Origin of the sequence: Bradyrhizobium japonicum USDA 6 (genome assembly GCF_000284375.1) — a bacterium.
In the GTDB taxonomy this organism is placed as follows: Bacteria; Pseudomonadota; Alphaproteobacteria; order Rhizobiales; family Xanthobacteraceae; genus Bradyrhizobium; species Bradyrhizobium japonicum.
On record NC_017249.1, the window covers coordinates 1,590,001 to 1,700,648 of the forward strand.

General features: G+C 63.4%; 116 protein-coding genes and 1 pseudogene (1 of these 117 running past the window's edge). 75 read left to right on the top strand and 42 right to left on the bottom strand.

The window, feature by feature from the left end:
- On the top strand, positions 1-114 hold the 3' portion of the coding sequence (locus tag BJ6T_RS46975) for a hypothetical protein (protein ID WP_155256731.1). The gene continues 63 nt to the left of window position 1, outside the view; the window shows 114 of its 177 coding nt (coding positions 64-177); its start codon lies beyond the left edge, outside the window; the stop codon is at positions 112-114.
- 296 nt (positions 115-410) lie between these two features.
- Complete coding sequence (locus BJ6T_RS07390) at positions 411-998, top strand: hypothetical protein (protein ID WP_014491679.1); 588 nt, start codon at positions 411-413, stop codon at positions 996-998.
- A 259-nt stretch (positions 999-1,257) separates the two neighbouring features.
- Here the strand turns inward: BJ6T_RS07390 and BJ6T_RS07395 are convergent, their stop codons facing one another.
- Both BJ6T_RS07395 and BJ6T_RS07400 read right to left on the bottom strand, forming a co-directional pair.
- Positions 1,258-2,349, bottom strand: coding sequence for a TRAP transporter substrate-binding protein (locus BJ6T_RS07395; RefSeq protein ID WP_014491680.1), 1,092 nt, complete (start codon positions 2,347-2,349; stop codon positions 1,258-1,260).
- 345 nt (positions 2,350-2,694) lie between these two features.
- A complete protein-coding gene (locus BJ6T_RS07400; RefSeq protein ID WP_028169953.1) occupies positions 2,695-3,786 on the bottom strand; it encodes a TRAP transporter substrate-binding protein in 1,092 nt (363 codons plus the stop codon).
- A gap of 300 nt (positions 3,787-4,086) precedes the next feature.
- Between BJ6T_RS07400 and BJ6T_RS07405 the strand changes: the two genes are divergently transcribed.
- The gene (locus BJ6T_RS07405) at positions 4,087-5,172 is read left to right on the top strand and encodes an NAD-dependent epimerase/dehydratase family protein (protein ID WP_014491682.1); all 1,086 of its coding nucleotides are present in this window, start codon (positions 4,087-4,089) and stop codon (positions 5,170-5,172) included.
- A 187-nt stretch (positions 5,173-5,359) separates the two neighbouring features.
- On the opposite strand, the gene BJ6T_RS07410 is transcribed toward BJ6T_RS07405, so the two are convergent.
- Positions 5,360-5,740, bottom strand: a complete 381-nt coding sequence (locus BJ6T_RS07410) for a hypothetical protein (protein ID WP_014491683.1) — start codon at positions 5,738-5,740, stop codon at positions 5,360-5,362.
- 94 nt (positions 5,741-5,834) lie between these two features.
- Here BJ6T_RS07410 and BJ6T_RS46980 point away from each other — a divergent pair, with 94 nt between their 5' ends.
- A complete protein-coding gene (locus tag BJ6T_RS46980; protein ID WP_162177117.1) occupies positions 5,835-5,993 on the top strand; it encodes a hypothetical protein in 159 nt (52 codons plus the stop codon).
- Positions 5,994-6,450: 457 nt separating this feature from the next.
- On the opposite strand, the gene BJ6T_RS07420 is transcribed toward BJ6T_RS46980, so the two are convergent.
- The 5 genes from BJ6T_RS07420 to BJ6T_RS07440 all read right to left on the bottom strand — a co-directional run bounded on the left by BJ6T_RS07420 (position 6,451) and on the right by BJ6T_RS07440 (position 11,952).
- A complete protein-coding gene (locus BJ6T_RS07420) occupies positions 6,451-7,758 on the bottom strand; it encodes an NAD(P)H-dependent oxidoreductase (RefSeq protein ID WP_014491685.1) in 1,308 nt (435 codons plus the stop codon).
- A 162-nt stretch (positions 7,759-7,920) separates the two neighbouring features.
- Positions 7,921-8,721 (bottom strand): phytanoyl-CoA dioxygenase family protein, encoded by an 801-nt coding sequence (locus BJ6T_RS07425; protein ID WP_014491686.1) that lies wholly within the window; start codon positions 8,719-8,721, stop codon positions 7,921-7,923.
- 154 nt (positions 8,722-8,875) lie between these two features.
- Positions 8,876-9,553: a GntR family transcriptional regulator gene (locus BJ6T_RS07430; protein WP_014491687.1), complete on the bottom strand. Its 678-nt coding sequence runs from the start codon at positions 9,551-9,553 to the stop codon at positions 8,876-8,878.
- A gap of 196 nt (positions 9,554-9,749) precedes the next feature.
- Positions 9,750-11,006 carry a M20/M25/M40 family metallo-hydrolase gene (locus BJ6T_RS07435; protein ID WP_014491688.1) on the bottom strand — a complete coding sequence of 419 codons (1,257 nt, stop codon included), beginning with the start codon at positions 11,004-11,006 and terminating at the stop codon, positions 9,750-9,752.
- An 88-nt stretch (positions 11,007-11,094) separates the two neighbouring features.
- The gene (locus BJ6T_RS07440; protein ID WP_014491689.1) at positions 11,095-11,952 is read right to left on the bottom strand and encodes a sigma-70 family RNA polymerase sigma factor; all 858 of its coding nucleotides are present in this window, start codon (positions 11,950-11,952) and stop codon (positions 11,095-11,097) included.
- A 99-nt stretch (positions 11,953-12,051) separates the two neighbouring features.
- Between BJ6T_RS07440 and BJ6T_RS07445 the strand changes: the two genes are divergently transcribed.
- Positions 12,052-12,507: a carboxymuconolactone decarboxylase family protein gene (locus BJ6T_RS07445; protein WP_028169951.1), complete on the top strand. Its 456-nt coding sequence runs from the start codon at positions 12,052-12,054 to the stop codon at positions 12,505-12,507.
- 169 nt (positions 12,508-12,676) lie between these two features.
- Here the strand turns inward: BJ6T_RS07445 and BJ6T_RS07450 are convergent, their stop codons facing one another.
- Complete coding sequence (locus BJ6T_RS07450) at positions 12,677-13,489, bottom strand: alpha/beta fold hydrolase (RefSeq protein ID WP_014491691.1); 813 nt, start codon at positions 13,487-13,489, stop codon at positions 12,677-12,679.
- A 2-nt stretch (positions 13,490-13,491) separates the two neighbouring features.
- Positions 13,492-14,310 carry an alpha/beta fold hydrolase gene (locus tag BJ6T_RS07455; protein WP_014491692.1) on the bottom strand — a complete coding sequence of 273 codons (819 nt, stop codon included), beginning with the start codon at positions 14,308-14,310 and terminating at the stop codon, positions 13,492-13,494.
- Between the two features lie 140 nt (positions 14,311-14,450).
- On the opposite strand from BJ6T_RS07455, the gene BJ6T_RS07460 reads away from it, so the two are divergent.
- Entirely contained in the window at positions 14,451-14,993 is a 543-nt protein-coding gene (locus BJ6T_RS07460; protein WP_014491693.1) for a methylated-DNA--[protein]-cysteine S-methyltransferase, read from the top strand.
- A 151-nt stretch (positions 14,994-15,144) separates the two neighbouring features.
- On the opposite strand, the gene BJ6T_RS07465 is transcribed toward BJ6T_RS07460, so the two are convergent.
- A complete protein-coding gene (locus BJ6T_RS07465) occupies positions 15,145-16,689 on the bottom strand; it encodes an acyl-CoA synthetase (protein WP_014491694.1) in 1,545 nt (514 codons plus the stop codon).
- A gap of 203 nt (positions 16,690-16,892) precedes the next feature.
- Positions 16,893-18,065 carry an acetyl-CoA C-acetyltransferase gene (locus BJ6T_RS07470; RefSeq protein WP_014491695.1) on the bottom strand — a complete coding sequence of 391 codons (1,173 nt, stop codon included), beginning with the start codon at positions 18,063-18,065 and terminating at the stop codon, positions 16,893-16,895.
- 237 nt (positions 18,066-18,302) lie between these two features.
- On the opposite strand from BJ6T_RS07470, the gene BJ6T_RS07475 reads away from it, so the two are divergent.
- From BJ6T_RS07475 to BJ6T_RS07510, 8 genes are all read left to right on the top strand, one after another.
- The gene (locus BJ6T_RS07475; protein ID WP_014491696.1) at positions 18,303-18,881 is read left to right on the top strand and encodes a TetR family transcriptional regulator; all 579 of its coding nucleotides are present in this window, start codon (positions 18,303-18,305) and stop codon (positions 18,879-18,881) included.
- 67 nt (positions 18,882-18,948) lie between these two features.
- The gene (locus tag BJ6T_RS07480) at positions 18,949-19,707 is read left to right on the top strand and encodes an SDR family NAD(P)-dependent oxidoreductase (RefSeq protein WP_014491697.1); all 759 of its coding nucleotides are present in this window, start codon (positions 18,949-18,951) and stop codon (positions 19,705-19,707) included.
- A gap of 194 nt (positions 19,708-19,901) precedes the next feature.
- Positions 19,902-20,708 (top strand): enoyl-CoA hydratase/isomerase family protein, encoded by an 807-nt coding sequence (locus BJ6T_RS07485; RefSeq protein WP_014491698.1) that lies wholly within the window; start codon positions 19,902-19,904, stop codon positions 20,706-20,708.
- Between the two features lie 44 nt (positions 20,709-20,752).
- Positions 20,753-22,624, top strand: a complete 1,872-nt coding sequence (locus BJ6T_RS07490) for an AMP-binding protein (RefSeq protein ID WP_014491699.1) — start codon at positions 20,753-20,755, stop codon at positions 22,622-22,624.
- 158 nt (positions 22,625-22,782) lie between these two features.
- Entirely contained in the window at positions 22,783-23,910 is a 1,128-nt protein-coding gene (locus tag BJ6T_RS07495) for an acyl-CoA dehydrogenase family protein (RefSeq protein WP_014491700.1), read from the top strand.
- Between the two features lie 116 nt (positions 23,911-24,026).
- Positions 24,027-25,268: an acyl-CoA dehydrogenase gene (locus BJ6T_RS07500; RefSeq protein WP_014491701.1), complete on the top strand. Its 1,242-nt coding sequence runs from the start codon at positions 24,027-24,029 to the stop codon at positions 25,266-25,268.
- Between the two features lie 128 nt (positions 25,269-25,396).
- Positions 25,397-26,641 (top strand): acyl-CoA dehydrogenase, encoded by a 1,245-nt coding sequence (locus BJ6T_RS07505; RefSeq protein ID WP_014491702.1) that lies wholly within the window; start codon positions 25,397-25,399, stop codon positions 26,639-26,641.
- 133 nt (positions 26,642-26,774) lie between these two features.
- Positions 26,775-27,473: a nitroreductase gene (locus tag BJ6T_RS07510; protein ID WP_014491703.1), complete on the top strand. Its 699-nt coding sequence runs from the start codon at positions 26,775-26,777 to the stop codon at positions 27,471-27,473.
- A 97-nt stretch (positions 27,474-27,570) separates the two neighbouring features.
- On the opposite strand, the gene BJ6T_RS07515 is transcribed toward BJ6T_RS07510, so the two are convergent.
- Together BJ6T_RS07515 and BJ6T_RS07520 are read right to left on the bottom strand one after the other, a co-directional pair.
- Positions 27,571-28,119 (bottom strand): sigma-70 family RNA polymerase sigma factor, encoded by a 549-nt coding sequence (locus BJ6T_RS07515; protein WP_014491704.1) that lies wholly within the window; start codon positions 28,117-28,119, stop codon positions 27,571-27,573.
- Entirely contained in the window at positions 28,119-28,352 is a 234-nt protein-coding gene (locus BJ6T_RS07520; protein WP_014491705.1) for a NepR family anti-sigma factor, read from the bottom strand. The genes BJ6T_RS07515 and BJ6T_RS07520 overlap by 1 nt, the downstream gene beginning before the upstream one ends.
- Positions 28,353-28,573: 221 nt before the next feature.
- Between BJ6T_RS07520 and BJ6T_RS07525 the strand changes: the two genes are divergently transcribed.
- Complete coding sequence (locus BJ6T_RS07525) at positions 28,574-29,380, top strand: response regulator (RefSeq protein WP_014491706.1); 807 nt, start codon at positions 28,574-28,576, stop codon at positions 29,378-29,380.
- An 81-nt stretch (positions 29,381-29,461) separates the two neighbouring features.
- On the opposite strand, the gene BJ6T_RS07530 is transcribed toward BJ6T_RS07525, so the two are convergent.
- On the bottom strand, positions 29,462-30,316 hold the full coding sequence (locus BJ6T_RS07530; protein ID WP_014491707.1) for an energy transducer TonB family protein: 855 nt from the start codon (positions 30,314-30,316) through the stop codon (positions 29,462-29,464).
- 11 nt (positions 30,317-30,327) lie between these two features.
- Positions 30,328-30,501 carry a hypothetical protein gene (locus BJ6T_RS46985; RefSeq protein WP_161170718.1) on the bottom strand — a complete coding sequence of 58 codons (174 nt, stop codon included), beginning with the start codon at positions 30,499-30,501 and terminating at the stop codon, positions 30,328-30,330.
- Between BJ6T_RS46985 and BJ6T_RS07535 the strand changes: the two genes are divergently transcribed.
- The 4 genes from BJ6T_RS07535 to BJ6T_RS45280 all read left to right on the top strand — a co-directional run bounded on the left by BJ6T_RS07535 (position 30,500) and on the right by BJ6T_RS45280 (position 35,903).
- A complete protein-coding gene (locus BJ6T_RS07535; RefSeq protein ID WP_014491708.1) occupies positions 30,500-31,114 on the top strand; it encodes a nuclear transport factor 2 family protein in 615 nt (204 codons plus the stop codon). The genes BJ6T_RS46985 and BJ6T_RS07535 overlap by 2 nt on opposite strands.
- A gap of 284 nt (positions 31,115-31,398) precedes the next feature.
- Positions 31,399-35,028: a hypothetical protein gene (locus tag BJ6T_RS07540; RefSeq protein WP_014491709.1), complete on the top strand. Its 3,630-nt coding sequence runs from the start codon at positions 31,399-31,401 to the stop codon at positions 35,026-35,028.
- A 207-nt stretch (positions 35,029-35,235) separates the two neighbouring features.
- Complete coding sequence (locus tag BJ6T_RS49565) at positions 35,236-35,565, top strand: Arm DNA-binding domain-containing protein (protein WP_014491710.1); 330 nt, start codon at positions 35,236-35,238, stop codon at positions 35,563-35,565.
- 104 nt (positions 35,566-35,669) lie between these two features.
- A complete protein-coding gene (locus BJ6T_RS45280; protein ID WP_141379150.1) occupies positions 35,670-35,903 on the top strand; it encodes a hypothetical protein in 234 nt (77 codons plus the stop codon).
- A 134-nt stretch (positions 35,904-36,037) separates the two neighbouring features.
- On the opposite strand, the gene BJ6T_RS07550 is transcribed toward BJ6T_RS45280, so the two are convergent.
- A complete protein-coding gene (locus tag BJ6T_RS07550) occupies positions 36,038-36,274 on the bottom strand; it encodes a hypothetical protein (RefSeq protein WP_014491711.1) in 237 nt (78 codons plus the stop codon).
- A gap of 258 nt (positions 36,275-36,532) precedes the next feature.
- On the opposite strand from BJ6T_RS07550, the gene BJ6T_RS07555 reads away from it, so the two are divergent.
- Positions 36,533-37,825 (top strand): c-type cytochrome, encoded by a 1,293-nt coding sequence (locus tag BJ6T_RS07555; RefSeq protein WP_014491712.1) that lies wholly within the window; start codon positions 36,533-36,535, stop codon positions 37,823-37,825.
- Between the two features lie 4 nt (positions 37,826-37,829).
- On the opposite strand, the gene BJ6T_RS07560 is transcribed toward BJ6T_RS07555, so the two are convergent.
- Complete coding sequence (locus BJ6T_RS07560) at positions 37,830-39,800, bottom strand: 4Fe-4S binding protein (protein WP_014491713.1); 1,971 nt, start codon at positions 39,798-39,800, stop codon at positions 37,830-37,832.
- A gap of 196 nt (positions 39,801-39,996) precedes the next feature.
- On the opposite strand from BJ6T_RS07560, the gene BJ6T_RS07565 reads away from it, so the two are divergent.
- The 10 genes from BJ6T_RS07565 (at position 39,997) to BJ6T_RS07610 (ending at position 49,162) form a co-directional block, all read left to right on the top strand.
- Positions 39,997-40,704, top strand: a complete 708-nt coding sequence (locus BJ6T_RS07565) for a biotin/lipoate--protein ligase family protein (protein WP_014491714.1) — start codon at positions 39,997-39,999, stop codon at positions 40,702-40,704.
- A complete protein-coding gene (locus BJ6T_RS07570; RefSeq protein WP_014491715.1) occupies positions 40,701-41,240 on the top strand; it encodes a DUF6505 family protein in 540 nt (179 codons plus the stop codon). The genes BJ6T_RS07565 and BJ6T_RS07570 overlap by 4 nt, the downstream gene beginning before the upstream one ends.
- A complete protein-coding gene (locus BJ6T_RS07575) occupies positions 41,237-42,244 on the top strand; it encodes a DUF6352 family protein (RefSeq protein ID WP_014491716.1) in 1,008 nt (335 codons plus the stop codon). The genes BJ6T_RS07570 and BJ6T_RS07575 overlap by 4 nt, the downstream gene beginning before the upstream one ends.
- On the top strand, positions 42,241-42,759 hold the full coding sequence (locus BJ6T_RS07580) for a DUF3305 domain-containing protein (RefSeq protein WP_014491717.1): 519 nt from the start codon (positions 42,241-42,243) through the stop codon (positions 42,757-42,759). The genes BJ6T_RS07575 and BJ6T_RS07580 overlap by 4 nt, the downstream gene beginning before the upstream one ends.
- The gene (locus BJ6T_RS07585) at positions 42,756-43,388 is read left to right on the top strand and encodes a DUF3306 domain-containing protein (protein ID WP_014491718.1); all 633 of its coding nucleotides are present in this window, start codon (positions 42,756-42,758) and stop codon (positions 43,386-43,388) included. Before BJ6T_RS07580 ends, BJ6T_RS07585 begins: the two co-directional genes overlap by 4 nt.
- A 125-nt stretch (positions 43,389-43,513) precedes the next feature.
- Positions 43,514-44,293 carry a Cro/CI family transcriptional regulator gene (locus BJ6T_RS07590; protein WP_014491719.1) on the top strand — a complete coding sequence of 260 codons (780 nt, stop codon included), beginning with the start codon at positions 43,514-43,516 and terminating at the stop codon, positions 44,291-44,293.
- Positions 44,294-44,322: 29 nt separating this feature from the next.
- Positions 44,323-44,547, top strand: a complete 225-nt coding sequence (locus tag BJ6T_RS07595) for a twin-arginine translocation signal domain-containing protein (RefSeq protein WP_014491720.1) — start codon at positions 44,323-44,325, stop codon at positions 44,545-44,547.
- Between the two features lie 14 nt (positions 44,548-44,561).
- Complete coding sequence (locus BJ6T_RS46990; protein WP_014491721.1) at positions 44,562-47,507, top strand: formate dehydrogenase subunit alpha; 2,946 nt, start codon at positions 44,562-44,564, stop codon at positions 47,505-47,507.
- 12 nt (positions 47,508-47,519) lie between these two features.
- Entirely contained in the window at positions 47,520-48,116 is a 597-nt protein-coding gene (gene fdh3B / locus BJ6T_RS07605; protein WP_014491722.1) for a formate dehydrogenase FDH3 subunit beta, read from the top strand.
- Between the two features lie 41 nt (positions 48,117-48,157).
- Positions 48,158-49,162: a formate dehydrogenase subunit gamma gene (locus tag BJ6T_RS07610; RefSeq protein ID WP_014491723.1), complete on the top strand. Its 1,005-nt coding sequence runs from the start codon at positions 48,158-48,160 to the stop codon at positions 49,160-49,162.
- Between the two features lie 68 nt (positions 49,163-49,230).
- On the opposite strand, the gene BJ6T_RS49095 is transcribed toward BJ6T_RS07610, so the two are convergent.
- Complete coding sequence (locus tag BJ6T_RS49095) at positions 49,231-49,353, bottom strand: hypothetical protein (RefSeq protein ID WP_259197470.1); 123 nt, start codon at positions 49,351-49,353, stop codon at positions 49,231-49,233.
- Positions 49,354-49,538: 185 nt separating this feature from the next.
- On the opposite strand from BJ6T_RS49095, the gene BJ6T_RS07615 reads away from it, so the two are divergent.
- Together BJ6T_RS07615 and BJ6T_RS07620 are read left to right on the top strand one after the other, a co-directional pair.
- Complete coding sequence (locus BJ6T_RS07615) at positions 49,539-50,000, top strand: thioesterase family protein (protein WP_014491724.1); 462 nt, start codon at positions 49,539-49,541, stop codon at positions 49,998-50,000.
- A 93-nt stretch (positions 50,001-50,093) separates the two neighbouring features.
- Positions 50,094-50,261 (top strand): annotated as a pseudogene (locus BJ6T_RS07620) (TenA family protein); the annotation flags it as partial.
- Positions 50,262-50,278: 17 nt separating this feature from the next.
- Here BJ6T_RS07620 and BJ6T_RS07625 read toward each other — a convergent pair.
- The 8 genes from BJ6T_RS07625 to BJ6T_RS07655 all read right to left on the bottom strand — a co-directional run bounded on the left by BJ6T_RS07625 (position 50,279) and on the right by BJ6T_RS07655 (position 58,388).
- Entirely contained in the window at positions 50,279-50,992 is a 714-nt protein-coding gene (locus BJ6T_RS07625; protein WP_014491726.1) for a class II aldolase/adducin family protein, read from the bottom strand.
- Positions 50,989-51,318, bottom strand: coding sequence for a hypothetical protein (locus BJ6T_RS49880; protein ID WP_240537953.1), 330 nt, complete (start codon positions 51,316-51,318; stop codon positions 50,989-50,991). Before BJ6T_RS49880 ends, BJ6T_RS07625 begins: the two co-directional genes overlap by 4 nt.
- On the bottom strand, positions 51,276-52,403 hold the full coding sequence (locus BJ6T_RS07630; RefSeq protein WP_014491728.1) for an acetate and sugar kinases/Hsc70/actin family protein: 1,128 nt from the start codon (positions 52,401-52,403) through the stop codon (positions 51,276-51,278). Before BJ6T_RS07630 ends, BJ6T_RS49880 begins: the two co-directional genes overlap by 43 nt.
- Before the next feature lie 6 nt (positions 52,404-52,409).
- A complete protein-coding gene (locus tag BJ6T_RS07635) occupies positions 52,410-53,417 on the bottom strand; it encodes an ABC transporter permease (RefSeq protein ID WP_014491729.1) in 1,008 nt (335 codons plus the stop codon).
- A complete protein-coding gene (locus BJ6T_RS07640) occupies positions 53,414-54,418 on the bottom strand; it encodes an ABC transporter permease (RefSeq protein WP_014491730.1) in 1,005 nt (334 codons plus the stop codon). The genes BJ6T_RS07635 and BJ6T_RS07640 overlap by 4 nt, the downstream gene beginning before the upstream one ends.
- Positions 54,411-55,895 carry a sugar ABC transporter ATP-binding protein gene (locus tag BJ6T_RS07645; protein ID WP_014491731.1) on the bottom strand — a complete coding sequence of 495 codons (1,485 nt, stop codon included), beginning with the start codon at positions 55,893-55,895 and terminating at the stop codon, positions 54,411-54,413. The genes BJ6T_RS07640 and BJ6T_RS07645 overlap by 8 nt, the downstream gene beginning before the upstream one ends.
- A gap of 112 nt (positions 55,896-56,007) precedes the next feature.
- Complete coding sequence (locus BJ6T_RS07650; protein WP_014491732.1) at positions 56,008-57,009, bottom strand: autoinducer 2 ABC transporter substrate-binding protein; 1,002 nt, start codon at positions 57,007-57,009, stop codon at positions 56,008-56,010.
- A gap of 449 nt (positions 57,010-57,458) precedes the next feature.
- Positions 57,459-58,388 carry a LysR family transcriptional regulator gene (locus tag BJ6T_RS07655; protein ID WP_014491733.1) on the bottom strand — a complete coding sequence of 310 codons (930 nt, stop codon included), beginning with the start codon at positions 58,386-58,388 and terminating at the stop codon, positions 57,459-57,461.
- Positions 58,389-58,565: 177 nt separating this feature from the next.
- Between BJ6T_RS07655 and BJ6T_RS07660 the strand changes: the two genes are divergently transcribed.
- From BJ6T_RS07660 to BJ6T_RS07705, 10 genes are read left to right on the top strand one after another with little or no spacing between them, the layout of a single operon-like run.
- Positions 58,566-59,447, top strand: coding sequence for an HpcH/HpaI aldolase/citrate lyase family protein (locus tag BJ6T_RS07660; protein ID WP_225894966.1), 882 nt, complete (start codon positions 58,566-58,568; stop codon positions 59,445-59,447).
- Positions 59,448-59,469: 22 nt separating this feature from the next.
- Positions 59,470-60,663: a CaiB/BaiF CoA transferase family protein gene (locus BJ6T_RS07665; RefSeq protein WP_043900343.1), complete on the top strand. Its 1,194-nt coding sequence runs from the start codon at positions 59,470-59,472 to the stop codon at positions 60,661-60,663.
- Complete coding sequence (locus tag BJ6T_RS07670; protein WP_014491736.1) at positions 60,660-61,601, top strand: allantoinase PuuE; 942 nt, start codon at positions 60,660-60,662, stop codon at positions 61,599-61,601. Before BJ6T_RS07665 ends, BJ6T_RS07670 begins: the two co-directional genes overlap by 4 nt.
- The gene (locus tag BJ6T_RS07675; RefSeq protein ID WP_014491737.1) at positions 61,598-62,317 is read left to right on the top strand and encodes a cysteine hydrolase family protein; all 720 of its coding nucleotides are present in this window, start codon (positions 61,598-61,600) and stop codon (positions 62,315-62,317) included. Before BJ6T_RS07670 ends, BJ6T_RS07675 begins: the two co-directional genes overlap by 4 nt.
- Positions 62,314-63,558: an ABC transporter substrate-binding protein gene (locus tag BJ6T_RS07680; RefSeq protein ID WP_014491738.1), complete on the top strand. Its 1,245-nt coding sequence runs from the start codon at positions 62,314-62,316 to the stop codon at positions 63,556-63,558. The genes BJ6T_RS07675 and BJ6T_RS07680 overlap by 4 nt, the downstream gene beginning before the upstream one ends.
- Before the next feature lie 52 nt (positions 63,559-63,610).
- Complete coding sequence (locus tag BJ6T_RS07685; RefSeq protein WP_014491739.1) at positions 63,611-64,498, top strand: branched-chain amino acid ABC transporter permease; 888 nt, start codon at positions 63,611-63,613, stop codon at positions 64,496-64,498.
- Entirely contained in the window at positions 64,495-65,376 is an 882-nt protein-coding gene (locus BJ6T_RS07690; protein ID WP_014491740.1) for a branched-chain amino acid ABC transporter permease, read from the top strand. Before BJ6T_RS07685 ends, BJ6T_RS07690 begins: the two co-directional genes overlap by 4 nt.
- Complete coding sequence (locus BJ6T_RS07695) at positions 65,373-66,119, top strand: ABC transporter ATP-binding protein (RefSeq protein WP_014491741.1); 747 nt, start codon at positions 65,373-65,375, stop codon at positions 66,117-66,119. The genes BJ6T_RS07690 and BJ6T_RS07695 overlap by 4 nt, the downstream gene beginning before the upstream one ends.
- Positions 66,119-66,829, top strand: coding sequence for an ABC transporter ATP-binding protein (locus BJ6T_RS07700; protein ID WP_014491742.1), 711 nt, complete (start codon positions 66,119-66,121; stop codon positions 66,827-66,829). The genes BJ6T_RS07695 and BJ6T_RS07700 overlap by 1 nt, the downstream gene beginning before the upstream one ends.
- A gap of 41 nt (positions 66,830-66,870) precedes the next feature.
- Positions 66,871-67,629 carry an SDR family NAD(P)-dependent oxidoreductase gene (locus BJ6T_RS07705; protein WP_014491743.1) on the top strand — a complete coding sequence of 253 codons (759 nt, stop codon included), beginning with the start codon at positions 66,871-66,873 and terminating at the stop codon, positions 67,627-67,629.
- A 20-nt stretch (positions 67,630-67,649) separates the two neighbouring features.
- Here BJ6T_RS07705 and BJ6T_RS47920 read toward each other — a convergent pair whose 3' ends face one another.
- On the bottom strand, positions 67,650-68,051 hold the full coding sequence (locus tag BJ6T_RS47920; protein ID WP_174770132.1) for a hypothetical protein: 402 nt from the start codon (positions 68,049-68,051) through the stop codon (positions 67,650-67,652).
- A 387-nt stretch (positions 68,052-68,438) separates the two neighbouring features.
- A complete protein-coding gene (locus BJ6T_RS07715) occupies positions 68,439-68,714 on the bottom strand; it encodes a hypothetical protein (protein WP_028169944.1) in 276 nt (91 codons plus the stop codon).
- A gap of 709 nt (positions 68,715-69,423) precedes the next feature.
- Here BJ6T_RS07715 and BJ6T_RS07720 point away from each other — a divergent pair.
- Positions 69,424-71,211 (top strand): PHA/PHB synthase family protein, encoded by a 1,788-nt coding sequence (locus BJ6T_RS07720; RefSeq protein WP_028169943.1) that lies wholly within the window; start codon positions 69,424-69,426, stop codon positions 71,209-71,211.
- Between the two features lie 149 nt (positions 71,212-71,360).
- Entirely contained in the window at positions 71,361-71,819 is a 459-nt protein-coding gene (locus BJ6T_RS07725) for a hypothetical protein (protein ID WP_141379144.1), read from the top strand.
- Between the two features lie 13 nt (positions 71,820-71,832).
- Here BJ6T_RS07725 and BJ6T_RS07730 read toward each other — a convergent pair whose 3' ends face one another.
- Complete coding sequence (locus BJ6T_RS07730; protein ID WP_141379142.1) at positions 71,833-72,333, bottom strand: glutathione S-transferase C-terminal domain-containing protein; 501 nt, start codon at positions 72,331-72,333, stop codon at positions 71,833-71,835.
- A gap of 934 nt (positions 72,334-73,267) precedes the next feature.
- Between BJ6T_RS07730 and BJ6T_RS07735 the strand changes: the two genes are divergently transcribed.
- From BJ6T_RS07735 to BJ6T_RS07750, 4 genes are all read left to right on the top strand, one after another.
- On the top strand, positions 73,268-73,690 hold the full coding sequence (locus BJ6T_RS07735; RefSeq protein ID WP_028169942.1) for a hypothetical protein: 423 nt from the start codon (positions 73,268-73,270) through the stop codon (positions 73,688-73,690).
- Positions 73,691-73,826: 136 nt separating this feature from the next.
- Positions 73,827-75,704, top strand: a complete 1,878-nt coding sequence (gene htpG, locus BJ6T_RS07740) for a molecular chaperone HtpG (RefSeq protein WP_014491749.1) — start codon at positions 73,827-73,829, stop codon at positions 75,702-75,704.
- A gap of 127 nt (positions 75,705-75,831) precedes the next feature.
- Entirely contained in the window at positions 75,832-76,110 is a 279-nt protein-coding gene (locus BJ6T_RS07745; protein ID WP_014491750.1) for a DUF3551 domain-containing protein, read from the top strand.
- Between the two features lie 26 nt (positions 76,111-76,136).
- A complete protein-coding gene (locus tag BJ6T_RS07750; protein ID WP_014491751.1) occupies positions 76,137-76,406 on the top strand; it encodes a DUF3551 domain-containing protein in 270 nt (89 codons plus the stop codon).
- Positions 76,407-76,450: 44 nt separating this feature from the next.
- Here the strand turns inward: BJ6T_RS07750 and BJ6T_RS07755 are convergent, their stop codons facing one another.
- Positions 76,451-77,146 carry an SGNH/GDSL hydrolase family protein gene (locus BJ6T_RS07755; protein WP_014491752.1) on the bottom strand — a complete coding sequence of 232 codons (696 nt, stop codon included), beginning with the start codon at positions 77,144-77,146 and terminating at the stop codon, positions 76,451-76,453.
- Between the two features lie 285 nt (positions 77,147-77,431).
- Here BJ6T_RS07755 and BJ6T_RS07760 point away from each other — a divergent pair, with 285 nt between their 5' ends.
- From BJ6T_RS07760 to BJ6T_RS07780, 5 genes are all read left to right on the top strand, one after another.
- On the top strand, positions 77,432-79,246 hold the full coding sequence (locus tag BJ6T_RS07760; RefSeq protein WP_014491753.1) for a long-chain-acyl-CoA synthetase: 1,815 nt from the start codon (positions 77,432-77,434) through the stop codon (positions 79,244-79,246).
- A gap of 148 nt (positions 79,247-79,394) precedes the next feature.
- Complete coding sequence (locus tag BJ6T_RS07765; protein ID WP_014491754.1) at positions 79,395-79,640, top strand: acyl carrier protein; 246 nt, start codon at positions 79,395-79,397, stop codon at positions 79,638-79,640.
- Positions 79,627-81,009, top strand: a complete 1,383-nt coding sequence (locus BJ6T_RS07770; protein ID WP_014491755.1) for a class I adenylate-forming enzyme family protein — start codon at positions 79,627-79,629, stop codon at positions 81,007-81,009. The genes BJ6T_RS07765 and BJ6T_RS07770 overlap by 14 nt, the downstream gene beginning before the upstream one ends.
- Positions 81,002-81,724, top strand: coding sequence for an SDR family NAD(P)-dependent oxidoreductase (locus tag BJ6T_RS07775; protein ID WP_014491756.1), 723 nt, complete (start codon positions 81,002-81,004; stop codon positions 81,722-81,724). The genes BJ6T_RS07770 and BJ6T_RS07775 overlap by 8 nt, the downstream gene beginning before the upstream one ends.
- Positions 81,725-81,850: 126 nt before the next feature.
- Positions 81,851-82,060: a hypothetical protein gene (locus BJ6T_RS07780; RefSeq protein ID WP_014491757.1), complete on the top strand. Its 210-nt coding sequence runs from the start codon at positions 81,851-81,853 to the stop codon at positions 82,058-82,060.
- A gap of 4 nt (positions 82,061-82,064) precedes the next feature.
- On the opposite strand, the gene BJ6T_RS07785 is transcribed toward BJ6T_RS07780, so the two are convergent.
- Positions 82,065-82,451, bottom strand: coding sequence for a hypothetical protein (locus BJ6T_RS07785; protein ID WP_014491758.1), 387 nt, complete (start codon positions 82,449-82,451; stop codon positions 82,065-82,067).
- 222 nt (positions 82,452-82,673) lie between these two features.
- Between BJ6T_RS07785 and BJ6T_RS07790 the strand changes: the two genes are divergently transcribed.
- Positions 82,674-83,819, top strand: coding sequence for a DUF3095 domain-containing protein (locus tag BJ6T_RS07790; protein WP_014491759.1), 1,146 nt, complete (start codon positions 82,674-82,676; stop codon positions 83,817-83,819).
- A 188-nt stretch (positions 83,820-84,007) separates the two neighbouring features.
- Here the strand turns inward: BJ6T_RS07790 and BJ6T_RS07795 are convergent, their stop codons facing one another.
- From BJ6T_RS07795 to BJ6T_RS07805, 3 genes are all read right to left on the bottom strand, one after another.
- Complete coding sequence (locus BJ6T_RS07795; protein ID WP_014491761.1) at positions 84,008-84,442, bottom strand: DUF2147 domain-containing protein; 435 nt, start codon at positions 84,440-84,442, stop codon at positions 84,008-84,010.
- A gap of 108 nt (positions 84,443-84,550) precedes the next feature.
- The gene (locus tag BJ6T_RS07800) at positions 84,551-85,936 is read right to left on the bottom strand and encodes an MATE family efflux transporter (RefSeq protein ID WP_014491762.1); all 1,386 of its coding nucleotides are present in this window, start codon (positions 85,934-85,936) and stop codon (positions 84,551-84,553) included.
- Between the two features lie 82 nt (positions 85,937-86,018).
- Positions 86,019-86,546: a GNAT family N-acetyltransferase gene (locus BJ6T_RS07805; protein WP_014491763.1), complete on the bottom strand. Its 528-nt coding sequence runs from the start codon at positions 86,544-86,546 to the stop codon at positions 86,019-86,021.
- A gap of 244 nt (positions 86,547-86,790) precedes the next feature.
- Between BJ6T_RS07805 and BJ6T_RS07810 the strand changes: the two genes are divergently transcribed.
- The 12 genes from BJ6T_RS07810 to BJ6T_RS07865 all read left to right on the top strand — a co-directional run bounded on the left by BJ6T_RS07810 (position 86,791) and on the right by BJ6T_RS07865 (position 95,677).
- On the top strand, positions 86,791-87,387 hold the full coding sequence (locus BJ6T_RS07810; protein WP_014491764.1) for a superoxide dismutase: 597 nt from the start codon (positions 86,791-86,793) through the stop codon (positions 87,385-87,387).
- A 268-nt stretch (positions 87,388-87,655) separates the two neighbouring features.
- The gene (locus tag BJ6T_RS07815) at positions 87,656-88,267 is read left to right on the top strand and encodes a permease (protein WP_028169940.1); all 612 of its coding nucleotides are present in this window, start codon (positions 87,656-87,658) and stop codon (positions 88,265-88,267) included.
- The gene (locus tag BJ6T_RS07820; RefSeq protein WP_014491766.1) at positions 88,264-88,764 is read left to right on the top strand and encodes a hypothetical protein; all 501 of its coding nucleotides are present in this window, start codon (positions 88,264-88,266) and stop codon (positions 88,762-88,764) included. The genes BJ6T_RS07815 and BJ6T_RS07820 overlap by 4 nt, the downstream gene beginning before the upstream one ends.
- A 44-nt stretch (positions 88,765-88,808) precedes the next feature.
- Positions 88,809-89,045, top strand: a complete 237-nt coding sequence (locus BJ6T_RS07825) for a hypothetical protein (RefSeq protein ID WP_014491767.1) — start codon at positions 88,809-88,811, stop codon at positions 89,043-89,045.
- Positions 89,046-89,047: 2 nt separating this feature from the next.
- Positions 89,048-89,803, top strand: coding sequence for a metal ABC transporter ATP-binding protein (locus tag BJ6T_RS07830; RefSeq protein WP_014491768.1), 756 nt, complete (start codon positions 89,048-89,050; stop codon positions 89,801-89,803).
- A 6-nt stretch (positions 89,804-89,809) separates the two neighbouring features.
- Complete coding sequence (locus BJ6T_RS07835; RefSeq protein WP_014491769.1) at positions 89,810-90,679, top strand: metal ABC transporter permease; 870 nt, start codon at positions 89,810-89,812, stop codon at positions 90,677-90,679.
- Between the two features lie 2 nt (positions 90,680-90,681).
- Positions 90,682-91,545 carry a metal ABC transporter solute-binding protein, Zn/Mn family gene (locus BJ6T_RS07840; protein ID WP_014491770.1) on the top strand — a complete coding sequence of 288 codons (864 nt, stop codon included), beginning with the start codon at positions 90,682-90,684 and terminating at the stop codon, positions 91,543-91,545.
- A 54-nt stretch (positions 91,546-91,599) separates the two neighbouring features.
- Entirely contained in the window at positions 91,600-92,643 is a 1,044-nt protein-coding gene (locus BJ6T_RS07845; protein ID WP_014491771.1) for a CobW family GTP-binding protein, read from the top strand.
- Positions 92,643-93,662 carry a WD40 repeat domain-containing protein gene (locus BJ6T_RS07850; protein ID WP_028169939.1) on the top strand — a complete coding sequence of 340 codons (1,020 nt, stop codon included), beginning with the start codon at positions 92,643-92,645 and terminating at the stop codon, positions 93,660-93,662. The genes BJ6T_RS07845 and BJ6T_RS07850 overlap by 1 nt, the downstream gene beginning before the upstream one ends.
- Positions 93,663-93,692: 30 nt before the next feature.
- On the top strand, positions 93,693-94,409 hold the full coding sequence (locus BJ6T_RS07855) for an MgtC/SapB family protein (protein ID WP_014491773.1): 717 nt from the start codon (positions 93,693-93,695) through the stop codon (positions 94,407-94,409).
- Between the two features lie 101 nt (positions 94,410-94,510).
- On the top strand, positions 94,511-94,843 hold the full coding sequence (locus BJ6T_RS46995) for a hypothetical protein (RefSeq protein WP_014491774.1): 333 nt from the start codon (positions 94,511-94,513) through the stop codon (positions 94,841-94,843).
- A gap of 93 nt (positions 94,844-94,936) precedes the next feature.
- A complete protein-coding gene (locus tag BJ6T_RS07865; protein WP_014491775.1) occupies positions 94,937-95,677 on the top strand; it encodes an acetoacetate decarboxylase in 741 nt (246 codons plus the stop codon).
- 63 nt (positions 95,678-95,740) lie between these two features.
- Here BJ6T_RS07865 and BJ6T_RS07870 read toward each other — a convergent pair whose 3' ends face one another.
- From BJ6T_RS07870 to BJ6T_RS07890, 5 genes are all read right to left on the bottom strand, one after another.
- Positions 95,741-97,183 carry a homospermidine synthase gene (locus BJ6T_RS07870; RefSeq protein ID WP_014491776.1) on the bottom strand — a complete coding sequence of 481 codons (1,443 nt, stop codon included), beginning with the start codon at positions 97,181-97,183 and terminating at the stop codon, positions 95,741-95,743.
- A 45-nt stretch (positions 97,184-97,228) separates the two neighbouring features.
- Complete coding sequence (locus BJ6T_RS07875; protein ID WP_014491777.1) at positions 97,229-97,618, bottom strand: RidA family protein; 390 nt, start codon at positions 97,616-97,618, stop codon at positions 97,229-97,231.
- 135 nt (positions 97,619-97,753) lie between these two features.
- Positions 97,754-98,341: a GNAT family N-acetyltransferase gene (locus tag BJ6T_RS07880; RefSeq protein WP_014491778.1), complete on the bottom strand. Its 588-nt coding sequence runs from the start codon at positions 98,339-98,341 to the stop codon at positions 97,754-97,756.
- Positions 98,342-98,486: 145 nt separating this feature from the next.
- The gene (locus tag BJ6T_RS07885) at positions 98,487-99,629 is read right to left on the bottom strand and encodes a type III PLP-dependent enzyme (protein WP_014491779.1); all 1,143 of its coding nucleotides are present in this window, start codon (positions 99,627-99,629) and stop codon (positions 98,487-98,489) included.
- 671 nt (positions 99,630-100,300) lie between these two features.
- Positions 100,301-100,555 carry a hypothetical protein gene (locus BJ6T_RS07890; protein ID WP_014491780.1) on the bottom strand — a complete coding sequence of 85 codons (255 nt, stop codon included), beginning with the start codon at positions 100,553-100,555 and terminating at the stop codon, positions 100,301-100,303.
- A 137-nt stretch (positions 100,556-100,692) separates the two neighbouring features.
- Here BJ6T_RS07890 and BJ6T_RS07895 point away from each other — a divergent pair, with 137 nt between their 5' ends.
- The 3 genes from BJ6T_RS07895 to BJ6T_RS07905 are packed head-to-tail and all read left to right on the top strand — an operon-like array spanning position 100,693 to position 104,548.
- Positions 100,693-102,774, top strand: coding sequence for a M3 family metallopeptidase (locus tag BJ6T_RS07895; RefSeq protein ID WP_014491781.1), 2,082 nt, complete (start codon positions 100,693-100,695; stop codon positions 102,772-102,774).
- Positions 102,774-103,412, top strand: coding sequence for a DUF1007 family protein (locus BJ6T_RS07900; protein WP_014491782.1), 639 nt, complete (start codon positions 102,774-102,776; stop codon positions 103,410-103,412). Before BJ6T_RS07895 ends, BJ6T_RS07900 begins: the two co-directional genes overlap by 1 nt.
- Positions 103,403-104,548 carry a nickel/cobalt transporter gene (locus tag BJ6T_RS07905; RefSeq protein WP_028169938.1) on the top strand — a complete coding sequence of 382 codons (1,146 nt, stop codon included), beginning with the start codon at positions 103,403-103,405 and terminating at the stop codon, positions 104,546-104,548. The genes BJ6T_RS07900 and BJ6T_RS07905 overlap by 10 nt, the downstream gene beginning before the upstream one ends.
- Positions 104,549-104,587: 39 nt before the next feature.
- Here the strand turns inward: BJ6T_RS07905 and BJ6T_RS07910 are convergent, their stop codons facing one another.
- Positions 104,588-104,986 carry an MAPEG family protein gene (locus BJ6T_RS07910; protein WP_014491784.1) on the bottom strand — a complete coding sequence of 133 codons (399 nt, stop codon included), beginning with the start codon at positions 104,984-104,986 and terminating at the stop codon, positions 104,588-104,590.
- Positions 104,987-105,070: 84 nt separating this feature from the next.
- Here BJ6T_RS07910 and hemH point away from each other — a divergent pair, with 84 nt between their 5' ends.
- From hemH to BJ6T_RS07935, 5 genes are all read left to right on the top strand, one after another.
- Positions 105,071-106,108, top strand: a complete 1,038-nt coding sequence (gene hemH, locus BJ6T_RS07915; RefSeq protein WP_014491785.1) for a ferrochelatase — start codon at positions 105,071-105,073, stop codon at positions 106,106-106,108.
- 11 nt (positions 106,109-106,119) lie between these two features.
- Positions 106,120-107,097, top strand: coding sequence for an ABC transporter substrate-binding protein (locus BJ6T_RS07920; protein ID WP_014491786.1), 978 nt, complete (start codon positions 106,120-106,122; stop codon positions 107,095-107,097).
- A gap of 185 nt (positions 107,098-107,282) precedes the next feature.
- Positions 107,283-107,732 (top strand): hypothetical protein, encoded by a 450-nt coding sequence (locus tag BJ6T_RS07925; RefSeq protein WP_014491787.1) that lies wholly within the window; start codon positions 107,283-107,285, stop codon positions 107,730-107,732.
- Between the two features lie 195 nt (positions 107,733-107,927).
- Positions 107,928-108,932, top strand: a complete 1,005-nt coding sequence (locus BJ6T_RS07930; protein ID WP_014491788.1) for an SPFH domain-containing protein — start codon at positions 107,928-107,930, stop codon at positions 108,930-108,932.
- 114 nt (positions 108,933-109,046) lie between these two features.
- Positions 109,047-109,490: an NfeD family protein gene (locus BJ6T_RS07935; protein ID WP_014491789.1), complete on the top strand. Its 444-nt coding sequence runs from the start codon at positions 109,047-109,049 to the stop codon at positions 109,488-109,490.
- Between the two features lie 109 nt (positions 109,491-109,599).
- Here BJ6T_RS07935 and BJ6T_RS07940 read toward each other — a convergent pair whose 3' ends face one another.
- Positions 109,600-109,938, bottom strand: a complete 339-nt coding sequence (locus tag BJ6T_RS07940; RefSeq protein WP_028169937.1) for a winged helix-turn-helix transcriptional regulator — start codon at positions 109,936-109,938, stop codon at positions 109,600-109,602.
- Between the two features lie 72 nt (positions 109,939-110,010).
- Here BJ6T_RS07940 and BJ6T_RS07945 point away from each other — a divergent pair, with 72 nt between their 5' ends.
- Positions 110,011-110,565, top strand: a complete 555-nt coding sequence (locus BJ6T_RS07945) for a carboxymuconolactone decarboxylase family protein (RefSeq protein ID WP_014491791.1) — start codon at positions 110,011-110,013, stop codon at positions 110,563-110,565.
- Positions 110,566-110,648 lie beyond the last annotated feature (83 nt).

The window sequence follows — 110,648 nt, forward strand, 5'->3', positions numbered from 1 at the left end:
CTTCGTGCGGTGCGTCTTCCATTCGTCGGCCGACAGCAGATCCTCGCCGCTTTCGATGGTGAGCGCGCCCTCGCGCACCTTCGTCATCAGCGCATTTTTCTGCTGGTACAGTGATCAGTCGCAGGTCGTGATTTCAGGTGATTCCTGACACCAGGCTGAACGCCACCGCGCCGCAAGTGGCAGCCGCCTCGCGAGGCGGCAAGCAGATGGATTGCATGCAGAACAATGTTTGGTGATCGCAGGACCCACCACAGGGTTGTGATCATTCAGCCATGATCGGCCCTTAGCAGACGCAAGCGGAGTTCATCCGCAGTTCATTCCAGGCTCCCTAGTTTTTCCCTCGTCGAGACCTTCGATCGCCAAGACCTTCCGCTGACAACACCAACCATCCCCTTCAGGAGGAGACTCCCATGCCAGCATTGCTTCGTCCCGCCCTCACCGCGTTCGGCGTCGCGTGCCTTCTGTCCGCCGCATCGCTTGCCTCCTCCGGCGCCGCGTTCGCGCAAGCCAAGCAGGCCGCGCCGGCTCCGCAGGCCGCGCCCGCGCAGGCACCTACCCTCAAGCAGATCGCGCTGACCGACAAGCAGCTCGACGGTGTGCTCTCCGCGCAGAAGGACATGGATGCGATCACGGAAAAGCTGCCGGAGAACACCGCGCCCGACCAGAAGGTGATCGGCCAGCTCGACGGCGTCGCCAAGAAGAACGGCTTTGCCGGCTACGACGATTACAACAACGTCGTCGACAACATCAGCCTCGTGCTCGGCGGCTTCGATCCCGCGACCAAGAAATATGTCGGCACCGAAGCCGTCATCAAGGCGCAGATCGCGCAGGTCCAGGCCGACAAGAAGATGCCCGCCAAGGACAAGAAGGAGGCGCTCGACGAGCTCAACGAAGCGCTGAAGACGCCGGCGCCGCAGGTCGAGAACAAGGCCAATATCGATCTGGTCGGCAAGTACTACGACAAGCTGGTTGCCGCGCTGGGTGACGATCAGAACTGAGCGCTATCGCGGCAAGCGCCCGCCACACCCACCGCTGTCATGCCCCGGCTTGACCGGGGCATCCAGTACGCCGCGGCCGATGTGGTGAGAGCGTGCTCTCCAATATGGGCCTCTGGAATACTGAATCGCCCGGTCAAGCCGGGCGATGACAGCTTCGGTGTGGTTCGGGCTCCCGCCTCACCACGCTCTTGATGCCGAAACAAAAAGCCCCGGAGACATCTCCGGGGCTTTTGTCGTTTTCAGACGCCGTGAAGCGTCGTCACGTCCGCGTCCGCATCCGCATCATGAAGCTGTCATAGCTGAGCTCGGCGACCTGCATCCACGCCAGCGACTCGTTCCTGAACGCCGACAGGCTCGTGTACATCTTGTTGAAGTGCGGGTTGGTCTTGCTGAGATCGGCGTAGATCTCGTTGGCGGCGTTGTAGCAGGCCTCCAGCACTTCCTGCGGGAACGGCTTCAGGATCGCACCGGCCACCAGCAGACGCTTCAGCGCCGGCGGGTTGACGTAGTCGTACTTGCCGGTGACCCAGGTGAAGGTGTCGCGCGACGCCATCTCGATCACGGATTGATAGTGCTTCGGCAGCGCGTTCCATTTGTCGCGATTTATGACGTTGTGGCCTTGGCCGGTGCCTTCCCACCAGCCCGGATAGTAATAGTATTTTGCGACCTTCACGAAGCCGAGCTTCTCGTCGTCATACGGCCCGACCCATTCGGCAGCGTCGATCGTGCCTTTCTCCAGCGCCGGGTAGATGTCGCCGCCTGCGATCTGCTGCGGCACGCCGCCGACCTTGGCGATGATTGTGCCGGCGAAGCCGCCGACGCGGAATTTCAATCCCTTGAAATCCTCCATCGACTTGATCTCCTTCCGGAACCAGCCGCCCATCTGGGCGCCGGTCGAACCGGTTGGAATGCCGAGCGCGTTGTATTCCTTCAGCAGGTCGTTCAGCATCTCGGTACCGCCGCCGAACAGCAGCCAGGAAATATGCGCCCGCGTGTTCAGTCCGAACGGCAGCGAGGTGCCGAACGTGAACGCGGGGTTCTTGCCCCAGTAGTAATAGAGCGCCGTGTTGCCCATCTCGACCGTGCCGTTCGAGACAGCGTCGAGCACCTGCAGTCCCGGGACGATCTCGCCGGACGCGAACGGCTGGATCTGGAATTTGTTGTCGGTGGCGTCAGCGACGCGCTTGCAGAAATATTCGCAGCCGCCGTAGAGCGTATCGAGCGCCTTGGGCCAGCTCGCGGCGAGCCGCCATCTCACTTCCGGCGAAGATTGCGCGATGGCCGGCGCAGCAACCGCTGTGCTTGCCGCCAGGCCAACGCCTGTCACTTTCAGGAATTCACGACGTTTCATGCGTATCCCTCCGTTGTGCCGATTGCTCGACTAAGGGAACGATCTTCGTGTCGTCTTTTGCTTCGCCGAGAACCGAACTTGTCTTGGGTGCAAACTTGTCTTGGGTGAAGGTGTGAGTGTGTCCGACGGCCCTTCAGGGCTCTTTGTGGATCCCGTACGTTGCGGTTCCGTCCATCAGGATGACTGGTCGCTTCGCGATAATCAAGCGGCGTCGGAACGCTCGCAGTTGCGAAGTCGATTGGGACAACCAGGCTTGGTCCGAAACAGGAACCAAAGCACGTAAAACCCCGGAGATGGCAGCATCTCCGGGGGCTCCGTCTTTAGTCGTGTGAGCCGCTCAGCGCCTCACGTCTTGGTCCGCATCCGCGCCATGAAGCTGTCGTAGCTCAGCTCGGCCACCTGCGTCCAAGGCAACGAGTCATTCTTGAACGCCGTCATGCTCGCATGCATCTTGCCGAAATGTGGATTGGTCTTGGACAAGTCCGCATAGATCTCGTTGGCGGCGTTGTAGCAGGCCTCGAGCACCTCCTGCGGGAAGCCCTTGAGGATCGCACCGTTCACGATCAGCCGCTTCAGCGCCGGAGCATTCAGCGCATCGTACTTGCCGGTGATCCAGGTGAAAGTGTCGCGTGACGCCGCGTCGATCGCTGCCTGGTAGTGCTTGGGCAGCGCGTTCCACTTCTCGATGTTCATGATGTTGTGGCCCTGGCTCGTGCCTTCCCACCAGCCGGGATAGTAGTAGTACTTCGCGACCTTGGCGAAGCCGAGCTTCTCGTCGTCATAGGGACCGACCCACTCGGCCGCGTCGATGGTGCCCTTCTCCAGCGCCGGATAGATGTCGCCGCCGGCGAGCTGCTGCGGTACGCAGCCGAGCTTGGCGAGGATCGTGCCGGCGAAGCCGCCGATGCGCATCTTCAGGCCCTTGAGGTCGTCGAGCGTCTTGATCTCCTTCCTGAACCAGCCGCCCATCTGCGCGCCGGTCGATCCGGTCGGGATGCCGTAGACGTTGTGCTCCTTCAGGAGATCATTGACGAGATCCTGTCCGCCGCCCCACAACAGCCAGGAAATCTGCTGGCGCGTGTTCAATCCGAACGGAAGGGCGGTTGCGAACGTGAATGCGGGGTTCTTGCCCCAATAGTAATAAAGCGCGGTATTGCCGATCTCGACCGTGCCGTTCGACACGGCGTCGAGCACCTGAAGGCCCGGGACGATCTCGCCCGCCGCAAAAGGCTGGATCTGGAACTTGTTGTCGGTAATGTCGGCGACCTGCTTGCAGAAATATTCGCAGCCGCCATAGAGCGTATCGAGGGCTTTCGGCCAGCTCGTGGCGTAGCGCCACCTGACCTCGGGCGACGACTGCGCGATCGCGGGCGCAGCCACTGCTGTGCTCGCGGCCAGGCCGACGCCTGTCACCTTCAGAAAATCACGACGTTTCATGCGCATCCCTTCCATTGCGTCGATGCATCGACCAGGGAACGATCTTGCTGTCGTCTTGTCTTCGTCGAGGATCGACGTTCTCTTGTTGAGATTTGTTTGAGCGTTTCCGAATGGCCCTGATAGGCTCTTGTTGCTGGAAGCCGAGCGTTGCGGTTCCGTCAGCAAGGATGACCGTTCGTCCTGCGATAATCAAGCCTCATGCCCTCATCGCAGCCGCGAATGCTGGCCTGACGCAAGTCGGGACGGCCTGCGCCCTGCTACTTCTTGAGGCAAAGAACAAGCAGCAAGGGAGGCTCGCGCATGACGGGCAAGAAGGTCGCGGTCGCCGGGGCGACCGGCCTCGTCGGTAATGCGGTGTTGCGACACTTCGGCACAGCCGAGCCTTGCGAGGTCGTCGCGCTGTCCCGCCGCAAGCCGCGCAACCTCTACGGCGCCCGGCACGTACCCGTCGACCTCACCAGCGAAGCGGATTGCCGCCGAGCCGCGGCCGAGCTCAACGGCGCCACGCACCTGATCTACGCCGCGCTCTACGAGGCGCCGCAGCTCGTCGACGGTTGGCGCGATCCGCAGCAGATCAGGACCAACGATCTGATGCTGCGCAATCTGATGGGCGCGCTCGAGCCGGTCGCGCCTGAACTCAGGCATGTCGCCCTGTTGCAGGGCACCAAGGCTTACGGCGTCCATGTTCGACCTTTGACCGTGCCGGCGCGCGAAGGCCGCTCCGAGATGTATGAGCAGCCCAATTTCTATTGGGCGCAGGAAAATTTCCTGCGCGAGCTCCAGAAGGGCAAAGCCTGGCACTGGAGCATTTTGCGCCCGGTCCTGATCGTCGGCCTCGCCATGGGGGGCGCCATGGATCTGATCCCACCGCTCGGCGTCTATGCCGCGATGCTGCGCGAGCAGGGCAGGCCGCTCGACTTTCCCGGTGGCGCCGCGCGGGTGGCGCAGGCCGTCGACGTCGATCTCCTCGCGCGCGCGATCGCCTGGTCGGGCGAGGCCAAGGCGGCACAGAACGAAGCCTTCAACGTCACCAATGGCGATGTCTTCACCTGGGAAAACATCTGGCCCGCGGTGGCCGACGCGCTGGAGATGAAGCCCGGCAAGCCGGTCCCGCTATCGCTGGCCAAGGAGTTTCCAAATTGGGTCTCTTCTTGGGACGCGTTGCGACGCAAGCATGACCTCGTGTCGCCGGACCTCGCCGACTTCGTCGGCCTGTCGTTCCAGTACGCCGACTACAGCATGCGCTATGGCCAGACCGAGTCCGGTCCGCCCTCGATCGTCTCGACGGTCAAGATCAACCGCGCAGGGTTCACCGAGATGATGGACACGGAGGACATGTTCCGGAAGTGGTTCAAGCAAGCCAAAGAGAGCCGGCTGCTTCCATAGAGATCGCTCCTACGAAGGCAGCGCGCTTCCTCTCCCGCTTGCAGGGCCGGAGGTCGGGGCCGTTCCCACATCCAGTCGTGCACCCACCGCGTGACCTGGATGCTGATTTCGGCGAGAGCCACAAGCCGGCACGAAACAGGCGGCCCCTTTGGGGCCGCCTGAGCTGTTTAACGTCAGAGCAGATGACCTACTGGCAGAGATGCAGGAGGCCGTCGCTACCCTTGAAATAGGTGCCGGGCCGGCAGACGATGCCGTTGCGGGCAGCATACGTACTCCAGCTGCCTTGCCAGCCCATCTCGCCGTACGACATGCCGCCGGGCGACATGGCGTAGGAATTGCCCCAGCTGCCGACAGTCGCGCTCGGCGCCACCGGCTGGCGATATGCCGTTCGCCGAGTTGATGGCCGATATCGATAGTCGGGGGTGGTCCCCGTTCCAAGACCCGTGCAGCTGGCGAATTCAGCTTGACATGCGTCCGGATTGGAATTGTACCACTGCGCCTGTGCAGCAGAGCTGGACAGGGCAGATGCCACAACAACGATCGCACCAACAATTTTCAGATTTATCATGGATTGCTCCTTACGGTTGGACCGTGGTGCAAGATGCCACGTGTGTCAGTATCCGGGTTTTTTTGCGCGCAAAGCATCAAATCGACGTGACCCGTTGGGCGAGCACGAACAGAACGAGCATCCCGGTGTCATCCTTCGCGACCACTATCCTGACACTGCTCGGCCTGACCATTGGCTTCTCGGGGTTATCAATCGCTATGACCAGCGCAAGAATTTCGAGGAGGCCGAAGCCAACGCCATCGTGCGCGAATAGGACGCAACCTGCTGCGATCATAAGTCCGCACATGGGCGGACATAGTGCGGACTGCGACCGATGCCGGCTTCTGATCGCGACGCCGAACTCATGGTTCAACGTTCACCGCTTTGGCATAGCTACACTTCATCTATAATTCTCTTCCGTGGATCAGCTACAGGAGGCAAGAATGAAGCGATCAATTGCCTTGTCAGCGTCGCTAATTATTGGCTTCTCAGTTGGAAGCAATGCAGGCGCGAGTGCTGCAACTTACTGCCAACGCGTTGGCTATCCCGCCAATTGTGTCGTTCGGACCGGCGTCATGGTCGCGCCAACCCGTGATGTTCGCGGAATGCCACCATCAATTGATGCGGGCCCGAGCGGCGTTATAAGGCAGGACCTGTTCGCAAGGAATAATCCGAACAATTTGCGATCGGATTGGCCCAGTCCACCCGCCCAACCGGGGCAGTTCTAGACGTTATTTCGCGAACGCCGTCTCCATCGCCTTTCTTGTCCCGATCGTGTCGTTGTTGGCGTCGAATTCGACATCGTTCCAGCGCACGATCTCGCCATGGGCGACGTCGTGCTTCAGCTTCAGGCGATGTGCGAGACCGATCGGCAGGGCGCCTGCCTTCAGGCTCGCGGCCGCCGGCACCAGCTTGCCCCACACGGTGTAGCCGCCTTCGCCGTCCAGCATCTCTCCGGCGCGCAAGTTCCGCTTGGCCACGGCGGCGACGTCGCCGCGGAAGCCGTAGGGTTGGCCGGTCGGCTCGCCTCGCAGCGCCGCCGACAGGATCGAGATGTTCAGCTCGAGCCCGATCAGATGGTACGGCTTGTACATCGCCGCGAAGCGTCCGCTGCCGTCGGTCTTCAGGCCGTATTGCCTGAAGCAATCGGCGGCATAATCGTTCGGCGCCTCCAGCACGACATAGACGCCCCAGCGCAGATCGCGAAACACCGGCCGGCCGTCGCGCTCGAGTGACGACACCACCTCCACTACGCCCGACCGCTCCAGCACGCCGCCCTTGTCGCTGGGGCGCATGACATGCGGCAAGTCGTCGACGCCACAGGGTGGAAACAGCAAGCCGCTCGCGGGCACGTCGAGCCCGCAGGCATTGGCGATGGCGGCCATCTCGATCGCCGATTTGGTGCCGTCGAGGAAGGAGTTGAACATCTGCGGGTTCATGCCGGCCGACTGCGCTTCGCCCGCGGTGAGACCATAGTGCTGCCAGACGCCGTCAGGCGTCACGTCGTGATAGGCCGGCAGATACTTTGTCCCTTTGCCGGCTGCGACCACGCGAAAACCGGTGGCGCGTGCCCAGTCGACCATCTCGGCTGTCAGCGCCGGTTGGTCGCCATAGGCGAGCGAATAGACCACGCCCGCCTTGCGCGCTTCCTCGGCGAGCAGCGGGCCCGCCAGCACGTCGGCCTCGACATTGACCATCACGATATGCTTGCCCGCCGCGATCGCCGCGCGCGCGTGCCTGATGCCGACGGCGGGATTGCCGGTCGCTTCAACGACGACATCCATCGCGCCGCCGGCAATGGCGCGCGCGCCATCATCGGTGAAGACGGTGGCCGCGATCCGCTCGGCGCTCCAGCCCACGGTGCGGCACGCCTCACGGGCACGGTCGCGATCGATATCGACGATGATGGGCACCTCCAGCCCCGGCGTGTGCGGCACCTGCGCCAGAAACATCGAGCCGAACTTGCCGGCGCCGATCAGCGCGACACGGACAGGCTTGCCGGCGGACGCGCGAGCCTGGAGGAGGCGGAAGAGGTTCATGGGGGATGTATCCTGAGCAATGATCGTGTCCCGGACGCGGTGCAGCGTGAAACGCTGCTCCGCAGAGCCGGGACCCAGAGAGAAACTATCCGTGTGGCATGGGCCCCGGCTCAGCAGCGCATCACTGACGTGCTGCGCTGCGACCGGGGCACGAGACCTGTCTTACTCCGCCGCCTGTCGCGGTGCCCGTGCCAGCCGCACCAGGGCATCATCGTCCACCGTCTTGATCGGCGCAAAATCGCGGTGCGCGATGTACTCGGGCCTTGTCGGCGTGCGGATGTAGTTCGAGACCGCGTTCAGCGTCAGGTACACGATCTTGCGCGGGTAGGGCGTGATGTTGCCGCTAGAGCCATGCACGAGATTGCCGTGGAACATCAGCATGCCGCCCGGTTTGCCGGTCGGCGCCACGATGCCGCCCTGCTTGACCAGCCGCGTCACGGTCTCTTCGTCCAGCGTCCACAGTGGATAGGAGGTCGTCGCAAGGTCATGGGACGCCTGGAGATCGCCGGCATTCTGGCTCTGCGGCACCAGCATCAGGGGGCCGTTGATCGGCATCACCTCGTCGAGGAAGATCGCGATGTTCATTGCGCGCGGCTCCGGCATGCCGTCGTCGCGCTTCCAGGTGCCGTAATCCTGGTGCCACTGCCAGACGTCGCCGGTGAAGGCCGATTTCGCGTTGATCTTGAACTGGTGCATGTAGACCGGCTCGCCGAACAATTGCTCGACCGGCTCGATCATGCGCGGATGCGCGCCCAGAATGCCGAAGGCCTCGTTGTAGAGATGCGCGGCAAAGGCCGTGCGCGGCGCGCCGCTCTTCTCGCGCCAGACCTCGGGCCGGTTGGCGTCATAGATGCCGACAGCCTCGCGCGCGAGCAAGTCGACCTCCTCCTGGCTGAACAATTCGGGGAGGAACAGCCAGCCCTCGCGATGGAAGAACTCCAATTGTGCCTCGGACAGTTTCATGGGTCGTCCTCCTGTTTTGTTTGTTGTTGTCATTCCGGGGCGCGCGAAGCGCGAGCCCGGAATCCATTTCTCCGCCATCTCTGAGGCCCGATGGGTTCTCTGATGCGCAATTGCGCATCAAAGCTCGACGCTGCGCGCCGCCCCGGAATGACAGCTACGCCGCCGCCTCGTCCGTCGCCTTCAATCTCTCCTCAGTCATCCGTCCCGCCGTCTGCGCATGGGCCAGCGCCGCGCGCTCGGCAGCTTTCGCGTCACCTGCGAGGATGTGTTTTGCGATGTCGGCATGCTCGGCCCACGCGCTGCCGCGATAATCGAGCTCGGAGAGCACCGTCGCCATCGAGCGGCGCATATGCGGCCATTGCGGCGCGATCGTCTCCTCGATCACGGGATTGCCCGCGAGCTGATAGATCGCGCGGTGAAAATCGACGTCGAGCACGATCAGCTCGGCGAGCGAAGTCTTGCGGTCGATGCGGCGTCCGGCGGCGAGGGCCGCGTCCAGCCGCGCGCGTCCCGCCGCGTCACTTGCGGCGCGCTGAGCGGCGAGCCGGGCGGCCAGCGCATCGATGGCGCCGCGCACCTCGTAAAGCTGGCGGATGCGCGAGGGGTCGAGCTGGGTGACTTCAAAGCCGCGCCGGCCGCTCTCGGCGACGAGCCCCTGCCGGTGCAACAAATGCAGCGCATGCGACACCGGCTGGCGCGACACGCCGAGCTTGTCGGCGAGTTCGTTCTGCCGGATGCGCTGACCGGGCTGAAGCGTGCGGTCGGAGATCGCCTCCAGGATCCGCGCATAGACCTGGTCGATCAGGTTCGGGAGCGGGTCGAGAGGAATCACGCCGGCAACTCCGAGATACTAAATGGGAATACGGAATTCCGTATTCGAAAGTACTGCGAGAGGGGGAGAACGTCAAGATCGGCTTCGTGGTCCCCTCAAGCCGTCATTTTAGAGTGCGCTAAGCTATTGATATCACTAGGTCTGCCTACTGTGCATGGGGTTGTTTTCGCCAAACTGGCTTGGCTGGCCCCGGCGCTTATTTCTTCTTGCCCTGCTCGATCAATATCCGGCTCATCAAATAGAGCCGCGGCACGATCGAGTTGGTGTCGATGAATTCGTCGCGGGCGTGATAGCCGAAGCCGGCGAGGCCAAAGCTCTCGACCACGACCGCCTTGCCGCTGCGGTTGGCATAGCCGGCATCGGTGGCGCCGCCGGTCATCTCGGCGATGTCGAGCTTGCGGTCGATCTCGGCATAGATCGCCTGCCCCTCCTGCGCGAGCGCGCGGCCGCGATCGCTGGCGACGAAGGGCGGGCGGCCCGCCGTGATCGTCACCGTGGTTTCGGTGTCGGGCACGAACTTGTCCTTCACCTTCGCGTCGAGCGCCGCCTGCAATTTGGCGATGCCATCGGGGATGGTGAGGCGGATGTCGGCGCCGGCCTCGGCCCTTTCCGGAATCTGGTTGCGCACCGTGCCGGCCTGCGCCGTGGTCCAGTTGAGCTGCGTGCCCGGGATCGACTTGGCGACGTCCTTCGTCTGCTGCAATTGGTGCGCGAGCTCGATCAGCGCGTTGCGGCCGAGATCGGGCGCGGCGCCGGCATGCGAGGCGCGGCCCTTCACCTCCATCTTCGCCGTGGCAGTGCCGCTCGCGCCCAGCAGCAGCCCGTCATTCTTGGCGATCGGCGCAGCCACCGTCGGTTCGCAGGAGAGCACGACGTCGTGCTGGTCGGCGAGCTCGGCGATGATCTCGCCCGACCCGATCGAGCCGACCTCTTCATCCGGATTGAAGGACACGGTGAGCCTGGCATAATCCTGCCAGCCGGCGTCCTTCAGGATCTTGAGCGCATGCAGGACCACGGCGATGCCGCCCTTGTCGTCGGCGATGCCGGGGCCGTAGATGCGGTTGCCGTCGACACGGTAGGGCTCGCTTCCGAGAATGCCGCGCTGATAGACCGTGTCCATATGCGCGATCAGCATCAGCTTTCGCGACCCGGTGCTCTGGAAGGTGGCGATCACCATGTCGGCGCCCGTACCCGCGGTGGTCTTGCGCCGCTCGATGGTGGCGCCCAGCGCCTTCAGGCGCGCTTCGGTGAAGTCGGCCATCTTCTTCAGGCCCTCGGCATCGTCGCTGCCGCTCTCGATCATCACCATGTCGTGCAGGGTCTCGATCAGCGGCGCCTTCTCCTGCTCGGCCGCGGCCTTGAGCTTCTCGCCGGCGGCCGCAAGCGCGATCGTGCTGCCGGCGGCGAGGCCGAGCAGGGACAAGGCGAGCAGGGGAATGAAGCGGGCTGTCATGGAAGCGTCCTTTCGCGTCTTGAGCGCTGGCACCGCGCGCGATTGCGCCGAAAGCCTAGCATCCGGAAAGACGCGATGCCATGTCCCGCTAGCGCTCCAGCACCTCGACCTCCATCGTCGCGATCCGGTCAGCATCGGCGAGCGCCTCGATCCCGGCAATGCGGTCGCCGTTGAACGTCACGCGCAGCGCGATGCGCAGATGTCCGCCGAGAATGACGGCGACGCCGATCTCGCCATCGACCAGCGCCGTCCGTGCCGCCTGCGCACGACCCTTGTAGAGCTGTGCGACCGCATCCGCGCCGCGGATCTCCGGCAGCGTGCCGAGCCGCACCGCAGCCTGGTCGGCTCGGAACACGACGTCGGGATCGAGCAGGGCCAGCAGGCCCTCGAAATTGCCCTCGCGCGAAGCTTTGAGGAAGGCATCGACGATCGCGCGCTGGTGCGAGACGTCCGTCTCGGGGACCGGCGCACCCTGGACGCGCCGCCGCGCACGGCTGGCCAGCTGCCGCGAGGCGTCGACCGAGCGTCCCACGATCGGCGCGATCTCCTCGAACGGGACTGCGAACATGTCGTGCAGCACGAAGGCCAGCCGCTCCGCCGGCTGCAATGTCTCGAGCACGACGAGGAGGGCCGCGCCGACGGAATCGGCCATCTCCGCCTCGCGCTCCCGCGTCTCGTCGACCGGTTCGGGCACATGCGGGCCCATCGGGTCCTCGCGGCGCGATTTGCGCGCGCGTAGCATGTCGAGGCAGATGCGCGCGACCACGGTGGTCAGCCAGCCGCGCAGGTTCGCGACATCGGACGTGTCGTAGCGGCTGACCCGCAGCCAGGCCTCCTGCACGGCATCGTCGACCTCGGCGCTGGAGCCCAGCATCCGGTAGGCGACCGCGCGCAGATGGTCCCTGCTGGCCTCGAACTGGTGGCTGAGAAAATTTTCTTCGCTCATCGGTCACATTCCCTCGTCGCGATCCGTCATCCCCATGACGAAGCCAATCCGGCCGATGTGACCGGAACCGTCGAAATTTTCAAACGGAGACGAAAGATGATGCACGCCCGCATGAACCACCCCGTCATGGTCCTTCCCGAGGCCATGAATGTCCTTCAGTCCCTCGGCAATTTGACCAAGCAGGGTCTGCCGGAAAAGCTCCTGGAACTGGTGCACCTGCGCGCCAGCCAGATCAATGGCTGCAGCGTCTGCGTCGACATGCATCCGAAGATCGCCCGCCGGGCTGGCGAGACCGACGAGCGCCTGTTTGCCGTGTCGGCCTGGCGCGATGCGCCCTATTTCAGCGACGCCGAACGCGCCGCGCTGGCGCTGACCGAGGCCGTCACGCGCCTTGCCGATCGCGAGGACCCGGTGTCCGATGCGATCTGGAACGAGGCCGCCAAGCATTTTGACGAACGCGAGCTCGCAACCCTGATCCTCTCGATCGCGACCATCAACGTCTGGAACCGGCTGAACGCCACGATCAAGATGCCGGTCGGTGTTTGGAAGGTGTGAGTTTCTGTGCCCTCTCCCCTTGCGGGAGAGGGCAGCGCCGTTGGAAGATTCGAACTCTCCTGGGTGAGGGGTATTTCTCCGCAGATTCATTTGCAGATGTGATGCTCCTCCCACATCCGCCTTCGCCTGAAGGCTTCGGCGGACAAGAGGGGAGAAGGAAGAAAGAAAGCTACTCCGCCAGGAACCTGTTCACCACCTCACCGAACTCAAGCGGCGCCTGCTCGAACATCCAGTGGCCGGCATTCTCGATCACCGCCGTCTTGCTGCCGGCGATGTGCGCGGCCAGCACGCGCCACATCACCGAGAGGCTGCCGGTGGTCGCACCGCCGCCGATCAGCAGCGTCGGCGTCCTGATCGCCTGCGCATCCGCGAGCGTGTAGGGCCGGCGCTGCTCGTTGATCTGGCCGAGGAAGGTGAGCGTGTTGTCGCGCAGCTGTTGCTTCGCCGCCGCCGGCACGCGCCGCCAGGAGCCGTCGCCTTCGATGCCCTCGTAGAAATTCTGCAGTGCGCCGTCGAGATCGCCGGCGCGGATCATCTCGACCGAGCGTATCGTCTTCGCAGCGAGCGGCGGATGCGCCGGCGTACCGTCAGGCACCGGCAGGCTCGCGTCGAGATCACCGCCCGGCTCGGCCAGCACCAGCTTGCGCAGCAGGTCAGGCCGCGCTTGCGCGACGCGGAACGCGATGTGGCCGCCGCGCGAATGGCCCATCAGGTCGACCGGGCCGGGTTTGACCTGCTCGATGAAGGCGATCGTGTCCGCGACGTGCTGCGCCATCTTGTAGTCGTCGCCGACGGCGTCCCAATGCTCGGGAAAGAAGTGCCGCAGGCTGACCGAGATCACGCGATGGGACTTCGAAAGCGGGCCGAGCACTGAATACCAGGTGCGGAAATCACCTAACGTGCCATGCACGCAGACCAGCGGCGGGCCCTCGCCGACTTCGAGATAGGCCATGTCGTAACCGTTGACGCGAAAGCTCTGCATGATCAGCTCGCCAGGAAATCCAGAACCAGTTCGGAGTATTTTTGCGGCGCCTGCTCGAACATCGGATGGGTCGCGTTCGGGATGATCGCCATCTTGGAATAGGGCACGTGCGCGGCCAGCGCATGCAGCACCTTCGGCAGCAGGCCCTTGGTCCGTGCGCCCAGGATGAACAGCGTCGGCATCCTGATCGATTCCGCATCCCCCTTCGAGAACGGCGGCCGGTTGTCGCGGACCTGGCCGATCAGGGTATAGGCGTTGTCGCGCAGATTCTGCTTCACCATCGCAGGAAGCCGCGGCCAGGTGCCGGCGCCCTCCAGCGTGTCCACAAAGACGGCAAGGCCACCGTCGACATCGCCGGCCGCGATCTTCTCGGCCGAGGCCGTGAACCGCGCCAACAGCGGCGAGGGGCCACCGACGTAATCGGGATCGAGGCTCGCATCGAGCTCGCCGCCGGGTTCGGCCAGGACCAGCCGCCGCAACAGGTCAGGGCGCGCCTGTGCCACGCGAAAGCAGATGTGTCCGCCGCGGGAATGGCCCATCAAATCGACCGGGCCGACGTCGAGCTTCTCGATGAAGGCGATGACGTCCTGGACATGCTGGGCGATCGAATAGGTGTCGCCGACGCCGTCCCAGCGGTCGGGGAAGAAATGCCGCAAGCTGACGGCGATCACCCGATGCCGCTGCGTCAGCGGCTCGAGCACACAGCCCCAGACGCGGAAGTCATTGAGCGAACCATGCACGCAGACCAGCGGCGGCCGGCCCCGGTCTTCGCCCACGTCGAGATAGGGCATGTCGTATCCGTTGACGTGGAGGCTTTGCATTCGGGGCTCGCGGGAGGGGGGCAGGAACTCCTGTGCAAGATTCCCGGAAACCGGGTGGATCGCAACTATTTCCAAGCCTAGATGTAGGCGGAGACCACAATGGGGGCATGCGACGGGGACGCAAGCTCAGGAACCAAGCCATGACCGACCAGCATTTTGCCCTGTTCGACACCAGCATCGGCCTTTGCGCCATCGCCTGGAGCCCGCGCGGCATCAACGGCACGCAACTGCCCATGGGCGGCGAGGACAAGATCCGCACCCGCATCAGCCAGCGCCACGCTGACGCCAGCGAGGCCGAGCCGACCGCCGAGGTGCGAGAGGCGATCGATCGCATCACAAAACTGCTCGCGGGCGAGCCGGACGATCTCACCGACATCCCGCTCGACCTCGAGGGCGTGCCCGAGTTCAACCGCGGCGTCTACGAGATCGCCCGCGCCATCCCGCCGGGCAAGACCATCACCTATGGCGATATCGCCAAGCAGCTCGGCGGCGTGCAGCTGTCCCGCGACGTCGGCCAGGCCCTCGGCCGCAACCCGTGCCCGATCGTCGTGCCCTGCCATCGCGTGCTGGCGGCCGGCAACAAGCCCGGCGGCTTCTCGGCGAATGGCGGCGTGGTGACGAAGTTGAAGATGCTCGAGATCGAAGGCGCGCTGGTGAACCACACGCCGAGTTTGTTTGATTGACGTACAAGGTCTCTTGCCCCGGACGCAGTGCGGCACGAAGTGCTGCACTGCTGAGCCGGAGCCCAGCCCGTTAGCTTAGGCGTTTGGAGAGATGGGTCCCGGCTCTGCGGCGCACCGCTACGCGCTGCACCGCGTCCGGGACACAAGACCGCTAGATCTTCGCCGCCGTCTTCGGCCAGTACCGGTCGCGCAGATGCCGCTTTACCAGCTTGCCCGTCGGCGTGCGCGGCAGCTCGGCTTCGAAATCGATCGAGCGCGGGCATTTGATCGCCGAAAGACGTGTCTTGCAGTAGGCGATCAGGTCTGCCTCCAGAGCCTTGCCGGCGCGGCTCATGTCGTGCGGCTGCACCACCGCCTTCACCTCTTCGCCCATCTCCTCGTTCGGCACGCCGAACACGGCGACGTCGGCGATCTCGGGGTGGGTGATGAGAACGTCCTCGGTCTCCTGCGGGTAGATGTTCACCCCGCCCGAGATGATCATGTAGGACTTGCGGTCGGTGAGGAACAGGAAGCCGTCCTTGTCGAGATAGCCGACGTCGCCGAGCGTCGACCATCCCTTGGCGTTGTAGGCCTTCTTCGTCTTCTCAGGATCGTTGTGATAGGTGAAAACCGGCGCATCGGCGAAATAGACCGTGCCGATCTCGCCCGTCGGCTGCTCCTCGTCGTTCTCGTCCAGGATCTTGATCTTGCCGACCACGGCGCGGCCGACGCTGCCGCGATGCTCCAGCCATTGCTGCGAATTGCAGACGGTGACGCCGTTGCCTTCGGAGCCGGCGTAATACTCGATCAGGATCGGTCCCCACCATTCGATCATCTTGGCTTTGACGTCGACGGGGCAGGGGGCAGCGGCGTGGATCGCGCCCTTCAGCGTCGAGACGTTGTACTTGGCGCGGACCTCGTCCGGCAGCTTCAGCATGCGCACGAACATGGTCGGCACCAGCTGTGACTGGGTGACCTTGTATTTTTCGACCAGCTTGAGAAAATCCTCGGCGTCAAAGTGTTCCATGATGATGGAGGTGCCGCCGAGCACGATCGCCATCATGTTGAAGCGCAGCGGGGCCGCGTGATAGAGCGGCGCCGGCGAGAGATAGGTGCTCTCCGCATTCATGCCGCACATGTCGGCGCAGAGCACGCGCAGGAAGGCGTTCGGCACGTCGATCTTGTTGCCCTCGAACGCTTTCTTGATGCCCTTCGGACGGCCGGTGGTGCCCGACGAATACAGCATGTCGTAGCCGGCGACTTCGTCCGCGATCGGCGTTGTCGGCTGTGCGGACGCTTCCTTGTCGTAGGAGCGGAAGCCGGACTGGGGCTCGTCGACCATGTAGAAGATCGGCTCGCCCGCGGTCCCCTTGATCAGGGCCTTGATCTGGTCGGCGCATTTCGGCGTGGTGATCACGACCTTGGCGCCGCAATCGCCGATGATGTAGTCGATCTCGTCCTGCTTCAGATAGCGGCTGATGGCGGTGTAATAGAGCCCGCTGCGTTGCGCCGCCCAGCAGATCTCCATGAACGCGAGACGGTTTTCCATCAAGAGCGCGATGTGGTCGCCGGCCTTCAGGCCGAGCGAGCGGAACAGGTTCGCGCCCTGGTTCGAGAGCTCGTCGAGCTCGCGATAGGTGATCGCCTTGCCGGTCCCGGCCATCTGGTAGGCGATCTTGTCGGGCGTCGTGCTGGCGTAGATGGAGGGATGGGTCATCGCGGATATCTCGCAACAGAGAAGGTGTCGTCCCGGCCTGGTGCGCAATTGAGCACGGGAGCCGGGACCCATAACCACCGTTCCAAATTGTTGAAACGCGATGTCGCCCCAGCTCGCCCTAACCACAAATTCCCGTGGTTATGGGTCCCGGCGTTTGCCGGGACGACACCTTTAATGTGGCTGCGACTTACCGACGTCTCGGCTTACAGCCGCTCCACGATCGTCACGTTGGCCATGCCGCCGCCTTCGCACATGGTCTGCAGGCCATAGCGCTTACCGCGCTGGTGCAGGGCGTGGACCAGCGTCGTCATCAGCTTGGTGCCGGAGCCGCCGAGCGGATGGCCGAGCGCGATGGCGCCGCCGTTGACGTTGAGGCGGGACGGATCGGCGCCGGTGGTCTTGAGCCAGCCGGTCGGCACCGAGGCGAAGGCCTCGTTGACTTCGAACAGATCGATGTCGTCGACCTTCATGCCGGCCTTCTCCAGTGCGCGCTTGGTGGCGTGCAGCGGAGCATCGAGCATGATGACGGGATCGCCGCCGGTCATGGTCATGTGATGGATTCGCGCCAGCGGCGTGAGGCCGAGCTGCTTGAGGCCGCGCTCGTTCACCACCATCACGCCGGAAGCGCCGTCGCAGATCTGGCTGGCGCTGGCCGCGGTGAGCTTGCCGTTCTCGGCGATCAGCTTGACGCCCTTGATGCCGTCGAGCGTGGCGTCGAAGCGGATGCCCTCGTCGATGTGGTGGGTGTCTTTGCTGCCGTCGGCGCGGGTGATCTCGAGCGGCACGATCTCCTTCTTGAAGTGGCCGGCTTGCGTCGCCGCGATCGCGCGCTGATGACTGTTGAAGGAGTATTCGTCGAGATCATCCTTCGACAGCCCGTACTTCTCCGCCATCATCTCCGCGCCGGTGAACTGGCTGAACACGATGTTCGGATACTTCGCCTCGATGCCCGGGCTCTTGTAGTTGCCAAAGCCGTTCTTGGCCGGAAGCTGCGAGGACAGGCCCATCGGCACGCGCGTCATCGATTCCACGCCGGCGGCGATCACCACGTCCATCGTGCCGGACATCACGGCTTGCGCCGCGAAGTGCAGCGCCTGCTGCGAGGAGCCGCACTGGCGGTCTATCGAGGTGCCCGGAACGCTCTCCGGCAGCTTCGAGGCCATGATCGCGTTGCGCGCGACGTTGTTGGACTGCTCACCGACCTGCATGACGCAGCCCATGATCACGTCCTCGACCAGGGCGGGATCGACCTTGGTGCGATCGACCAGCTCGTCCAGCACCTTGGCGGCGAGATCGGCCGGATGCCAGCCGGCGAGGCGGCCCCCCTTGCGCCCGCCCGCGGTACGCGCAGCGGCGACGATGTAAGCCTCGGCCATGTCGGTCTCTCCCTGGATTGTTCTCTATCGAGTTGGATTGTCGGCGCGGATTTAATGGGCGCGATATCGTTTAGTCAATCGATCAATTAACTCTTGTGATGAGGCGCTGCTTCGGCTTATCTGCGGCCGCTTCAACCGGCGAGACCAGGGAACTCCGTGACTACCAGCGTACCGAACAGGCTCCCGAGCGGAAAGAATTCCACGGCAGAGAAATTGCTCGTGGCCGCGAGCGAGCTGATGATCGAACGCTCCTCGATCGAGATCTCGCTCTCCGACATCGCCCAGAAGTCGGGCGCCAATGCCGCGCTGGTCAAATATCATTTCGGCAACAAGGACGGCCTCTTGCTGGCGCTGCTCGCGCGCGATGCCGCGACCGAGATGTCCAACCTGGAATATCTGCTGGCGCAACCGATCACATCGACGGCGAAGCTGAAGCTGCACATCGCCGGCATCATCCGCGCCTATTACCGGTTCCCCTACATGAACCGGCTGATCCACTACCTGCTGCATGAGACCAATGCGGGCTCTGCCGACGAAGTCTCAAAGTTCTTCGTCGCGCCGCTGCTTGATTTCCATCGCCGCCTGCTCGCTGAGGGCATCAGCCGCGGCGAGTTCCGCGCCACCGATCCAGTGCTGTTCTACACCAGCCTGATCGGCGCCTGCGATCACCTGTTCTTCGGCCGGCACGCGATGTCTCGCGCGACCGGCGTCGGTCCGGTCACCGATGACGTCTGCCGGCAATACATCAAGCACATGGAAACGCTGATCTGCGGCGGCATCCTCACGCAAGCCGGGGAAGCGGCCGCGGCCGGATAATCCGGCCATCACTCTCAAGTCTAGAGAAGAAACGCCCAAGGAAAAGGCAGAGGAAAGGTAGCTTACGATGGAGTTGAAAGACGTAGCCGTTCTCATCACCGGCGGTGGTTCGGGCCTCGGTGAGGCCACCGCCCGCGCCATGGCGGCCAAGGGCGCCAGGATCGGCGTGATCGACCAGAACAAGGACAACGCCGAGAAAGTCGCCGCCGAGGTGAAGGGCGTAGCCCTCCATGCCGACGTCACCAGCGAAGAGCAGATCAAGGCGGCGATCGCGAAGGCGGAAGCCGCGCACGGCGTCGCCCGCGTACTGATGAACTGCGCTGGCATCGGCGGCTCGCAGCGCATCGTCGGCCGCGACGGCGTCTATCCGCTCGAAAAGTTCGCGCGCATCATCAACGTCAACCTGATCGGCACCTTCAACTGCCTGCGCCTGTTCGCCGAGCGCCTCGTCACGATCGAGCCGGTCGGCGAAGAGCGCGGCGTCATCATCAACACGGCTTCGGTGGCCGCCTATGAAGGTCAGATCGGCCAGATCGCCTATTCGGCCTCGAAGGGCGGCGTCGTCGGCCTGACCCTGCCGGCCGCGCGCGACCTCGCCAGCCAGAAGATCCGCGTCAACACCATCGCGCCCGGCCTGTTCTTCACGCCGTTGCTGATGGGTCTGAACGAGGAAGCCCGCAAGAGCCTGGGCGCCCAGGTGCCGCATCCCTCGCGCCTCGGCGATGCCAAGGAATACGGCGCGCTCGCGGTGCATATCGTCGAGAACGCGATGCTCAACGGCGAGACCATCCGTCTCGACGGCGCCATCCGTATGGCTCCGCGGTAGTAGAGGCGTACTCCGCTGCCGTCCTTCTCCCCTGGTGGGAGCAGGTGGCGCGAAGCGCCGGATGAGGGGTTCTCTCCGCGGAGACAGACCCCTCACCCAAGCGAACTCTGGGCTCACAGCGATCATGCCCTCTCCCACAAGGGGAGAGGGCGCAGCAATCGGCACCGCGATCGGCGGCAAGCAGGAGCGCTCCCATGTCCCAACCGCTGCTGATCGAGCACAACGACGGCGTCGACACGGTGACGCTCAATCGTCCTGAAAGCCTCAACGCGCTCGATCCCGCGCTGATCGAGGCGCTCAACGTCTATTTCCAGGGCCTCCAGCGCAACCGCGACACGCGCGTCGTCGTGCTGCGCGGCGCCGGCAAGAATTTTTGCGCCGGCCTCGACCTCAAGGCGGCGATGGCCCGCCGTGTCGGGCAGCAGGAACTACCCGGCGTCACCGAGACGCTCGACTCGCAGCGCCGCATCGCCGACATCGTGATGCTGATGCGGCGTTGTCCGCAGCCGATCATCTCGCTGGTGCAGGGCGCGGCGGCCGGCGGCGGGTTCGCGCTGGCACTTGCCTCCGATATCCGCATCGCGACAAAGTCGGCGCGGATGAACTGTGCCTTCATCAAGCTTGGCCTTGGCGGCTGCGATATCGGTACCAGCTACTTTCTGCCGCGGCTCGTCGGCGTCTCCGTCGCATCCGAATTGATCCTCACCGGGCGCTTCATCGGCGCGGAGCGTGCGCTCGCGGTCGGGCTCGTCTCGGAAGTCGTCGACGAAGACAAACTCGACGAAGCCGCTGAACCTTACGTCGATGCGATGATGACGGCCTCGCCCGTGGGGCTGCGCCTGTCAAAAGAATGTCTCAACATGAGCGTCGATGCGGGGGCGCTGGAATCCGTGATCGCGATGGAGGACCGCAACCAGGTCTTGTGCAGCCGCTCCGAGGAATTTTCGGAAGGCGTCAGGGCCTTCCTTGAGAAGCGAAAGCCTGTCTATATCAGGCGCTGAAACGAGAACGATCCGCAAAGGACGATAATTCCGGGAGACGCAAAATGAGTGGAAGCGCGGCGGCCGTGATGACGAAGCCCGCCTTTCGCAAGGTGGAGTGGCTGGCGCGCGACATCGACGTCGAGCGCCGCGGCGACGGCACGGTGGTGCTGAAGTCGCGCATTCCGCTGCAAGCCTACGAGACGCATCTTCCGGCCTCGCTGGCGAAATGGGCGAGGCAAGCGCCTGAGCGCATCTGGCTCGCGCAGCGCTGTGGAGCGAACCGCGAATGGCGCAAGGTCTCCTACGGCGAGGCCAAGCGTACCGTGGATGCGCTGACGCAGGCGCTGCTCAATCTCAGGCTCGACGGACGCCCGGTGACCATTCTCTCCGGCAACTCGATCGAGCATGCGCTGATGACGCAGGCCGCGATGCAGGCGCGCTCGCCGGCGGCCCCGGTGTCGCCGGCCTACTCCCTGATGAGCCATGATCACGTCAAGCTGAAATATCTGTTCGACCTGATCAAGCCGGCCGTGGTGATGGTGCAGGACGGCCCGACCTTCGAGAAGGCGCTGAACGCACTCGACCTCACCGGAGCCACCGTCGTTCACGTTGCGCGTCCCTGCGACGGCATCACGAGCGTCAGCTTTGCCGAGCTCGCGGCGACGTCCGTGACCGCCGATGTCGAAGCATCGATCGCGAAGATCACGCCGCAGACCGTGGGCAAACTGTTGTTCACCTCCGGCTCGACCGGCATGCCCAAGGCGGTCATCAACACGCAAGAGATGATGTGCGCCAATGCGGCGATGATGATGCAGGTGCGGCCGCGCGATCCCAGCGGTCCGATCTCGACCATGCTGGACTGGATGCCATGGAACCACACCATGGGCGGTAACGCGGCGTTTCACCCGGTGCTGGTCGATGGTGGCACGCTCTATATCGATGACGGCCGGCCGATGCCGGGCCAGTTCGAGGAGACGCTGCGGAATCTGCGCGAGATCTCACCGACCTATTACGCCAATGTGCCGGCCGGCTATGCCGCGCTCGCGGCGGCCATGGAGAAGGACGATGCGCTGTGCCGCTCGTTCTTCAAGAACCTCTCGATCATGGCCTATGGCGGCGCGCGCCTGCCCGACGATCTCTATGAGCGCATGCAGGCCCTCGCCGTGAAGACGACCGGCGAGCGCATCGTGTTCTACACCGGCTGGGGCTCGACCGAGACGGCGCCGACCTCGACCGGCACCTATTGGGACACCGAGCGCGTCGGCCTGATTGGCCTGCCGTTCCCCGGCGTCGAATTGAAGATGGTGCCGTGCGACTCGAAATACGAATTGCGCCTGCGCGGCGTCAACGTCACGCCCGGCTATTTTGGTCAGCCAGACCTGACGAAGAAGATGTTCGACGAAGAAGGTTTCTACTGCATCGGCGATGCCGGCATCTTCGTCGACGATGCCGATCCGGTGAAGGGCATCATCTTTGCTGGGCGTGTCGTCGAAGACTTCAAGCTCACCACTGGTACCTTCGTGCATGTCGGGTCGCTCCGCACCGATGCGATTGCCGCGGCGACGCCCGTTGTGCATGACGCGTTGGTTGCGGGACAGGATCAATGCTCGATCGGTCTGCTGGCCTGGCCCAATCTGCATGCGTGTCGCCAGCTGGCCGGCAATCCCGATCTGAGCTTCGAGGACGCCGTGAAGCATCCTGAGGTGATCGCCTGCTTCAGACGCGGCCTCGAAGCACACAATGCGGAATGTGGCGGCGCCAGCAGCCGCGCTATCGCGCGCGCAATGCTGATGGCCGAGCCGCCCTCCATCGACGGCAATGAGCTCACCGACAAGGGCTACATCAACCAGCGCGCCGGCCTGGAACGCCGCGCGGCGTTGGTGCAGCGACTTTATGCCGACAAGCCGGATCAGGACGTGATCGTGCTGCGATGAATGCGCAACTCTCTCAACTCGTCATTCCGGGATGGCCCGAAGGGCCAGGCCCGGAATCCATAACCCCTTCTGGTGGATATGGATTCCGGGCTCGCGCTCCGCGCGCCCCGGAATGACGGCGCAGATAAATGACAACGAATAAGCAGAGGTAGCCCGCCATGAACTTCGATTTCTCCGACGACCAGAAACAGCTCCGCGACCAGGCGCGCAAGTTCCTCGCCGAGAAGTGCTCGCCCAAGGCGGTCCGCGTCGTGCTCGACGGCAAGACTCCTTACGACAAGGACCTGTGGAAGGGCCTCGCCGAGATGGGTTTTCTCGGCGTCGCAATCCCCGAGGAGTTCGGCGGCGCTGGCGCGGGCCATCTCGAGCTCTGCGTGATCGCGGAAGAGATGGGCCGGGCCAATGCGCCTGTGCCGTTTTCCTCGACGGTGTATCTTGCCGCCGAAGCGCTGTTGATCGCGGGCAGTGACGCACAGAAGAAGAAATGGCTGCCGGCGATCGCCTCGGGCGAGGCGATCGGCACGCTGGCGCTGTTCGAGGGCAAGGGCAATCCGTCGCCGAAGAACGTCAAGCTCATCGCCGCGAACGGCGTGCTCAACGGCGTCAAGAAGCCGGTCGCCGATGGTGCGATCGCCGACTTCGCTGTCGTCGCCGCGCGCACCGGATCGAGCGGTCGCGACGGCGACATCTCGCTGTTCCTCGTCGACCTCAAGACCGGTGGCGTCGAGGTGAAAAACCTCACCAATCTCGATCCGACCCGCGGGCAGGCCGAGATCACCTTCAAAGACTGCAAGGCGGAGCCGCTCGGCGCTGCCGGCGAGGGCTGGAGCATTTTGACCCAGGTGCTCGACCGCGCCGCGGTGCTGTGCGCGTTCGAGCAGGTCGGCGGCTCCGACCGCGCGCTGGAGATGGGCCGCGACTACGCGCTCGACCGCATCGCCTTCGGCCGCCAGATCGGCTCGTTCCAGGCGGTCAAGCACATGCTCGCGGACATGTATGTGTCGGCGACGCTGGCGCGCTCCAACAGCTATTACGGCGCCTGGGCGCTCTCGACCAACGCGGCCGAGCTGCCGGAAGCCGCAGCCGCCGCGCGCATCAGCGCGACGCAGGCGTTCCAGCACTGCGCCAAGAACAACATCCAGGTTCACGGCGGCATGGGTTTCACCTGGGAGTTCGACTGCCACATGTACTACCGCCGCGCCAACGCCATGGCGCTGGGGCTCGGCAGCCTGTCCTACTGGGAAGACCAGTTGATCGACCGCATGCGCAAGAAGAACGCGGCGTAACAGATGATTTGTAGGATGGGTAGAGCGTAGCGAAACCCATCATGACGCGGGTGGTCTAACAGATGGGTTTCGCTTCGCTCTACCCATCCTACGACGCCGGCCAGGGATGAGAGACCATGAACTTCGACGACACCCCGCAGGAAGCCGAATTCCGCGCCACAGCCCGCGCCTGGATCGGTGCGAACGCGCCGAAGCAATACGAGGAGGAGCTGCGCAAATCCTCGCTCGGCCGCACCCAGCTCAAGAACGCCAATATTCTCGAGGTCGCCAAGGCCTGGCAGAAGAAGAAAGCCGATGCCGGCTGGGCCTGCCTGCACTGGCCGAAGGAGTATGGCGGCCGCGGCTCGTCGCCGATCGAACGCGTGATCTGGCAGCAGGAAGAGGGGCCGTTCGGCCAGCTCTCCCGCATGTTCATCATCGGCCACGGCATGTGCGGGCCGACCATGATGGCGTTCGCGCGCGAGGAGCATAAGCGTACCTATCTGCCGCCGCTCGCCTCCGGCGAAAAGGTCTGGTGCCAGCTGTTCTCCGAGCCGGCCGGCGGCTCGGACGTCGCGGGCCTGCGCACGCGCGCGGAGAAAGACGGCGACGACTGGGTGATCAACGGCCAGAAGATCTGGACGTCGGGGGCGCATTATTCCGACTACGGCATCCTGCTCACCCGCACCGATCCGACCGTGCCCAAGCACAAGGGCCTCACCATGTTCTTCCTGGACATGAAGAGCCCCGGCGTCGAGGTGCGGCCGATCAAGCAGGCGAGCGGCGCCTCCGACTTCAACGAGGTCTATTTCACCAATGTCCGCATTCCCGATCATCAGCGCCTCGGCGAGGTCGGTGACGGCTGGAACGTCTCGCTGACCACGCTGATGAACGAGCGCAGCGCGATCGGCGCGGCCGTCTCGACCGGCTTCCCGGAGCTGTTCGAACATTGCTCCAGCCTGATGCTCGATGACGGCCCGGCGATCGAGGACCGCGCGGTGCGCTCGAAGCTCGCGAACTGGGCGGTGAAGGCGAGCGGGCTGAAGTACACCAGCATGCGCGCGATCTCGGCGCTGTCGAAGGGCGAGCGCCCGGGTCCGGAGAATTCCATCGGCAAGCTGGTGGCGGGCTCGATGATCCAGGACGTCGCGACCTACGCGCTGGATCTGCAAGGTGCGAGCGGCGTCGTCAGCGGCGAGGATGGCGAGCTCGCCGGCCGTTTCCAGGCGATGCTCTTGCGCGCGCCCGGCACGCGCGTCGAAGGCGGTACCGACGAGATCATGCGCAACATCATCGCCGAGCGGGTGCTGGGCCTGCCCGGCGACATCCGTGTCGACAAGGACGTGCCGTTCAACAAGATCCCGACGAAGGGAAGATGAGTCCGTGTCCCGGACGCGTAGCGCTGCTTCGCAGAGCCGGGACCCCGAAGACTACGATGGGCCCCGGCTCTGCAGCGCACCGCTTCGCGCTGCGCAGCGTCCGGGGCACGAAAGAGGAGAGCTCGAAGATGAATTTCGATGACACCCCGCAGGAAGCCGCGTTCCGCGAGACCGCGCGCAAATGGGTCGACGCAAATGCGCCGAAGGAGTTGCATGCCGAGCTGTCCAAATCCTCGCTCGGCCGCATCCGGCTTGCGAAGCACGACATCGTCGATGTCGGCAAGGCCTGGCAGAAGAAGAAGTTCGAGGGCAATTGGGCCTGCCTGCACTGGCCGAAGGAATATGGCGGCCGCGACGCCACACCGATCGAGAAGGTGATCTGGCAGCAGGAAGAGGGCGTCTACGGCAAGCTGACGCAACCGTTCCAGATCGGCGAGGGCATGTGCGGCCCGACCGTGATGGCTTTTGGCAGCGAGGATGCCAAGCGCCGCCATCTGCCGAAGCTCGCCTCCGGCGAGGAGATCTGGTGCCAGCTGTTCTCCGAACCGTCCGCCGGCTCAGACGTCGCGGGGCTGCGGACGCGCGCGGAGAAGAAGGGCGACAGTTGGGTCGTCAACGGCCAGAAGATCTGGACCTCGGGCGCGCATTATTCCGACTTCGGCCTCCTGATCGCGCGGACCGATCCGAATGTGCCCAAGCACAAGGGCCTCACCATGTTCTTCCTGGACATGAAGAGCCCGGGCGTCGAGGTCCGCCCGATCAAGCAGGCCAACGGCATGCAGGAGTTCAACGAGGTCTATTTCACCGACGTGGTGATATCAGACAGCCAGCGCCTCGGCGCCGTCGGCGAGGGCTGGAGCGTGTCGCTGACGACGCTGATGAACGAGCGGATGTCGATCGGCTCGCGGCTTGCGACCGGCGTCCCCGAAATGTTCGAGTTCTGCTCCAATCTGATGCTCGAGGACGGGCTCGCCATCGACGATCCCGCCGTGCGCTCGAAGCTCGCGAGCTGGGCGGTGAAGTCGAGCGGGCTGAAATACACCAGCTATCGCGCGATCTCGGCGCTCTCGAAAGGCGATCGGCCGGGGCCGGAGAATTCGATCGGCAAGCTCGTCTCGGGCATGATGCTCCAGGACATCGCGACCTACGCCATGGACCTCCAGGGCGCGGCCGGCGTTCTCACCGGCGCCGACGAAGAGACGGTGCAGGGCCAGTTCCAGCAGATGCTGCTGTCCTCGCCGTCGATGCGCATTGCCGGAGGCACCGACGAGATCTTGCGCAACATCATCGCCGAGCGCGTGCTGGGATTGCCGGGCGACATTCGTGTCGACAAGGACGTGCCGTATAACAGGATCCCGACCAAGGGGCGGTAATCCAGCCTCTCGATATATCGCGTAGGGCGGGCAAAGCGAAGCGTGCCCACCATATGCAGGTGCGCCGGGGAGAGTCTGTCGGTGGGCGCAGCGCTCCGCGCCTTTGCCCACCCTACGAAGGGCGAGCTAATTTATGGACGCTAAAGTCAACCAGAACGACCGCATCGGCGTGCTCGAGGAGCTCCTCAACGAGCGCTACTCCGTCCGCGCCTTCTTGGCCAAGGAGGTCGACCGCGCGACCATTGAGCATGTGCTGGCCACCGCGCAACGCACCGCGTCCTGGTGCAACAGCCAGCCCTGGCAGGTCATCATCGCCAGCGGCGCGGCCAAGGAGCGCTTCCGCCAGGCGATCTACCAGGAGGCGTCGGGCGGATTGGGTGACGATTACGACTTCACCCCGCCGCGCGAATATGTCGGCGTCTATCTCGAGCGCCGTCGCGAGAGCGGTTTTCAGCTCTACAACACGCTCGGCATCGCGCGCGGCGACAGGAGCGCCTACGCAAAACAGGCGCTGGAGAACTACAATTTCTTCGGCGCGCCGCATGTCGCGATCATCCACACCAACGAGCCGCTCGGCATCTACGGTGCGATCGATTGCGGCGCCTATGTCTCGAACTTCATGCTGGCCGCCCAGGCGCTCGGGCTCGGCACGATTCCGCAGGCGGCACTGGCGCGTCACTCCGGGCTGATCCGCCGCCACTTCAATCTGCCCGACGATCGCCGCGTGGTCTGCGGCATCTCGTTCGGCTATGCCGACGACGCCCACAAGGTCAACAGCTACCGCACCTCGCGCGCGAGCGTTGTCGACACCGCCACGTTCGCGGACGAGTGATCCCGTCTCGCGTCCGCCATCCGGTTGTCACACACGCGCAAAGGCGGCCGCAGACACGGCCGCCTTCACATTCGTCGCGGTCCGATTGACGCGGCCGTTATCCGCCGCTGCCGCCGATCACGGCGCGCACGGTCTCGTCCGGCCCGAAGTCCTCGGCGCCATCGACATAAAGCAGCGCAGCGAGCTTCGAGCGCGCGCGATTGACGCGGCTCTTGATCGTGCCGACTGCACAGCCGCAGATCGAAGCTGCGTCCTCATAGGAGAAGCCGGAGGCGCCGACCAGGATCAAGGCCTCGCGCTGGTCCTGCGGAAGCTTCTCGAGCGCGCCGCGGAACTCCTCGAACTCGAGATGCGCGTTCTGCGACGGCTGCGTCTTCAGCGTCTTGGCATAGTTGCCCTCGGCATCCTCCACCTCCCGCCGCCGCTTGCGATAGTCGGAGCGGAACAGGTTGCGAAGGATCGTGAACAGCCACGCCGGCAGATTTGAGCCGGGCTGGAACGAGTCGATGTTGGCGAGCGCACGCAGAAGCGTTTCCTGCACCAGATCGTCGGCGCGATCCGCATTGCCGCTCAGCGAGATCGCGAACGCGCGCAGACTGGGCACGGCCGCGAGGATGTCGTCACGTAGGGAGTCCGTGAGAGGCATTAATCCCTCCCATTGTTATTGTCGTTGGAGCCCCCGTCCGTTCCCACTTGGGATGCGCCTCCCGGCGCATCAAGCTTCTTGATCAGTTCCGCGAACCGGTCCGGGACCCCCTGCCGCACCACGTCATCGTACATGGCGCGCAACTGGTGCCCGATCCGGGACTGAATCTCCGGAGTGAGGCCTCCCTTGCCGGGGGTCGTGCTTTTGCTGGCTTGAGACTTGAGATCTTTCATGACCTGTTCCACGTTTCCCCGAGTTAAGTAACTGTAAAATCGAGAAGTTCTCTCAACCGGGAGCCGTTCCCTGGATAGGCACAATTCCAGGTTCGACAAAAAGTTCCCAGATAAGCGGAACTTTTCTTGGTGTGAGGCGTAGTCAGCCCAGCAGGGGAACCCGGGCCTCCCCGCTTGTTGCGTGGTTCGTCAAGGTCGGCCCGAAGATGAATGGAGTGGGGATGTCCCGTTCGCAGCTTGTTGCTGAACACTTGCCGTTGTTGCGCCGGTACGCGCGCGCCCTGACGGGCAGCCAGGCCTCCGGTGACGCCTATGTCGCAGCCATGTTGGAAGCGATGCTCGGAGATCCGTCCGTGCTCGACGAGAGCCATGGTCCGCGCGCCGGCCTGTTCCGGCTGTTCACCCAGATCTGGAATTCGGTCTCCGTCAACGATGATGCCGAGGTGACGACCTTGCCGATGCCGCCGGAGCGGCGGCTGTCGAACATCACGCCGCTGCCGCGGCAGGCGTTCCTGCTGCTCTCGCTCGAAGGATTCTCGGAAGAAGAAGTCGGCTACATCCTCGGCACCGACGTCGCCGAGACGCGGCGGCTTGCCGATGCCGCGGGACGCGAGATGGCGGCCGAGATCGCGACCGACGTGCTGATCATCGAGGACGAGACCTTCATCGCCATGGACCTCGAGAGCCTGGTGAAGAATCTCGGTCACAATGTCGTTGGTGTCGCGCGCACCCATGCCGATGCGGTGGCGCTGGCCAAGAACAAGCGGCCGGGCCTCATCCTCGCCGACATCCAGCTTGCTGACGGTTCGTCGGGTTTGGACGCCGTCAATGAGCTGCTCCGCACCTTCGAGGTGCCGGTGGTGTTCATCACCGCCTATCCGGAGCGCTTCCTGACCGGCGAGCGCCCGGAGCCGGCGTTCCTGATCTCAAAGCCGTTCCAGCCCGCGATGGTGTCGGCGGTGGCGAGCCAGGCGCTGTTCTTCCAGCGCAACTCACGCAACCGCGCGCCGAAAGCGCCGGCGGCGTAAGCAAGCCTCTATCAGACAAGAGGACGGCGCGTCGCGAGGCGCGCCGTTTTTGCATGTGGCAGAGAATTGTTCTGCTCTGCTTCAGCAGCCGCGGCAGATGCTGCGAAGCATGGAGTTCAGCTTGGTATCGTCTGGCCCGGGGGACTTCGCATTCAGCCTGGCCTGGTCCTCGATCCAGGATTTGAGCAATTTTTCTCGTTCCGGCGACGGCCCTGGGTTTAGCCGCGTCCCGTCGAAGCTCACGAGGACGGTCACTCTCTGCAGGTCGTCCTTCGCCTCAGCGGGCGGTTTCGGGAATGGCACGGATCGCTCGACCATGGCGAGCGTTGCGGCATCTAGCGGCGCGAAGCCTGTGCTTTCTACCAGCACGTTCGAGATCAACTTGCCTGAACGATCGACCACGAACGTGACGCCGGTATCGCCCCTCTGACCGATCGCCTCCGGAGGAAATGCCCTGTGGCGCCAGACGTGTTGGGTGACCGTCTTGCGCCAGGCGGCCATGGGATCGGCCTCCGTGGAGGCGGGATCCGGCCTGCTCAGCACGACCCCTAAGGGCGGCACCTGAAATTGACGGCCGCCGAAGACAATCTGCACCGTGAAAGGAAACGAGTCCTCCTTGAGCTCCGAAGGTGGCGCCGGAAACGGTTCGGCGCGGGCGATGATCGCGAGCGCGGCATCGTCGAGCGACCGCGAGCCGGCGCTTTCAGCCAACGCCCGCGAGATCAACCTGCCGGACCGATCGATGACGAATGTGACCCTGGCTTCGCCGGTTTGCCCCAGTGCTTCAGCCGGAAATTGCCTGTAGCTCGCTATGTGGGCCGACAGCCTCGCCTTCCAGGCAGTCGCGCGTTCGGTTTGCACATCTGTCTGTGCGTGTATGGGGAAAACCGCCAACCATCCGAGAAGCGCGGCCAACAAGGGGAATTTCATCTGCATCGGTGCGGATACTAATCGCGGTCAGGTTGATTGCAAGGCTCGCTGCTCGTATCGCGTTTCTCAAGCTGTGGGCTATTCGAACGGCTGCCAAGCATCGGGCGCTTGACGCCAACCTCATTGCCCCGTTGATATTTCGGGCCGATGACATTCATCGCAGCCTCAAGCTGCCGGGAGAGACGTACCATGGACCAGCAACTCCTCGATCGCCTTACCATCCGCGACCTCGTCGAGAACTGGGCGGTGTGGCGCGACGCTGGCGACTGGGAGCGCTTTGCCACGGTCTGGCACGACGAGGGCTGGATGTCCGCCACCTGGTTTCAGGGGCCGGCGCGGGATTTCATGCGGGTCAGTCAGGAGGGGTTTGCCAAGGGCGTGCGCATCCTGCATTTCCTCGGCGGCACCAGCATCGATCTCGCAGGCGCGCGGGCCATCGCGCAGACCAAGATGACGATCTCGCAGCGTGCCACGGTGCACGACGTGCTCTGCGACGTCGTCTGTACCGGGCGCTTCTACGATTTCCTGGAGAAGCGGCATGACCAATCAGGTATTGGCAAATGGGGCATCGTCCGCCGCCAGCCGATCTACGAGAAGGACCGGATCGACCCGGTCGATCCCGCCGCAACGCTTCAACTCGACCAAAAAACGCTCGCCGCACTGCCCGAAGGCTACCGTCACCTCGCCTACATGCAGGAGCTGATCGGCTACAAGGTCAAGCGCGACATGCCGGGCCTGATCGGCACTGAAGTCGAGAGGCTCTATGGCGAGGGTCGGGACTGGCTCGCGGGGAAGCCGAAGTAAATCCCGGACAATGTTTGACGCGCCATGATCCGCTTCTGACGCGGATGTCTCGCGCAAATCTTGAATGCGCGTGGTCGCCGCAATTTTCGTCACGCTGCTGATAAATTCATCCAGCAATATTCACGCGCATACGCCTCACGGTTTTGTCACTGATCAACAGCGTGGCGAAAAATATGCGCGGCTTGACAGGCATTTTCAGCCGTCGCAGTTTTAAGTTGAAATGGTCGTCGAATGATTTTGCTTTGCTCGTTTGATTTTCCAGGCACCAAACGCGGAGCATTCATATGACGGCTATTCCTCCCGCCAGTGGCGTTACGCTCCACGACGGCGACACGATGGATGTCAGTGGCGGCGCCTCCGTCGATAGCACGACGATTTTTGCTGGCGGCTTGCAGACGGTCGGCGGATCTTTCGCGACGAGCACGGCAACCCACACTGTCATTTATGGCGGAGAACAGGACGTCGTCTTTGACGGCGTCGCCAGCTATACGACCATCTACCAGGGCGGCATCCAGCGCGTCACTGGCCAGTATATCCATGAAGGTCCAACCCCGGGCGCAGCCGATCACACCACGATCAATGGTGGCGGCGAGCAGGACGTCGACACGGGAAGCGCAACGGCGACGACTGTCAATTCCGGCGGCCTCCAGAACGTGACGAATGGTGGCAGCGCCAGCGGCACCATCGTCAATTCCGGCGGTGTTCTCAAGGTTTCGGGTGAAACGGTCGAAACGGCGCCCGTGTATCCGGAGCCGGTCATCCGAAGCGTGGCGACCGCTGCAACCATCAACTACCAGGGCGAATTCGCCGTCACTGGCGGCGGGACGGCAGTGAACGCCGTCGTCAACGGCGGCGTCATGACTGTCTCGGGATCGATACCCGATCCGTTCGCCAACGTCCCCGGCCAGCCGGCCGTCGACGCCAGCATGGCGACCGGCACCATCGTTGAAGGTTTTGGAACATTGACGGTGTCGGACGGAGCGGTCGTATCGGGCACGATACTCCAGAACTTCGGCACGTTGAACGTTGATGCAGGCGGCACGGCAACCGGCACGACCATCAATTACGGAACGATGGTGCTGTCCGCCGGCGCGACGGCGACCAACACGACCGTCAATCAGTATGGCGGCCTCATTGTGCTTGGCAACGCCGATTTTTCGGGGGCAGTCTTTAACGCCGGCAGCACCTTGCAGATCGGCGATGGCACGATTGAAAACGGATTTGTTGTCGCGAGCAGTGTGACGCTGGCCGTCCTGGACGGCGGTGTCGCCAAAAACACTGTTGTTTCCGCAGGCGCAACGCTCATCGCTGAAGCTGGCGCGACGCTGTCCAATACGACGTTCCAGAGCGGCGCAACGTTTGTAGCCGATTATGGCTACACGGAAAACGGCTTCACCGTATCGGACGGCGTATTGTTCAAAGTGTTCGGCACGGCCACCAACACGACGATATCAGCGGGTGGCAAGGAAATCCTGGGCAACTTCGACTTGGGAGCCACCGCCAGCAACACCGTTATCAATGGCGGCGAACAGGATGTCGGCCTTAGCTCCACCGCCAGCTACACCACGATCAACATGGGCGGCATTCAACGTGTCGCCGGCATCTATCTGCACGATGCGCCGGGGCCGGGCCGGGCCGATCACACCATCGTCAACAATGGTGCCGAGCAGGACGTCGATACCGGCATCGTGACGTCAACCACCGTCAATGCCGGCGGCGTCCAGAATCTCACCAATGGGGGCTTTGCCAGCGGCACCATCGTTCACTCGGGCGGCGTCATCAATGCTTCGGGAGAGACGCTCTATCATTCTCCTGGGGCCCCATACAGCACCGTCATCAGAAGCGAAGTCGATTTTGCGGTTGTCGACAGCGGCGCCGAACTGCACCTGTTCGGGGCGGGGATCGCCAAGAAAGCCACCATCAATGGTGGTGTGATGACGGTTTCGGGATCCGTTGCAGACCCCACGAACGACCCAAGCGTACCGGCGGTCGATGCCAGTGCGGCGAGCGGGACGATCCTCAATTCAGGAAGCATCTCCGTCTCGGACGGTGGCATCGTCACCTCCACGACTCTGAGCGGCGGCACGCTTGACGTGCTCGATCACGGCACCGCGAACGCTTCGACAATTTATCACGGCGCCACAGAATTCGTCGAAGCGGGTGGCATTGTCGGCGCGACCACGATTGCCGGCGGCATGCTTGATCTCAAGGCGGGTGCGATTTCCGACGACGCGATCACCTTCTCCGGCCAAGGCGTACTCAAGATCGAGCAGAAGCTGGTTTCGGGCCAATCGACCTTTGCGAGCCAGCTCAAGGGCATTGTGCTCGGCGACCAGATCGACCTGTCCGGGCTGTCCTATACAAGCGGCGCAACGGTGACTGTATCCGGCTCTAAGCTCACGGTCAGCAACGGTGCGGCCAGCGAGACCTTCACACTGGCGGATACGTCGGTCACGCGCTTTGGCATCGCGAAAGACAGCTCTGGCGGCATTCTGCTGACAGCCGCAGCCCTGCCGACCATCGCTGGAGCCGTGTCGGGACAAACGACCAGCAACGGAGCTGCGATCAATCCATTCGCGAGCGTAACGATCACAGATCCAAACGCAGCAGCAACGGACAGTCTGATCATCACGCTCGCGGGTGCCGCCGGCATCCTGTCCGGAGCAGGATTGATCTCGCTCGGAAACGGAACCTACGAGCTGACGGCTACCACCGCCGCCAACCTGACCGCCGAGTTGCACGCCCTCACCTTTGTCGCCTCGCCGCACGGAGATGGAAGCGCAACGACCACCTTCACCCTGAGCGACACGAGCAGCGTCGGCGTGACCGTCAGCGACGCCCATACGTCCGTCACAGACACGCATCAAGCCGGGAGCACGGCGATCGACGGCCCGGCATCCGGTTATGCGGTCATTCAGGGCACGACGGGCAACGACATCATCCACGCCTACGGCATGTTCAATACCATCCACGGCAATGGCGGGAGCGACACGATCTACGCCGGATCATACGGTACGGTTGATGTGTCGAGCGGCGACAGCACCGTCTATCTGGAGGGGATCGTCAACCACGTAACCGGCGGCAACGGCAACACCGCGGTGACGGGATCGACGGGCGCCACGACGATCGCGCTCGGCGACGGCAACGACATCATTAATGCCGGCGGATATGGGAGCGTCATCACGCTGGGTAACGGCAACGATGTTGTCCATCCCGGTGACGGCGCGAGCCAAACGACGGCCGGCAACGGCGACGACCGCGTGACGCTTTCTGGATATGGCAACACGGTCGTGCTTGGCAATGGCAACGATGTCGTCACGGGCGGAGATGGCGCCAACAGTGTCACTCTCGGCGATGGCAACAACACCGTGAATCTCGGCGGGACGGGAAACCAGATCACCGTCGGCTCGGGAACGAACACGATCATGGCCGGCAGCGGATCCGACAACGTCGTTGCAGGCGCGGGCCACGACACGATCACGCTTGGCGGCGCTGCCAATCACGTGGTGCTCAACGGGTCCCAGGCAAATGTGACAAACCAGATTGGCCAGGACGTCATTACGGTCAATGGCGGATCAGACCAGTTTAACTTTGTCGGGTTTGGCAATCAGGCCATCATCAATGGCCCGGCCCACGTCAACATCATCGATCACGGCACGGGTCTGACAGTCTCGATCAACTCCAGCAGCCAGGTCGATACGATTTCCGGATTTGGAAATGACACGCTCGGCGTCGTCGCTCTTGCGAACGGCATAGGTGATTACCACTCCGTCGCCGACATCATGGGCGCGCTCAGGAGCGATGGACATGGCGGGGCCCTGCTTGCGCTGGGGAGCGGTCCTGACGCAGGGTCTATCGACTTCGTCGATACCGCAGTCAGTCAATTGCACGCATCGAATTTCATGATCGTGTAGCGCGGAAGATGGCGGCGGACCCAAAAGCTTGGGAAAATTCCCCCGGACAAAAGTAAGGCGCGACTGGCATCACCACGTCCGTGGCGGGCTTCCGCGCGCGTCCCCCATCGTGCGCTGCTGTTGTAAACTATGCTAGAATCGTTTCGTTGAAAGTTCGCTGCTGCTCACGAGTGTTCGCCGCAATCCGTGTTGAATGGTGGGGCGGAAATGGGCAAAAGGCGGCTGCACAAGCTCTCGGCTCGGGAAGCCGAGACTATCGTTGAGCCCGGCCGTCACAGCGACGGCGGTGGGCTTTACCTTGCGATTGAGACGGGTACGCACGCGCGGCGCCAATGGGTTTTTCTCTACCGTGTGCGTGACACCGGGAAGCGTAGAGAATTTAGGCTGGGCTGGGCTGGGCTGGGCTCGGCCAAAGGCAAAGGCAGGGGTGGCATCTCACTCGCCGACGCTCGTCTCAAGGCGGCAGAGGCGCGCAAGCAACTAGCCGAAGGCAAGGAGCCGGGGGGCGGAGCGGCGCGCCAAAATAGTGGCGGCTAGCAACTCCAATCAACGATTAGAGAGGTGTGAAGCAGCACACATCGGGACTTTGCATGAGACGCTAATCAGGCCTCCGGCTCCCGCATGAGCCAACGGAGGTTCCCATGAGGCGTTTGATCGTTTCCGGACTGATTGCCGTCACGTCGTTCGCCGTTGCAGCAACCATGCTGCATTCAAACACATGGCCGACAAACACATGGCCGACCACCGGGACTGTCGGAGCGGCACGGACGCCCGTGGCACAGGAGTCTCGAAGCGGGGTGCTGGCGAGCAAACTTCCGGTCCAGGATTTCGATGATCGATCGCTGGTGTTTCCGCGCGAGACAAAGCCGCAATAGCCGCAACTGCCGGCTCTCCTTGCGACGCTGACTTGTTGCGCAAGGGAGGGGACGCAAGGGAGGCGGCCTTGGGCTCGTCCGCGGACGAGTTGCATGCGCTTCGATCGACTGAAGCGACAGGAACCCTTGACCCGTCAAGGGCCCATATCGGGTCTCATGCCGGTGAGATCGCCGAGCAGTCCCAGGGCCCGGAGCTCTGCATCGTGCTGATCGATTTCTAGTATCGCCAGCAGCAGGGCTAGCACGACCGTGACGTAAATGAGTAGCGGTGAAGCTTTTGCGCTCGCCGGATCATCGGCCGGCGAAAGCAAAGCGCGGAGCGTTCGCAGGTGCGAAATCATCAGCAGATACGCTTTGGATCGTATTTGCATGACGGGGCCCTCGCCGCCTCAATGCAATCTAGGACCGGCGCGACACCGTTCAAGCTGGCATGTCGTCGCGTATCCTGGAATTGGGGCGGATGGGGTGATCCTCCAAGGGTCCGCAAGGACAGGGCCCGCCCGGCCTGCAAGCCGCGCCGGATGGATCGACCAGGACCGTCGTTGCACCCGACAAATGATGCGATTGTCCCGGCGGCGAGTTCAGGCAAAATGGATGCTGTCCTTGTTCGGCGCTGTCCTGAAACGCTGATGAAGTTCCTCATACGTCTCGCGCTGCTCTCGTTCGTCGCGTCGCCACTTGCCGTCGCCCAAGTGGCACTCGCCCAATTGCTGGGGCACGGTGGACCGGTGCGGGCGATCGCTGTTTCAGCCGATGGAAAGACCCTGCTGTCCGGCGGTTTCGACACCACCGCCATCCGATGGTCGCTCGCAAGCGATTCGGCCGAGCAGGTGTTTCGGTTTCATTCGGATGCGGTTAACGCGGTGGGCTTCCTACCCGACGGGCGGATGGTCACGGCCGGTGCGGACGCGCGCATTGCGATCTGGACGCCCGGTCAGCAGGAGCCGGACCAGGTGCTGCAGGGACATCAAGCACCGATTGCCGGCATTGCGATCTCGCCCGATGGCTTGACCATCGCCTCCGCATCCTGGGACCATACGGTCCGGCTCTGGTCGCTACGCGACGGCTCGCAGCGGGTGCTTGAAGATCATTCGCAAAACGTGAACGGGGTTGGCTTTGCGCCTGATGGACGATCGCTCGTCAGCGTGGGCTATGACCACGCACTGCGGATCTGGCATTTGCCGGATGGCACGTCCGACACCGTCACGCTGCCGTCGCCGTTAAATGCGCTCATCATCGCGGGCGATGGTGAAATCGTCACGGGGGCGGCGGACGGCAGGCTGCGCTTGCTAAACTCCGACGGCGCGGACGGGGGAGAGGTTGCAGGAGGTGCGACGCCCATTGTGGCACTGGCTATTTCCAATGACGGTGCGTTGATCGCAGCAGCCGGCATAGGTGGCGCTATCGCCATCATCGATCGCAAGGTCCGCACCGTCCTGCGCACGCTGGTCGGACCCGGCATGCCGATCTGGTCCGTTGCCTTCCTGCCCGACAATGAGACCTTGCTGACCGGTGGTGCCGATGGAAAAATACGGCGCTGGAATGCGCGCACCGGCGATGCGATCGGCTCTCATCTTCTGGGCACGCCGGCTGATCCGCTGGCGGCCTATGCCGGTGATCGCGGCGCAGATGTGTTTCGCGCATGCGTTGCCTGTCACACGCTGTCGACAACGGACGTGCCACGCGCCGGTCCGACGCTTGCAGGGCTGTACGGCCGGAAGATCGCGTCGCTGCCAGGCTATCGCTTTTCCGATGCACTCAAGACGATGGATATCGTCTGGACGCCCGAGACAGTCGCAAAACTGTTCGAGATTGGTCCAAATGCCTACACGCCCGGCACCAAGATGCCGGAGCAACGCATCGGTTCCGCCGAAGATCGCCGCGCGCTCACGGAGTTTCTGGCGCACGCGACGGCGAAGTAGCTAACTAGCTCTTGTTGTCTCGCTGGCGCAAATAGTCGTCCGTCGTGCGCGGCGGGGCGCGTTCGGGAACGCCGGCGAACGGATCGAATTGCTGCTCGCTCATGGTGATGACACGGCAGTCGGCGCACATCCAGAGCGCCTCGAGGCGCTTGTCGCCGGCAGGATACATCCAATGGCGACCTTCGAGCTTCGCTGCGATGCGAGTGATCGTGCTCTTGATGCCGAAGGGTTTACCGCAGCGGATGCATAGCGCGGGCTCTTCCTCCTTGATCAGCTGCGCCTGCGCACGAGACGCGCGGAAATCGATCTGAGGCTTGAGCGTGATCACCTTCTCGGGGCAGGTGCTCTGACACAATCCACATTGCACGCAGGCATCCTCGACGAATTTGAGGACTGGACGCTCCGGATCGTCGCGCAATGCGCCGGTCGGGCAGACGGAGACACAGGACAGGCACAGGGTACAGCCGTCGGTGTTGACAGTGATGGCCCCAAGCGGGGCACCCTGGGGCAGCGCAATCACATCGGTCGGGCTTGGAGCGACGCGGTGCAGCTCGCTCAGGGCAAAGCGCAACAGATCGCGCCGCTTGCCGACCGTCCTGAATGTCGCGGGCTGGCTGACGGTCGCGAGCGGCTCGACCGCCCGCAATTGTTCGCCGAGCGCATCCGGGTCGTCCGTCTCGATCGTCGCGACGCGGCGGCCGGCAAATCCAAGACCGGCGAGAATGGCCTGCGCCATGGTGATGGTCCGCGACAGTCCAGTCAAATCGTGCCGGGGTTTTGCCCGCAGCAGGAAGCGCACAGCGGCCGCGCCATGGGCAAAGGCTGCCACGACCGCCTCCAGTCCGAGCTGGGTCACTTCGTTGGCGGCGAAGGGCAGCACGTTCGCCGGCAGGCCGTCGCCATGGCGCGCCAGCGCATCAATCAGCGGGCCGCCGTGCTGGCTGTCATGAAACAGCAGCAAGGGCCGGGTGCCGCCGGCGTCATGATAGGCCAGCAGCATCGCGCGCAGCTGGTGCAGTTGCGTGTCGGCGGGGGGCAGTGTGTAGGCGGCCGCGCCGGTCGGGCAGGCCGCCGCGCATTGGCCGCATCCAGCGCAGACCTCCGCATTCACGCTGACATGGTCGCCGGCCGGCGTGATCGCGCCGGTCGGGCACAAATCCAGGCAGCGATGGCAGCCGGTGATGTTGGAGCGCGAGTGGGCACAGAGTGCGTCTGTGAAGTTAACGTATTTCGGCTTGTCGAAGCTTCCGACGAGGTCGCGCGCTTTCAGTACCGCGCGCAGCAGAGCGGCCGGATCGCCGGGGTCGGCGCGCAGATAACCGTCGCGGAGATCGTGGGCCGGAAACAGCGGCGCGCCGCCAGACAGATCCAGCACAAGGTCGCAGCGCGATGTCGCGCCGTCGCGGGAGGTCTCGAACACAAAGCGGTCGCGTGACGAGGGACGGGGAGGAGCGTAGTCGTCGACGGTCAATTCAAACGCACCAAGATGCCCCCTTGCGTTGCGGATCGTGCCCTTCACGATCGGGAAAGTTGTAGTCGCCGGCGGCGTGATGTCGCCCGGTGCCTTCAGCATAACGGTCACGTCGAGGTGATCGGCCAACAGCGTGCCGGCCTCGATCGCGGCCTCGTCGCACCCGTAGATGAGGATCACGCCGTTGCTGGTGAGCGTGACAAAGCGATAGTCGGGTGCGGGCACCGCCGACGCCGCGAGCAGCGCAGCCATCTTGGGACCTGCTGCCGCGCCTTCGCGCGACCAGCCGGCGGTCTCGCGCACGTTGACGAATTCGATTCCATCGGTCCGCTCGCCCGCTTCCTCCGTAAACAGCGCCGCCTGCTGCGTACAGGCCACGGTCAGGGGGCCCTCGGCCCTTGCCGCGTTGCGGAAGTGCTCGAGCTCGGTCCCGCAGAGGTGACGGAACATCCTGATGTCGCGGTTGCGGCAACCACGGCCGATGGCGGCCGCGTCAAGACGCATCGTGTCTTCGCACGAGCAGACCAGGATCGTTTTCGGGGGCTGCGCCAGGTCAACCTCTCCGCACGATGGCGCATCACGCGGACTCGCGCCGATGCTTCACCTCGTATAGATATTCCAAAGCGGGAAGAAATGGAAACGGGAGGACGACCTGTCGCCGACCGCGAACCCCATCATTTCAACGGCCGAACCGATCCAATTGCCGCCGCCGTTCACCTTGGTGCGGTTGCGTGAGAGCGGGGATGCGTTCGCCCATGCATGCCGCATTGCAGCGACGAGCGGCGCTGGCACGCTCGTCTACGTGGGACGGTTCGATCTCGCCGAGTTCGCCGTGGTGCTCGAACCGAACGAACCGCTCCGGACTGCCCGGCGCGCCTTCTATGCAGGAATGGTCGCGCTGACCGACGCCCTGCGCGCATACGCGCCGCCGATGAAGGCGGTGACGATCGATTGGCCCGATGCGGTCCGCATTGATGGCGGATTGGTCGGTGGCGGCCGGCTGGGCTGGGCGGCCTCGGCGCGCGAGGACGAACCGCGGCCATGGCTCGTCTTTGGCGCCATGACCCGCACCGTCGCGATGACCGGGGAGGACGCCGGCATTCATCCGCTTGCCTCCGCCCTCGAGCAGGAGGGGTTTGGCGAGGCAGGTGCGGTCCAGGTCACCGAAAGCTTTGCGCGTCACCTGATGCTGGCGTTTGACGCCTGGCAGGTTGACGGTTTCGAGAGCGTCGCGCGCGACTATCTGGCGAGGCTGCCGCGCGAACGTCAGACCCTTCAGCGCATCGATGAAAACGGCGATCTCCTGGTCCGGCGGATCGGCAGCTGCAGGGCCAGGCGCCATGGACTGGTCGAGGCCCTCAGAGAGCCGACCTGGCTCGACCCGGAGACGGGAGGACCGCGGCTGTGAAGCTGTTGCGCACCATCGCGCTCGATCCGTCCGACACCTTTGTCTTCGAGGTGCCGGCCGAGCCCGGCGAGTGGGCGGTCTCCGGCACGTTCCGGTTCTGCGACCGGGACCTGGCCAAGCTGAGCGGGAAGGAACGCTCAGCCTTCCGCAGCGGCTTCCTCGGTGTGCAGTCATGGGGATGGTCGACGCTGGTGCAGATTGTCCCGGCGACGGAGGACGATCGCACGGCGCTGGTGGAACTCCTTGCCATGCAACTGGTCGACCGGTTCGGCGCGCCGGATATTGCAACGGCGAGGGCGGCTGCGGAAGACGAGGTCGCCTTCGCGCGATCGCTCTGCACGCATCCGATCAGTTCGCTCATTGCGGTCCATCGCTCGGCGAGCGATGGCGAGGTCCGCGAGTCCTTCCGCCGGCTGCGATTGCGGGAAGGACAAAGGCACGGCAAGGCATTCTCGTTCATGGAGGTGGAGGATGACGTCGAACCAGACAATGATCTCAACCTTGCGGACATAAGCCAGGAGCCGCGCCGCTCATGAAAGATTTCTGGATCGCCTGCGGCCACCATCTGCTCGATCGGGATGCGAGCGGCGGGCTTCGCGTCACGGACGAATTCCTGAAAGCCTATTTTGCTCGCCTTGAGCTGATGCCGCCGCAGGATGCGTGCGCGGTCGAACGCCGGCTGCACCGCGAGCTGCTTGCCGATCCGCGGCAGCCGGTGAGTCCGGACGAGATCGCGGCGATTGCGGATGACGATGCCCGCGGGAATTGGCGCTTCGTGCTCGCATTTCGCGATCATTTGTTGCGGCATCCAACGCTGGAGGCCGCCTATCTCTCGCTGGTCCGTTCGGGGGCAAACGATCTGCCGCCGCTCTTCGTCAACCAGCTCGCGCACGTGATCCTGCGCAATGCGCTCGATGGCTGCCGAGACCCGCTCGTGCTGCGCGCCGCCGAGCTGTTCTTCCGGCCGCAGCGCATCCTGCAGCATGAACAGGCCTTGCTGCTTGGTGATGACGAGATGATCGGCGGGCACAGTCTGACCCCGGTGCTCTCGCTGATGTCGATGCTGGGGGCCGCGACCCATGCAGAGGTCGATGTGCTGAGTGAGGAGAATGCCGAGGACTATTGGCAACGAAGCGACCATTTCGACATGGCTTTCGACCTTACCGCAGGCGGTCGCGGACCGGGCGCCCTGGGTCAGGCGATGGCGCGCTGGATCTCCCATCTGCTCGGGATCGACGCCGCCATCGTGCCGTTGCGCGAGCTGCAGGATGCGAGGCTCACCTGGTATGTGGGACTCGATGTGGCTGCCACCCAACTGGGCGACCGTCTCTGGCATGGCGAGGAGCTTGACGAACGCAGCGAGGGGCGCGTGCTGGCACTGTTCCAGTTGACGTTTGCGGACGCGAGCCTGGCCATCGAAGAGGTGCAGGGAGAGCCGGTCTATTTGATCCTGGCAATGACGCCCGATCAGAAGCTCCGAATGAAGCCGCAGAATCTGCTGACGGGTTTGCCAATAAAGCGCCTGGAGATGGTGACGTGAGCCCCGTAGCTCCACCAGTCGTGCGCCTCTCCGTTGGCCTTGTGGTCGAGCGGCGCAAGGCGGAGTCGCCATGGGTCGATTTCGTTTGGCAAGCCGTGGCCGTTTTGCCGGATGAACCGGAGACCAAACCCTGGACCGTTCTTCGCGAACAAGGCGGGGCCACCCTTTTCTACGCCGGCAGCGCCACGGTCGATCTCTATCCTTCCGAGACCGCTCGCTATCGCGACAATCTCGCCTTGGGCAGTCCGAGCATCTGGACCGTGCTATCTCCCGCGGAAGAAGGCTCCTGGCCGTATTCGGTTGTTGCCGCCACTGCCGATCCCGCGGAAGGTGAAGCCTTTACCGCGGCCGGCGCCAATCTCGTTGAAGCTGTGCCCATGCCGGAGATCCTGCGCGAGGCGATTGAAAGTTTTGTTGCCGAGCACCACGTCGAACGGGAGTTCTTCAAGCGAAAGCGGCGGCAGGCCGATCCCGAAGCGCTGGCGCGGTGCCGGCATGAAGGTGGACGCGAATGAGTGAGGAAGAGTTCCTTGCGCGTTGGTCTCGCCGTAAGCGAGAGGGGAGGGCAAACGCCGCTCCTCCGGAATCGGCAGAGCCAGGCGATGCATCATCTACCTCGCCGTCCCCCACCGCCAACGCCGGTGAATCCGAATTCGACCCGTCGAGCCTACCGTCGCTCGACTCGATAACCGCTGCGACCGACATCACCGCATTCCTACGCAAGGGGGTTCCGCAGGAGTTGACCCACGCGGCTCTTCGTCGCGCCTGGAGCGCCGATCCCGCCATTCGCGACTTCGTCGGGTTGGCGGAAAACGCCTGGGACTTCAACGATCCGACCGCGATGCCGGGCTTTGGACCGCTGGATTGCTCGGAGACGGAACTGGCCGCACTGGTCGACAGGATCGTCTCTGGCGTGCGTAAGGCTGCTGAAACCCTGCCGGACCCAGCCGTTGACGCTGAGAATCCTGCGGATTTTGCACGGGAGCAGCTTCAAGCGGAAACCTCAACCGTCGCGGAAGTGGTGGACCAATCCGCTGCGACCAGTCCCGCCACTGTTGCGGCGCAACCGGCGGTGGCTGAAAAGATCGAGAGTGAACTCGACCCCGCTCGGCGTCGCACACATGGTGGCGCACTGCCTCGCTAGACCAATGGCTATAGCTTCAGGCTATAGGGACGCGATTGACCCCCGCAGAATGAGGTCTACGCTTTGATTAGTGCTTTGGTTACAAAGCACTAATCAGTGCACATGGGGCCGGATGGGAGGTCCAAGTGCGTGATGATGGCCTTGATCGCGCCATTGACGCCGCAGGCGGCGTTGCCCAGCTCGCGCGCAAAATCGGTATCAGCCAGCCTTCGGTATCGAATTGGGCCAAAGTACCCGCACAACGGGTGATTGCAGTCGAAGCTGCAACCGGTATCCCCCGTACGGAGTTGCGGCCTGATCTGTTTGGCGGGCGAGGTTTGTCAGAGGGGACGGTCGAGCCAGTCGATGCGGCGCGGGCTCAGGAGTATGCGTTGCTTGCGACGTTGCTGTCGGCACCACCTTCGAGGAAGCTGCTCGATCAACTTGCTACATTGACCGGAGATGCAACGCCGGTGGGAAGCGCTCATGCTGTGCTGGCGGAAGCCGCTTCTGCCGCGGTCCCGGCGCAAATCGAACGCGAATATTTCGACCTCTTCGTGGGTCTCGGGCGCGGCGAATTGCTTCCTTATGCGTCCTATTATCTGACCGGCTTTCTCAACGAGCGGCCGCTGTCGCGCTTGCGCGCAGACCTCTCGGCATCAGGCATCGAGCGGGTCGCGAACAATTTCGAGCCGGAAGATCACGCGTCCATCCTGTGCGAGATCATGGCCGGCTTCGCCGAGGGCCGCTTCGAGGCGTCGTCGGACAAGCAGCGCGCCTTCTTCGAGAAGCACGTGTCGTCCTGGATGGGGCGGCTGTTTGCCGACCTGGAAAGCGCGGAGAACGCAAGGTTCTATCGGGCTGTCGGCGCGCTCGGTCGCCTTTTCATTGGGATTGAGACAGAGGCATTCACGTTTGCGAACTGACCAACACGCGTTGGTCCGGGAGACATGCGATGAGCGACGAGAAGGACAAAGAGGGAGAGAGAGTCACAGTCCGGCGCCGCGACTTCCTCCGCAAGGTTGGCGTCGGCACCATTGGCGCCGGCGCGACGCTCGCGACGCCGCTGGTCGGGTCCGCGCAGGCCGACAGCGAGACCAACGATGAGAAGCGGAAGGCGCGCTACAAGGAATCCGATCATGTGAAGGACTACTACCGAGTCAATCGCTATCCCGTTTGAAAGGGAGGCTGCCCGTGCTTATCAAGCGATCACAGCGTTCCGGTTCCGATCGTCGCGGCTCCGTCGCCGAGAGCCTTGCGGGTCAATCCAGCGGTCTCGATCGCCGTACCTTCCTGCGCAAATCAGGTCTTGCCGGCGGTGCGCTGGCCGCGCTCGGCGCCTTGCCTGTTGCGAGCGTGCGCAAGGCGGAAGCGGCCGCCGCGGGCCCGCTGGCGGCGGGCGCCACCGTCCGCAAGAGCATCTGCACGCATTGTTCCGTTGGATGCACGGTGACCGCGGAGGTGCTGAACGGGGTCTGGATCGGCCAGGAGCCGAGCTGGGATTCCCCGATCAATCGAGGATCGCATTGCGCCAAGGGCGCTTCGGTGCGCGAGCTTGTGCATAGCGATCGGCGGCTGCGCTATCCGATGAAGCTTGTGGGCGGGCAGTGGACGCGCGTCTCCTGGGACACCGCGATCAACGAGATCGGCGACAAGTTCCTGGAAATGCGCGAGAAGTCGGGCCCCGATTCGATCTACTGGCTCGGCTCGGCCAAGATGACCAACGAAGGCGCCTATCTGTTCCGCAAGCTCGGTGCGTTCTGGGGCACCAACAACACCGACCATCAGGCGCGCATCTGTCATTCAACGACCGTCACCGGCGTAGCGAATACCTGGGGCTACGGCGCGATGACCAACAGCTTCAACGACATCCGCAATGCCAAGACCCAGATCATCATGGGCGGCAATCCGGCCGAGGCGCATCCGGTGTCATTGCAGCATCTGCTCGAGGGCAAGGAGCTGCAAAAGGCGAACTTTGTCGTCATCGACCCGCGCCTGACGCGAACCGCGGCACATGCGACTGAATATGTCCGGATGCGGCCGGGCACCGACATCCCGGTGCTCTACGGCATGATGTGGCACATCTTGCAGAACGGCTGGGAGGACAAGGAGTTCATCAGACAGCGAGTCTATGGTTTCGACGATCTCCGCAAGGAAGTAGAGAAATGGAATCCGGAAGAGGTCGAGCGCGTCACGGGCATCCCCGGCGAGCAGCTCAAGCGCGTCGCCAAGATGTTCGCGACCGAGAAGCCGGCAACACTGATTTGGGCCATGGGCCAGACCCAGAAGACCGTCGGCACCGCCAACGTGCGGGCGAGTTGCATCGCGCTGCTGATGACCGGCAATGTCGGCAGGGCAGGCGCGGGCGCCAACATCTTCCGTGGTCATGACAACGTGCAAGGCGCGACCGATGTCGGGCTCGATATCGTCACACTGCCGTTCTACTACGGCCTTGCCGAAGGCGCCTGGAAGCACTGGTCGCGGGTCTGGGACGTCGACTATGAGTTCCTGAAATCGCGCTTCGACTCCAAGCAGATCATGGAAACCCCCGGGATCCCGCTGACCCGCTGGTTCGAAGCGGTGACACTGCCGAAGGATCAGGTCGCGCAGAAAGACAATGTGCGGGCGGTGTTCGTGCAGGGACACGCCAGCAACAGCATCACGCGTATTCCCGAATCCCTCAATGGGCTGAAGGCGCTCGAGTTGCTTGTCATCGCCGACCCGCATCCGACCACCTGGGCCTCGCTCTCCGTCGAGGCGGGACGCAAGGATGGCGTCTACATTCTCCCGGTCGCCACGCAATTCGAGTGCAAGGGCTCGCGCGTTGCCTCGAATCGCTCGCTGCAATGGGGCGAGCAGATCGTAAAGCCGATCTTCGAATCGAAGGACGATCTCGAGATCGTCTATCTCCTGGCGAAGAAGTTCGGCTTCGCCGACCAGATGTTCAAGAACATCAAGGTCGAAAACAATCTGCCCGAGGCGGAGGATGTGCTGTGCGAAATGAACCGCGGCAGCTGGTCGACCGGCTATTGCGGGCAATCGCCCGAGCGCCTCAAGGCGCACATGAAGAACCAGGCGAAGTTCGACATGCTGACGATGCGGGCGCCCAAGGACGATCCCGAGGTCGGCGGCGACTATTACGGTCTGCCCTGGCCGTGCTGGGGATCACCGGAAGTCAAGCATCCGGGCACGCCGCTGCTCTACAACACCAATCTGCATGTTATGGACGGCGGTGGCACGTTCCGGCCGCGTTTCGGCGTCGAGCGCGAGGAAAAGCTGCCGGACGGCACGACGCGCAAGGTCAGCCTGCTGGCGGACGGCTCGTATTCGAAGGGGTCGGCGATCCAGGATGGCTATCCGGAGTTCACGCTGGCGAGCCTGAAGAAGCTCGGATGGGACACCGAGCTCACCGAAGCCGAAATGACTGTTATTAACAGGATCAATCCCGCCAATCCCGACGCGGTGTCGTGGTCGCTCGACCTTTCGGGCGGCATCCAGCGCGTCGCGCTGATGCATGGTTGTGTGCCCTATGGCAACGGCAAGGCACGCATGCATGCCTTTGGTCTGCCCGATCCCATACCGGTTCACCGCGAGCCGATCTACACGCCGCGCGTCGATCTCGTCGCCAAATACCCGACGCTGCCCGACGCCAAGCAGTTCCGGGTGCCCAATATCGGCTTCTCGGTTCAGAAGGCAGCTGTCGAGAAGGGGACCGCGAAGCAGTTTCCGCTGATCCTGTCGTCCGGCCGTCTGGTCGAATACGAGGGCGGCGGCGAGGAGACGCGTACCAACCCCTGGCTCGCCGAACTGCAGCAGGACATGTTCATCGAGATCAGCCCTGCCGACGCCGCCGACCGCGGCATCAAGGACGGCGGCTGGGTCTGGGTCACTGGCGCCGAGAACAATTCCAGGGCGAGGATGAAGGCGCTCGTCACCGAGCGCGTCGGCAAAGGCGTTGCCTGGATGCCCTTCCACTTCGGCGGCTGGCTCGCGGGCAAGGATCTTCGCAGCAACTACCCGAAGGGCACCGATCCGATCGTGCTCGGTGAAAGCGCCAACACGATCACGACCTACGGATACGATCCCGCGACGAACATGCAGGAGACCAAGGTCACCCTCTGCCAGATTGCGGCGGTATAAGGAGCAACGACGATGGCACGTATGAAATTTCTCTGCGACGCCGACCGCTGCATCGAGTGCAACGCCTGCGTGACGGCCTGTAAGAACGAGCACGAAGTGCCCTGGGGCATCAACCGGCGCCGTGTCGTCACCATCAATGACGGCAAGCCGGGCGAACGCTCGGTTTCGATGGCCTGCATGCACTGCACGGATGCGCCGTGCGCGGCGGTGTGCCCGGTGAATTGCTTCTACACCACCGCCGACGGCGTGGTTCTGCACTCCAAGGATCTCTGCATCGGCTGCGGTTACTGCTTCTACGCGTGTCCGTTCGGCGCGCCGCAATACCCGAAGATCGGCAACTTCGGCTCGCGTGGCAAGATGGACAAATGCACCTACTGCGCCGGCGGCCCCGAGGCCGATGGCAGCAAGGACGAATACGAGAAATACGGCGCGAACCGGCTTGCCGAGGGCAAGCTGCCGCTCTGCGCCGAAATGTGCTCGACCAAGTCGCTGCTCGCCGGCGACGGCGAGATCATCGCCCAGATCTACAAGGAGCGCGTCGTGAAGCGCGGCTATGGCTCGGGCGCATGGGGCTGGAAGACCGCCTATCGCGAGACGATCGAATCCTGAGGGAGGCCGCGGTCGCGCGGCGTAAATGCCGGGAGGAACTCATGTCGTCATTTGGAAGCTTCATCCGCCTCGCTATCGGCGCGTGGGCATTGCTTCTGTTGATCATGGCCGCACCGGCACCGTCACTGGCCCAGCAGATCAACCCGACCGCGAGTTCGGTCAACGAGCGGCAGTTGCTCCAGGAAATGGACCGGATCCAGGGGCGCGTCAGCATTCCCGACCAGCGCTCCGGCGTGCTCATGCAGCCGGCCGGCCGCGAGTGGCGTGAATTCCGAAACGTTGCGCTGCGCTGGATTGGCGGGGTCGCCATCCTCGGCATGCTGGCTGTTCTCGTGATCTTCTATTTGACGCGCGGCATGGTCCGCCTGGAAAGCGGTCGATCGGGCCGCACGATCGTGCGCTTTACGTCATACGAGCGCTTCGTGCATTGGATGACCGCGACCTGCTTCATCATTCTTGCGATCTCCGGACTGAACATCACTTTTGGCCGCCCGTTGCTCCTGCCGCTGATCGGCCACGAGGCGTTTTCCGAATGGTCGCAGTGGGCGAAGTACGCGCACAACTTTCTCAGCTTCCCGTTCACCATCGGAGTCGTGCTGATTTTTCTGCTGTGGATCGCCGGCAACGTCCCGAATAGGCTGGATGTCGATTGGGTCAAGCGCGGTGGCGGTATCGTGGGTCACGATCATCCGCCGGCCAGTCGCTTTAATGCCGGCCAGAAGGCGATCTATTGGATCGTGGTCCTCGGCGGTGGCCTGGTCGCAGCCACGGGATATGAGCTGATGTTCCCCTTCTATCTGTCAGGGATCGAAGGGATGCAGCTTGCGCAGATGGTCCACGCAACCGTGTCGGTGCTGTTCGTGGCGGTCATGCTCGCGCACATCTATATCGGCACGATCGGCATGGAAGGGGCCTTCGAAGCGATGGGGAACGGTACCGTCGACGTTAACTGGGCAAAGGAGCACCACAGCCTCTGGCTCGAAGAGCAGAACGCCCGCGCCGAAGCCAAGGAGCGGCCCCGGCCGGCGGTCACTGCGGCCGAGTAGGGATCGCGCGGCCCATAGGGTGCGGGCGCTTGGGGTGCAGGCGCTTGGGGGTAGGCGCAAGCGTTTGATCAGAGCCGCACGCCCGTCGTCGCAAATGCTTGTTGGACGGGTTCTTGCACCCGGTCTAGGACGACAAAGCCAGCCGCCGCGATCACGATTGCGGCTGCGCAGGCGAGCAGGAAAGCTTTCATGGCGAGGCTCCGCAGGAGAGCGGTGGATAGTTTACATGAGAGAGCCAGCTGCCGGCAACTGAATCGGCGCGCGCCAGGAGGCGCGCCAAGAGTTGCGCTAAGCTTCGATCGTTGGGCAAGTTTCGAATTGCGCCGCGTTGGGGGGGCGCGTTCTACGTGTCTCCATAGATGTCCGAGGGGAATGAATGCGGCAGATTCCGTTGGGAGCCAAGGGAACATCGACGTTGCGGGTGCAACCCGAACATCTTGCCAACCGTTTCAAGGACGCCCTGCTGCCGCAGGTGCTTGCGACGCCCGTGATGATTCTGGTCATGGAAAATGCCGCGCTCAATGCCATGAGACCGTATTTTGACGCAGGCGAAAGCGCGGTTGGCACTGCAGTGGATGTAAAGCACTTCGCTGCCACGCCCGTAGGTCACGAGGTGCGCGCGACGGCAGAGGTCATTAACGTCGAAGGAAGACGCGTTGACTTCAAGGTGTCGGCAAGCGACGACAAGGAGGAGATCGGCAGCGGAACCCACCAACGAATTGTGATCGATCTTGGTTCGTTCAACGAGCGCCTTGCCGAAAAGGGCACGTCGTTGCGCAACGGTGGGCCTGACAGCTTCCGGCACAAGGGGTTGCCGGCTGATCGCGGCGACGGGTAGAGATCAGCCTCCATCCGGTTCGCAGCGCGCTATCGGTCGCGGGCCAAAGACGTTCATGGGACAGCAAGCCAAGCGAAAATGATCGAAAAGATGGTGAGTTTCTTCGAGCGTCTCAAGACAGCAGCATCCGCCGAGTGGCGGGCCTACACGGAGCATCCCTTCACGAGCGGGTTGGCGGACGGCTCGCTCCCGGAAGCTGCGTTTCGTCACTACCTCGTTCAGGACTACCTGTTCCTTATCGAGTTTGCTCGCGCTTACGCGTTCAACGACACTCTGAGTCAATGTGGCGCCAGTTTCGACTGAGGCATGGCGCGTGGAACATCACCGACGTCGTCAAGATCGGGCGCTTGGCCGTAGCCCATGCGTTTCATCTGTTCGTGGACCTGTGCCATTTCGGTCTCGCTGAGGCGCGGAGGTTCGCCGATCGCCAACGCGTGGACATACATCTTCGCCAGGGTCTCCACCTCCACGGCAAGCCAAAGCGCCTTTTCAAATGTCTGCGCCGTTACGATCAAGCCGTGATGGCCGAGCAAGCAGGCATTTCGTCCTTCGAGCGCATCGACGGCATAATCCGACAGCGATTGTGTGCCGAAGCAGGCATAAGGCGAACAACGGATATCGTTGCCACCGGCGACCGCGACCATGTAGTGGAAGCAGGGAATGCCACGCTCGTGCACGGCGAGAATGGTGCTGAAGGTGGAATGCGTATGAAGCACGACGTTTATGTCGTCCCGCGCGCGCAGAATATCGCGATGAAAACGCCATTCTGAAGAAGGGCGATGGTTGCCCTGGTAATTCGCGGAAAAATCCATCGCGACAATGTCTTCTGGCCGCATACGCTCGTAGGGCAAGCTTGTCGGTGTGATTAGCATGCCGTTTGGAATCCGATGCGAAAGATTGCCGGAAGTCCCTTGGTTGAGACCGCTTCGGTTCATCTCCTTGCAGGTATCGACGATGCCCTGGCGGAGATCGGCATGATTGCGGTCTGTCATGATGGGCGCTCCGAGAAGGAAATCCAGGATTGATAGGCGGCGGAAAGGGTGCGTTTGCACTCATCCTCGCCGAGCGGCGTGACAGCTTCAAGCACCACGCTCGAAACCGGAATCGTACGCGAAAATCTCCGCCACAGCAGCGCCGCGCCGAGCGCCGTTCCATCCCGAGATTGGCTCACCGAGACGCTCTGCGATGGCCGCAACGCGGCCAGAGCGCGCGCGAAGGGCAGGTTGGCGGCGAAGCCACCGTCGATGACGATGTGTTTCGAGCTGCCAAGCGCATCTAGACAGCGGTTTGCGCTGAATGCGGCGTAAAGAACTGCCAACCCCGCCATTCGGCTGGCGTCTCGGGCCGCGGTCCGATAATGCGTCCGCGGTGAGCTGCACCGGGGAACAGTCCATCATCCCCAACGAAGGAGGGGAGTGCCAAGGTTCCAAGGGCCAGTAGACTCGGCAATGCGGTGAGGACGGCTGCATCAGAAGCGTCGTGGTCTCCGCTGATCAAGTCGTATTCGCGGCCTGTCGCGATCAGCGTGGAGGGTACGTTCTCGCCGTCGACATCGATATTGAGCACCATGCCGCGTGTGGCGTCGAGCTTGTCTAGCGCGAGGCCGCGCTGAAAGCCGATCATCCAGGTGCCTGTTGATAGGATCGAGGTATCGGCCATGCCGGCGGCCTTGTAGCGGAACAGGTTGGCGTTGGAATCATGCACGCCGCAGAGGATTTCGGTCGAGCGCGCCAGGCCGGTACGCTTGGCTACAGCCTCCGAAACCCTCCCTAGCACCGCACCGGCGGATGCCCGCTCCGGCAGAAGACGGTCCCAGCCGCGCTTGCGCATCAGGGAGGAAGGCTGATGGTGGAAAAGGTCCCAGATATGGCTCTGAGCCGCGAGCTGTGAAATTTCACTTGCAGCACACCCGCCGAGCCGCAAGGCGAAATACTGCGCAGTCGTAAGATAGGTTTTCGCGCGGGCGAATTCGGCGGGATATGCGCTCTCCTGCCAGAGCAATTGCTTGCCGAGCCGCATCGCGCCGCTGCTACCGCAAAACACTTCATCATAGGCAGGCGCAATCCGGGCGTAGGCCTGGTCGATCTCAGGCGGCGAGACCGCATCATAGTCCATCATCGGCAGCACTGGCTCGTCACCTTCGACAAGAACGGCGCCACACCCATGCGCGGTCGCGATCACCGCGCCGATGGTGTGGCGTTGCGTCACCACGGCCAAGGTGTCGAGGAACCACTCTTCCAGCCCCGGAAGATCATAGGCGAGGTATGGCCCTGCCGTGGTCGGCACATTCGGGATCGAAAGTGTTTCGAGCGGCCAGCCGTCCTCACTCGCGACCAGCAGTTTCAGATTCGTCTTGCCAATGTCGAGAACCGCGATCCGGGGAGAGGCTTCCGATCTTGTCATCGTTGTCTACCGGGGCGCTTTGCCGCCCAGATGAGGAACCGCGGCAACGGCAATCAGGATGCCACCCCAGATCGCCAGAGTGAGGAACTGGCTGAGATTGAGAAGGTTGAACGCCGAGGAGATCACCTGAAGGATTATCAGCGCAAGCAGCAATCCGCCGACTTTGCCAAAGCCGCCAAATGGATCGACGCCACCGAGCACTGCTGCAAGAATGGTGACGAGCAGATAGCTCTCGCCATATGCCGCGTTGGCTGAATTGAAACGTGCCAGCATGACGACCGCTGCGACACCGGCGAGCAGGCTCGAGAGGACATATAGCTTGAGCAGGACGGCGCGGGTATCGACGCCGGAGTAGCGGGTTGCCTTCTCGTTCGAGCCGATCATGTAAATCCTTGCCCCGAAGGGCGTTGCGTTTAGCATGAGCGCGACGGGCAACGCACAGAGCGCCAGCACGATCAGGGCAAAAGGCACCCCGAGAACCGTTCCATTGCCGATGAAAACAATGGGCTCCGGAAATCCGGAGATGACATTGCCGCGCGTCAGGCCGATCGCGAGTCCCTTGCAGAGTGTCATGGTGCCGAGGGTTGCGAGGATCGGTGAAACGCCGAGGTAGGCGATGACAAATCCGTTGACAAGGCCGACCAGTGCCGCGACGGCAAACCCTGCCGCAATCGCCATCACCTGTACGCCGGCCCAGGCAATGCCCTGAGTGCCCGGAATGTAGTGCGTCAGCAGGAAGGCAATGGTCAGCCCAGAGAGATTAGCGGTGGCGATGATGGAAAGGTTGAGGCCGCCGGATAACAAGGCCAGCATCATCGCAAGCGAAAGGATGCCGAGCTCCGGCATCTGGAAGGCCATCGATTGCAGCGTGTTGACGGAGAAAAACCGGTCGCCGATGGTAACGGCGAACACCAACCAGAGCGCGACCAACAACAGGATGAGGGTTGCGATCGTCCCGCTGCCGGCCAAACGGATCAGGCGTCCGCGAAGCGCGAAGGTGGACGCATTTCTCATGGCCGCGCGCTCCGGGTCCGCCGTTCTCGCTGCGACCAGGCTGTCGCCGAGACCGAGATCAGAATGACCAACCCGACAAAAAATGGCGACCAATAGGACGAAACGCCCAGCAAAATGATTCCATTCTGCAGGATAGCGAGCAGTGCCAACCCCAGAAACGTGCCGAGAACGGTGCCGACGCCGCCCATCAGGCTGGCGCCGCCGAGCACGACGGCCGCAACCACATCGAGCTCCTTGCCCACCAGCACCGTCGGAGCTACGGACTGTGCAAGCTGCGCCTGGACCAGCGAGGCGATACCGGCCATGACCCCCATGTAGCAATAGACCAGCATGTTGAGGCCGAAGACATGGAAGCCGAGTCGCTGCGCGGCATCGGTATTGCCGCCCATGGCGTAGATCTGACGACCGATATTGCTACGATTGAGCAGGAGCCAGGTGAAGAGAAATGAGAGCCCGAGCGCGAGGATCTGCAGGTTGACGCCGTAGGACGTATCCTTGCCCCAATCGAACTCGAACCAGAATATCCCGGTCGCGAACCAGTCGGGTAACGAATAGATGTATTTACCGCCCGTGAAGAAAATCAGCAGCCCATAGAAAATGTTCAAGGTTGCGACGGACACGATGATTGATGGTATCCGAAGCTTCTGGATGAAGATCGCGTTGAGGGCGCCGAGCGCACCGCCAATGCCGATCGCGATCGCAAAAACGCAGATCCAGTTCGCGCCGTATGCGTTCGCCACCGTAAGCGTGACATATTGCGCCACCGATGCCGTCGCCGTGAAGGAAATGTCGATTCCGCCGGCGATCAGCACCACGAGCAGCCCGAGGGCGAGGATGCCTACGAATGCATAGGAGGTCAGCAGGTCGAACAGATTCTGCATGGTCAGGAACTGGCCGTTCGCCGCGCCCAGGCTGGCGCAGAGCACGAGGATCACGATCAACAGCCAGAACTCGTGGCTGCGCCGAAACCTGCCAAATGAAGCAAACCGCGATTTAGGCATTGACCGCCTGCCGAAGCGCATCTTCGGAGGTGTCTGCGGCCATCACGTCGGCGGTCAAACGCCCTTCGCGCATCACCAGCACGCGATGGCTGTGATAAAGCACCTCGGGGATTTCGTCTGATATCATCAGCACTGCGACGCCCTCGCGGGCCAGCCGCCGGATGATCTCATAAATCCCATCCTTGGCGCGGATGTCGACACCGACCGTTGGGCTATCAAGGATAAGCACTCGTGGGTTGGTCGCCATCCATTTGGCGAGCACGATCCGCTGCTGATTGCCGCCGGAGAGCGTCTTGACCGCGTTGTTGGGGTCAGAGACCTTGATTCCGAGTTCGGCGACCCACCGCGCAACATGGCTTTGCCGCGCGCGCGCGCCAATCAGGCCGAACGCGCCAGCGAGACGTTCCAACACAGTCAGCGTGACGTTCGACGTGATCGACTGGTCAAGGATGAGGCCAAGTGTAAGCCTGTCTTCAGATACGTAGGCGATGCCTCGACGGATCGCGTCTGCATTCGTGTTCAGCGCGATGCGGTGGCCGTCAAGCGCCATGGTGCCTCGATCGGGTGGGTTCATGCCGAACAGCGACAGTGCGAGCTCGGTTCGGCCCGATCCAAGCAATCCGGTAAGCCCCACGACTTCTCCGGCGCGCAATTGCAAGCTCACATCGTCGTAGTCACCATCGCGGCCAAGGCCCTGGACTTCGAGGACAACCGCACCCACGGCAAGGTCGGGCACCTGTTTCTGATACTCGAAAGCCTTTCCGGTCATCAGGTGACTGAGTTTGGTGCCGTTGATGGTCGCTGCGGCAAAGGTGCCTACCTTGGCGCCGTCCCGCAACACCGTCACGCGTTCGGCAATCTCAAGCACCTCGTCGAGGCGATGGCTCACGAATACGACGCAGATACCGCTTCTTTTCAGGTCGCTGACGAGCTTGATCAAGGTGTTGACCTCGTGGCGGGTCAGCGACGCCGTCGGCTCATCCATGATGAGAAGTTTGGCATCCGCCGCCAGGGCCCGGCAGATCGCGATCAGCTGGCGTCCGGCAATGCTGAGTTCGGAGACTTTTGTTTCTGGATCGACCTCAATGCCGACCTTCGCCATTGTAGCCATGGCGATGGCCCGCATAGAGGACCAGTTCACCGTGTGGACGCCGCCAAGATGGTGCGCCATGGCAATGTTCTCGACGACGGTGAGGTTGGAGAATAGCGATAGATCCTGATAGATGACCTGAATGCCGCAATGGGTGGAGTAGACCGGGCTTAGTTTTGGGTACTCCCTGCCGGAAATGAAGATCCGGCCTCCTGGCTCCGGCGCCTCGACGCCGGAAATGATCTTGATCAGCGTGGACTTGCCGGATCCGTTTTCGCCGACAAGGCAATGCACCTCTCCGACCTCCAGCGTCAGATCAACGTCGCGAAGCGCATGCACGCCGCCGAAACGTTTTGATATGCCGGACATCTCCAGGAAAGTCGTCAAGGCTTCGTCCTGTAATGGGACCGCTCGTCAAGCGATCGCCTCGACGAGGATCGCATTCCCGGCCGGAAAGCCGGGAATGCAGCGCGACGAGGCGGCTGGGACCGGTGTAGTTCTAGAGTCCTCCGGCGATCAGTCCGTCGATGGTTTCTTTGTTGATCCGCATGATCTTGTCGACCTTGATCTGCTTGCCGGCCACATCGACCGCAGCCTTGCCGAGGCCGGGAACATCGACGCCATCCGTGATTGGCTTGCCATCAAGCACGAGCTTGGCAACTGCAACCATGGCGTAACCTGCATCGGTGGGATTCCACAGGAAACCCTCGCGGATGGTATCATCCGCGATGAGCGATTTCGCCTGGCTCGGCAGCACGGTGCCGACCACGGCGATTTTCTTGCCAAGGCGTTGCTGACGCACCGCATTGCCGGCCCCGATCGGCCCATTCGAGCCGAAGCCGAGAATGCCGCGCAGGTTCGGATAGGCCTTGATCACGTCAAGAGTCGTGCGCTGGCTGGTATCGATCTCGTCGGCGCCGGGGAAACGGTCGGCGACGAGCTTCATTTTCGGGAAATTCTTCTGCTGATAGGCAATCGCGGCGTCGGCCCATTTGTTGTGAAGCGGCGTCGTCAACGTCCCGACATAAACCACGTAATCGCCTTCGCCGCCCATGTCCTTGGCGAGACGCTCCATCTGCACTTCACCGAAGCGAACGGAATCGATCAATTCGACATTCCAGTCACGGCCTTCTTGTTCGGGGCCCTCATGGGTGATGACTTTGATGCCGGCCGCCTGGGCGCGCTTGAGCACCGGCTCGCACACTTTGACGTCCAGCGGCACCAAGCCGATCACGTTGACCTTTTTGGCAATCAGGTCATCGAGCAGCTTTACCTGTTGTGCCGGATCGACGTTCGCCGGTCCAACCATGGTGGCATTGATGCTGAAGTCCTTGGCGCCCTTCTGGATTCCCTTTTCAAGAGCGTTGAACCACGGAATGCCGGCGATCTTCACGACCGTGACCATTTCCTTTTGAGCCTGCGCAAAAGCAAACCCCGGAAAGCCGGTACCGGCGATCGCCGCCGCACCACCAAGCATTTTGAGTGTCTGGCGTCTGTCCATTGTTCCCTCCCAGGAAGCTATTTTAGCCTCCGCTCCTTTACCCGGCACTCGCCTGGCGGAGCAGTTGGCTTCATTCTTGATTGGCGGCGAAAATTTCACCTCCAGCCTCAGGACTTGCGTGGGGATTAGAGACCAACGCTACGAAAGGTGTCAAGCAAGTGACATGTCAACCAGCCCCGCCTGCGGCGATGTCCGGGCATGGCCATGGCCGACCCGCAGCTAGCAACCGCCAAAGTCTGCCCTCACGAAGAGAGCGGACCAAATCCTTACAAACGTAGGCAGATCACGACCGGCGGAAGTCTTTGGAGGAGGTTGTTGCGGTCTCCTGGCTCAGCGAAGCTGGGCCGGAGAACAAAGCAATGCTTCGAAGGCAAAAGGGCAGATCGCACGCGCATGTTGGTGTAGATTGCGACGGGCTGTCGAATGCGCATTTGCAACGCGCGAAGCCCTCAAGCCAGCCTAGCTCCAAGCCACTGACCGCCAGTCACCAATTCCCGGGCAGCCTCTTCCACTACTGCCACCACGGTGGCTGCTGCTGGAGATAAGGCTGCTCCCGCCGCCTGGCACAACACAATGGTACGATGGCAGCCGCCCTCCGCGAAGGGCCTCGCCCGAATACGGCCCTGCTCGGCATCCATGCGAATGCACCCGCCTGGTAGCAGCGAGACGCCAAGCCCGGCCTGTACACATTGCGTGATCAGGGCGATGGCATCGACTTCGTGTTTGACGTTGAGCGGCAGGGAGCGGGCGCGAAAATGTCCTTCAGCCGTATGGCGCAGCCCATTGCCGACCGAAGGAAGGATAAATTCGTGCGCTGAAGCATCCATGAAGGAAATATGGGTCTGACGGGCACTCAGGTCGGCTGAGGTCGGTCCGACAAAGAGAAGCTCCTCTTTCAGAAGTTGCTGGCAGTGCAGGCCCGATGCTGAGCGCGGTTCTGCCATTACGGCGAAATCCAACTTTCCCGCTCGGATATCATTAACCAGCAAATGGGTGTGCTCTTGCTTCAGCTCCAGGCGAACATCGGGATAGCGCGCCGTAGTGAGCTGCAACAGTGGCAAGGCGAGCACCGTCATCAAGCTGTGCGGTAGCCCGACGGTCACTACACCCGACGGTCGTTCGATCGATTTGCGTACATCGTGCCGGGCCCGATCGAGTTGCTTAAAGACAATCTGACAGTGCTCGTAGAGCCTGGCCCCTGCTTCCGTCATAGCAACACCCTTGGCCGAGCGTTGCAAAAGCACTGCACCTAGTTCTTGTTCGAGCGACTGGATGCTCTTGGTCAAGGCAGGCTGGGCTACGTGAAGACTCGCAGCCGCTTTGCTGATGCTTTTGGCCTCGACGACGTCGACAAAATATCGAAGCTTGCGAAGGTCCATGACTGCACGTTTTGATTGTTTATGGCATTCCCTGCAGGAATGCCCCTCTAACAACATTATATTTGCCGAACAAGCAATCTAGGGATGGAATGACGCAGCTTTCCGGAAAAGCCAACGCGAAAACGGGGGCTCGCTGGACGGCGAGGTATAACCCGCTCTCATAGGTAGGTCGTGGCGATGTCTGCTACCCGTTCCCCGTCGATGCGAAGCAAGCTCTTCGTTCCGGGTTCCCGTCCCGAGTTGTTCGACAAAGCGTGGCAATCGGCCGCTGATGCAATCTCGTTTGATCTCGAAGATGCCGTCGCGGAAGACCGCAAGATCGAAGCGCGCGACTACGTCGCGAGGGCGCTTGAACGTCGCACAACGTCGGGAAAGGTTGTGATTGTCCGCATCAATCCCTGGGGCGAGCCTTTCTTTGCCGACGATCTCGAGGCGGTCGTGCGACCCGGCCTCGACATCGTCAATCTTCCGAAGGTCGAAAGTGCCGAAACGATCCTGGAGACGGCGCGCCTCCTCGATCGGCTCGAGCCCGAAAACGGTATCGGCCGCCGCGTTGGCATTCTCGCCAATATCGAAACCGCCCGAGGCCTTCGTGTGGCGGCCGAGATCTCGTTGTCCCATGAGCGGGTCATCGGCTTGCAGCTCGGCTTCGGCGATCTGTTCGAACCACTTGGAGTCGAGCGTAGTCCGCTTGCGCTGGCACCGGTGCGGCTGGCTGTCCGGCTTGCCGCTGCCGAAGCCGGTATCGACGCCTTTGACGGAGCATTCGTCGGCGTGGCGGATGGCGAAGCGTTCCGGATGGATGCTGAAGCTGGCCGCGCGTTAGGTCTTGCGGGAAAGAGCTGCATCCATCCTAGTCAGATCGACATCGTCAACGCGGTATTCTTTCCACGCGCCGCGGAAATCGAAAACGCACGGCGTATCGTGGCCAAAGCCGAAGAGATGCTCGCACGCGGTGTTGGGGCGTTCATGGTCGATGGCGTTATGGCCGATGGGCCATTCATCGACCGGGCCCGCACCGTACTGAGAATCGCTGAAGGGGCGGCCCACCATGCCTGAGACCATGAAAACCGAACTCACCATGCCTGCAGCCGCAGGCCCTCTGAAGGGTCTGCGCGTCATTGATTGCGCAACGCTGTTCGCGGGACCGATCATCTCGACGCTGATGGGCGATTTCGGGGCGGACGTCATTAAGATCGAGCATCCGAGCGGCGATCCCTTACGGAACATGGGCGCCAAAAAAGAAGGGCACGGCCTGTGGTGGAAGACCACAGGGCGCAACAAGCGTTGCATCGCGCTCGATTTGAAGACTGCCGCGGACGCGGAGATCTTCAAGGCGATGATCATCGACGCAGATATTCTCGTGGAGAATTTCCGAACCGGAACGCTGGAAAGTTGGGGGCTTGGGTGGGACGTGCTCTCGAAGATCAATCCCCGACTCGTGATGGTGAGGGTGACCGGCTTCGGCCAGACCGGGCCGTATAGCCGGCGTGCCGGGTTTGGCACGCTGGCGGAGGCGATGTCCGGCTTCGCTCATATCACTGGCCAGCCCGATGGGCCGCCGACGTTACCGCCATTTGGCCTCGCCGACGGCATCGCGGCTTATTACGGCTGCTTCGCCTCGATGTTCGCGATTTACGAACGTGACATCGGCGGCAGCGGCAAGGGCCAGTATATCGATCTTGCGATTTACGAACCGATCTTCGCCTTGCTGGGACCGCAGCCGATTATCTTCGACCAGCTCGGTGTAATTCAGAACCGCACCGGAAATCGTTCGGTCAACAACGCGCCGCGCAATGCCTATCGTACGCGTGAGGGGCGCTGGGTGGCGCTATCGGCGGCGACACCCAGCATCGTCAGGCGTGTGCTCGACCTGACGGGGGGGGCGGGTACGGCGGATGATCCGCGCTTCCAGACCAACCTCGACCGCATCAAGCATGTCGAGGAGATCGATCGGATCGTCGGTGGCTGGATCGCCAAGCATGATTTGCCTCAAGTCCTCGAGACTTTTGAGCGCGTCGAGGCAGCGATTGCGCCAATCTATGATGTCGAGCAAATCTTCGGGGATCAGCAATATATTGCGCGAAACTCGGTGGTCTCGGTGCCGGACGAGGATCTCGGGCCGGTGCGGATGCAGAACGTCTTTCCGGTGATGTCGCGCACGCCCGGCGCTATCCGTCGCACCGGCGCGCGGATCGACCAGGACCGTGAAGAGATTATTGATGAGTTGCGGGTCGCAGGCCGGCTTCCGGCACTGGGAGAGGACAGAGCATGACAAGCGTCTGGCGGCCGAGTTCCGAACATCCGCGTGATTTTGTTGGTTACGGCCGAAAACGCCCCGATCCGCGCTGGCCTGGCAACGCCCGGATCGCCGTGAATTTTGCGATCAATTATGAGGAAGGGTCGGAATACAGCGTTCCAGACGGCTGCGGTCGCACCGAGCTTGGCCTTGCCGAGGCCCCGGGTGGGCGGGTGCCGGCCGGACAGCGCGATCTCGCCTTCGAGACCATGTACGAGTATGGCAGCCGGGTCGGAATCTGGCGACTGTTCGATCTATTTAAGGAACGGCAGTTGCCGGCAACGGTGTTTGGCTGTGCCGTCGCGCTGGAACGCAATCCGCAGGTAGCGGAGGCTATCGCTGCTTCGAATTTCGATGTCTGTTGTCATGGCTGGCGTTGGGAAGAGCATTTCCGCCTTAGCGAAGAGGAAGAGCGAGAGCGCATCGCGCGCGCGGTTGCTTCGATCAAGCGCACGACCGGCAAGCGGCCGCTCGGATGGTATTGTCGTTTCGGGCCGAGCGAGAATACGCGGCGCCTTATCGTCGAGGAGGGCGGCTTTCGTTACGATTCGGACGCCTACAATGACGAACTGCCCTATTGGGTCGAGGTCGAGCGCAAGACCCATCTTGTCGTGCCCTACACGATGGATGCCAATGACGGGAAGTTTGCGGCTCCCTCCGGCTTCTCTGCGCCCGACGACTTTGAAGGCTATCTGAAGTCGGCTTTCGACCAGCTTTACAAGGAAGGTGCCGAGAAGCCCGGGCTGATGTCGATCGGCCTGCACCCGCGCATTACGGGACGACCGGCAAGGGCGCGGGCTTTGGCGAACGTCCTCGAGCACATCCTCAAGCATGACCGCGTCTGGCTCTGCAGGCGCCTCGATGTCGCCGATCATTGGCACGGCCACCACGCGCCGTCCGAGGTTGACCGATGAACGACACAACCGAAACGAAAATCTGGGATAACTATTTGGGTGAGGCAGACCGCGCCGTATTGGCGAGGGGACGGTTTGCGCAGCGGATGGGCTTCGGCGCCAGGCCCGCAATCGTAGTCATCGATGCGCAACGCTACATGGTCGGCGAGCGCGGCATTCGCGACGAGCGCTATCCCTCATCCTGCGGCGAAATTGGATGGGCAGCAGTCGATCGGATCGCCGCCATCCTGGACGCCGGACGAGAGGCAGGCGTTCCCGTGTTTCTAACCCGCTTCGCCCTCGACGCCAGCGGCAATGATATCGGTGTCTATGGTCGCAAGCGCGCCTTCATGAAGGAGCGCGATGACTGGTGCATCGACGGAACGATGGGCGCCGAATTGCTGCCCGAGGTCGGACCCAAGCCAGGCGATATCGTCTTCGTGAAGAAAAAGCCCAGTGGTTTCCACGGGACGCCGCTGCTCGGATATCTCGTCGAGCGCAATATCGACACCGTGATCGTGCTCGGCGGTGCGACCAGTAATTGCGTGCGCGCCACCGTCTTCGACGCCGCTTCCTACAATTATCGCGCGATCGTTCCGGCCGACGCGGTGTTCGACCGGTTGCCGATCTCGCACGCGATCAGCCTCTTCGACATGGATCGGCAATTCGCCGACGTGACGGATGCGGCGACCGTCATTGCCAGACTGCAGAAATACAGCAAGGGGGATAGACAATGAAACGTTTCGCATTGGCGGCTCTCGTGTTCGCCGCATCGACCTTCTCCGCGGACGCGCAAGAAACATGGCGCATCGGGGCACTCTACCCGCTGACAGGCGGCCTGGCGCTGCTCGGTAATGAGAACCTTAATGGCGCGCGTATTGCCGTTGACATGATCAACGAGAAAGGCGGCATCGCCGGCAAGAAAGTCGAACTCGTCCAGGGCGACGCCTCGACCCCGGACAAGGCTCAGTCGGAGGCCGAGCGCCTGTCTTCACTTGAGAATTTGCAGATCATCACCGGCACCTATTCGAGCGGGCTGTCTTACGCCGCAAGCCAGGTGGTGGAGCGCCGCGGCGGGATATATTGGGAGACCGGCGGCATCGCCGACGGTTTGACCAAGCGCGGTTTCAGCGGCTATTTCCGCCTCGTGTTCACGGCGAGCTCGAACGGTCAGCTTGCCGCCAGTCTCGCAGCGAGCGCCATTGCACCACGTCTTGGCAAGAAGCCTGCCGATCTCAACGTGCTCATCGTCCACGAGGATTCGGATTACGGTACCTCAGTTGCGACCGCGGCCGAGACCAAGGCCAAGGAACTCGGCTTCAAGGTCGCGGGGCGTCTGCCGTACAAGGCCGCGACCACCGATCTCGCCCCACTCGTGCTGCGCATGAAGGCGAGCAGCGCTGACATCGTCATCGCCTCGTCCTATGCCAACGACGCGCTACTAATCCAACGCCAGATGAAGCAACTCGGCATCAATGTCGGGGCTTTCATCGGTACCGGTGGCATTTACGGCCTGGCGAGCTTCGGTGAAGGATTGGGGAGCGCCGTCAATGGAATCTTCGACACTGAGGGGTCGGCGGGGATCAATCCGGCGTCGCTTTCGGAGGAGGCGCGAACGTTGCTCGCCGAGTTTCAGAAACGATTCCAGACCAGTCAGGGCAAGGCGCCATCCTATGTCGGCACCCAGGGCTTTGTCGGTACCTACATTTTGCTCGACAAGGTGCTGCGCACGGCAGGCGTGACGGATCCCGCCAGGCTGAAGGAGGCCGCGTTGGCGCTCGACATTCCCACCGGCGGCACTTCGCTCGGCTGGGGCGTCAAGTTCGTCCGGCCGGGTAGCGAGATGCAGGGGCAGAACGAGCGTTCCTTCCCGGTCGCGCAGCAATGGCAGGATGGAAAGCTCGTCGTGGTGGCGCCGGATAACCTCAAGACCGGCGATCCGGTGCTGGTGCCGCTCCAGACCTGGGACAAGCGCTGATCTGGCCGCGGTGGCTGGCAATGCCAGTCATCGTCCATAGCCTGGATACGAGATGCTGGACATCCTTCCTCAATTGCTTGTCTCGGGCCTGCTCATCGGCGGTGTCTACGGATTGCTATCGATCGGCCTCACATTGATCTTTGGTGTCCTGCGAATCGTCAATTTCGCGCAAGGCGAGTTCATCATGCTCGCCATGTTCGGCGCCTTCTGGCTTAACACGCTTTGGGGGATCGACCCCTATGTATCTATCCTTATCGTCACACCGGTTCTGTTCGGGCTTGGCTTGCTCGCCGAACGCGTGGTGATCAAGCCGATTCTGCACGCGCCACATGCGATGCAGATATTCGCGACCTTTGGCCTATCGGTAGTGCTTCAGAACGTTGCCCTTACCTTCTGGGGGCCTGACTACCGTTCGGTTCAGACGACCTATTCGTCGCAATCCCTAATCGTCGGGAATGTTGCCATCTCCGTGAGCTCACTTTACGCCTTCATCGTCGCCTTTCTGATGGCGGGAGCGTTGATCGCGTTCTTGCAATTCTCGCGCGACGGCAAGGCACTGCGCGCCATGGTGCAAAACCGGTATGCCGCTTCGCTGATGGGGGTGAACACGGACCGGCTGAACCGGCTGGCGTTCGGCGCCGGCGTTGCCTGTGCGGCGGTGGCAGGCTGCATCCTGACGCCGATGTTCTATACGTTTCCGACCGCAGGGGTCGACCTGATCATCACTGCCTTTGTCGTTGTCGTTCTCGGCGGGCTCGGCAGCGTCGCCGGCGCTATGGTTGGAGGGCTGATCATTGGCGTCACCCAGACGCTGACAGGCTTCTACGTCTCGGTCGAACTCAAGGACGTCATCGCGCTCGTGCTGTTCATTCTGATTCTGTTGATCCGTCCTCAGGGACTATTCGGCCGCGCTGGCATGGAAGAGGTCGGCACCAAATGAGCGCGTTCTTCAATGACTACTACCTCAACATCGCCGTGATGACCTGTCTCTGGGCGGCCCTGTCCGGCGCCTGGAATTTGATGGCGGGTTATGGAGGCCTGGTGTCGCTCGGACAGTCGGCGTTTTTTGGTATCGGCGCCTACATCACTGCGATTGCCTTCACCAGATACGGTGTTTCGCCCTGGCTAGGCCTGATCGCTGGTATCTTTGTTACGACCGGGCTTGCCGTCGCGATCAGCTGGCCTTGCTTTCGGCTGCGGGGAGCATTCTTCTCGCTCGCAACGCTGGTCTTCCCGATCGCGATGGAAATCGTCGCCAATAACTGGAGCGATCTCACGCGCGGCCCAAGCGGCATCGCGATCCCGTTCCAACCGGGTATCTCTACATTCATGTTCAGCTCGCGGTGGGCTTATCTCGTCGCGGCCTTCGCGCTGATGATGACAGTCTACGCGATCACCCGCTGGATGCATCGTGGCAAGCTCGGCCTCTATCTGATCGCTGTTCGCGACGACGAGGCAACGGCGGCCAGCATGGGTATTAAGACGGTCAAGGTAAAGTTAATCGTCACCATGATCAGTGCTGCACTCACAGCCGTCGGCGGCTTCTTCTATGCCCAGTACATCCTGTTCCTCGATCCGCCGAGTGTGTTCTCGATCAACATTTCAGTGCAGATCGCGCTTTTGAGCATCATTGGTGGGCTTGGCACACCGCTTGGCCCGATCGTGGGTTCGCTGGTGATGACTCCGCTCGATGGGGTGTTGAGCCAGTTCTTTGGCGGCGGGCCCCGGCTATTGATCTATGGCGCCGTGCTTCTCGGGACTGTGCTGTTGGCGCCCAAGGGTATCGTCGGCACACTCAAGGCATGGCGCCCCACATGATGGACACGGCCAGCCGATCTATTGGTAAGGAACTGTTGCGCGCGAGCGGGCTTGTACGCCGCTTTGGCGGACTCGTCGCCGTGAACGAGGTGTCGCTGAATGTGACCCACCGCGAGATCGTTGGGCTCATCGGTCCAAATGGCGCTGGCAAGACATCGCTGTTCAATATCCTGAGCGGTCAACTTGGGCCCGATTCCGGCAACGTCAGTTTCGCCGGCCAGGACATTACCGGTGCTTCTGCAAGTGTCTGCGCTCGCGCGGGAATTGGCCGTACGTTCCAGATCGTCAAGCCCCTCGTCAGCCTGACGGTGCATGAGAATGTCACCGTCGGCGCGTTGCTGAACTATCCGCTGGCGACGGCACGCGAAAAGGCCGAGGAGATCATCGGCCGCGTCGGCATGCGTTCGTTGCTCAACCAGCAGGCGGGCAGTCTGACCTTGGAGTCCCGCAAGCGGCTAGAACTCGCGCGCGCTCTCTCGATCGAACCAAGGATGTTACTGCTTGATGAGATACTCGCCGGGCTCAATGCTTCGGAAATCAACGAGAGCATCCATTTGATCCGCAGCTTCGCGCATCAGGACGGCCTCGCCGTCATCATGATCGAGCACAATCTGCATGCCGTGATGTCGCTCGCCGACAAGGTCATAGTGCTCGACTACGGACGCAAGATCGCCGAGGGCAAGCCGGAGGTAGTGGTGCGAGACCCCGCTGTAGTGGCAGCTTATCTCGGAAGCGACGACTGATGGCGCTCGATGTAACCGATCTCAGCGCCGGCTATGGCGACGTTACCGTATTACGCGGCGTCACATGTTCGGTATCAGCCAACAGCGTTGCTGCATTGCTCGGCGCCAATGGTGCGGGGAAGACCACCACGCTGAACGCAATCTCCGGCCTGCAGGCGAATGTCTCCAGCGGTACGGTCCGGCTCGAAGGCATCGATATTACGCGTATGCCGGCCCATGAGCGCGTCGAGGCGGGCATCGCACATGTTCCGCAGGGTCGCCAACTCTTCGCCTTCATGAGCGTGCGCGAGAATCTTGAACTCGGAAGCTACGCACCGCGGGCGAGGGGACACGAGAAGGACGCGCTTGACCGGGTCCTTTCCATTTTTCCCCGGTTAAAGGAGCGGCTTGGCCAGCAGGCTGGGTCGCTATCTGGCGGCGAGCAGCAGATGTGCGCAATCGCGCGCGGCCTGATGTCGAGGCCTCGCTACCTGCTGCTCGACGAGCCCTCGCTCGGCCTGGCTCCCATTGTGGTCAAGCAGGTTATGGCTGTCATCGGCCAGATTGTGGCACAAGGCATCGGCATTCTACTCGTCGAGCAGAATGTCGCCCTGGCCCTCAAGCAGGCGCAGTACGCTTACGTGCTGGAGCACGCCAGGATCGCGATCGAGGGCCCTGCCGCCGCTCTCCAAAACGATGATCGGGTCAGAAAGGCCTATCTCGGACTTTGAGCTCGCTGGCGAGTATCAAGTCACGGCAAAAAGGGAAAACCATGGATCTTAAGCTCGCCGGCAAGGTCGCGCTTGTCACCGGTGCCAGCGTCGGCCTCGGCCGCGCGATCGCGCAGAAGCTTGCTGAAGAGGGATGTCGTCTCGCAATCGTGGCCCGGCGAGAAGACCGCCTAAGAAATGCTGCGGACGAGATTGCGGCTTCTGGACGCGAGCGGCCGTTGATGATCGTCGCAGATGTCACACAGCACGAGGCAGCCGCGCGTATCAGAGATGAGGTGCTTGCCGCTTTCGGCCGCCTCGACATCCTCGTCAACAATGCCGGCGGTTCGCGGCCCTTCGACGGCCTAGGCACACGTCAGCAATGGGATGAGGCTATGGCGCTTAATTTTCATGCCGGTCGTGAACTCGCCCATGCCTTCGTGCCCATGATGCAGGCTCAGAAATTCGGTCGGATCATCAATCTGACCGGAGGCGATGAGCCGTTGGCGTTGAATGGTGGCATTCCGCCCAATGGAGCCACCCATATCTGGGCAAAGTCGCTTTCCCGTGTTGTCGGCAAGGATGGGATCACGGTCAATTCGATCCCGCCCGGCCGGCTACACTCCGAGCAGATCGATCAGAAATTATTGCCGACCGAGGAATCTCAGCGCAAATGGGTCGCGGAGAATTGTCCTGCTGGCTATATCGGGGAGCCGGAAGCTCTCGCAGTGCTTGTCGCCTTTCTTGCCTCTCCACTTGCCCGTTACATCACGGGCCAGGTAATCCACGTTGACGGAGGTGCGCGACGCTTCTCGCACTAGGTCCGGTTCGTGAATATTTGTCAGATCGAAGGCAAGATCTCATTGCCACCGCCGTGACCGGCGTCGTCAGGAATATGCAGCCTAGTGGTCTCCCATCGCTTGTGCAGTTGCCAGGCTGTGGACAATGGTCCGCTGATGTCGAAACGACCGTGGATCAGGGCGCCGGGAATGCCGTTCAGCGAGGGCGGCGCAGATGCATGCCGCTGGATGCGGCGATCACCCATTGGGAACGAGAACATAAAATAAGGAGCCGGATGGATCTCGCTCAGCCGACCAGGGCCATAGCGGAACCATCGTCCTGCAACTCGAACGGTGCTCGCCCGTTGCAGCCTGTCAGCAAAAAGGCCGCAGCGGCTTGCGACGCTGCGGCCCCGCCGGGTCAAAAAAATACGTGAAATATGGTCCAGCCCCGGCTTCGACAAAGCTACGCCCGAGGTTTTTGCGCCGCAAATAGAAACGGTGCGTCGCTTTACGAACGAGACTAGCTGTTACCGCTGGACAACTAAAACCTCAGGAACCTTGACCTACAGGTCGGTCGAGGCTTGTGGGTTGATTTAGGTCAACTATCTGGTGCGACAGGCTGCCGCGCCGACAAAGTCCTCCCTTATCGATTTCTCCAGTATGCTTGGCTTGCGCTCGGCGGGGCGTGCTTCACGAGGGATGGAGCGGCCCCGGCGCTTGCCAGCCCCTGCCGGGGTCGCTTCCCTAGTGAATGTCCACGCTCATCCGAGCCGTGACACCGGCTGCAAGCGGCGCAACGGTATGTGCGCCAAGTCAAGAGAGCGACCTTCCGAGTGCGCAAAGCGACTTCAGTTGCGCAGCCGAACGCGCGACCCCTTGACGATGGACGATACGACCCGATCGTAGGTTTCTAGTGCTGCCTCGGTCGCCAACTTGACCATTTCGCGATAGGCGATTTCGTCCATTTGAGTGAAACTGTCCCGGATCACTTCAGCCAACTCTTCATCGGTGACCGATGATCGATTTGGATCTGCTTTTCCCGTCAGGCGGCTATACAAATTGAGACGGTAGACTTCGGCCGAAAGTTGCCAGGCCCAATCTTCGAGATTTAGCTGTTCTGTCATCACCGCAATGCAGGATCCGGAGGGTGGTAAGTCGTTGCAGCGGAGATCAGATAGCTGATGAAGATCGGTCTAAACACCAACCCATGGTTGGACCAATAAGCTGCTCTGGTTGCACCGCCGTTGTTTGGGGCTTCGTAGAGTTCCCGGGACGCAGCGATTGACGATGTCCGCTATTGGTAACCTATTCCACGCGCAAGCATCATCGCTTTAGTTGTTCCCTAGACTCCGCTGTGTGTCACCCTAGCGACCCAGCGTTCGGCGATCTGCTCAACCGATCCTCTCCGGTGTCGGCGAAGCGGCAACGTATCCCTCCGATCGCCATACGCCTTCGCATGGGTCAGGTGCGATCGAGACCAATTAGCGGCACGGTCCATTTGGGGCGGCCTCAGTGCTGACGAGGCAAAGGCAGCTCATAGACGTTGGACAACCTCTTGCATTGGGGCCGCAATCACAACCGCCGCCAGCGGCGATCGGATATTTTTGCGGCCCTCGCACCTAGAGGCCCGGGTGCCCTTTGCAGAGCACAATATACCCGAATTTGTGCGGATCGCCGGACGAGTCCGGGTATCTACATGTGATGCTCAACGTTGATCGCAGCACAAGGAAACTACGACCTCACGTTAATCCAGCCACCCGCGGGATCGACCGCCTCTTCGCTGGCCTTCGATCCCAGCGGTGCTACTCTTTCGAAAAACGGAGGGAGGAAGACATGAGAGATCGATCGACGCAACCTACGTGGGATCCTCTTGTTCTCGCCGGCCAACTGCACTCGGTCGCGAAGCAGAGCCAGTTGTTGATGCAGCGGTTCGCCACATCCCAGGCCGACGCCACGAAGGTCGGCATGGGAGACACCTCGACGCTCGGGTTTGATTTCGTCGATCTCATGACAAGAATGATGTCGGACCCGACGCCGGTGGCGAAGGCCCAGATCGACCTCTTCAACGACAGCATGGCGGTTTGGAAGTCGGCGGCAGAAAGCATGTGGCTGACGCGGCCTTGCGAGTCCGACAAACCCAAGGACAAGCGTTTCAAGCATCCCGACTGGACCGAGAATGCGGTCTTTAACTACGTGAAGGAAAGCTACCTGGTCGCCGCAAAGGCAATCCTTTCGACCGTCCGAGACGTCAAGGGCATGGACGACGCCACTGCTCGAAAGGTCGAGTTCTACACGCGTCAGTTCGTCGACGCCATTTCTCCTTCGAACTTCGTCGCCACCAATCCGGAGGTGCTCAAAGCCACGCTGGAGACCGGAGGACAAAACCTGCTCCGCGGGCTGGACAACCTGCTTTCCGATCTCGGTCGTGGCGAGGGTCGCCTCTCCATCACGATGACCGACATGAAGGCATTCCGGCTCGGCGAGAATATCGCGACGACTCCCGGGAAGATCGTCTTCCAGAACAACCTGATGCAGCTTATCCAGTACGCTCCTTCGACAAGCGACGTACGCAAGCGGCCTCTCCTCATTATCCCGCCGTGGATCAACAAGTTCTACGTCCTCGATCTTCAGCCGAAGAATTCGCTTATCAAGTGGGCGGTCGACCAAGGCCATACCGTCTTCGTCATCTCCTGGGTCAATCCGGACGAGAAGCTCGCTGAGAAGGGCTTCGAAGACTACATGCTCGAGGGTCCGGTCGCGGCCCTGGATGCAATCAAAAGGGCGACCGGCGAAGAGCAGGTCAATGCCATCGGATACTGTCTTGGAGGCACTCTGCTCGCCTCAACGGCCGCCTACCTGGCCGCGAACGAAGACGACAGGATCGCAAGCGCAACCTACTTCGTGACGCTGGTGGATTTCGCGGAAGTCGGTGATCTGGCCGTCTTCATAGATCAGGAGCAGCTCGCAACGCTCGAAAGGCGCATGCGCGAGCGCGGATATCTCGACGCTCAGGATATGGCGACATCATTCAATATGTTGCGGGCCAACGACCTAATCTGGTCCTTCGTCGTGAACAACTACTTGCTCGGCAAGGAGCAGCTCCCGTTCGACCTACTGTTTTGGAACTCGGACTCCACACGGATGCCCGCTGCCATGCATTCATTCTACCTCCGAGAGATGTATCTGGAAAATCGTCTATCCAAGCCCGGCGGCATCACGCTCGCTGGCACCCCGATCGACCTGTCGCGGATCAAGATCCCGTCGTTCATCCTGTCCACGCGCGAGGACCATATCGCCCCATGGACGTCGACCTATGCGGCGACGCGTCTATATTCCGGTCCCGTCAAATTCGTTCTGTCCGCCTCAGGACACATGGCGGGAGTCATCAGCGCACCGGGCAGCAAGTACGGCCATTGGACGAACGATAACTTGCCGCCTACCCCCGACCAGTGGTTCGCAGATGCAACCAGTCATCGGGACTCCTGGTGGCCCGTTTGGGACGAGTGGGTGAGCCGCCTGGATCATCAGCGCGTTCCCGCGCGCGAACCGGGCGGCGGCAACTTGCCGGTCATCGAGGACGCTCCTGGCTCCTACGTGCGCGTGAGAGCGGTAGCATCCTAGCTGATCCGCACACGCGCAACTGCTCCGAGGAAAATCGGTCGGCGGCGACGGCGACCAGCGGACTTCTTCACCGGCCCAGTCCCTGAGCCATAATCTCGGCTGATTCCGGCCCGACCCTGCCAGGGCTGAAGGGTGGGGACCCGTCGAAAGTGATCAGATTGTTTGCCTTGGGAGTGGCTGGCCTGGCGGCGCTGGGTGCTGTTGCGGCGCTTGGTCGAAGCGCTGCTCCGGTCGCCTCCGCTACAGTCGCGCCCGAGATTGTGAGCTACCCGGTTGTATCCGGTACCAAGGGTGACCGACTGCTCGCGGCCCAAAAGGAAGATGTGGCGCTTGCCGTTTCCGCCGCCACGATAGATCCGAATCCGACACCCGAGGTCGTCGTATCGACGCCGGCTCCTCAAGCGAAGGCCAAGCCGAAAGAGCCAGCCTTCATCCCGCGTCATTGGCACGATAACGCCGCTTCCGGCTACCAAATCCGCAAGCGCAGCGCTGCCCAGTCAAAAGACGCTCAATCCAGAGCGATCGAGAGGCCAAAACAGAGCTGCAGCCAGGACGGGCTCAGCCCTTTGCTTCGAAAGCTCAATCTGCAACCGAACTGCGAGCTTTGATCTCCGCGGAAGCTCAAGCAACCGAGTGCCGCTTCGCCTGCATCGACGTCCGCGCCTCGAAGCTGGTGAACCATGCGGCGCATTTCGGATGGCGCGAGCGCCAGTCGAAGTCGGGGAAGCGCAGATCAAGATAGCCGAAGGCGCAGGCGAAGATGATCGTGCCGATGTCGACGCGCTCGCCGAGCATGGGGCAGCCTTCTATATCGCGGAAGCAAGGTTTCGACCTTGTCCAACTGGCCATCGAGCCGGGCAGCCAGAGCTTCTCGGGCGGACGGACCGCAAGCTCGTAGCGCGAGAGCGGCGTGGCGGCCAGAATGCCGTCGGCAGTGCCCTGATCGCCCAGCGCTCGCCAATGTTGCGCCTGCAACTTCGGAAACAGTTTTCCGTCTGCGAGGTCATTGAGATATTCGCAGATAACGCGGCTTTCAGCGAGGACACCTGTTCGTGGAGGTTGTCCGCCGTCCGCCTGAAGGGAAAATGCTTGCTGCGCACCAACTAGAGCGGCGAGTGTCACGATACAGGTAAGGAAATGTGACGTGAGCTACTCACTCGATCCGTGAGGACCACCTTGATCGTTGACCTTCCGGTCTGTCTCCAGCACGCTTGGAATCAAGCGACTGCCTTTTAGACCGGAGGTACCATGACGAGCGACACATTGGACAACGATGGACGGAGACAGCCCGGAAGTGCGTTGTCGTCTACGAATGGTGGCGATGCGAAAGCAGTCCCATTTCGCGAGCGGCTCAGTTGCACGATAGACGAAGCTTGTATGGTAACCGGCTTGGGGTGCGCAAAGCTTTAAGAGTTGATAGGATCTGGCCAACTTATCACGGCAACAGTCGGACGCCGCCGCTTGGTGATAGTGCGATCACTGCTCGCACTTCTGGACGCAACTATTTCGGCGTGACTAGGCGCTGCCTTCTCGTGAGCCATTCCAGCCTCTGAGCCGCGTAAACGGATGAATTCCGCGGTGCGGCATCGAACGCTGAGCTACCGCCGCAATTGTTCACCCCACCGCCGTGCCCAACCGCGGCCATTCCGGTCGATGCTCTCAGCTTGAAAAGATCGACCTATTTCTTCGCCGCCGCCCAGCCCAGTGAATCGGCGCGGCTTTTCGTCAATTGACGAGCCCAGGGGAAAGGTAGGGCGGATGGTGGGGCGGAACGATAAAAGATCAAGAAGACCGCCGGACAAAAGTAAGGCGCGACTGGCATCACCACAGTCGCGCCCTACGTCGCCGGCTTATGGGGCAGGGGGGAATAGCCGGCTGTTGAAACGACTCTCGGGCCCGGGAGTCGTTCCAGGCGGCTGAAAATTTTTTTGTGCGGCGTTTTTATGCGGCCTGCCGTGAATTTCGCACACGGTTAAGTGATCTGAACGGCTGAGAACTGCCGGTCCTCCCATCGCGTTGTTCCCGGGATCGCCGATGGGGCGAGGGATTGTCAGTCATGTTACAGATTCAAAAGGTATTTTTGGGTGCTGTTGCGATTGCCGCGACCCTTGGTGCCGTCCAGGTCGGTGCCGTGCAGCTGACCTCCGGCCACGATCTGGCCGACCGCTGGCAGGCGGTCGCCGACAGGTCCACGCAAGATGCGGTTCACAACGTCAACCGTTCCGGCAAGGCCGACCGGTTCGCCGACCTGAAGCAGGCCCGGGTTCCCACCCGTACCGTGTCGATACGGCTGAACGATCTGGCGGAGACGTCGGTGCTGCTGCGGGTCCCCGCGGTCATCGAGACTGGCAACGCCAAGCCCGTGCTGCTCGAGAACCGGAAGCAGGGCCCCAAGAGGCCGACGATTGCTTGCGAGCCGATGGTCAGCTCCCTGACCGAGGTCGCAAAACTGCTTCAGCCCGGCCGCTGTGTGACCTGATCCTTCTTCGCCGTCCCCGGCCGCCATGGACAAATCGCCCTCCCGCCGGGAGGGCGATCTTTCACGTCCACTTGATCCCCTATCCCCTCGCGTTATATCCCGGGTTTCTTTCCCCCTTGATTGACCGGATAAACGCATGACGACGTCAGATACGGCCGCGCATACGCAGCCTTTCCAGGCCGAGGTTTCCGAGCTTCTGCACCTCATGGTGCACTCCGTCTATTCCGAGACCGATATCTTCCTCCGCGAGCTCGTCTCCAACGCGTCCGACGCCTGCGACAAACTGCGCTATGAAGCCATCGCCAGCCCGGAGCTGCTGGGCGAGGGCGACGCGCTCAAGATCCGGATCATTCCCAACAAGACGGCCGGAACGCTCACGATCGCCGATAACGGCATCGGCATGGAGCGCCAGGAGCTGATCGACCATCTCGGCACCATTGCCCGTTCCGGCACCAAGGCGTTCGTCTCGAAGCTGAAGGAGGCCAAGGACGGCCTCGGCCTGATCGGCCAGTTCGGCGTCGGCTTCTATTCCGCCTTCATGGTCGCCGAGAAGATCGTCGTGGTCAGCCGCCGTGCCGGCGAGAGCGACGTGTGGAGCTGGACGTCCTCCGGCGGCTCCGGCTTCGAGATCGCGCGCGCAAGCGATGAGGAAGCGGCGCGCGTGGCACGCGGCACCGAGATCGTCCTGCACCTGAAGGACGACGCGAAGAAGTATCTCGAGACCTACGAGATCGAGCGCATCGTCAGTGCCTATTCCGACAACATCCTGTTCCCCATCGAGCTGGTGCCGGAAGAGGGCGAGCCGCGCCAGATCAACTCGGCGAGCGCGCTGTGGCAGCGTTCCAAGTCCGAGCTGACGGCCGAGGACTACAAGAAGGCCTATCAGCAGATCGCATCGGCCTTCGACGATCCCGCGATGACGCTGCACTACCGCGCGGAAGGCCGCTATTCCTACGCCGTGCTGCTGTTCGCGCCGTCGACGAAGCCGTTCGACCTGTTCGAGCCGAACCGCAAGGGCCGGGTGAAGCTTTACGTCCGCCGCGTCTTCATCACCGACGATGCCGATCTGCTGCCGGGCTATCTCCGCTTCATCCGCGGCGTGGTCGACAGCGAAGATCTCCCGCTCAACATCTCGCGCGAGATGCTCCAGAACAATCCGCAGCTCGCCCAGATCCGGAAAGCCGTGGCGACCCGGGTCGTATCCGAGCTCGAAAGCCTCGCCGACAAGGACCCGGAGAATTTTGCCAGGATCTGGGACGCCTTCGGCGCAGTGCTGAAAGAAGGCATCTACGAGGATTTCGAGCGGCGCGAAAAGCTGCTGTCCTTGTCGCGCTTCACCACCACCTCGGGCGAGAAGCGTTCGTTGAAGGACGTCATCGCCGGTTTCAAGCCGAACCAGACCGAGATCTATTATCTCGTCGGCGACAGCATCGAGCGGCTGAAGTCCAATCCGCGGCTGGAAGCCGCGACCGCCCGTGGCATCGAGGTGCTGCTGCTGTCGGATCCGGTCGACGCCTTCTGGACCTCGATGCCATCGGAGTTCGACGGCAAGCCGCTGAAATCGCTGAGCCAGGGCGATCTCAATCTCGACCTGATCCCGCGCACCGACGAGCCCGACGAGGCGAAGCAGGACGAGCCGGCCGCCGACGAGGCCGCCACCATCGCGATGATCAAGGCCGCGCTCGGCGAGCGCGTCAGCGACGTCAAGGTCTCGACGCGCCTCACCAGCTCCGCCTCCTGCCTCGTCGCCGACAGCCAGGGCCCGAGCCGCGAGCTCGAGCGTATCCTGTCGCAGCAGAACCGCGGCATGCGCACCAAGCCGATCCTCGAGATCAATCTGCGCCATCCGCTGGTGACGGCGATCACCAGGGCGCAAGCCGGCTCCAGGGCGGTCGATGATCTCAGCCTGCTCCTGCTCGAACAGGCGCAGATCCTGGACGGCGAATTGCCCGAAGACCCTGCCGCGTTTGCGGCAAGGTTGAACCGGCTGGTCCTGCAGGGGCTGGGCGGGTAGCGCGCGCAGCGCACCCCGCTCACCTTGCCGTCATCCGCCGGAGGAACAGTCGCCTCCGGCGTGGTGTTATGCCATAGGAGGACGTCGGCACGAGATTCGACGCCGCCATCGATTCGAGGATGTCTCCATGCGCCTGCCTATCCTGACCCTCACCGCGATTGCCGCGCTGTTCGCGTCGGCAGATGCCGACGCCCAGACCTATGATCCGCGCTATCCGGTGTGCATGCACGTCTATACTTCGGGCGGCCGGGGCGGTGGCGGCGACTATTACGACTGCTCGTTCACCTCGATCCCGCAGTGCCGGGCCACGGCGTCGGGCCGCGCGGCGAGCTGCGACGTCAATCCCTACTATGCTTTCGACGAACCGCCGCCGCCGCCGCGCCGGCGTCAAAAGAAGTCGAACTAGCGATTGCGATATCGGGGACATTTTTCATGCTTCGCTCATTCGGCCTGATCGCGTTCGTCGGTGCATTGCTCATGGCCGCGCCGTCGCATGCGCAGACCTTCGATCCCAGCTTTCCCGTCTGCATGCACGTCTACTCAGGCGCGAACGGTGGCGGCGGGGAGTGGTACGATTGCTCCTTCACGTCGCTGCCGCAGTGCCGCGCCACGGCGTCAGGCCGCTCGGCGAGCTGTGACGTCAATCCGTATTATCCGGTCAACGCTGCGCCGCCACGCCCACGTTACAGGCGAGGCGGCTAGCGCCTATCGCTCGTTCGGCGCCCGATCCGACGGAGCATGCTGAACTAGGTGTCGTAAGGCGTCGCCGCGAAGATCGCGTCGGTCAATTGCCAGGTCATCTTGTCCGTGGTCCAGTCGCTGGCGTGCAGCCTGGTGTCATCGCCCGGGTCGACCAAACGGTCGAACGAGATCCTTGCGACCTCGTGCCAGCCCTGCATCAGCGCGAAACGGCGGAAGACGTTGACCTGTTTCTCGTACGCGATCTGGCTGATCGCCCCGACCATGGCGTCCGCCTTGTTGCGCTTGGCCGGTGTCAGCACCGCAGGCACATATTGAAGGTCCATCAGGATCACGTCGATCCGCTTCGCGCCGAGCAGCTGGTCGACACCCTCCCGGATGGCCTTCGTGGTCTCCGCAAACGAGGGACCGTCGGCCTGCCACACCGAATTGGTGCCGACCTGCCAGATGACGAGATCGGGGTTGAGATCGAAGACGTCGTGCTCGAACCGCTTCAGCTCCAAAGGAGCGTCTTCGCCGCCGACGCCGCGGTTGATCACCTCGATTCCGACATTTGGAAATTTGATCCGAAGATCCGCCAGCAGTCGCTGCGGATAGGGCGCGATGCCGCCTTCGCCCGCCGTGGTCGACGAGCCGATCGCAACCACCCTGGCCTGTCCACCCATCACGCGGCTGGCGAAATTCGTCAGGCGCTGCTCGAACGGCTTGGCCTGGACCGGAAACTCTGACGGATCGAGAGCCACGGGACGCCTCCCTTTCGTAGCCTGACAACGCAGGGTAGAAAAGCATAACCCGTTTACCAGGGAGCGCCTAGCCTCGGCGGGGCCGGATCGCTATTCCGTCCTGATCTCCGACAAACTCGACCACCTTGCGCCAGCGCTAGGTCTCCACCGTCTGCATGCCGCCAAACTCGCCCGCGTTGGATGGCCAGAGTTAATCACGTACTAACCTGGCTTTACCTTGTCTCTTAACACCTGGGCAGGGCGTGCGAGCTAAGCTTCGGGAAACCGCAGACACGTTCCGAAAGAATGGACGGCATGACCACCGGCGTCATCGAGCAACCGAAAGTCGCGCGCGCACCTTCGGCTTCAAAGATCTGGCTGAAGGCGATCGAGCTCACCGCGCGCATCGAAACGCTGCCGGGCCGGCTGTTCGCCGACGTCGTCGACGATTGGGCGCGGCGTCAGCCCGCTCGCGCCGCGTTGGTCGCAGGTGAGACAACGATCGACTACGCAGGCCTCTCGAAGCGCATCAACCGCTATGCGCGCTGGGCGCGCTCGGTCGGCGTGGCCAAGGGGGATACCGTTGCCCTGATCATGCCGAACGGCATCGACTATGTTGCCGCGTGGCTCGGCATCAGCCGGGTCGGCGGCGTGGTCGCGCTGATCAACACCAGGCTCGTCGGCCAGTCGCTGGCGCATTGCGTCGATGTCGCCAGGCCGTCGCACGTCATCGTCGCGCACGAGCTCATGGAAGCCTTGGACGGCGCGTCGCCGCACCTGAAGACAGAAGCAAAAGTCTGGACCCATGGCGATGTCCGCAGCGAGCGCGCGATCGACGTCGCACTTGCCGCGCTCGAGGACGGGCCGCTCTCGCCGGACGAGCATGGCGACGTGACGATCAACGACCGGGCCCTGCTGATCTACACCTCCGGGACCACCGGCCTGCCGAAGGCGGCGAGCATCAGCCACCGCCGCATCCTCAACTGGGGCTTCTGGTTCGCCGGCCTCACCGGCGCCACCCCGCAGGACCGGCTCTATGATTGCCTGCCGCTGTTCCACTCGGTCGGCGGCATTGTTGCCCCGTGCAGCATGCTCGCCGCCGGCGGCTCGGTGGTGATCGCGGAAAAATTTTCGGCCTCGAACTTCTGGTCAGACATCGTGCGCCACGATTGCACGCTGTTCCAGTACATCGGCGAGCTCTGCCGCTATCTTCTGAAGGCGGCGCCGTCGGAATACGAGAACCGTCACCGCCTGCGGCTCGTCTGCGGCAACGGCCTGCGCGGCGACATCTGGGAGGATTTCCAGAGCCGCTTCGCCATTCCGCGCATCCTCGAATTCTACGCGGCGACGGAAGGCAATTTCTCGCTATTCAACGTCGAGGGGCAGCCGGGCGCGATCGGCCGCGTTCCGCCGCTGCTCGCGCATCGCTTTCCGGCGGGTCTCGTCAAGCTCGATCCTGACAGCGGTGCACCGCTGCGCAACGAAGAGGGCTTTTGCATTGCCAGCGCCAGGGGCGAGGCCGGCGAAGCCATCGGCCGCATTGGCACCGCGGACGAAGGCGGCGGCCGCTTCGAGGGCTATACCGACGCCGCCGAGACCGAAAAGAAGATTTTGCGCGACGTCTTCGCCAAGGGCGATGCCTGGTTCCGCACCGGCGATCTGATGCGCCTCGACGACAAGGGCTTCTTCCATTTCGTCGACCGCATCGGCGACACGTTTCGTTGGAAGGGTGAGAACGTCGCGACATCGGAGGTCAACGACGCCGTGCGCGATTTCACCGGCGTGATCGATGCCACCACCTATGGCGTCAGCATCCCCGGCACCGACGGCCGCGCCGGCATGAGCGCCATCGTCGTGAACGAGGGCTTTGACATCGAGGGGCTGCCCGCCCATCTCGCGCGGCGCTTGCCGGCTTATGCCCGCCCCGTCTTCATTCGCATCTCCGGTGAGCTCGATGCGACCGAGACGTTCAAGCAGAAGAAGGGCGAACTGTCTCGCGATGGCTTTGATCCGAGGTTGATAAGCGATCCGCTGTTCATGCTCGACCCGAAATCGGGCGCCTACGTCGCCTTGGACGCGGACGTGTACGCAGGGATCATCAATGGCGCGATCAGGCTCTAGCCGCACGAAAATCCGCCAGATAGGTCCAATTTTATCTGAATTGTCCAAGAAGCCATTTACTTCTGTCGGGTAAACAACACGGGCCTTGGGGAGGCGGTCATCAAGAGCCGCTGCAACACGAATCATCAATAACAAGAGTGAGCCAGCCATGTCGGTAAGGTCAAAGGTCATCGAAGCGATCCAGCAGATCGCCAAGGAGCAGCACGTCACGCTTCCCGCACTCTCGGACGATCTGTCCCTGCACGAGACGGGTTTCGATTCCCTCGCCTTCGCAATTCTGGTGGCGCGCCTCGAGGACGAGACCGGCGTCGATCCCTTCACCATTTCCGAGGACGTAGCGTTCCCCGCCACCGTGGGCGATTTCGTGCGGGCCTACGAAAATGTCCCCGCGTGAGATCTTCGCGCTTCGCGACTATCTAAGCCCGGAGCTCAAGGGCCGCACGATCTCCGACGCCCATCATGTGGTGTCGCTGACGGACGTCCTCGGGCATACGGTTCTGGGCGGCGGCTTGCGTGAGTTGGCGGGCCGCTCTGTCCTGCTCAAGCTGTCGGACCAGCTCAAATCCGGCCTCGCCATGATCGAGCTCGACGGTGTCGCGCGGCGCATGCTGCTGTGCCCGCCCGATCTCAATCCGGCGCATCTCGATGCGCTGATCGCGGACGCCGAGATCGATGCCGTCGTCACCGACCAGCCCGCGCAATGGGCCGCAAAGGCGGTCGCGCTCGTCGTCACCGCGCAATTGCCGCTTCAGGCCGCCGCGCAGGCCAAGACCGAACGCGCCACGGAATGGCTGATGCTGACGTCCGGCACATCGGGCGTGCCGAAAATCGCCGGCCATACGCTGGAAGCATTGACGGGCGCCATCGTCGCCGAAGGCCCTGCGCGCGGACCCGCGCCGGTCTGGGCGACATTCTACGACATTCGCCGCTATGGCGGCCTGCAAATCTTCCTGCGTGCGGTTCTCTCCGGCGGCTCGATGGTGCTGTCCGATCCGCATGAAGCGCTCGGCGACCACGTCGCGCGCCTGAACGCGGGCCGCGTCTCTCATATCTCCGGCACGCCATCGCACTGGCGCAAGCTCTTGATGAGCGGCTCGGCTGCGCAGTTCGCGCCGGGATATGTCCGTCTGTCCGGCGAGATCGCCGACCAGGCGGTGCTCGACGGCCTGAAGGCCGCGTTCCCCAATTCCTCCGTCGGTCATGCCTATGCCTCGACCGAGGCAGGTGTCGGCTTTGCCGTCAATGACGGGCTGGAGGGTTTTCCGGCCGATTATCTCGGCAACCGCAACGGCGTCGAGATGAAGGTCGTGGATGGCTCGCTGCGCATCCGCTCGACGCGCACGGCGCATGCTTACATCGGCCGCAATGCGGCCGCGCTGACCGATGACGACGGGTTCGTCGACAGCGGCGACATCGTCGAGTTGCGCGGCGACCGCTATTATTTCGTCGGGCGCCGCGGCGGCATCATCAACATCGGGGGGCTGAAGGTTCACCCCGAGGAGATCGAGGCGGTCATCAATCGCCATGCCGATGTGCGGATGTCGCGGGCGAAATCGCGCCGCAGCCCGATCACCGGCGGCATCGTCGTCGCCGACGTGATCCTTGCCGACGGCACCGATCAGGCGCGGGCGAAGGAGATCCGCGACCAGATCCTGGATCAGTGCCGCGCGCAGCTTGCCTCCCACAAGGTGCCGGCGGTGATCCGTTTCGTCGAGGCGCTCGACGTCACCCCGGCCGGAAAACTGGCGCGCACCGATGCATAACGTCCTCGTCACCGGCGGCAGCCGCGGCATCGGCCTTGCCATCGGCAGGCGGCTGGCTGATGCCGGCTATAACGTGATTGCGGCGGCACGGCGCGAGAGCGACGAGCTCAGGGCGGCGATCGGCCTCTCCGAAGGGCGCCTGCATTTCCGCGCCTGCGACCTCGCCGTGATCGACGCGATCCCGGCGTTCGCGAAGCTTATCCGCGACGAGTTCGGCCCGATCTACGGCCTCGTCAACAATGCCGGCCTCGGCACCGAAGGCCTGCTTGCCACCATGCACAATTCCGAGATCGAGGCGCTGGTTCAGCTCAACGTACTGTCGCCGATCATTCTCACCAAATATGTCGCGCGCCAGATGATGGCCGATGGTGCCGGGCGCATCATCAACATTTCCTCGATCATCGCGACCACGGGCTACAACGGCCTCTCCGTCTACGGCGCGACCAAGGCCGCCGCCACCGGCTTCACCCGCTCGCTCGCGCGCGAGGTCGGCAAGCTCGGCATCACCGTGAACGCGATCGCGCCTGGTTTCATCGACACCGAGCTGACCCACAATCTCTCCGACGAAGGACGCAAGCGCATCGCCGGCCGTAGCGCACTGCGCCGCCTGCCCGAGACCGACGATGTCGCGCGCATGGTGGAATACCTGCTCGGCGAGGGCGGCCGCAACGTTACCGGTACCGTGTTCACGATCGACGCGGGGAATACGGCGTAAGCGGAACTCCGCCGCCACAATTGAGTTGATCCGGCGCAATGACATCAAGCCGGATTTGGTCGTAAGATGCCCCGCAATCGATTGGGTTACGTCAATCGATCTGCCCTAATCGAAGGGGAGCAGTCGATGGCCGCGCAGAGCATGACCGCTTCAAATCAGAGTCGGACCGAGCAGCCTCTTGCGAAGCCGGACGACACCCATTGCACGCCGATGACAAATCAGAATTCGGGCAGTCACGGCTATGAGATGTATCCGCAGCAATTCGTGCGCCTCGTCGGCTGCCACGACGCCTCGCTCGAGGCCTTGCGCAAGCGCGAGGACGAAAAGCTGCACTAGGCGTTCACGTCGCTTGCTTCGGCAGATCAATCCGGTCGTGTGAAAATTCCGGCGGTCCTTCGGTCAGGCGGCGGATGCGGCGTTCGCGTTCGTCCGTGGGCAATGCGGGGTCGAGCAGCAGCTCGATCTCGTGCACGGCCAGCGCCTCGATCCTGGTGGCGTCGGATGCGACCGGCTGGGCCGACGTGAGTGCCGGGGGCGCGATCTTCAGGCCCAGTTCGACCAGCCTGCAGATCGCAGTCGAACGCGACAGGTGATGAGCTTCAGCCCAGGCGTCGACGGCCGCGGTCAGTCCTTCCGGCATCTTCACTGCGCTAACCGGATCGGGCCCTGTGCGCCGGTGCATCGGAGCGGTCGAGTCCTTGTTGCCGAAGTCGGGCACCTCGATCATCCCCTCATCTCTGGAGCTGCCCCTACCATAGCCGCTCTTCCGGCCGGCTGTTTGACGCGGATCAATGACGGGCCGCGGCATTCGCGGCGGCGCGATCTTGTTGTCCGGGTGCATTTCGGCCAATGATCGGGAATCGAAAGAGGGGACGCCGGTCGGCGAACCCGGATCGATCCTGCCTCGTATCTTCCTCGGACGCGCTTCCCAACCATCCGGCAACACCCGATGACATCAGGCGAATCCTTCTACGGCGGCATTCCCGTCTTCCGCGGCTTCACCAGTCTGATGGATCCCGCGCTCTATTCGCCATTGCCTGACGACTGGAGCATCGGCGTTGCCGACATCGTCGATTCCACCAAGGCGATTGCGGCGCAGCGCTACAAGGCGGTCAACATGGCCGGTGCCGCCGTGATCGCGGCGGTGACGAACGCATTGGAGGGGCGCGAATTCCCCTTCGTGTTCGGCGGCGACGGCGCGAGTTTTGCGGTCGCGCCGTCCGATCTGGAGGCCGCCCGCGAGGCGCTGGCTGCGACCGCGACCTGGGTGCGGGAAGATCTCGATCTGACAATGCGCGTGGCGCTGGTGCCGGTGAGCGCCATCCGCGCACAGGGCCTGGACGTGCGCGTCGCGCGCTTCGGTCCGTCGGCCAATTTGTCCTATGCGATGTTTTCCGGCGGCGGGCTCGCCTGGGCCGACGCCGCCATGAAGCGCGGCGAGTTCGCGGTCGCCGAGGCGCCCGCCGGCACGCAGCCCGATCTTTCCGGCCTGTCCTGCCGCTTCGAGGTGATGCCGGCCGCGCGCGGCCTGATCCTGTCGGTGCTGGTGATGCCGGCCCGCGGTGGCGATCCGCAAGCCTTCCGCAAGGTGATCGAGGACATCATCCATCTCGTCGAGCGCAGCCCTGATGGCGGCCGTCCGGTGCCGCCGCAGGGGCCGCTGCTGAAATGGCCGCCGCAGGGGCTGGAATTCGAAGCCCGCACCAGGCGCGGCGGCCCGCTCATTGCGCGTCGCGCCAGCGTCCTGGCCTACACGCTGTTCGTCTACCTGATCATGCGCTTCGACCTCAACGTCGGCGGCTTCGTGCCAAACGTCTACAAGCGTCAGGTGGTCGAGAATTCAGACTTCCGCAAATACGACGACGGCCTGCGCATGATCCTCGACTGCACCCCGCAGCTCGCGCGCGCGTTGAGCGACCGTCTCGCGGCCGCGGCGCGCGACGGCGTCGTGCGCTACGGCCTCTACCAGCAGGACGCCGCGATGATGACCTGTTTCACGCCGTCGGCCCTGCGCAGCGACCACGTCCATTTCATCGACGGCGCGCGCGGCGGTTACGCCTCGGCGGCAACGGCGTTGAAGGCGATGATGGCCTGACGCCGCTCTCGTGCTCCGGACGCAGCGCAGCACTCCCGGCGATGCGAAGCATCGTCCGGTGTGATGCGCTGCAGAGCCGGGGCCCAGGGAAGTGTGGGTCCCGGCTCTGCGAAGCAGCGCAATGGCGCGTCGAAGACGCGCATAAACGCACTCTTGGCGCCGCATCGCGTCCGAGACACGAGAGAGGATTACCGTCCCGCGCGCGTCCAGGTCTCGCCGCCGCAGAGCGCGCCGACGCAGCCTTCGACCCGCAGCGAATCCGCACCAGTCACGGAGACGTTGCTCGCATAGGTGCTGCCGTCATCGGCATTGTAGATCTGGCCCGACCATTTGTTCGGCCCTGAGGGCTCCATGCCGCTGAACAGCGGCAGGCCGATCATCGCGCGTTTGGCGAGCGCGGGATTGGGATTCTTGCTGTCAGTCGCAGGCTGGCCGGTCGCGGTGTCATAGGGCTCGCGCAACCAGACGATATGACCGCAGATGCCGCCGCCGCATTTGCTGATCTTGACGCGCGCATCGCCGGCCTGCGTCAGCCAGGTCCCATCGGCGCTCTGCGCGTGGGCGGCGGTCGCACCGAACAGTGCGGTCAGGATGACGGAAACGATGGCGAATCTGCCGAACATAGAGAGCCCCCGAAAATGGAGGCGCCTCCATAGCAGTCCGGCAGGATAGTGCAACGCTGGATGGAATCACATTCCTGCGTTTATCCGCTCACGTTCATTTGCGTGCGCTCATTTGCCCCAGCGGGCGAAGGCGACCGAGGCCGCGGTCGACAGCCCGAACACCACCATGGCGCCGCCGACCAGTGCGAACAAGGTCCAGGCCGGCGCCTGCGCCATCATGAGACCGACGCCACCGATCGCGACGATCAGAAGCCGCGCCGTGGATGCCAGCACCGGACCGCCGACGCGCGCCGCGCCTTGCGAGGAGAAGTACAGCGACACGCCCATGCCGAAGAACACGAAGGCCGGACCGGCCCAGTGGAAATAGCTGTGCGCCGCCGCGGTGACGCCGGGATCCCTGGTGAAGAGCGATACCCACAACGCCGGATCAAGCGCGATGACGAGGCCGATCAGGCCGACGGTCAATCCCGAGGCCGTGGCCGCGGTCCAGGCGACACGTCGGGCGCGTTTCAAATGCCCGGCGCCCATCGCCATGCCGACCATCGGCACCGAGGCGATACCGAAGGCGAAGGTGATCGGGATCAGCAGGAATTCCAGCCGCGAGCCGATGCCGTAGCCGGCCAGCATCTCGGTGCCGAAGGTCGCGAGGATTTTTGTGAAGATCAGAATCGTGAGCACGGTCTGGAGCGGCGACAGGCAGGCGACCGCGCCGACCTTGAGGATGTCCAGGAACATCGCGCGTTCGAAATGGAAGGCGCGGATCTTCAGCGGCAGCCGGCCGCGGCCGGACAGGAGATACCAGACGAAGAAGATCGCCGCGCAAGTGAAGGCGATGAGCTGGCCGGCGGCGACACCGGGCATGCCGAATTGCTTCACGCCGAACAGGCCGAGCCCCAGCGTGCCGCCGAGCACGATCTGGAGCGCGCTCGCCCCGATCAGAATCATCGAAGGCAGGCGCATGTCGCCGGTGCCGCGGATCACCGAGGCCAGCGTGTTGACGAGCCAGATCGCGACCGCGCCGGAGAACAGCATTTGCGAATAGCCGCTGGCTTCCTCGAGCACGCGCTCGCGTCCGCCGAGCAGCGTGAAGAAGCTGCGGCCGAAGGCGAGCATCATCACCGTGAAGAACAGTCCGCCGCAGAGGCCGATGATGGCGGCGTGCAGCGCCAGCGTCGCGGCGCGGTCACGATCGCCTGCGCCGAGCGCGCGGCTGATCGCGGACGAAACGCCGCCGCCCATCGCGCCCGCGCTCATCATTTGCGTCAGCATCGCGAACGGAAATACCAGCGCGATCGCCGCCAGCGGAATGGTACCGAGCCGGCCGATATAGGAGGTCTCGGCAATCGCAACCAGCGTGCTGCCGACCATGGCGATCATGTTGGGGATCGCGAGCCGCAGCAGTGTCGGCAGGATCGGCGCCGTCAGCAGGCTCGCAATGGGGGAAGCGACCGGTGCACGTGGCGGCGCGGCGTCTGCGGAGGCGTCGATCGTCATGTTCACCGGGCGGAATATTGGATGATGATCGACATCTTATAGGGCGCAGCATCTTCGCGCCAGTCCTCCCCTCACGCAGGGCTCACCAGGGGAGGCCGCATAGGTCGATGGTGCCCAGCGTCGGCGCGCGGACGATGTTGAAGACGTAGGGCGCCATGTAGTCAAAGCGGATCCGACCCTCCGGCTGCTCGCAATAGACCTCGCCCTTGAAGGGTAGCCAGCTGCGGGCTTGGTAGAACGCAAAATTGTCCGGTTCGGAGAACAGCAGCCCGAAACGGACCGCCTCGTTGGCGCGCATGGTGTGGATGGCTGCGTCGATCGCCATGGTCGCGTAGCCGCGACCGCGCCGGTCCTCGCGCGTGCAGACCCCGCCGATGCCGCCGACATGGACCTTCTGCCCGTTCCAGGTGACGGTGCGGAAATAGATGCCGACATGGCAGACGAGGCCGTCCTCGGGCGTCTCGATCAGCACGCGAAGGTCGGCATTGGCCCATTTGACATGGGCCCAGGACGGTTTCTCGGCAGCGTCACGTCCCCAGACCGCGCTGAGCAGGGGCTGTGCGATCGGCCACGAGGCGTCGCCATTCAAAATGTCGATCTCGATGCTCATCGTTCTGTCTTTCGCAGCTCCGTTCCGTGGAGCATTCGTTCTGTCATAAGCGCTTCAAAGGCAATGATATTTTGCGGACCAACGCTCGCACCTGGAGAACATTCGCTTGCCCGCGTCGATTTTATGCAATCCGGCCAAGCGACCGCATCACGCATTTTCGCAAATTGGCGGTATTTTACGACGGTGGAACCTTCTATAAGAGTCCCCGTTAAGCCAATTCCCCATCAGTCGCGGACAACAACCCATGACCTTTACGCTGCCCCCACTCCCTTACGCCTATGACGCCCTCGGCCAGTTCATGTCGAAGGAGACGCTGGAATTCCACCACGACAAGCATCATCAGGCCTACGTCACCAACGGCAACAACGCGCTTAAGGGCACCGAATGGGAAGGCAAGTCCCTTGAGGAGATCGTCAAGGGCTCGTTCGGCAAGAACCCGGCCGTGTTCAACAATGCCGGCCAGCACTACAACCACATCCACTTCTGGAGCTGGATGAAGCCCAATGGCGGCGGCACCAAGCTGCCGGGCAAGCTCGAGAAGAAGATCAACGAGGACCTCGGCGGCTTCGAGAAGTTCAAGACGGACTTCCAGGCGGCCGGCGTCGGTCAGTTCGGCTCCGGCTGGTGCTGGCTCCAGGTCAAGAACGGCAAGCTCGAGATCTCCAAGACCCCGAACGGCGAGAATCCGCTGGTACACGGCGCCACCCCGATCCTCGGCTGCGACGTGTGGGAGCACTCCTACTACATCGACTATCGCAACCGCCGTCCGGACTATCTCAAGGCGTTCGTCGAGAATCTCGTGAACTGGGAATACGTCGAGTCCCTGTTCGACAAGGCGTAAGGCTTCTTGGTCATTCCGGGGCGGCGCGTCAGCGCCGAACCCGGAATCCATCGGGCGTCAGTCCACGTGGACAAATAGATTCCGGGCTCGCGCTCCGCGCGCCCCGGAATGACAAAAAGGCGGTCGCATGTGCGGCCGCCTTTTTGCTGTGCGGAATTCGCCGAACTAGTCCTGCGCAGTGCGCGCATCGGCCTGTGATCGTACTGTTTGCATCGCATGGGCGGCGCCCTTAAGCAGAATGGGCATCACCCTCGATCCGACCGAGCCGTTGTCAGAACCTTCCCCGAACAATCCTGCGCCTGCCGAGGACGCGGAGTTCGAGCCGCGGCCGGGGCGTGTGCGCAAGCCGATCGGTTGGTCGACCATCATCATCGCGGTGCTGGTGGCGGTGAGCGCGGGCCTGGTCTGGCGGCGTGATGGCACAGACGGTGTCCTGGAGATTCTCACGCACGACCTCTCGCTGTTCGGCGGCATCCTGCCGCGGGTGCTGGCGGGCTGCCTGCTCGGGGCCTTCATCTCCGAAATCCTGCCGCACGAAAAAGTCTCGCGCTCGCTCGGGCCGAAATCCGGCCTGATGGGCCTTCTGATCGGCACCGCCTTCGGCGCGATCCTGCCGGGCGGACCCTTCACCGCCTATCCCGTGGCGAGCGCGCTGCTCGCCGTGGGCGCCGATTTCGGCGCCACCATCGCCATGGTCGTGAGCTGGACCCTGATCGGCTACGGCCGCGCGGTGGCCTGGGAAATCCCGATCATGGGCACCGACTTCACGCTGTGGCGGATCCTGATCTCGTTGCCGCTGCCGGTGCTCGCCGGCGCGCTCGGCCGCTTCGTCTATGTCCGGATCTATCCGCAGCCGGCCGCGAAGGACGACGAGAATTGAGCGCGGCGCTTCTGATCGACATCCTGTTGTGGGGCTCGGTGTTCGGCGTCGGCCTGATCGCCTTCCGCCGTGGCCCTCCGGTGTTCAAGGCCTCGCTCCGCGAAGGCTCCATGGACTTCATCAACATCGTGCCGCGCATCGCGCTCGGGGTGATCGGCTCCGGCTACATCGCCGCCATCATCCCGCAGGAGGTGATCACCGGCTGGCTCGGGCCGGACAGCGGCTGGCTCGGGGTTGCGACCGCCGTGGTCGCCGGCGCCGCCACCCCTGGCGGGCCCGTGATCGGTTTCTCCATCGGCACGGTGGCGCTGAAGTCTGGCGGTGGGGTGCCGCAGGTGGTTGCCTATGTCGTGGCCTGGGCGCTGTTCGCCTTCCAGCGGGTGATTTTGTGGGAAATCCCGTTCATGCCGGCTCGGTTCGTCTGGTTCCGCTGTGCGGTGTCGGTGCCGTTCCCCTTCGTCGCCGCTGCCATCGCGATGTTGATCGGCAAGCCCTGAGCCGGCCGTGGACAGGGGTAATGTTATAATATAACGTCGCTGGCATGGCTCCCGCCGCGTCCCGCGCCCATCACCACGACCACGTTCATGACCATTCTCATGGCCACGCCCATTCGCATGGGCACGACCATACCCACGCCCATGTCCATGATGCGGCCTCGCCCCATCCGGCCCAGGACGCGCCCTGGTCGATCCTGCGCATGACCTTGGCCGGCCGGCTCGCGGCCGCGCTTGCCGTCTGTGCCCTGCTCTGGGGCGTGGTCTTCCTGGCGATGAGGTGACCATGGCGGCGGCACTGCACTTTCACAATGTCACGCTCGGCTATGACCGCCACCCGGCTGTGCATCATCTCAACGGCGAGGTCGCGCGAGGCGCGCTGGTCGCCGTGATCGGCCCGAACGGCGCCGGCAAGTCGACGCTGTTGCGCGGCATCGTCGGCATCCTCAGGCCGCTCGACGGCAGCATCCATCTCGGCGGGCTCGACAGCCGCGATATCGCCTATCTGCCGCAGAGCGCGGAGATCGACCGCAGCTTCCCGATCTCGGTGTTCGACTTCGTCGGCACCGGGCTGTGGCGCGATGCGGGCCTGTTCGGCGGCATCGGCAAGGCGGCGCGGGAGAAGATCCTGCGCGCGATCGCCTCCGTCGGCCTCAACGGCTTCGAGAACCGCCCCATCGGCACGCTCTCGGGCGGGCAGATGCAGCGCATCCTGTTCGCGCGCGTGCTGCTCCAGGACGCGCGCCTGATCGTGCTCGACGAGCCCTTCAACGCAATCGACAGCAAGACCACGGCCGATCTGCTCGCGCTGGTGAAGCACTGGCACGGCGAAGGCCGCACCGTGCTCGCCGCATTGCACGACATGGAAATGGTGCGCAACCATTTCACCGAAACGCTGGTGCTGGCGCGCGGCCCCGTGGCCTGGGGACCGACGGCGGAGGTGCTGACGCCGGAAAACCTGCTGGTCGCGATGCGGATGTGCGAGGCTTTTGACGATAGTGCCACGGCTTGCGCCGAGGACGGACGCTCGCGGGCGGCGTGATCGCAGATGATCTATGACGCGCTGATCGGCCCGTTCACCGAATTCGAGTTCATGCGGCGCGCGTTCGCCGCCGTGATCGCGCTGTCGCTGGCGGGGGCGCCGATCGGCGTGTTCCTGATGCTGCGGCGCATGAGCCTCGTCGGCGACGCCATGGCGCATGCGATCCTGCCCGGCGCGGCCGTCGGCTTCCTGCTCTCCGGCCTCAATCTGTTCGCGATGACGGCCGGCGGCCTGGTTGCGGGCTTTGCGGTTGCGATCCTCGCTGGCGTGGTCGCGCGTTCGACCGGGCTGAAGGAGGACGCCTCGCTTGCGACCTTCTATCTGGCCTCGCTGGCGCTGGGCGTCACCATCGTCTCGATCAAGGGCACCAATATCGACCTCCTGCACGTGCTGTTCGGCAACATTCTCGCGATGGACGACCAGACGCTGCTGGTGGTCGCCTTCAACGCCACGGTGACGCTGCTGGTGCTCGCGGTGATCTATCGCCCGCTGGTGATCGAGAGTGTCGATCCCCTGTTCCTGCGCACCGTCAGCCGTGCCGGCGGTCCCGCGCATCTCGCCTTCCTCGCGCTCGTCGTGATCAACCTCGTCAACGGCTTTCAGGCGCTCGGCACGCTGCTCGCGGTGGGCCTGATGATCCTGCCGGCGGGCATTGCCCGGTTCTGGTCGCGCGATCTCACCGCCATGATCTGCATCGCCGTCGTCGCTGCCGCCGTCTCGGGCTATGCGGGCCTCGTATTGTCGTTCCAGACCCGCGTGCCGTCGGGCCCTGCGATCATTCTGGTGGCGACAGTGCTTTACATCGTCTCGGTGCTGTTCGGCCGCGTCGGCGGTATTGTCCGGCAGATGTTTCCCGGCCGGCATCTGGAAGCGTGACGATGCGGCGTCTCCTGCTTTGTGTGCTCCTGCTGATCGCCTCGCCGCTGCATGCAGCCGAACGGCTCAACGTCGTCGCGAGCTTCTCGATCCTCGGCGATTTCGTCCGGAACGTTGGCGGCGATCGGGTCGACGTCACGACGCTGGTCGGCCCCGACAGCGACGTCCACGTCTACACGCCCGCGCCAAGCGATGCGAAGCGGATTGCGGATGCAAAGCTCGTCATCGTCAACGGGCTCGGCCTCGAAGGCTGGCTGCCGCGTCTGGTGCAGTCCGCAGGAAGCAAGGCGCAGGTGGTCACCGTGAGTGCCGGCATCGCGCCGCTGAAGCTCGGCTCGGCCGCGGATCCGCATGCCTGGCAGTCCGTCCCCAACGCCAAGATCTACGTGGGCGACATCGCCAATGCGCTGGCCGCGGCCGACCCTGACGACGCAGAGTTCTTCCGCGCCCGGGCAAAGGCCTATCTGGACACGCTCGAAGCGCTCGACCGCGAGGTGCGGGAGGCCGTGGCGAAAATTCCGCCGGAGCGGCGCAAGGTGATCTCCACCCACGACGCCTTCGGCTATTTCGCCGCCGAATATGGTGTCCAGTTCGTGGCCCCCTTGGGGGTCTCCACGGAGACCGAGCCCAGCGCGCGGGACATCGCCGCCATCATCGGCCAGATCAAGACCCAAAAGATCCCGGCCGTGTTCCTGGAAAACATCAGTGATGACCGCCTGATCCGGCGGATCGCGGCTGAGACCGGGGCCAGGGTCGGCGGGACCCTGATTTCGGACGGTTTGACCGGCGAAAAGGGGCTTGCACCCACTTACATTGATATGGTCAGGCACAATATAAAGGCCCTGACCAGCGCGCTTGACCACTAGGGCAGGGGGCCACCCCGCCGTGCGTCGCGCGGAAAAGCCCGACCCGGAGTTGCAATGTCTGAAGCGTCCCAAAAAATTCCCGTGACCGTGCTGACCGGCTATCTCGGCGCCGGCAAGACCACACTGTTGAACCGCATCCTGTCGGAAAACCACGGCAAGAAATACGCCGTCATCGTCAACGAATTCGGCGAGATCGGCATCGACAATGACCTCATCATCGGCGCCGATGAGGAAGTGTTCGAGATGAACAACGGCTGCATCTGCTGCACCGTGCGCGGCGACCTCGTGCGCATCATGGACGGCCTGATGAAGCGCAAGGGCAAGTTCGACGCCATCATCGTCGAGACTACCGGCCTTGCCGATCCCGCGCCCGTTGCCCAGACCTTCTTCGTCGACGAGGACGTGCAGAAGAACGCGCGGCTCGACGCCGTCGTCACGGTTGCCGACGCCAAATGGCTGTCGGACCGGCTCAAGGACGCGCCTGAGGCCAAGAACCAGATCGCGTTCGCCGACGTCATCGTGCTGAACAAGACCGATCTCGTCACCAAGCCGGAGCTCGCCGAGGTCGAGGCCCGCATCCGCGCCATCAACCCCTATGCCAAGCTGCATCGCACCGAGCGCTGCTCGGTGGCCCTGGCGGACGTGCTCGACCGCGGCGCCTTCGACCTCGACCGCATCCTCGACATCGAGCCGGATTTCCTGGAGGCCGATGATCATGACCACGACCATGATCATCACCATCATGGCCATGACCATCACCACCATGATCACGGCCACGGCTTGAAGCACTATCACGACGAGGACATGCAATCGCTGTCGCTCAAGACCGACAAGCCGCTCGATCCGAACGTGTTCATGCCCTGGCTCCAGAACCTGGTGCAGGTCGAGGGCGGCAAGATCCTGCGCTCCAAGGGCATCCTCGCCTTCCACGACGATGATGACCGCTATGTTTTCCAGGGCGTCCACATGATGCTGGAGGGCAACCACCAGCGGAAGTGGAAGGACGGCGAGCCGCGTGAGAGCCGCCTCGTCTTCATCGGTCGCGAATTGCCGGAAAAGGCCATTCGCGAGGGTTTTGAGAGCTGCATCGTCTCGTGATGAAAGAGTTTACGCCGGCCCCCGATTCCGCCTCGATCGTCTCCGTCACCGATCGCGTCAAGCCTGTTGCGTTCGGCATGAGCGTGACCTCGGTGCATTTCCTTGGGCCCCGCGCTGCCTTCGTCGGCGGCGAGGAGAACGTCGCGCTCGTCGACGCCAAGGGTGAGATCGCGACGGTCGCCGTGCATAGCGGTGGCATTCTCTCCACCGCCTCCGACGGCAAGCGCCTCGTCATGGGCGGCGACGACGGCAAGGTCGTTTCGCTCGATGCCAAGGGTGAGGCGACGCTGCTCGCCACCGATCCGAAGCGGCGCTGGATCGACGCGGTGGCGCTGCATCCGGACGGCGCCTTCGCCTGGTCGGCCGGCAAGACGGCCACCGTCAAGAGCGGCAAGGCCGAGGAGAAGTCGCTCGAGGTGCCCTCGACCGTCGGCGGTCTCGCCTTCGCGCCGAAGGGCCTGCGGCTCGCGATCGCCCATTACAACGGCGCCACGCTGTGGTTTCCGAACATGGAAGGCTCGGCCGAATTCCTGCCCTGGGCCGGCTCGCATCTCGGCGTCACCTTCAGCCCCGACAACAAGTTCTTGGTCACCACGATGCACGAGGCGGCGCTGCACGGCTGGCGGCTCGCCGACAACAGGCACATGCGCATGACCGGCTATCCCGGCCGCGTCCGCTCGATGTCCTGGAGTGCGGGTGGCAAAGGTTTGGCGACTTCGGGTGCCGACACAGTCATCATCTGGCCGTTCGGCAGCAAGGACGGCCCGATGGGCAAGGAGCCCGCGATGCTCGCGCCGCTGCAGGCGCGCGTGTCGGTGGTCGCGTGTCATCCCAAGAACGACATCCTCGCCGCCGGTTACAGCGACGGCACCGTGCTGATGGTGCGGCTCGAGGACGGCGCCGAGATCCTCGTTCGCCGCAATGGCACGCCGCCGGTGGCGGCGCTCGCCTGGAACGCCAAGGGCACGCTGCTGGCCTTCGCCGACGAGAACGGCGACGGCGGATTGCTGGAGCTTTAATCTGTCATCGTTCTGACCGTATAGGGGGCCATGCGGTTTCTGACGACCTTCCAGATTGCTGACTTCGCGGACACGCTGGTCAGCCTGTTCACGGCCTTCGTGCTGGGCACGCTGATCGGCGCCGAGCGGCAGTACCGCCAGCGCACCGCGGGCCTGCGCACCAACGTGCTGGTCGCGGTCGGTGCCGCCGCCTTCGTCGATCTCGCGATGCATCTGACCGGCGCCGACGGCGCGGTCCGCGTGATCTCCTATGTCGTCTCGGGCATCGGCTTCCTCGGCGCCGGCGTCATCATGAAGCAGGGCATGGACGTCCGCGGGCTCAACACCGCGGCGACGCTGTGGGCCTCGGCCGCCGTCGGCTCCTGTGCCGGAGCCGACATGGTCGCGCAGGCGGCCGCGCTGACCGTGTTCGTCATCGCCGGCAACACCATGCTGCGCCCGCTGGTCAACGCCATCAACCGCATTCCGCTGAACGAGAAGACCTCGGAGGCGACCTACTATTTCAAGCTCGCCGTCGCGGCCGACGCCCTGCCCGACATGCGCGACCGGCTCGTCGACAAGCTGGAGGTCGCGAAATATCCGGTGGCCGATGTCGACGTGGTTGAGATCGGGGATGACATTCTCGAGGTCGTCGCAAAGCTGGTTGCGACCGCAGTCGATCCGAACGAGCTGAACGCGGTGGCCACCGATCTCCAGCACCTGCCGGGTGTGCGCCATGCCACCTGGGAAGTCAGCACCTCGGACTGAGCGCGGCGTTTTGGCGCGCGAAGGCACGGTTCCCGCCTCGTCCGGCACGGAACCGCAGTCGGGCAAGTTCGTTGATCCCGCGGATAAAGGCGGTGATCGACATGCCCGGCCCAAATGACAAGCGCAGACTGAAACGCGACCTGATGATCGCCTGCTCGCTGTTCGCGGCAGGTGTCGTGGTGTCAGGTCTATCGCTGGCGCAGATCCGCGCCGAGAGCCGGATGCAGACGGCGCAGGCGACGCAACCGCTCCAGGGCACGCCGTCCAACGATCAGGACAAGACGCCCGCGGAAGCCAAGCCCGGTGGCGACCGTCCGACCACGCCGGCTCCCGAGCCCGCGCGCCCCGATCCGCAGACGCAGGGTGCGGCGACCAAGCCGGCACTGCCGGCGGCGCCCGCGGAGAAGATCGCGCCGCCGATCAAGGAGAAGTAGCCCGGCGGCGGCGTATTGTGACGCGCATTTGATCTCGCCTCGGCAGCCGGCCCGTTCCATAATCTGTCGCGCCAACGACAGATGGGGCCTCCCATGAAGATCGAAGACGTCCGCCGCACCGCTTATTCGATGCCGCTCACCAACCCGTCATTCCCGCCGGGGCCATATCGCTTCTTCGACCGCGAATATTTCGTCATCACCTACAGGACCGATCCCGAAGCCCTCGCCGCCATCGTGCCCGAGCCGCTTGAGGTGGCGGAGCCGGTGGTGAAATACGAGTTCATCCGCATGCCCGACTCGACCGGATTCGGCGACTACACCGAAACCGGGCAGGTGATCCCGGTCCGCCTCAAGGGCGAGGAGGGGGCCTACACCCACGCGATGTATCTGGACGACGAGGGACCGATCGCCGGCGGTCGCGAATTGTGGGGCTTTCCGAAGAAGCTGGCGCGGCCGAAGATCGAGGTCGAAAGCGACGTGCTGGTCGGCTCGCTGCATTACGGCTCGGTGCTCTGCGCCTCCGCGACGATGGGCTACAAGCACCGCAAGGTCGACCATGACGTCGTGCTGAAGTCGATGAAGGCGCCGAACTTCATCCTGAAGCTCATTCCCCATGTCGACGGCAGCCCGCGGATCTGCGAGCTGGTGCGCTTCCATCTCGAGGACATTACGCTGAAGGAAGCCTGGACCGGTCCGGCCGCACTCGGGCTGTTTCCTCACGCGCTCTGCGACGTCGCCCGTCTGCCGGTGCGCGAGGTGGTCTCGGCGCTGCATTTCAAGGCGGATTTGACGCTGGGGCTCGGCAGCGTCGCGTTCGATTACATGGCGAAATAGGTCACGAAACGATAATGCCCGGCACGAAGCCGGGCATTTCGATCGTTCGAGTCCGTTGGGCGATCAACGCACCAGGACATTCCGGAACTGCCAGGGATCGCTGGTGTCGATATCTTCCGGGAACAGCCCCGGGCGATCCGTCAGCGGCGTCCAGTCGGTGTAGAAACCCTTCACCGGGCCGAGATACGGCAACTGGATTTCCAGCAGACGATCGAAATCCATCTCGTCGGCTTCGACGATGCCTTCGTTCGGGTTCTCCAGCGCCCACACCATGCCGCCGAGCACGGCGGAGGTCACCTGCAGGCCGGTGGCGTTCTGGTAGGGGGCGAGCCTGCGGGTCTCTTCGATCGAGAGCTGCGAGCCGTACCAATAGGCATTGTTGTCGTGGCCGAACAGCAGCACGCCGAGTTCGTCGATGCCGTCGACGATCTCGTTCTCGTCGAGGATGTGGTGCTTCTCCTGCATCTTCGCGGCGCGGCCGAACATTTCATGCAGCGACAGCACGGCATCGTCGGCCGGGTGATAGGCATAGTGGCAGGTCGGCCGGTAGACCGCCGTGCCGGATGCGTCGCGCACCGTGAAGTAATCGGAGATCGAGATCGACTCGTTGTGGGTGACGAGGAAGCCGTACTGCGCGCCGCGGGTCGGGCACCAGGTGCGCACGCGCGTGTTGGCGCCGGGCTGCATCAGATAGATGGCGGCGCCGCAGCCGGCTTCGTGGGTCCGCGCATTCTCGGGCATCCATTTTTCATGGGTGCCCCAGCCGAGCTCGGATGGCTGCACGCCTTCCGACAGGAAGCCTTCCACTGACCAAGTGTTGACGAAGACGTCAGGCTCTTTCGGCGACTTGGAGCGCTGGGTGTCGCGTTCGGCGATGTGGATGCCCTTGATGCCGGCCTGCCGCATCAAATCGGCCCACTCGGCCCTGGTCTTCGGCTTGGGGGCATTGAGCTTCAGATCGGCGGCGACATTGAGCAGCGCCTGCTTGACGAAAAAGGAGACCATGCCGGGATTGGCGCCGCAGCAGGAGACGGCCGTCGTCGAGCCGGCGGGGCGCGCCTTCTTGGCGGCCAGCGTCACTTCGCGCAGGGCGTAGTTGGAGCGCGCTTCCGGGCCCTTCGAGGAATCGAAATAGAAGCCGAGCCAGGGCTCGTTGACGGTGTCGATGTAGAGAGCGCCCAGCTCGTTGCAGAGCTCCATGATGTCGGTGGAGCCGGTATCGACCGAGAGATTGACGCAGAAGCCCTGGCCGCCGCCTTCGGTGAGCAGCGGGGTCAGCAACTCCCGGTAATTGTCCCTGGTCACGGCCTTCTGGATGAAGCGGACGTTCTGCTTCTCGCAATGCGCCTTGCGGCCCTCGTCCTTGGGATCGATCACGGTGACGCGCGACTTGTCGTAATCGAGATGCCGCTCGATCATCGGCAGCGTGCCTTTGCCGATGGAGCCGAAGCCGACCATGACGATGGGACCAGTGATCTTCGCGTAGATCTGCGAGGGGTGGCTCATGGGATGGTTTCTCCGGAACGTGCTGGCAGACAAAGAGTGGGTGGATCAGGCGCTGCGGCGCTTGGCGGTGACTTCGATCTCGACCTTCATCTCGGGCTTGGCGAGGGCGGAGACGACGAGCAGTGTCGCAGCCGGCCTGATGTCGCCGAGAACCTCGCCGCAGACGGCGAAGTGGGCATCGATGGTGCTGGCGTCGGTGACGTAGTAGGTCGCACGGACGATATCGGCCATCTCGAATCCGCCCTCCTTCAGGGCGGCTTCGATGGTCTTGAAGCAGTTGCGTGACTGGCTCGTGACATCGGATGGCATCGTCATCGTCGTGTAGTCATAGCCGGTGGTTCCGGCGACAAAGGCGAACTCGCCGTCGATCACGGCGCGGCTGTAGCCGACGGTCTTCTCGAGAGGAGAGCCGGTGGAGATCAGGCGACGGGACATGGTCGTGGGCCTCGACTGAAGGGGGTGTTTGGCGGGTTAAAGGGCGTTTCTCAGGCCCGCGCAACCCCAAAGGAACGGGCACGCGCGGGCATCGCCGCGGATGGCGGCTTAAGTGGTCGCCATCATGGCGATCCCTTAGGCCGCGTGCGCCTGGAGGGCGCGAACTACCCTCCGCTTGGGCAGGACCGCACCGGTCGGGACGATCATTCCCTCAACGCCATCCAGCGCACCGGCCTGGAATTCGATCGCCAGCAGGCGATCGCGCTCGAACGGGCCGGGCAGCATCAATGCGCCGGTCTTCTCGGGCGAGAAGCCGAAGCGGACGTAATAGGGGGCATCGCCGAGCAGGATGACGGCGGCATGCCCGCGCGCCCGGGCGGCGGCCAGCGCTTGTTGCATCAGCGCGGCGCCGATCCCGAGCTCGCGGAAGGCAGGGTCCACCGCCAGCGGTCCGAGGACCAGAGCGGGCCTGCCTCCGGCGCTGACGTGCCACAGCCGCACGGTTCCCACGAGTGTCCCCTCGCGCACAGCCGACAGGGCAAGGCCCGCGGCAGGTGCACGTCCGTCGCGCAGGCGCTGGCAGGTGCGGTCATGGCGGTTCTCGCCAAAGCTTGCATCCAGCAGCGCTTCACGGGCGGCGACGTCGGCAGCGCGTTCCGCACGGATCGCGAACGGAGCGGCTTTCGAAGTGAGGGCGACTTGTGGCTTCCGAAAAGCAGTCATGGCGCGTCAGTCCCCGCTTGAACCCGCGTGCGAGAAGCACGCCGGCTCAAGACGTCGTCAGAATGGCAATGTCAGGAAGGGAGCCGGCGGACCGGCTCCCGGGTTCGTCAGGCCTCAGAACGAGAGGCGGATCAGATGCGGCAAATCAGATGTGGTACGTCTTCAGCGGCGGGATGCCGTTGAACGCCACCGACGAGTAGGTCGACGTATAGGCCCCGGTGCCTTCGATCAGCAGCTTGTCGCCGATCTCGAGCGTAACGGGAAGCGGATACGGGGTCTTCTCGTACAGCACGTCGGCGCTGTCGCAGGTCGGGCCCGCGAGCACGCACGGCGTCATGTCCGCGCCGTCATGCGGGGTGCGGATGGCGTAACGGATCGACTCGTCCATCGTCTCGGCGAGACCGCCGAACTTGCCGATGTCGAGATAGACCCAGCGCACCTCGTCATCGTCGCTCTTCTTCGAGATGAGCACGACTTCGGATTCGATGATGCCGGCGTTGCCCACCATGCCGCGGCCCGGCTCGATGATGGTCTCCGGAATCTGGTTGCCGAAGTGCTTGCGCAGCGCGCGGAAGATCGAGCGGCCGTAGGTCACGACCGGCGGCACGTCCTTCAGGTACTTGGTCGGGAAGCCGCCGCCCATGTTGACCATGGTCAGGTTGATGCCGCGCTCGGCGCAGTCGCGGAATACCTGCGAGGCCATCGCCAGCGCACGGTCCCACGCCTTCACCTTGCGCTGCTGCGAGCCGACATGGAAGGAGATGCCGCAGGGCTCCAGGCCCAGGCGCTTGGCGACGTCGAGCACCTCGACGGCCATCTCCGGGTCGCAGCCGAACTTGCGCGACAGCGGCCACTCGGCGCCGGCGCAGTCATAGAGGATGCGGCAGAACACCTTCGCGCCGGGAGCGGCACGGGCGATCTTCTCGACCTCGGCGGCGCAATCCACGGCGAAAAGCCGGATGCCGAGCGCGAAGGCGCGCGCGATGTCGCGCTCCTTCTTGATCGTGTTGCCGAAGGAGATGCGGTCGGGCGTCGCACCCGCGGCCAGCGCCATCTCGATCTCGGCGACCGTCGCAGTGTCGAAGCAGGAGCCCATGGACGCGAGCAGCGCCAGCACTTCCGGCGCCGGGTTCGCCTTGACGGCGTAGAACACGCGGCTGTCGGGCAGCGCCTTGGCGAAGGTCTGGTAATTGTCGCGCACGACCTCGAGGTCGACGACGAGGCACGGCTCGGTGTCGAGGCCCTCGCTGCGGCGGTTGCGCAGGAATTCCTGAATACGTTCGGTCATAGCACTCTCCCAAACGGCCCAGCGACGGGGATCCGTTCAAAAAATGTCGTCGGATAAGAGCGCTCCGGCCAGATCGCGCGATGGAGGCGCGACGAGCCAAAGACTCAAACCAGACTGTGCTGCCGTGGATTGGTTGGGATTGTTCCCGCCCGCACACCTGGCAATGAAGGACAAGCCTTTTCAGTAGCCCGCGCCGGCGTTGGACCGCCGGTAGAGACCAAAAAAGCCCGATCCGTCGTTGCTTTAAGTCGCGTCCCCCGTTGAGAGCGGGGTGCGCCGGTTCGCCTCCGGCTGCCAGTCACGGTTGCAAAAAGTGAAGTCACCTTCGACATGGCATCTCTTTGAGAGAGATGCTGGACGCTCCGGGTTTGCTTCCTCGTCCGACCTTTCGGTCGACTTCCGCACTTCCGAAGAGCCCCTCGGCTTCTTCACCCCTTGGCGGCTGTCCGGCCTCTTGTCCGGATACCTACCGACTGACACACGACCACAGGCACGTGCGAAATTGGGCAAGAGCGCACATAAGCGTTTTGACTCAGCTTCGCAAGAATTTTTTTAGGCTGAGGACAGAATTGCCTAACATCTGCTTGCGCGGTGTTGCGCGAGCGACGCGGAAGATGAACGCGCGTTAAGTTTTTTCAGCCGTGCGCGCGTCTTGCGCGCGCGAGGAAGCGTCAGCGGCGCTTCGTGAACGGCTCGACGCGCTGCGCAGCGCGGATGAACGCGGTCATCACGAGCACGCCGAGCGCGAACAGCGCGGCCTGCAGGATGTGCGTGCCCTGATCGCCGAGTCCGAACAGGATCGCGAGCGCCCAGCCGCCGGCGAACGCGGCGCCGAACACCTCGGCGCCGATCAGGATGGCGGCGCTGACGACAGTGATGACGCTCGGCCAGACGATCTGACGGGAAGAGGAGGCAGGCGCGTTCATGAGCTCTGGGGTCCGTGGTTTCGAGGGCCGCAATCTCCCCGAAAAGGCGGCCGGGAGCAAGGGCAAATGGCCCAAAAAAGCCCCATCGCGTGCTATAGCTGACCCCAACAATCGAGCCACAAAAACCGGGACTTGCGATGTCAGACCCCCGCCAAACCACGGACCCCGAGACCAACCCGCTGCTGAAGGCCTGGGTGACGCCGTTTGCGACCCCGCCCTTCGACGAGCTCAAGCCCGAGCACTTTCTGCCGGCCTTCGAGCAGGCCTTCGCCGATCACTCCGCCGAGGTTGCGGCGATCACCAACGATCCGGCGGCCGCCGACTTCGCCAACACTATCACGGCGCTGGAGCGCTCCGGCAAGCTCCTCACCAAGGTCGCGGCGGTCTTCTACGACCTCGTCTCGGCGCATTCCAACCCGGCCATCCTGGAGATCGACAAGGAGGTCTCCTTGCGGATGGCGCGGCACTGGAATCCGATCATGATGAACGCCGTGCTGTTTGGTCGCATCGCCCATCTGCACGAGAACCGCGCCGGTCTTGGTCTTTCGCCCGAGCAGCTCCGCCTGCTGGAGCGCACCTACACCCGCTTCCATCGTTCCGGCGCCGGCCTCTCCGAAGAGGCCAAGGCGCGGATGGCGGAGATCAACGAGAAGCTCGCCCAACTCGGCACCAGCTTCAGCCACCACCTGCTCGGCGACGAGCAGGAGTGGTTCATGGAGCTGGGGGAGGCCGACCGCGAGGGCCTGCCGGAGAGCTTCGTTGCGGCAGCCAAGGCTGCGGCGGAAGAGCGCGGCATGGAAGGTAAGGCCATCGTGACGCTGTCGCGTTCCTCGACCGAGCCGTTCCTGAAGAGCTCGGCCCGCCGTGACCTGCGCGAGAAGGTCTACAAGGCCTTCACGGCGCGGGGCGACAACGGCAATGCCAACGACAACAACGGCACCATCGTCGAGATCCTGAAGCTGCGCGAGGAGAGCGCCAAGCTTCTGGGCTATCCGACCTTCGCTGCCTACCGGCTCGAGGATTCCATGGCCAAGACGCCTGATGCGGTGCGCGGCCTGCTGGAGCGGGTCTGGAAGCCGGCGCGGGCGCGCGCGCTCGCCGACCGCGACGAGATGCAGGCGTTGATCACGGAAGAGGGCGCCAATTTCAAGCTCGCGCCCTGGGACTGGCGCTTCTATGCCGAAAAACTCCGCCTCCAGCGCGCCAATTTCGACGACGCCGCGATCAAGCCGTATCTCACGCTCGATCACATGATCGCTGCTGCCTTCGACTGCGCCACCCGCCTGTTCGGCGTCACCTTCGAGGAGCGCAAGGATGTGCCGGCCTGGCACCCTGATGTCCGGGTCTGGGAGGTGAAGGGGCCGGACGGCAAGCACAAGGCGCTGTTCTACGGCGACTACTACGCCCGGCCGTCGAAGCGCTCCGGCGCCTGGATGACCTCGCTGCGCGACCAACAAAAACTGGATGGCGAGATCGCGCCGCTCGTCATCAATGTCTGCAACTTCGCCAAGGGCGCGAACGGCGAGCCCTCGCTGCTCTCGCCCGACGATGCCCGGACCCTGTTCCACGAGTTCGGCCACGGCCTGCACGGCATGCTCTCCAATGTGACCTATCCGTCACTCTCGGGCACCGCGGTGTTCACCGACTTCGTCGAGCTGCCCTCCCAGCTCTACGAGCACTGGCAGGAGCGGCCGGAGGTGCTGCAGCAGTTCGCCCGCCACTACCAGACCGGCGTGCCGCTGCCGGACGATCTGCTCCGGCGCTTCCTCGCCGCGCGAAAGTTCAACCAGGGTTTTGCCACGGTCGAGTTCGTCTCCTCGGCGCTTGTCGATCTCGAATTCCACACCCAGCCGGCCTCTGCCGCGCAGGATGTCCGCGCCTTCGAGAAGAAGGAGCTGGAGAAGATCGGCATGCCCGAGGAGATCTCGCTGCGCCACCGCCCCACCCAGTTCGGCCATATCTTCTCCGGCGACCATTATGCCTCCGGTTACTACAGCTACATGTGGTCCGAGGTGATGGACGCCGACGCCTTCGGCGCCTTCGAGGAGGCCGGCAACATCTTTGATCCCGCGGTGGCAAAACGCCTGCACGACGACATCTATTCGAGCGGCGGATCGGTCGATCCGGAAGCGGCCTATGAGGCCTTCCGCGGCCGTCCGCCGGAGCCCGACGCGCTGCTGCGCCGCCGCGGCCTGCTCGACGACGCCAAGGCGGCCTGATGGGCATGCGTGCCCTGTTCGGCCTGTTGCTCGCCGCTGCGATGACGTTCGCAGCGGGCGTGGCGAGGGCGCATCCGCATGTCTGGATCACCGCGACCAGCGAGCTGCTCTACGCCGCCGACGGCAGCATTACCGGTGTCCGTCACGCCTGGACCTTCGACGACATGTTCTCGGCCTATGCGCTGCAGGGGCTCGAGAGCAAGACCAAGGGCGCTTACACCCGTGAAGAGTTGGGGCCGCTGGCGCAGACCAATGTCGAGTCGCTGAAGGAATACGCCTACTTCACCTTCGCGCGAGCCGACGGCAAGAAGGAACGTTTTAACGAGCCGGTCGACTACTTCCTCGACTACAAGGATACCGTGCTGACCCTGCACTTCACGCTGCCGCTGAAGAATCCGGTCAAGCCCAAGCAGCTGGTGCTCGAAGTGTTCGACCGTTCCTATTTCATCGACTTCCAGATGGCCAAGGACAATCCGGTCAAGCTGGTCGGGGCGCCCGCCGGCTGCCAGATGAAGCTCGATCGGCCCAGCGACGGCTCCGCCGCCGCGCAGAAGCTCAACGAGCAGACCTTCCTGAACGGTGAGAACTCGAATTTCGGCATGATGTTCGCCAACAAGATCACGGTGGATTGCCCTTGATCGGTCGTCTTCGCTCCCCGCTTGTGCGTGGGCTTCTGGCCTGTGCGGTCGTGCTCCTTGTTGTGAGCGTGGCCGACGCCGCGCTTCACGATCTCCTCGCGCAAAATCCGTTCGGCGCACCACGCCCGGCGCAGGCGGCCGAGCCCGAGGCCAGCGGCGTCATCGGCTGGCTGTTGGCAAAGCAGTCGGAATTCTATCGCCAGATGTCGGCGACTATCCGCGCCGCCAAGTCCGACGGCTCGGCGGTGTGGACGCTGCTCTTCATCTCCTTTGCCTATGGCATCTTCCACGCTGCCGGCCCCGGCCACGGCAAGGCGGTGATCGCCTCCTATCTCGTCGCCAACCGCGAGACTGCGCGGCGCGGCATCGCGCTGTCGTTTGCCTCGGCGCTGATGCAGTCGCTGGTGGCGATCCTGATCGTCGGCATCTCGGCCTGGGTGCTGAACGCGACCGCCAAGACCATGTGCAAGGCGGAAGGCGCGATCGAGATCGCGAGCTACGGCCTGATCGCGCTGTTCGGCCTGCGGCTGGTCTGGGTCAAGGGCCGCACCTTCATCCGCGCGCTGCAGGCGGTCCAGCCGGTGCCGGCGATCGCCGGCGTGCCGCACGACCATCATGATCACGGCCATCACCATCACCATGATGCCCATGATCATCATGACCACGATCACGGTCATGATCACCATCATCACGACCATGGTCACGCCCACGCCCATCACCACCATGGGCACGACCACGTCCATGACGAGCATTGCGGTCATTCCCACGGCCCCACGCCGAGCGAGCTCGCGGGCCCCGGTGGCTGGCGGCGCGGCTTCGCTGCGATCCTGACCGTCGGCATCCGGCCCTGCTCGGGTGCGATCCTGGTGCTGGTGTTCGCGCTCGCGCAGGGCCTGTTCTGGGCCGGCATCGCCGCGACCTTGCTGATGGGGCTCGGCACCGCCATTACGGTCGCGGCGATCGCCGTCGTCGCCGTCTCCGCCAAGGACATCGCCGCCCGCCTCAGCGCCGGGCGCGACGGCGGCGGTGCTCTCTTCATGCGCGGCATCGAATTCGGCGCCGCCGCTCTCGTGCTGCTGTTCGGCGCGGGCCTGTTGTTCGGCTACATCGCCGCCGAGCGGACGACGTGTTTCTAGGCTTCCTTCACCCTCCCCTGGAGGGGGAGGGTCAGAAACTCACACCGGCAGAAACCGCTTCAGCGCCGGCATGAAGAAGATCCCGAGATTGATCGCAAAGCCGATGCTCCAGAGGATCGAGCGCAGCGTCGGGCGGTTGCCGAGATAGGTCAGCACGTAGGCGATCCGCACGATCAGGAACAGCACGGCGAGCTCGTCGATCAGCCGCTGCGGCGAATCCCGGAATTCGGCAAGCAACACCGCGAAGGCGAAGAACGGAAAGGTCTCGATGCCGTTCTGGTGGGCGCCGAGCGCGCGCTGCGCGATGGCGTCCTCATAGAAGGCCGGATCGCGCGGCCGGGAATTGTCGAAGCCGCGAAACCTGATCCATTTGATCGAGGCGATCGTCGCCAGATAAAGCAGCAGCGCTCCGAATACGCACCATTCCGCGAGCGTCATTTTCCCTCCCCCGCTTGGGGGCGACCCTAGCGAAACCGGCCTCATCTTGACAAGTTCGGAGCAACGCGCGAGGCAACGGATACCATGACGATCGCTGCCCCCATCGAGACCGCGAAACCGGCCGCGCAGCCGGCCCAGCCGCGCGTCGGCGTGCTTCTGGTCAATCTCGGCACGCCCGATACGGCCGATGCCCCCGGCGTGCGTGTCTATCTGAAGGAGTTCCTCTCGGACGCCCGCGTCATCGAGGACCAGGGGCTGGTCTGGCAGTTCGTGCTCAACGGCATCATCCTGCGCAGTCGTCCCCGCACCAAGGCGCTGGACTATCAGAAGATCTGGAACAATGAGCGGAACGAGTCGCCGCTGAAGACCATCACGCGCTCGCAAGCCGGCAAGCTTGCGGCCGCACTGTCCGACAGCGACCACGTCGTCGTGGACTGGGCGATGCGCTACGGCAATCCCTCGATCAAGTCCGGTATCGATGCGCTGATCGCGAAGGGGTGCGACCGCATCCTCGCCGTGCCGCTCTATCCGCAATATTCCGCCTCGACCTCGGCGACGGTCTGCGACGAAGTTTTCCGCGTGCTCGCCCGCTTGCGGAACCAGCCGACGCTGCGGGTGGCGCCGCCTTACTACGAGGACGAGGCCTATATCGAGGCGCTCGCGATCTCGATCGAGACGCATCTGGCGACGCTGTCCTTCAAGCCGGAGCTGATCGTGGCGTCCTTCCACGGCATGCCGAAATCCTATGTCGACAAGGGCGATCCCTATCAGTCCCACTGCGTCGCCACGACGGAGGCGCTGCGCCGCCGGCTCGGCATGGACGAGACGAAACTGCTGCTGACCTTCCAGTCGCGCTTCGGCAATGACGAGTGGCTCCAGCCCTACACCGACAAGACCATGGAGCGGCTGGCCAAGGAAGGCGTGCGCCGCATCGCGGTGGTGACGCCCGGCTTTGCCGCCGACTGCCTGGAGACGCTGGAGGAGATCGCGCAGGAGAATGCCGAGATCTTCAAGCATAATGGCGGCGAGCAGTTTTCCGCGATCCCCTGTCTCAACGACAGCGATCCCGGCATGGACGTGATCCGCACCCTGGTGCTGCGCGAGCTTCAGGGCTGGATCTGATGGCGTGTCCCATGAACCGCCGCGAGACTTTGGCGCTTCTTGGGACGATCGCCGCGCTGCCGGCCTCGGTGCTGGCGCAGCAGCCGAACGCGCCGCGTCGACTCGGCGTGCTCTCGGTCACGGCCGCGGATGACGCGATCGGGCAGGCCCGCAGCACGATCCTGGTCGAGACGCTGGCCGCCCATGGCTGGAAGGAGCACGACAACCTCAGGATCGATTGGCGCAGCGGCGCCGGCGACCGGGCACGCATCGCGCGCCTCGCCGACGAACTCGTGGCGCTCAAGCCGGATATCCTGCTCGCGGTCGGCACGCCCTCGGTCGAGGAGCTGCGCCAGCGCACCACGACGATCCCGATCGTGTTCGCCGTCGTCACCGATCCCGTCAGCCAGGGCTTTGTCAAAAACCTCGCCCATCCCGGCGGCAACATCACCGGCTTCACCGATTACGACGGCCCGCTCGCCGGCAAATGGCTGGAGATGCTGACGCAGGTCACGCCAAAAGTGTCCCGCGTTATCGTCGTCTACAATCCAGCCACCGCGCCGTTCGCGCCCCTGATGCTGCGTACGATCGAGGACGCCGCACGGACGCTTCACGTGACGGTCGAGGCAGCACCGGTTCACGACGCTGGCTCGATCGCCGCGCTGGCTTCGCGGAAGGACGGCGGCCTTTTGGTGCTGCCTGACTTCTTCACCATGGCCAATCGTGCCCAGCTCCTGGCTGCAATCGGTGAAGCCCGCGTGCCGGCGGTGTTCTGGAGCCGCACCTTCGTCGACGAGGGCGGGCTGATGTCCTACAGCACCGACAGCGCCGAGCAGCTTCGCCGCGCCGCCAACTACATCGATCGCATCCTGAAGGGCGCGCAGGCGGCCGACCTGCCGGTCCAGAACCCCACCAAGTTCGAGCTTGCGATCAACCTGAAGACGGTGAGGGCGCTGGGGCTGGCGATGTCGCCCTCGCTGCTTGCGCTCGCCAACACCGTGGTTGAATAGGGGCGCCGATGCTCCCTTCGACTGGTGATTCCAGAATTCCTGGGGCAGAATGACGGTGGGGATGTTGCCGCGAGCGATGCGGCTCGAAACGGGGCGGGCGCGATTGGATGCGGGGATTGTTGCTTGTAGCTGTCGTGGCCTGCGGACTCGCTGGTTGCAACACGACCGGGGACGTTGCGTCGACCATGTATCCGGAAGCGGTGCGGGCCGGCGGTGCCGTCAAGAGTGATACGGCGATTGTCCTGGTCGCAAACGGCGGCAGCGAGACGATCAACTATCTTCAATTCGTTCACAGCGGTTTTCCCGCGATCAATGCGCGAGGGATCAGCCTTGCTCCGGACGGACTTGTTGCGATTCCGGTCGCGGTCGGAACGACGGGGCTTGAGCTGCAAAACTATACGACGACGGGTCGCCCGGGCACCTATCTCCCGAATGGCGCGTCGATGGGATTCGTGCCGGTGCATACGCCCAAGATCGATCTTCCTTCCCCCGGACTGTATTACGTTGCGACCGTCTTTCCGGGGCAGCAACGCAGTTTCGAGACAAGGCCGACGGCCGTCCAACTGGCGAAGCTGCGAAAAGAGCGGCCCGAGCTCGCCGCGCTGAAGCCGGTGAATTTTGCATGGTCCAACTAGGACACCGGTCGTTGCTAGGTTGCCTCCCTGCCGTTTCAAGGGCTTTCTCACAATACTTATCGGCGATCGTTCCGCCTCCGTACTTCTTGTGGAAATGTCGCTCCGCGCCGACGTGAATGGTGACCGCTGAACCGGTAAGGTCACGTTCCCGACCAATGACAGCGCGGGAAAGGGCTTTCCCGCCTTGGAGGAGATATGAGCGGTTTCGATGTTTTCGCGATTGTTCTGGTTTTGCTCGTCATCGTCACGCTGGTCGCCGGCGTCAAGACGGTGCCGCAGGGCTATGACTGGACCATCGAGCGGTTCGGCAAATACACCCAGACGCTGAGCCCCGGGCTCAACCTGATCGTGCCGTATTTCGATCGCGTCGGACGCAAGATCAACATGATGGAGCAGGTGATCGACATTCCCGAGCAGGAGGTCATCACCAAGGACAACGCCACCGTGACGGTGGACGGCGTCGCCTTCTTCCAGGTGTTCGATGCCGCCAAGGCGAGCTACGAGGTCGCCAACCTCAACCAGGCCATCACGGTCCTGACCATGACCAACATCCGCTCGGTGATGGGCTCGATGGACCTCGACCAGGTGCTGTCGCACCGCGACGAGATCAACGAGCGCCTGCTGCGCGTCGTCGACGCCGCGGTCTCGCCCTGGGGCGTCAAGGTCAACCGCATCGAGATCAAGGACATCGTGCCGCCTGCCGACCTCGTCGAAGCCATGGGCCGGCAGATGAAGGCCGAGCGCGTCAAGCGCGCCGACATTCTGGCCGCCGAAGGCCAGCGCCAGTCCGAGATCCTGCGCGCCGAGGGCGCCAAGCAGGGGCAGATCCTCCAGGCCGAAGGCCGGAAGGAAGCTGCGTTCCGCGACGCCGAGGCCCGCGAACGTTCCGCGGAGGCCGAGGCCAAGGCGACGCAGATGGTCAGTGAGGCCATCTCCAAGGGAGACGTCGCCGCGCTGAACTATTTCATCGCCGATAAGTATATCAAGGCGTTCGGGCAGTTGGCCGACTCGCCGAACCAGAAGGTCATCATGCTTCCGGTCGAGGCGATGAGCATGCTGGGCTCGCTCGCCGGCATCGGCGAGATCGCCAAGGCAACGTTCGGCGAAAGCGCGGCGTCCGCGGTCGCTGCCGCCCGCCGCGGCGGCTCGGTGCCGACGACCGGTCCCACGCCGCCGGCGGTGCCGCCGCGGCAGGGGTAATCAAAGCGCATGCGCTTCCGATGAGGGCATGCGTCAATTTAATGCGCATGCCCCGGAAAAAAGTGGAGACCGGTTTTCCGATCAGGGCATGCGCCAATAGAAGGAGGTCGTGTCATGACCGACATGTTCGTATCGCTCGGCACCTGGAATTGGCTGATCTTCGGCTTCATTCTGATGGCGCTGGAGGTGCTGGCGCCGGGCGTATTCCTGTTCTGGCTCGGGCTCGCCGCGTTGCTCGTCGGCCTGATCTCCTTTGCCGTCGCCGTGTCGTGGCAGATCCAGCTCGTGATGTTCGCAATCTTCGCAGCCGCCGCCGTGCCGGTGTGGCGCCGGCTGGCGCGGCCGAAGCTGGACGCAAGCAGCAGCCCCTTCCTCAACAAGCGAAGCGAGGCATTGCTCGGCCGCGAGTTCACGCTGGAGAAGCCGATCATCGACGGCAACGGCACCGTGCGCCTCGGCGACACGGTGTGGCGCGTCGCCGGGCCCGATACGCCAGCCGGGACGCGGGTGAAGGTGGTGCAGGTTGACGGTGCGAATTTGACGGTGGCCGCGGCGTAGTCCACCGTCATTGCGAGCGAAGCGAAGCAATCCAGAATCTTTCCGCGGGACAGTCTGGATTGCTTCGCTTCGCTCGCAATGACGAGTTTGTTGGCCGGTAACGCCAAGCCTAGACGCCACTCGAGCTGCGCCACCTCTCCGCAAACCGGTGCAGCGGCATGAACGTCTCGCACAATTCCCGCCCGAGCGCCGTCAGCCCGTAACCTCCACCGTCGCCCAGCTCCACGAACCCCGCTTCGCGCAGCTCCGTCAGCCGCGCCTGCAGCACCGTCGGCGAGGCCTCGTCGCACGCGGTGCGCAAGCTGCGCGAGGTGAGGGGGGCGTCGCGCAATTCCCACAGGATTCGCAGGCTCCAGCGTCGGCCGAGGAGGTCGAGCAGCGCCATGATCGGCCGGCCGGTGCGTGAGCCGCGCACGGTTCGGCTCCCTGATGCTGCCTGCTTCGCCATCCCGGCCCTCTTGCGTTGTGCTACAAATAATGTAGCGCCGTGCTACGATAATTGTAGCAACGGAGACAGCTGATGTCCCAGGCCGCGCCGCGCATCGCCCCGCTCGTCCCGCCTTATCCCCCGGAGATCCAGGCGCAGTTCGACCGCATCATGCGCGGCGCCCCGCCACTGGCGCTGTTCCGGGTGATGGCAGGCCACGCCCGCGCCTGGGACAAGTTCCGCGCCGGCGGCCTTCTTGATCCGGGTCCACTTTCCCTGCGCCAGCGCGAGATCGTGATCGACCGGACCTGTGCGCTGACCGGGTGCGAATATGAATGGGGCGTACATGTCGCGATCTTCGCCGGGCCCGCGCGGCTCTCCGAGGAGGAGGTGCACGCGACCGTGCGGGGCGATGCGACGTCACCGTGCTGGTCGCCGGCCGAGCAGGCGCTGATCGCCGCCGTCGATGGGCTGCATCACCGCGCGACGTTGGATGACGCCGAGTTCGCCGCGCTGTCGGCGCATTACGACGAGGCGCAGGTCCTTGAGATCATGCTGCTGTGCGGCTTCTACCGCACGGTGTCGTATCTGGCGAACGGCCTGAAGCTGCCGCTGGAGGAGAAGGCAGCGCGGTTTCCGGCGGTCTAACCACCGTCATTGCGAGCGCTGCAAAGCAATCCAGAGTCTTTCCGCGGAGGCAGTCTGGATTGCGTCGCCACCCTCGCAATGAC

Excerpts from the sequence above, each read along its gene's own strand:
- BJ6T_RS07390 (WP_014491679.1), top strand. The coding sequence starts at position 411 with ATGCCAGCATTGCTTCGTCCCGCCCTCACCGCGTTCGGCGTCGCGTGC.
- BJ6T_RS07395 (WP_014491680.1), bottom strand. The coding sequence starts at position 2,349 with ATGAAACGTCGTGAATTCCTGAAAGTGACAGGCGTTGGCCTGGCGGCA.
- BJ6T_RS07400 (WP_028169953.1), bottom strand. The coding sequence starts at position 3,786 with ATGAAACGTCGTGATTTTCTGAAGGTGACAGGCGTCGGCCTGGCCGCG.
- BJ6T_RS07405 (WP_014491682.1), top strand. The coding sequence starts at position 4,087 with ATGACGGGCAAGAAGGTCGCGGTCGCCGGGGCGACCGGCCTCGTCGGT.
- BJ6T_RS07410 (WP_014491683.1), bottom strand. The coding sequence starts at position 5,740 with ATGATAAATCTGAAAATTGTTGGTGCGATCGTTGTTGTGGCATCTGCC.
- BJ6T_RS07420 (WP_014491685.1), bottom strand. The coding sequence starts at position 7,758 with ATGAACCTCTTCCGCCTCCTCCAGGCTCGCGCGTCCGCCGGCAAGCCT.
- BJ6T_RS07425 (WP_014491686.1), bottom strand. The coding sequence starts at position 8,721 with ATGAAACTGTCCGAGGCACAATTGGAGTTCTTCCATCGCGAGGGCTGG.
- BJ6T_RS07435 (WP_014491688.1), bottom strand. The coding sequence starts at position 11,006 with ATGACAGCCCGCTTCATTCCCCTGCTCGCCTTGTCCCTGCTCGGCCTC.
- BJ6T_RS07440 (WP_014491689.1), bottom strand. The coding sequence starts at position 11,952 with ATGAGCGAAGAAAATTTTCTCAGCCACCAGTTCGAGGCCAGCAGGGAC.
- BJ6T_RS07445 (WP_028169951.1), top strand. The coding sequence starts at position 12,052 with ATGCACGCCCGCATGAACCACCCCGTCATGGTCCTTCCCGAGGCCATG.
- BJ6T_RS07450 (WP_014491691.1), bottom strand. The coding sequence starts at position 13,489 with ATGCAGAGCTTTCGCGTCAACGGTTACGACATGGCCTATCTCGAAGTC.
- BJ6T_RS07455 (WP_014491692.1), bottom strand. The coding sequence starts at position 14,310 with ATGCAAAGCCTCCACGTCAACGGATACGACATGCCCTATCTCGACGTG.
- BJ6T_RS07460 (WP_014491693.1), top strand. The coding sequence starts at position 14,451 with ATGACCGACCAGCATTTTGCCCTGTTCGACACCAGCATCGGCCTTTGC.
- BJ6T_RS07465 (WP_014491694.1), bottom strand. The coding sequence starts at position 16,689 with ATGACCCATCCCTCCATCTACGCCAGCACGACGCCCGACAAGATCGCC.
- BJ6T_RS07470 (WP_014491695.1), bottom strand. The coding sequence starts at position 18,065 with ATGGCCGAGGCTTACATCGTCGCCGCTGCGCGTACCGCGGGCGGGCGC.
- BJ6T_RS07475 (WP_014491696.1), top strand. The coding sequence starts at position 18,303 with ATGATCGAACGCTCCTCGATCGAGATCTCGCTCTCCGACATCGCCCAG.
- BJ6T_RS07480 (WP_014491697.1), top strand. The coding sequence starts at position 18,949 with ATGGAGTTGAAAGACGTAGCCGTTCTCATCACCGGCGGTGGTTCGGGC.
- BJ6T_RS07485 (WP_014491698.1), top strand. The coding sequence starts at position 19,902 with ATGTCCCAACCGCTGCTGATCGAGCACAACGACGGCGTCGACACGGTG.
- BJ6T_RS07490 (WP_014491699.1), top strand. The coding sequence starts at position 20,753 with ATGAGTGGAAGCGCGGCGGCCGTGATGACGAAGCCCGCCTTTCGCAAG.
- BJ6T_RS07495 (WP_014491700.1), top strand. The coding sequence starts at position 22,783 with ATGAACTTCGATTTCTCCGACGACCAGAAACAGCTCCGCGACCAGGCG.
- BJ6T_RS07500 (WP_014491701.1), top strand. The coding sequence starts at position 24,027 with ATGAACTTCGACGACACCCCGCAGGAAGCCGAATTCCGCGCCACAGCC.
- BJ6T_RS07505 (WP_014491702.1), top strand. The coding sequence starts at position 25,397 with ATGAATTTCGATGACACCCCGCAGGAAGCCGCGTTCCGCGAGACCGCG.
- BJ6T_RS07510 (WP_014491703.1), top strand. The coding sequence starts at position 26,775 with ATGGACGCTAAAGTCAACCAGAACGACCGCATCGGCGTGCTCGAGGAG.
- BJ6T_RS07515 (WP_014491704.1), bottom strand. The coding sequence starts at position 28,119 with ATGCCTCTCACGGACTCCCTACGTGACGACATCCTCGCGGCCGTGCCC.
- BJ6T_RS07520 (WP_014491705.1), bottom strand. The coding sequence starts at position 28,352 with ATGAAAGATCTCAAGTCTCAAGCCAGCAAAAGCACGACCCCCGGCAAG.
- BJ6T_RS07525 (WP_014491706.1), top strand. The coding sequence starts at position 28,574 with ATGTCCCGTTCGCAGCTTGTTGCTGAACACTTGCCGTTGTTGCGCCGG.
- BJ6T_RS07530 (WP_014491707.1), bottom strand. The coding sequence starts at position 30,316 with ATGCAGATGAAATTCCCCTTGTTGGCCGCGCTTCTCGGATGGTTGGCG.
- BJ6T_RS07535 (WP_014491708.1), top strand. The coding sequence starts at position 30,500 with ATGGACCAGCAACTCCTCGATCGCCTTACCATCCGCGACCTCGTCGAG.
- BJ6T_RS46985 (WP_161170718.1), bottom strand. The coding sequence starts at position 30,501 with ATGGTACGTCTCTCCCGGCAGCTTGAGGCTGCGATGAATGTCATCGGC.
- BJ6T_RS07540 (WP_014491709.1), top strand. The coding sequence starts at position 31,399 with ATGACGGCTATTCCTCCCGCCAGTGGCGTTACGCTCCACGACGGCGAC.
- BJ6T_RS49565 (WP_014491710.1), top strand. The coding sequence starts at position 35,236 with ATGGGCAAAAGGCGGCTGCACAAGCTCTCGGCTCGGGAAGCCGAGACT.
- BJ6T_RS45280 (WP_141379150.1), top strand. The coding sequence starts at position 35,670 with ATGAGGCGTTTGATCGTTTCCGGACTGATTGCCGTCACGTCGTTCGCC.
- BJ6T_RS07550 (WP_014491711.1), bottom strand. The coding sequence starts at position 36,274 with ATGCAAATACGATCCAAAGCGTATCTGCTGATGATTTCGCACCTGCGA.
- BJ6T_RS07555 (WP_014491712.1), top strand. The coding sequence starts at position 36,533 with ATGAAGTTCCTCATACGTCTCGCGCTGCTCTCGTTCGTCGCGTCGCCA.
- BJ6T_RS07560 (WP_014491713.1), bottom strand. The coding sequence starts at position 39,800 with ATGCGTCTTGACGCGGCCGCCATCGGCCGTGGTTGCCGCAACCGCGAC.
- BJ6T_RS07575 (WP_014491716.1), top strand. The coding sequence starts at position 41,237 with ATGAAAGATTTCTGGATCGCCTGCGGCCACCATCTGCTCGATCGGGAT.
- BJ6T_RS07585 (WP_014491718.1), top strand. The coding sequence starts at position 42,756 with ATGAGTGAGGAAGAGTTCCTTGCGCGTTGGTCTCGCCGTAAGCGAGAG.
- BJ6T_RS07595 (WP_014491720.1), top strand. The coding sequence starts at position 44,323 with ATGAGCGACGAGAAGGACAAAGAGGGAGAGAGAGTCACAGTCCGGCGC.
- fdh3B (WP_014491722.1), top strand. The coding sequence starts at position 47,520 with ATGGCACGTATGAAATTTCTCTGCGACGCCGACCGCTGCATCGAGTGC.
- BJ6T_RS07610 (WP_014491723.1), top strand. The coding sequence starts at position 48,158 with ATGTCGTCATTTGGAAGCTTCATCCGCCTCGCTATCGGCGCGTGGGCA.
- BJ6T_RS49095 (WP_259197470.1), bottom strand. The coding sequence starts at position 49,353 with ATGAAAGCTTTCCTGCTCGCCTGCGCAGCCGCAATCGTGATCGCGGCG.
- BJ6T_RS07615 (WP_014491724.1), top strand. The coding sequence starts at position 49,539 with ATGCGGCAGATTCCGTTGGGAGCCAAGGGAACATCGACGTTGCGGGTG.
- BJ6T_RS07625 (WP_014491726.1), bottom strand. The coding sequence starts at position 50,992 with ATGACAGACCGCAATCATGCCGATCTCCGCCAGGGCATCGTCGATACC.
- BJ6T_RS07630 (WP_014491728.1), bottom strand. The coding sequence starts at position 52,403 with ATGACAAGATCGGAAGCCTCTCCCCGGATCGCGGTTCTCGACATTGGC.
- BJ6T_RS07635 (WP_014491729.1), bottom strand. The coding sequence starts at position 53,417 with ATGAGAAATGCGTCCACCTTCGCGCTTCGCGGACGCCTGATCCGTTTG.
- BJ6T_RS07640 (WP_014491730.1), bottom strand. The coding sequence starts at position 54,418 with ATGCCTAAATCGCGGTTTGCTTCATTTGGCAGGTTTCGGCGCAGCCAC.
- BJ6T_RS07650 (WP_014491732.1), bottom strand. The coding sequence starts at position 57,009 with ATGGACAGACGCCAGACACTCAAAATGCTTGGTGGTGCGGCGGCGATC.
- BJ6T_RS07655 (WP_014491733.1), bottom strand. The coding sequence starts at position 58,388 with ATGGACCTTCGCAAGCTTCGATATTTTGTCGACGTCGTCGAGGCCAAA.
- BJ6T_RS07660 (WP_225894966.1), top strand. The coding sequence starts at position 58,566 with ATGTCTGCTACCCGTTCCCCGTCGATGCGAAGCAAGCTCTTCGTTCCG.
- BJ6T_RS07665 (WP_043900343.1), top strand. The coding sequence starts at position 59,470 with ATGCCTGCAGCCGCAGGCCCTCTGAAGGGTCTGCGCGTCATTGATTGC.
- BJ6T_RS07670 (WP_014491736.1), top strand. The coding sequence starts at position 60,660 with ATGACAAGCGTCTGGCGGCCGAGTTCCGAACATCCGCGTGATTTTGTT.
- BJ6T_RS07675 (WP_014491737.1), top strand. The coding sequence starts at position 61,598 with ATGAACGACACAACCGAAACGAAAATCTGGGATAACTATTTGGGTGAG.
- BJ6T_RS07680 (WP_014491738.1), top strand. The coding sequence starts at position 62,314 with ATGAAACGTTTCGCATTGGCGGCTCTCGTGTTCGCCGCATCGACCTTC.
- BJ6T_RS07685 (WP_014491739.1), top strand. The coding sequence starts at position 63,611 with ATGCTGGACATCCTTCCTCAATTGCTTGTCTCGGGCCTGCTCATCGGC.
- BJ6T_RS07690 (WP_014491740.1), top strand. The coding sequence starts at position 64,495 with ATGAGCGCGTTCTTCAATGACTACTACCTCAACATCGCCGTGATGACC.
- BJ6T_RS07695 (WP_014491741.1), top strand. The coding sequence starts at position 65,373 with ATGATGGACACGGCCAGCCGATCTATTGGTAAGGAACTGTTGCGCGCG.
- BJ6T_RS07700 (WP_014491742.1), top strand. The coding sequence starts at position 66,119 with ATGGCGCTCGATGTAACCGATCTCAGCGCCGGCTATGGCGACGTTACC.
- BJ6T_RS07705 (WP_014491743.1), top strand. The coding sequence starts at position 66,871 with ATGGATCTTAAGCTCGCCGGCAAGGTCGCGCTTGTCACCGGTGCCAGC.
- BJ6T_RS07715 (WP_028169944.1), bottom strand. The coding sequence starts at position 68,714 with ATGACAGAACAGCTAAATCTCGAAGATTGGGCCTGGCAACTTTCGGCC.
- BJ6T_RS07720 (WP_028169943.1), top strand. The coding sequence starts at position 69,424 with ATGAGAGATCGATCGACGCAACCTACGTGGGATCCTCTTGTTCTCGCC.
- BJ6T_RS07735 (WP_028169942.1), top strand. The coding sequence starts at position 73,268 with ATGTTACAGATTCAAAAGGTATTTTTGGGTGCTGTTGCGATTGCCGCG.
- htpG (WP_014491749.1), top strand. The coding sequence starts at position 73,827 with ATGACGACGTCAGATACGGCCGCGCATACGCAGCCTTTCCAGGCCGAG.
- BJ6T_RS07745 (WP_014491750.1), top strand. The coding sequence starts at position 75,832 with ATGCGCCTGCCTATCCTGACCCTCACCGCGATTGCCGCGCTGTTCGCG.
- BJ6T_RS07750 (WP_014491751.1), top strand. The coding sequence starts at position 76,137 with ATGCTTCGCTCATTCGGCCTGATCGCGTTCGTCGGTGCATTGCTCATG.
- BJ6T_RS07760 (WP_014491753.1), top strand. The coding sequence starts at position 77,432 with ATGGACGGCATGACCACCGGCGTCATCGAGCAACCGAAAGTCGCGCGC.
- BJ6T_RS07765 (WP_014491754.1), top strand. The coding sequence starts at position 79,395 with ATGTCGGTAAGGTCAAAGGTCATCGAAGCGATCCAGCAGATCGCCAAG.
- BJ6T_RS07770 (WP_014491755.1), top strand. The coding sequence starts at position 79,627 with ATGTCCCCGCGTGAGATCTTCGCGCTTCGCGACTATCTAAGCCCGGAG.
- BJ6T_RS07775 (WP_014491756.1), top strand. The coding sequence starts at position 81,002 with ATGCATAACGTCCTCGTCACCGGCGGCAGCCGCGGCATCGGCCTTGCC.
- BJ6T_RS07780 (WP_014491757.1), top strand. The coding sequence starts at position 81,851 with ATGGCCGCGCAGAGCATGACCGCTTCAAATCAGAGTCGGACCGAGCAG.
- BJ6T_RS07785 (WP_014491758.1), bottom strand. The coding sequence starts at position 82,451 with ATGATCGAGGTGCCCGACTTCGGCAACAAGGACTCGACCGCTCCGATG.
- BJ6T_RS07790 (WP_014491759.1), top strand. The coding sequence starts at position 82,674 with ATGACATCAGGCGAATCCTTCTACGGCGGCATTCCCGTCTTCCGCGGC.
- BJ6T_RS07795 (WP_014491761.1), bottom strand. The coding sequence starts at position 84,442 with ATGTTCGGCAGATTCGCCATCGTTTCCGTCATCCTGACCGCACTGTTC.
- BJ6T_RS07800 (WP_014491762.1), bottom strand. The coding sequence starts at position 85,936 with ATGACGATCGACGCCTCCGCAGACGCCGCGCCGCCACGTGCACCGGTC.
- BJ6T_RS07805 (WP_014491763.1), bottom strand. The coding sequence starts at position 86,546 with ATGAGCATCGAGATCGACATTTTGAATGGCGACGCCTCGTGGCCGATC.
- BJ6T_RS07810 (WP_014491764.1), top strand. The coding sequence starts at position 86,791 with ATGACCTTTACGCTGCCCCCACTCCCTTACGCCTATGACGCCCTCGGC.
- BJ6T_RS07825 (WP_014491767.1), top strand. The coding sequence starts at position 88,809 with ATGGCTCCCGCCGCGTCCCGCGCCCATCACCACGACCACGTTCATGAC.
- BJ6T_RS07830 (WP_014491768.1), top strand. The coding sequence starts at position 89,048 with ATGGCGGCGGCACTGCACTTTCACAATGTCACGCTCGGCTATGACCGC.
- BJ6T_RS07835 (WP_014491769.1), top strand. The coding sequence starts at position 89,810 with ATGATCTATGACGCGCTGATCGGCCCGTTCACCGAATTCGAGTTCATG.
- BJ6T_RS07840 (WP_014491770.1), top strand. The coding sequence starts at position 90,682 with ATGCGGCGTCTCCTGCTTTGTGTGCTCCTGCTGATCGCCTCGCCGCTG.
- BJ6T_RS07845 (WP_014491771.1), top strand. The coding sequence starts at position 91,600 with ATGTCTGAAGCGTCCCAAAAAATTCCCGTGACCGTGCTGACCGGCTAT.
- BJ6T_RS07850 (WP_028169939.1), top strand. The coding sequence starts at position 92,643 with ATGAAAGAGTTTACGCCGGCCCCCGATTCCGCCTCGATCGTCTCCGTC.
- BJ6T_RS07855 (WP_014491773.1), top strand. The coding sequence starts at position 93,693 with ATGCGGTTTCTGACGACCTTCCAGATTGCTGACTTCGCGGACACGCTG.
- BJ6T_RS46995 (WP_014491774.1), top strand. The coding sequence starts at position 94,511 with ATGCCCGGCCCAAATGACAAGCGCAGACTGAAACGCGACCTGATGATC.
- BJ6T_RS07865 (WP_014491775.1), top strand. The coding sequence starts at position 94,937 with ATGAAGATCGAAGACGTCCGCCGCACCGCTTATTCGATGCCGCTCACC.
- BJ6T_RS07870 (WP_014491776.1), bottom strand. The coding sequence starts at position 97,183 with ATGAGCCACCCCTCGCAGATCTACGCGAAGATCACTGGTCCCATCGTC.
- BJ6T_RS07875 (WP_014491777.1), bottom strand. The coding sequence starts at position 97,618 with ATGTCCCGTCGCCTGATCTCCACCGGCTCTCCTCTCGAGAAGACCGTC.
- BJ6T_RS07880 (WP_014491778.1), bottom strand. The coding sequence starts at position 98,341 with ATGACTGCTTTTCGGAAGCCACAAGTCGCCCTCACTTCGAAAGCCGCT.
- BJ6T_RS07885 (WP_014491779.1), bottom strand. The coding sequence starts at position 99,629 with ATGACCGAACGTATTCAGGAATTCCTGCGCAACCGCCGCAGCGAGGGC.
- BJ6T_RS07890 (WP_014491780.1), bottom strand. The coding sequence starts at position 100,555 with ATGAACGCGCCTGCCTCCTCTTCCCGTCAGATCGTCTGGCCGAGCGTC.
- BJ6T_RS07895 (WP_014491781.1), top strand. The coding sequence starts at position 100,693 with ATGTCAGACCCCCGCCAAACCACGGACCCCGAGACCAACCCGCTGCTG.
- BJ6T_RS07900 (WP_014491782.1), top strand. The coding sequence starts at position 102,774 with ATGGGCATGCGTGCCCTGTTCGGCCTGTTGCTCGCCGCTGCGATGACG.
- BJ6T_RS07910 (WP_014491784.1), bottom strand. The coding sequence starts at position 104,986 with ATGACGCTCGCGGAATGGTGCGTATTCGGAGCGCTGCTGCTTTATCTG.
- hemH (WP_014491785.1), top strand. The coding sequence starts at position 105,071 with ATGACGATCGCTGCCCCCATCGAGACCGCGAAACCGGCCGCGCAGCCG.
- BJ6T_RS07920 (WP_014491786.1), top strand. The coding sequence starts at position 106,120 with ATGAACCGCCGCGAGACTTTGGCGCTTCTTGGGACGATCGCCGCGCTG.
- BJ6T_RS07925 (WP_014491787.1), top strand. The coding sequence starts at position 107,283 with ATGTATCCGGAAGCGGTGCGGGCCGGCGGTGCCGTCAAGAGTGATACG.
- BJ6T_RS07930 (WP_014491788.1), top strand. The coding sequence starts at position 107,928 with ATGAGCGGTTTCGATGTTTTCGCGATTGTTCTGGTTTTGCTCGTCATC.
- BJ6T_RS07935 (WP_014491789.1), top strand. The coding sequence starts at position 109,047 with ATGACCGACATGTTCGTATCGCTCGGCACCTGGAATTGGCTGATCTTC.
- BJ6T_RS07940 (WP_028169937.1), bottom strand. The coding sequence starts at position 109,938 with ATGGCGAAGCAGGCAGCATCAGGGAGCCGAACCGTGCGCGGCTCACGC.
- BJ6T_RS07945 (WP_014491791.1), top strand. The coding sequence starts at position 110,011 with ATGTCCCAGGCCGCGCCGCGCATCGCCCCGCTCGTCCCGCCTTATCCC.